This is a genomic window from Candidatus Bathyarchaeia archaeon (assembly GCA_035935655.1).
Classification (GTDB): domain Archaea; phylum Thermoproteota; class Bathyarchaeia; order 40CM-2-53-6; family 40CM-2-53-6; genus 40CM-2-53-6.
This window is the reverse complement of sequence record DASYWW010000046.1, coordinates 1-115,343: the sequence shown is the minus strand read 5'-3', so window position 1 is coordinate 115,343 and position 115,343 is coordinate 1. Positions and strand designations below refer to the sequence as shown.

Sequence of the window (115,343 nt, the reverse complement as noted above, 5' to 3'; positions counted from 1 at the left end):
TCCACCTTAGTCGTATGAAACTTGATAATCCGAAAAAGCTTCAACGACCAATATTCAAGCGTTGTAAGCCTTCTCACCATTCTTCCATAGAAGCTCCAAGCACTCGGAGCCGTTATCACGAGAGTCCCAGCCGCGTATGGCTTCTCAAAGGGATGAGAAGCCAGCTTCGCTCCTGTCTGTTTTTTCAAAGCAGCCGCACTCCCGATATGGTCCAGGTGCCGATGAGTCAACAGTACAAGCTTCAGGTCCGAAGGTTTCCTTCCGAGTTTTGCGACGGCCTTGAGAATTCCCTTCTCGCTCCCGGGCAGACCGCTGTCCACTAACACGAGACCTTTTGGAGCCTCAACAAGGTAGGTGTTGGCCGCTCGAGCAGGAACCCTGTAAACCCCCTCAGCAATCTTGCGCAACTAGAGAGACTACCTTTCTATTCCCGACCCATGTTTTTGCGATAGAATCTTGCTCCGCTCAATGCCTACCCTGGCCTTCACGCTTGACCCATCGCGAGCCAATTTAAGAATGGTGAACCGAACGCACGGCATCACCAGTCCATAGAAATGAGTTTCACGATTCGAAATTTACTCGCGAATGTTGAGTTTCTCTATCTCTCCGACTCGCTCGAGAATCTCATCCAATGGGCAAGGATCGAGATCAGGTTTTCTCATGTATGCGGCAGCGGTTGCATTCGCGAAGGACAATCGTTCCGTGTGACCAAGGCCTATGCCCTGCGCAAAAACGTCACCCGCGTTCCACGCATCTCCAGCCCCCGTGACCTTGAGCGGAGGTGTGCTGGCACAGAGGACTCGTTCTCTCTGGCCGTCAATGAAAGTCGCGGAGAAGACCGGAGTGTGAAGATCAACCCTACTTCCAAGCATGCTGAAGACACCGGCGGCCTTGAATAATGGATTCTCCTCATCCCCTTCAAACCCTCCCGTCTCCTCGCGGACAGCAGCGGCCAGTTGGGTGAGCTCATTCTCGTTAACGCTAAGAACGTCAACGAGCCCCTTGGAGAGAACCCGATCGTTGAGCCTCGGAATCTCGCTTGCCCTCGAAGTGGGATCTCCAGGGTCAAAGAAAGTTACCCCTTTTCCCTCATTCTTCACGGTCTGAAACACCTCCTCAGCCAACTCAGTCCCCTTCAAGTTCTGGTTCCAGTTGAAAACACATACAAAATCAGCTTCGCGTATCAGCTCCCGGTCCTTTTCGGCCAGTTTCTCAGGGCCGAACTTCGATAACGATCCGGGATCGCTTGCCATGATGTTGACCTGTCTCCCCGAATGCTGAGCCTCAAAAGCGAGAGTGCTAGAGAGAGATCCAGTAGTTCTGACATGAGACAGATCGGCGCTCTTCAGAAATTGAGCGAGAGCCATACCGCCAAACTCGTCTGTCTCGATCACAGGAACCACGTTTACGCCTAGCTTGGCGAGCTGGGCCGAAAAGTTGGAAGCATTTCCGCCTCTACCAACCAAGTGCTTCCAGCCAAGCAGGTTTCCACCTCCTCTGGCCGCAACATCAACCATTGCTTTAGCCATCTCGTCAAGCTCGCCGGCAAAGGTGAGGATGTAGTCGAGATAGAAGTCCGGCATCGCAACAACCTTGAACGCGTGTTTGCCTGCTGCCTTTTCCTTCAGCGTAGATGCAAGCCGAGACAAATATTTGTCACCATAATTGATCGTATTTTCCTACTATTAGTTGATAAGGCTCGCTCGAACAATACAAAACAACTTGGACCGAAACATGCCCGAGGAACACGAGCACACCATAACAAGACACAAGATCCAACAACTCATATCCCGAATACTGCGCACTGCAAAGTTTGACACCGAGACCATTCATGAGCTCAAAGAAGACAAGACCGCAACCGGGCAGGCAGTCGCCGTACTGCTCCTAGTGGGCCTGTCCTACGGACTCGGATACAGCATTTTCACGGGACTCCAAACACGCAGCCTATCACCCAACCAGCTCATATCAGGAACCATAGCCAACATGATCTTTACCGACTTCGCGGTGTTCATATGGTCCGCGACGGTCTTCCTCGTCGGAGCAAAACTTTTCCAGGGCAAAACCGGCTATTGGCAATTAGCCAGACCTCTATTCTTCTCTACTGCCCCAGGCACCCTGTTTATCTTGATCGCCATACCATTCTCGCCGATCATTGTAACTACGGCAGTTATCGCCTCGGCCTGGATTGTGTCAGCGGAGTTCGTCGCCCTCAAGAACGCGATGGGTTTCAACACGCAACGGGCGCTATTAACCTCAGTTGTAGGCCTGTTAGTCCTCGCCTTCATCCAAATGACGGTCTAGCCGAACCGAAGTCAAGACTTTGGAGGATCCATAGTTGTTTAGAGATTACCCGTACATTCCAAGAGGTTCAACCTTACACGATGCGGGAGAAAATCGACAAATCTTCCCGTTAGTTGATAAGCGCCGGGACCGATAGAGACGAAGGAAAAACTGAACACGTTGATCTGGCACTTCTCTAGTAGACAGGATCTCAGCGTCAAAAAGTTAGCACTCCGGGTGCTCAAAGCCGCAATATTTGACGCGGACATATCCAGAGAACTACGAGATGATCCAACCGCGACTCTTCAGTCCATTTCTCTCCCTGCGATAATCGGGCTATGCTACGGCGCTGGCTTGGGTCTTTTTGGATTCCTTGTCGCCGGGACGTCCCTCTTCGACATACTTACAGTAACCGCGATCGATGTGCTCTCAGCCATCATCATTGCTTTGATCTGGTCAGGAACCACCTACTTAGTCGTCAGGAAACTCTTCCGAGGATCGATTGGCTACTGGGAGCTCGCTCGCCCTTTCTTCTTTTCTTGGTCACCAGGCGTCTTGTTCATTCTCATGGCCACTCCAATCCCCACAATTTCAGAAATTGTTCGCGCCGCAGGTACCATTTGGATTGGTATCGCAAACGTATTCGCAGTAAAGAACGCCGCGCGCATTAACACTCAGCAGAGCATGCTGACATTCATAACCAGCGTCGTTCTCATCATATTTGTCGGCGCACTGGTCTTATACATAGTCCAATTCCTCGGCTTCTAGATAGGCCCCCGATCTAATCGATGCTCCAACTCAAATCCCTCTTGGGAAGAAAAGGCAAGTCGTCTAACTGATGTCAAGGACGACTCTGCCAATTCGTAACTACTTTCGCGGTTCCTGAACACTCGCAGCCTTGGAAGTTAACAATTTGGACCTCGTGAAAATCTCCATGGCTTGGTCTTTGGTCATGTCATGATCCTTGTAGAGATGGTCCTGCAATTCGTAATAGGTTGCGAATGTCCTCTCGATACCCTTCACTGAGCACATGAAGCAGAGGATCTTATCTTGAACCATGCAAGCCAAGCCCGTAATTTCTAAGAATAACAGATAGCCTGGATAAAAAGAGACTTCCCAATTAAATGAGAAGTTAACTAAGTAGAGTCGCCCAAAACAAGGCGGAGAAAATTGACCCAGAAGTCTGGAGGATTCATCAAAGACCCTATTCACGGCTATGTCAGAATCAGCCAGACAGAGAGATCGGTAATCGACACGGAGCCCGTTCAGAGGCTCAAGCGCATTCGCCAACTTGCCGGGTCAGAATTTGTCTATCCTGCAGCAAACCACACTCGGTTCGAACATGTAATCGGCGCAATGCATCTAGCCGGATCTCTCGCAGAGGCGTTACCTATCGACCTCCCCCGACAACTACAGGAACAGCTTCGCTTGGCCGCACTTCTTCATGACGTTGGACACGGCCCATTTTCACACGTCTTTGAGCCCCTCCTGACAAAATACCTTGGAAAGAATCACGAGGACTTTGTTCCATGGCTTGTGAACGAGACCGAGATCTCCGAAAGACTTGAGGCGGCTGGCCTCAATGCCAGGACCCTAGGTAAACTCGCGGTTGGAAACTTAGCGAATAGAACGTATCCGTACTTGGACCAGATAGTCAGCAGCGACGTCGATGTCGACAAGATGGATTACGTTGTCAGAGACTCCTTCCACACAGGCGCAGGATACGGCTCAATAGACGTTCACCGCCTGCTGTACGCGATGGACATCATTGACAAGACCCTTTCAATTGATGGATCAGCAGTTGCAACGCTTGAGAGCTTCCTCCTTGCACGGTTCGAATCCTTTCGAACAATATACTTCCACAAGGCTTCCAGGGCAGTTCAGATCATGATGGTGAAGGCCTTGGAAGCTGCAAGAGATGAGCTCCATTTGCTAGACTTTGATGAACCTGAGGATTTCCTCAGACTCGATGATTACAAAGTATGGACCGCACTGAAGGAGTGTAAGAAGTCTAGGAAGATAATGCAGGACCTCGAGGCTAGGCGGCTCCTAAAATGTGCATACGAACGCACACTGTTTTCCCGCAAGGAGCTGGTGACTGATAGAGTATCAAACGAGCACATTCGCGGGGAAATCGAGCAACAGATTGCCAAGAAGGCGAGGATTTCACCGGAGGATGTGATCATCGACGCACCCAGCCTACCATCAGTTCCCTACCACAATACTGTGGACTTAAGCTCCATGGATGTACCCGTGTTTATGCGGGCTCCTAATGGAAAGAAACAGATCGTTCCTCTAACGGACGTTTCCAAGATTGCTGGCGTTCTCCACACGTTCATGAACCTAGTGAGGGTCTACACTAGGGAATCATACCGATCGAGAGTCGAATCTGCGGCGAGCCAGATTCTCGGAACAACAGCTACATCGAAACGGATCGACTAATTCTAATTCGTCCAACGCCTCGATCCTGTCACTTCGTTGGAATTCTACAAGTTACACCAGCACTTTATTTCAACCCCTGAAATGACTTTGATATCCCGAGAAACCGTGGTGTCTAGACTGCCTAAGTTCATGCAAACGCTTGACGACATAATTTATCGCGAGCTAGAAAAGATCGCGAAACGACGAGGAATTACCATCCAAGAATTGATCAGGGCAGTAATAGTACCAGAGTGGATAAATGGGCTCAACGGTGTCGAGGGCAAGGATCCTACCACATCGAAACTGAATAATTGGCGCTAGCTCCCACCAACTCTAGAGCCAACACTCTAGTCGAGAGAGCACGCGACAGGCAACACGTCAAAATCCTTTCTTTCCTATTAAAGAATCGCGGAAGGAAACGAGGAGGTCGCGTTGTTACGGAGAGGATAACGCCAGCCTAGACCTCAACTCTGTCTCAGTGAGAAAAAATGTCCGATAACAAGCCGACGTACTCGACTACTGTGCAGACCATTCTCTCAATGATAACCCGCAGGATGACGATTCGATGAGCGTTGAGAGACTGGATGATACTGTGGCAGCGATTACCTTCGCTGCTGCAGTAATCACGATCGCAGTAGGTTTCCTCTTCAATCTTTAGGAGAACCTGAGTCGGCACCTGGTCCAGACCGAGCCTTGTCAAAGAGGCTCGCGTAGAGACGGAGTGCCTCGCCTTCCGAAAGTTTAGTGTTTATCGATATTATGCTCATCTTGTTGTAGACTGCAGCGACCCTCTCAGATAGGGCTCTTGCAACGATCAGGTATTTCCCGCCAAGAAGAACAGATGAGGTCCCTGGTCCTCCCTCGCGCAATCCTGGGGTCGAAACGGCCAAAGTGCCGATTTTGATTTTGTCTTCGTAGAAAAAGGCGAGGACCGCGTTTTCTACCGGAAGGAGGCTCACCTTGTGGACTGCGCCGTTCAGTTCCAAACTTGCTTCGAGCAATTTTCTCTCAACTCACTCCTCGGTAATTCTCTTGCTATAAGAGCGAAGGGAACAGAGAAGCATCGATAACTTGTATGTGAGGGAGACAGAATTTCTCGGCTAGGTAATGTATCGATCCTTTCCTTCCTCAGGCCTCTCTTCGCCCTCCTTGGATTCTTCAACTTCCGCGTGTCTGAAGCGTTCCATCTTTTTGCGCATGTCCTCAATCTCGGTATCCAACTCTTTCAAGTCCACTGGAATACTCACTAGACCGGTCAACATTTGGATGACAGCTCTAGCTGCTTCCAGATCCGGATAGGCACCTGTCGTTGCACCCAGCAGGCCTGCGCACTGCAGGCCACGTTGTCGACCAATACCAAGTATTACTCCAGCAGCTCCCGTGACCGCGCCTCCTTTCGCAAGTTTTGCTCCCATTTTTCTCAACCGTTCACCTAGCGTGGCCTCTCCAACGACAGCATAGACAGCTCCGACATCATTTCCGGAACGGGTGCCGTATCCACCCATGGTATAAACTGCGTTGGACCCGAATCGTTGCGCGAAATCTAGAACGATGCTTGCGACCTCATACTGACCCGTTACGCTTGGCTGAGCGTCACCAGTGAGAAGAATTACGTTAGGATTTTGCTCACCGTAACCGTAGAATTCGTATCGTGGAAGAGAGTACGTCCCGTCTTCCGAGATGTTGATGCCGAGATTGCCGTCGGGGAAGAGGAGGTAGCTCGAGTACAGCTCAGCAATTTTCCGAGGTTTGAGTTTTTCGATGAAATAGTCGACCGCGACCTTTCCCACATAGCCGAGACCGGGGAGGCCTTGGATCAGGACCGGTTCCTTTAGTTCGACTTGTGCGAGCTCGTGTATCCTAGTGTCACCGAGCGTTTGAGAAGCCATGAAGGAACGCTTTCTGGCTCTCGCGGGCTCTGTGGCTTATAGTTATTTCGAAAGCTCTCTTAGGACAAGGTTGTGGGCTCGAACATCGCGTGTTTGATCATCTTTCAAGCAGCGTAAGCTAATGCTCGCCTTTCACCGTAGAACCAGATGGGAATAGGCCTTTCAGCTGGGTACTTGCTCTGAGGAGTTCTCCAGTAACAGCGTAGTAGGCTCGGCTTCCAAGTGGCAGGAACTTCAAAGCTTTCGATAATTGTTTGATGTAGATCTTGAGCTCTTGTGGGTCATGCCGTTGCCTGATCTGAACAGTCCCTTCGAACTTGTCTGCTGAGGGCTTGATTGTGAGCCGTTCTTTTCTTCTCGGCACGCCTAACTCGTCTCTGCAGTCTTCACCTTCATCATGTGTAATGAGCATTCTGTATCTGAAACGGACCTGTTGAAGGAATCATTCACGACAGCATCACATGTTGCGAGAAGTAGGATTGCAATTCATCTGCGGACGAAAATAGCCCGTTTTTCGGGGGGAGAGTTAAAATAGCTTGAATCCCGCTTGCACTTCACATCGGACCAGATAGTGAAAATAATGAGTTGCGCACCATTTGTATCATCGCCACACGATGTGGTCAAGAAGATGCTGGAAGTCGCTAGAGCAAGCAAGGACGACGTTCTCTGTGACCTTGGATGCGGCGACGGTCGCATTCTGACTACAGCCGTCAAGGATTTCGGTATCAAATCCGCAGTCGGTTATGAGATCAGGGAGGACCTGTTCAAACAGGCGTCTGGCGAAGTTGATAAGCTGAACCTGGTCGAGAGGGTGAGGATCTTCAACAAGGACCTGTTTCAGGCAGATCTGAAAGACGCAACCCTGATCACTCTGTATCTTACCACCTATGCTAACGAACGGTTGAAACCTAAGCTGAGATCCGAGGCACGACCTGGCTCGAGGATTGTGAGCCATGATTTCATGATAAACGGTTGGAAGCCCTCGAGGAAAGAGAACTACAACGAGCATACGATCTACGTGTACTCGATTCCTGACGCCTACTCGATCTAGGGCTCGTACCCAACCTCCTCGAATCTTGGAGACAAAATAACAGCTCCAAGCTCAACGACTCTTGGCCGCTCCTCAGCCCTGGCTGTCATACGCACAGAGCCGTTGAGGATTCGTACAATCCTCCCTATCGAGAGCAGGGCTCCGTTTTCGTCGATTAGTCCTGCAATAGTTCCCTTGTATGTTGCTTCATGATCGATTCTTTGTTGTCGAGGCTTGTCGAACATTCTCAGCTTGATGGTGTTGAGTCTAAGATCTAGTTGTTTGGCGTTCTGGAGAAATCGTCTGTATCCTTCTTGTCTTGCCTTCTTTCTTTCTTCCCTAGTTCTTGTCCGCGCAAAGCTTGAGGCCTCAAGATGCAGAGTCTGATATTTCTGCAATTCAAGAACGCGGTCGAGCTCGTGATCGAGGCTTAGGCTAAGGACGAGATCTGGCTGGAGGCTGCTTAGGAGGTTGAGCTTGTGCTGGATCGCTTCCTTTTCTCGCACCCAACCGTCAGTGTTTAGGATCGTGATCTCGTTTTGTCTTGAGACTTCATCTTTGAGACGGACGAGTGATTGTACAAGCTTGTCGGGTACTGAAGAGGAACTGGTGTCGCCGATGAAATATGACGTTTCAGGTCTTAGTTCTTGGAGGTTAAAGATGTACTTCGAAACGATTGAGGAACTAGTGGTTGTTGGTGGACCGATGTCCGCTTGTCCAACATCCCCATCAATGATTCCCGTCCGAATCCTTTGGTCGACGCAATTGTTAGCGAGGTATGTGCAGAGTGTTGACTTTCCCGAGTCGACATCTCCCAGAATAACAGCGAATCCTCGCGATTGTCTGAGAGCGCCCGCGGCGTCTCGCCAGCTCTTGGGAATAGTCGAACCGTTGACTTGTCTACAAACGCCTTCCGCTCCAATTCTGACTTGAAACAAAGCGTCCGCATTGGTCTCTATTGCGAACCTTCGATGTTTTGCGACGACGATTGCGTCGCCGATTCGAATCGGGGCGCCGAGCGAAGTAGCCGCTCCCTCTTCCAGAGCAAACGAGGCGGGGCCGTCAATGAGAAGGGTCTTTTCCTTTTGAAGCGTAGATTGTGGGAAGTATCTTCCTCCTAGGCAGAGTTATTCAATCTAGTGAAGCGTTGGTCTCCCCAGACCTGTTGATTCTTGGTAATGGAACGGGTGAGCACGGGGAACAGTGGCCTGGACCGTTTGCTGAAGGGCGGTTTTGCTCGTAGAAAAATCAACCTGGTGTATGGGGAAGCGTCGACTGGGAAGACGGTTTTGGCCCTGCAATCCGCGTTGGCGGCCGCGGCGATTGGCTTCAAGGTTTTCTTTGTTGACGCTGATCTTTCATTTTCGGTTCAGAGGCTCGAATCCCTGGACCGAGGAAGAGAGCTTTCCGAGAACATTGTCGTGTTTCAGCCAGAAGACTTTCGAGAACAGGTCCGGATAACGGAGAGCTTGGAGGCAATGCTGTCAAAAACTCCGGCCTTGTTGATCGTTGACTCTGTGACAGGTCTCTACCGTGCCGATATTGAGAAGCCTGGGATGGCTTTTCTCAATAATCGCGAGCTGAACAGGCAGCTGGCCTACCTTTCCGACCTCGCTTTGAGATTCGAACTTACGATCCTTTTGACTGGACAGGTTCATGGCCAGCCGAGTCGCGGGAATTGGCTTATCGCTCCAGTCGCAACGAGGACGTTGCGACACTGGTCGCATCTCATTTTGAGACTGCGCCCGACTCCTAGACGGGATACGAGGGAAGGCCTCCTTGAGAAGATTGATGGTAGAGAGGTTAGAGGTCCGCGGACATTGTTTCGAATAGGTGAGAGTGGGTTAGAAGATGTCTAGCGCTTGGTTCATAACTGTCAAAGATGGACCGGAGTGGTCCAAGCTCTAGGGGATTCTGTCTGGGAATATTTCTAGATGCGTTATTGTTCATAGGGCCATCTTATGTGGCGAACGCCGCCCCGCTTCTCCTCGGCGGCGGAACTCCGCTAGATGGAGGAAAAAACTTTCTCGACGGTGAAAGGATTCTTGGCTCACACAAGACGATCAGAGGACTGTTCGCGGGAATCATAGCTGGGTCCGTAATAGGGCTTGCTGAATCCCCAGTTGACGGCCGACTTCTACTGGGCGGGTTCATGATCGGGTTAGGGACAGTTCTCGGGGACATTCTGGGCGCTTTTTTCAAAAGACGATTCAGGATAAGACCGGGAAGCCCGCTCCCGATCGTGGACCAGCTAGATTTCGTATTCGGTGGTCTACTCCTCGGACAACTAGTCTTTCCGTTGAGTTGGCCGTCAATTCTAATCGTCGTACTTGTGACCCCGCCTATTCATCTCGGAACGAACTACGGAGCATACGTGCTAGGAATCAAGAGGACTCGTTGGTAGCCGTCAGGAATCTTGAGTGGCTGTATCTGCACAAGTCTAAAATCCTCACCACTTAACAAAACACTCTCAGAAATGTCAGCTTCTGCGGCCAAGAAAGCGAAGAGGAGAGGTCTTCTAGTACTCCTGGTGATTATGGTCGCCGCTATTGTTCTAGTTATTCCTCCAGCTTTGGCAGGAGGCTTGATGGTTCCAGTTTCCAAAGTTGTCTTCGGCGAGACCACAGGGTCGCTCTCAACGACTCAGGCGAGCGCGAATGTCTCATTGATCACAGCTTATGAGTACTATTTTTCGATCCGCGCAGGAGGAATGGTCAGAACAAGTGATACCAGCGTATCCAGCTCAAACGGCAATACCAGCATCCTAATGGACCTGAAGTTGACGAATCCGTCAGGTCAGACAGTGGACCTGGGAAACACCACCGTCACTGGCGGATTGGGTACCAGGACGCATACAGTCTATCTGTCGATCGATCAGGGCGTTAGAGTCTCTGGTTCCTACGTGATCAATGTAGGCATTACAGCTCATGTGAGCCTTCTCGGGCTTCTTCAAGCAAATATCTACTCGAAAACTGTAGTCGCCACTTTTACGGTAACCTAGCACGAGAGCTTCGCTAACCGCTCTCGCGTCGCGACGTCAACTCACTAGTACCCCCTTTTTCTAGAAGAAATTTCCTGTCTGGCATGATTCTGGGCGAGTCTGCTGATTCGGGGCGCGATTCAGGCTTCGCTGAGAGGACGTTTGCAGGGGTCATCATAACGATTCCCGAACGATTCTGTGACAGAATCCGGGGGTACTACCAGAATCGTGATCAGGGCCGATAATGGGCGATTTCTTCCTTGCTTTTGGCTAGCCAGATGGCGCTCCAGACTGCGACTCTTTCCTGCTAATCGGCCCGGTAACTGGAGTTTGTCTGAACGGAGCTGGTGAGCTGGGGGGATAGGACGAGGGCATGCTGGGACCGGCGGGAGGGGTGAAGAGATGTGCCATGGCCATAGCTGTCTTGCTCTCCCTAACCTTCGCTAGAATGCCTGGCTCGACTCTTCGATAGAAGAGAGTTGGAGCGAGAATGCAGGAGGGTAGTAGGGAGGCTAGCAGCGTTGTGGTGAGCGCGATCGCCTTGTCGAGACTTCCTCCCAAGGACACTGCGAAGGTGAGGAATGCACCGAGGCTTCCGACTGACGCCAGCCAGTTCGACATCCATGCCCCTGGAGCCGTAACGGTGACCCTCTTCGGATTGTGACATCGTAATCCTGAGTCTTCGAGGACCCAGAACAGTACGTGTATCGAGGATGGGACCGCGAGGATAAAGATGGCTACATACACGAACGCGTTGCTGACAATCGCGATGTTCGCGGGGCTAACATCAGTTATCTGAGGAACAACTATCGCCGACAGGACAAACACGAACAATAGAACACGAAAATCCCTTAGGATACGACGAGAGAAACCCGGAGGTCCGACTGGCCTCTCGAAATAGTACTGGTGACCCGACGACTGACGGAAATGACGAATTGTCCAGATGACGACGAATACAAGACGGTCGACTACTAGGCTCCAGATGAGGACCGGAATGCCCACGTATACAACTATAATTGTGACAAGCCAGCCCAGTCCCTTGTAGGTGCCCGCGGCAAGAAGAGGCATCAGCGATAGAATGCCTAGAACATACTCCTTCCTATAGGTCAAGGCTCACGGAGAATGGATTCCAGGGCGAAGTATGAGTTTTCTAGAACCGAGAGGTCCCGTCCCCGGGAAGTTCTTTCGAGACTACGCTGGATCTGGTTAGGCTGGTTAGAAAGGAGAGACGCTTGTGAAGTTAAAGTCCCTTGCCAGAATACCTGGTTGCAGGATTCGGAACTGCTGGAACTCGGAGAAGTTACGCACTGGCTCGGATACAGCGTCGACCTTGTTGAATAGTTCCAAGAGGCTCTGGTTGAACCGCAGGTTCTTCACCGGCCTCTTTATCTCGCCATTCTCTACCAAAAACGTGCCGTCCCTCGTCATGCCGGTCACGGTCTTGGTCCTAGGCTCTGTTTCTCGTACGTACCAGAATCTGGTAATCAATAGCCCCTTGTCAAGCTCTCCAATTAGCTCCTCCGAGGTCTTGGTAGCTCCTTTGCCTCGAATTACGAGGTTGGTGGGTAGCTCGCCCAAGGGGTTTGGCAATGGCAGCTCGTGACCTGTCGGGGCTGCACCATAGCGGTGTTGGGATATTCGGGAGGATACCACGTTTCGAAATACCCCGTTTTCGATAAGAGAGACTTTGTTCTTCTGGCAGCCTTCTCCGTCGAATGGCGGCCCGGCCTGGTTTGGATCATAAACGTCGTCGTCTATGCTGATGTTGTCGCCGAGAATCTTCTCTCCCAGTCTGCCTGAGAGATAGCTTCTTCCTTCCTTGTACTGTCGCATTCCCAGATCGGGACTGTTGCCTGTGGATGCGGATACGGCGAAGTATGCTAGCATCTCGCTCCACGCATAAGGATCAACAACAATGTCGAACTTTCCTGGAGCGATGTCGGCTTGGTTCTTGTTCAGCTTGGCCCTTTCGAGAGCGGTCTGTGAGACCTTGCCCGGGTCCAGCTCGCCGATATCGCCAAAGGTTGACAGGGCGTAACCTGTCTGGTTACCGTTGTCGGCGTCCATTGTCAACGAAAAGTATCCACCTGATCCTCGATAGGATGCTTCGAGTCCGGATGTGTTGAGCATCGTCACGTGTTCAACGCTAGTTCCGAGAACGCCAGAGGCAAGAAGGTGGTTTTTCTTGGCGAGATCGATTGCGGAGCCGATGTGGCCTGCTTTCAGCTCGGCCGGAGCCTCGACAGTTTTCTCGCTGTATCGGTTGACTGATTGGTATTTCTGTGGGCCCGGCATTGGCAGATAATCGGGGTCTTCCGGTGAATTGCGGGCTTGGCTGAGAGCCTTGGCAACAGTAGTCTCGATCGAGGCCTTGTCCAAGGTGCCCGTTGTGACTCGTCCTTGTTTCTTCTCGGACGCGATCCTCACGGACAGGTTTCTACTGGTGCTATACTGTGATTGTGCGAGTTCATTATTTCCGAATCGAAGGTACTCGTCAACTCGGGACACGAGTATTATCTCTGCCTCAGCCTTTCCCGCCACACTCTTTGCAATACTGAAGATCTTGTGGGCTCTCTCTTTGAGAGAAGCAGACGGGCGCTCCATCTCCTGTGACATGGCTAAGATGCTCCAAAAACTCGGATGTTCCTAAACCTGCTAGGTGAGGCACCGTGGCCCGTGATCATTGTCTGACCGGGCTGGCCTTTTCCGCAATTGGGCGTTCCCCACAGCACCCAACTCTTCTTGTTGGCGATGGCATCGCAGGAGTTCCAGAACTCGGGTGTTATGCCGGCGTAGGTGGGTCCTCTGACCATTTCTCCAATACTTCCATTCTTTATCCTGTAGCCTTTCTCGGTGTTGAACTGGAAGTTGTACCTCTTCTGGTCAATGCTCCAGCCATAGTTTGTGACCATAAGGTACCCGTCACGTGTATCCTCTATCATTTCATCATAGTCCCAGTCTCCGGGTTCCAGACTGACGTTGGTCATTCTGATAATTGGAAGCTTGTAATATTCTGCTCGCATGCATCCGTTGCTCCGGGTCTCTCCAACTCTCGGGGCGGTTTCTCGGGACATAAGATATCCCACGAACTTTCCATTCTTGACAGCATATTTTCGCTGAGCCTTCACTCCCTCGTCGTCGTAGCCGAAGGTTCCTAGTCCGTTCCCATGGTCGAGGGTTGCGTCCATTACTATGTTCACGTGTTCTGATCCATACTGGAGCTTACCCAACTGGTCAGGTTGTAGAAAGCTTCGGCCCGCGAAGTTCGCCTCGTAACCTAGAACCCTGTCGAGCTCTATTGGATGACCGCAGGACTCGTGCACCTGCAATGCAACCTGGTCTCCGCTGAGAATAATGTCTGACTTTCCCTCGTTGATAGTTGGCGCATGAGTGAGCGCTAGGACGTCTTTTGTAATCTCCACTGCCTGTCCGGGAAGGTCCATCTCGTCAATGAGCTCATAGCCACCGCCAGCGTTCTGTTGAACTGATCGCCTCTGGACACCTGTAGGTCCCTTTGCGGCAACGATAACCGATACGCCCGCGTAGGAGAGAGTTTGGAATATCTTCGACCCTTCTGAATTCGCAAAATACTTCTCGATAAAATCAAACGTCATCTGACCTCTTCTGGCCACAACGTCGTTTTCCTTCATCCGCTTGGTTGTATCTTGGAGAAGTTCGTACTTGGTCTCGGTTGGGACGCGGAACGGGTCCTTCTTGACCGGTGTGGCCCACTTGTCGACATGAACGGGCTCCGAGGCGCGAGTGACTTTTATCCCGAGTTTGGACGCGCCCCTGGCGAGAGCGAGCGCCTTCTTGGTTGTCTCTCCTATGCTATCATGTTCGAGTTCGTCCGTATCAGCGAATCCCCAGCCCAGATCCCTGTAGAGAACGCGAATTCCAACGCCAATCGTGCTCGCTTCTTCGCTGGCCGGATTCTCGTTTACGACGCTAACAGCCTCGGATCGAGTGTTAACAAGCCTCAACTCAGCATAGCTTGCGTTCTCTCTCTTCGCAAGATCGAGAGATATCTTCGCGAGTTCCTCGCCTAGGTCCTTGGTAGAAATCACAGAATCGCATAACAAACGCCTCTGCTTAAGCATTTACCAGGTGTGAGCACAGTCTGGAGGACAATTACGAAGTCATACTCCAAAGAGGGGCTGGCTGGCTGATGAGCTAGGTCTAGTTGAATTGGCTGATCTTCCGCTGGAAATACGCGTTCTGAAGTAGGGCCGAGGACTCTATCCAACCAAGCTTTGATATCTCGAAAATGTTGCTCACATGATTCAGCGCAGCGTCCATGGATTCGAATCTCTCGAACGGTGTCTTGAGGAGTGCTCTCAGACTCTCCCTTACATTCCAGACCCCAACCGGCATTATGTAACCTGGATGAATCTCCCTCAGCATTATCGCACCCGCTTGCTTCCGGATCGAATCGAGATACTCTGAGACCGCGAGTCTCGCTGAATAGTAGCAGCCACCGGGCTTGGCGTAGGTCTTGCGTCCTCGGAATCCTTCTGAATCGCCGAGCATTACGGGCCGATATCCTTTCGGAGAAACATAGCTGCTCTCTTCCACGTCCTCGGCCATGTTTACGTCGGGAAAACTAGTGGCGAGTAGCTCGGGTTCGAACCAGGCTTCAATCCATTCGAACTTCCAGTTTTCAGGGGTGAGGATGCCCACGTAGATGTTGTCCAGATACGTGTAGGTGTAGACGCGGAATTCGTCGATGGGGGGATGGTGTCTTACGCGAGCCATTAGCTTGAGGCTGAGATTGCTATCGACTGCCGTTATGCTCCACCGTGTCGGGACGAGCTTCCGTCTTTTGCTCTCACCGAACATCCCGAGGCTAAACGCTCGCTGAATTCGGGTCACCAAGACTCCGTTTCGGTACAGTTGTAGCACTGCGTCGTCGGCGGGAAGATCGCTATCATAGAAGGCTTTCTCGATTCTGTTGTCAACGGAGGAGTTGCCGGCCCGAAAAGAGGCGAGTGGTCCAATTGGACCGAACGGTTGAGAGTCGTCCCGCAGGTCCAACACCTTCCGAGGCGGTCGAGTAAGGACAAGCTCTGTGTCAACTGGTTTTGACATCATGGCCACGTCTTGCAGTATCTCGATGAGTCTGCCTCCCTTCTGAGCGTCTGAGACGTTCGCTTTGCTGTAGCCTCGGAGCAAACTGTATCTGAAATCTACTATCTCATCGAAGCCCTTGCCCATCCACCATTCAGGAGTATCAAGTATCTCCGTGTCGCCGGAGATTGCGGGTACCATCGGTCCAACGTAGACGTTTGGGTATCCGAACCTTCCTACGAAGACTCCTGGTGGACTGGATCCTGCGATGGACTTCAGGTCGAATTCTGGATGATGTGTTGCTAGGGAGTCTGCCTTGACATGTATCGCACATTTCTTCTCTCCCGATAGCCTCCTCACTCTCTTGCACATTGGGCAAAGTCTCTCGGCAGATGAGACGATGTCGTAACTTTGTGACGCTTCTTTACCCAACGAGCTGAGCATATTCGTCAAAGCAAACCATTTCTCTATAATTCCGGAGATGGACCCGAATCCGTGTTGCTTGTCCGATAGACCTGCTCCCGACGCCACCGCGATTCAGATTGAGAGTCTGGTGGCTAGAACCTCAATACTACCAAAGGGTGGACTTGTCTTGTAACGTTCCCATTCCGGAGTATGTTAGCTCTAGAACTCCTGAGGGCAGGGACTTATCATTCGCGTTTGCCCGGGCAGAGACTCCGTTGTACGGCTCTCCTCCCCATCGATAGTTGGCCTTCCAAAACGAATGCCATCCTTGTATGATGTTAGCCCGTTCCATTAGCCGCCACGACCCGTCCGGATGCACGAAGGACGGGTACAGCAGTTGAACGGACCATCCCGGAACGGGAACTTGCTCGCCACGCCAAACTGGTAAAAGAAGGCAAAGGCTGAAGGATAATTTGCCGCTCCCCCTCCGACTACTCCGATGTCGAAATAGCGGCCTTCGCGGAAGTCTGGGACAAAGCTACCGAACCTCGTCCATGGCCGTCCCGTGTAGTTGTAGTACCAATCCGCGTGGCAGTTGGGTTGGTCGCAGTGCCACATCATCCGGAGGTAGACCGGAGTTGAGATATTTGCCGAATCTATGATTCTCTCGGCGTGATATCTGAGATGCTGCCACATTACCCCTCCGCAATTCGCATTTCCATCGCAAGTCTCCCAGGTAGTGCCTGAAACTACTCGGGTCCCGTTGGGTAAGATGAAGAGATCGGCTCTCCATCCGAAATCCCAGCCGTCAATGCAACAATTGGGAGATTGCACGCCCATCCCTGCCATGAGAAAGTTATTCGGGGCTAGAGCTCTCAGATCCACTCTGGTGAAACTAACTCCGACCTGAAGACAGCAAATCCTGTACTGGGTTGAGTTGTAATAGCCTGCAACGTAAGGATACGTTGGTGCGCCGAGCGTCGATTGTCCGGGGCCTTGAGAGATGTTGGTGGAGTACAGGACGCTCGGGTCCCAGAATTGAAAGGCTACGAGTGTCCACAACGAGAAGAGAAGGACTACAGCGATTCCAACACGTCGGATGCTTTCTAGTCTCGGATTGAAATGCTCCAAGGGACCAACGCCGAGTTTCCTATGAATACCGAGTTCCAGGAAACCTCCAATCAAAGCGAAGAATCCCCATGATGGAACGATGAGAAGCAACAAGCTCCTCTCGCAGGATGGACAGAGAAGCGACCAGAGAAACCCGGAGAGAAGGAGGGCAGAAGTTACGCCGGAAATGGCGGCGACCAAGATAGACCTGCTTATCTTGGCAGCTTGAATTCCAACGGCCATTTCTGAGACTCCGAAGAGGAGTGCTGCTTGGAAGGGAACGAGTGGCGGGAGATAGGTCACGCCTGAGAACCAAGCCGTAAGGGGAAACCACGTCGTGACCACTGACGTGATGAATGCCCCGAATATCGCAATCCACGGGCGTAACCGCTTGTTCAGTCTGTCTTCTTCGTAGGATGCTCTCATGATCGCAGGCAGTGCTCCGAACGAAAACATCATTGCGCATAGTCGGACCCCCGCAAGACGGTCCGGTCCAAGAGAGTAGCACTCAGACCTCCAAATCGGTCCAGCCATGTACGTTGGACACGTCAGATAGAATAGAACATAGATGAGTGAAGCGCTGAGGAAAACCTGGACAACCGCCCAGCGAGGCCGGAGAAGATACGCGACGAGTATTCCTCCAAGAGCGAAGGAGACTACGTCAGCTTCAAGTCTAGTTCCAGAGAACTGGTAGTACCAATAGCCATTGTTCGTTTGTCCAAACCAGAAATTAGCCCTCTCAAAGAGATACGCGGGTGCCCAAGGGAAGAATGATAGCAGGGCTACACGGAGAATGCTCCGAGGAGTGAGGCCCTCCAAAAAGATTCACAAGCCCATCCGTGAAGATTGATATTATTGACTCTTGCCCAAGGGAAAATCCATATCATTCCCGTTGGAATATATTCTTTCTGGAATATTCTTATTTTTCCCCGGCCGAATGAGGGGCCCGGGACGTCCGGGTAATTTCGCACTTAAGCAAAATCCTAGGAAAACGGAATAGTCCCTACTCCGCTTTTCTCGCACGGTAGAGGTGAGCATGTGAAAATGCGAAGATGCTTGATATGCGGCTCAGAGGAAGTATTTCTCTGGCTCGGAGGTTCCATTGGATCTCTCCATCATTGCGCGGATTGCGACTACATTGGACCTGTTGTTCTCGAAGACTGATGCTCAGCAAACATTTGGATATCAGCTCGTTTCATCCTGGGACCTTCTTAAGCTGGGAACCTTTTGGAGCGAGACTGGAATTGCGAACAGAATGCTGTTCCAAACATGACCACTTGGGGCTGGAGCTTGGTCCGGCCCTTCTCCTATTTTCTAAGCTGTTTCCCTATCATTATGAGGTCAGGTTGCGTTTCGTATCCTATGGCCTTGAAGAACCTGGACGATCGCTCGTTCGACTTGTAGACTTGGGCGTTCACTTTCTTCGCCCCCTTGGCGAGAAGACGCTTCTCGACTTCGCGAACGAGTCCCACGCCGACTCCCTTTCGTTGCTGTTGGGGCTTCACCGCTAGGTGGTAGATCCAACCACGCCGTCCATCCCAGCCACCAATCACGCTGCCGACGATCTCATCGTCGTGTTCAGCTACGAGGAACAAATCCGGATCTCGTTGAAGTTTCAATTTGATATCTTCAAGCTCGTCTCCCGGGCGAAGGATCAAACCCGCGGCTTGCCAGAGTTCGCGTACAATCGTGTAGTCGTCTAGACTGAACTCACGGATCTTCATGATTTCTTGAGAATTCGCCTTGTCCAGTCGAGTTGTCTCTCAAGATTAAGGGCATATTCTTTCAACATGAACTGAATTTCTTTACGCGGAATCTTGTCTCTTTTCGTTTCGAGGATTCCACGGAGAAACGCGAATTGTCCGGCAGTCATATGGGTGAACATGGTAGGAATGTTCTTCGGATCAACGAGTTCTATGATTATAGATCTCATGGCTCCCCAGTTTTGTCCAGTTTTCAACAGCATCTCACCCGATTGCTGTAGTAGCGCTCGTCCTTCAGACGTGATGTGATATATGCGCTGGGACTTTCCGGTCTTCTCGTGAGATTCTGCCCTAATGTAACCCCCTTTTACAAGCTCTTTCAGAATCGGATAGATGGAACCAGCTCCCGGCCTCCAGACTCCCTCAGTCTTGCTCTCGATCTCTTGCAAGAGATCGTACCCGTGAGCTGGTCTCACGGCGATTCGCTTCAAGACGTAGAGACGCAGAAACCCTCTGGGAATCCCTTGCGGATGTGCGAGAGTACTATGAAGTTGTGAATGTTTGACGATAATTACCTTAGAGGCAGGCATACATTCAATTTACAAGATGCAGACCTTCGCTAATAAACTCGTTTCGAGAGAGAGGCTTTTTCAAAGAACTCTTTATATGAAACCATATCGGATGCGATATATCTAATACGATAGAGTGGTAGAGTTGCCGGCAGTCCAAGTCGAGAACCTTGTAAAGACCTATGGTGACGGCACTCAGGCTGTCAAGGGAATCTCTTTCAAAGTCGATGAAGGTGAGTTCTTCGGATTTCTCGGACCGAACGGCGCCGGAAAGAGCACTACGATCAAGATCCTAACCACCATCCTACGGAAGACTTCGGGATTGGCTACCGTGGCTGGCCACGACATCGAGCACGATGCACAAAAAGTACGCAAGTTAATCGGAGTCCAGATGCAGGACACGGTCATTGACGAAGATCTCACGGGTCGAGAGAACCTGCTGCTTCAAGGACACCTACAGCAGATGCGCGGGGAAGAGTTGAAGGAACGCGTAAACGAACTGCTCAAAGTCGTTGACCTTGGAGACGCAGCGGACAAACGATCAGCATACTATTCAGGTGGAATGAAAAAGAGGCTCGACCTAGCCTCAACCCTTGTTCACAGACCGAAGATACTCTTTCTAGACGAGCCTACGACCGGCTTGGATCCACAGTCGCGGGCTCAAGTATGGGCGTATCTCAAGGGGTTGAACCAGACCGGTATGACGATCTTCATCACGACACAGTATTTGGAGGAAGTTGACCGGCTGTGCCGCCGACTTGCCATTCTAGACCATGGCGAAATTGTCGCCCAGGGAACCCCCTCAGAACTAAAGTCAGAGATTGGAGCGGATCGCATTACGCTGGGATTCGAGAATGGTAACGCCGGGACTGGCTCTCTCAAGGACCGAGCCAAACAACTACTAGGCAGCCTAGGGGGAATCACTGAAATCGTCGACTCTGACGAGGGGATTGTAATATACGCGAAGAATGGGGGATTCCTGGTTCCCGACATAGTACGAGCTTTTGACAGTGCCGGGATCAAGCTCTCGTCTATCGGCGTGTCTAGCCCGACCCTAGACGACGTGTTCCTAAAACATACGGGAAGGAGAATCCGACCCGAGCAGATCGACAAGTCTCGAGCGTCTGGAATGTTCGGTAGAAGAAGGAGGTAGACCAGAATGACATTCGTCTCCGACACATATTACATGTTCGTCCGCTGGATGAAGAAACTTGTACGAAACCCGATATTGCTCTTTTTCTCTCTCTTTCAACCAATAATCTTCCTCTTATTGTTCACACAACTGTTCAGCAAGTTCGGCCTCCTTCTCGGAACGAACTATACGGTGTTCGCTACTGCAGGAATAATATTGCAGAACTCGTTCTCAAGCGCGTTCCAATCTGGCACCGCTGTCGTAGACGACATCAAATCCGGTTTCCTCACAAAGGTACTTGCGACCCCCGCGAGTCGCACATCTATCCTACTGGGCAGGCTCTTGAGCGACGCTTTCAGGGTTTTCGCTCAGACGCTCATCATTCTATTACTTGCCTATGGTTTAGGGGTCTTTCCGGTGACCGGGATCGTCGGTTACATTCTCATCCTCATCACTGTAGCCTTCTTCGGCCTTGCTTGGTCGGGAATATCACTAGCCCTAGGACTTAGAACCAAGAGTGCTGAGACGGTGTTCGGAATAGCCGGAACCCTGACCTTTCCCCTTCTATTCATGAGTACAGCTCTAGTGCAGCAGGGACTAATGCCTCTTTGGATGCAGAATGTTTCCTCGTACAATCCGATTAGCTTTGCTGTGAATGCTATTCGGGATCTCATCATGACCGGATACGTGTGGGGATCGTTTTCGGAAGCTTACGCTGTAATATCCCTGATAGCTGTCCTAACGTTGGGTGCAACGTTCTACGAGTTCAGAAAAATTGTCAGCTAGACGGATCAGCTAAATCTCTCTTCAACCAATGCGTGTCCCCGCAATAGTTAGATTGTTAAGTTCTTTCGCGCCTGCGATTCAATAATCCGAGGAAAACGAAGGCAAACGCAGAGTACCAAAGGACAAACCTGAGAGGACCAATCGGCGTGTCGACCCAGAAGAAGGGAAGAGCCGAGACGAAGTAGGTCACTGCGACGAAAGCGTAGAAGAACATAGCAATACGAAATCTGCGCAATAAAACGGGGTGAAGCTCGGGTCTTTCCACTCCGGAGATCTTCTTCCGGAGGATAGGTCGGATTAGACCGCCCAATATTAGAAACATGGCCCCGACGTCAAGTGCGTATCCAAATGATGCCCAATCGAGGAACGAGATGTTCGAAGGCTGCGATTGTAGGACGAAGAAGAGATATGGCTCAAGAACGACGCAAAACAAAAGAAGCAGATTCAGGGAAATGGCGGCCCCAGTCTCTTGGGGGATAACGGCCATAATCCTCGCATAGCCGAACCAGATGGAGACTACTATAAGGAAACTGAAGGCGAAGAGCGCAACACTCGCTGCCAAGTCTGTCGGGGTCTGAGGTGTCCGGGCTAGAAGTTCGAGGGAGCCTATCGAGAGCGCGAGGCCAAAGACCAGGTCCGACAGCGACTCGATCCTAATCTTGATTCGTGGACTCTCAGAGGACTCTCTGATTCTCTCCCCGGACATACTGCTCGGGGGTTTGCAGGGGTCAAGTGGTATTTAGAGGGACTAATTTCTCATTCATTTGTCGTCGGGTGCTGAAGTCTGCGACTATTGGGTCGAGAAACGCGACTAAGTCCTGAGTCTCAAGTTCCACGAGTTTGTTCGGGTCTCCTCCGCCGGCGATACTTCTTGCGTTTCGTTGAACTGTTGGGTCAAATAGAATTCGATTGATTCTGTTGAATGGTGGTACTCCTCCGACCGGATAGCCTGAGTGTTCTAGGACTTCATCGGGCTGTGCTAGCCGCACGTCTTTGATCTTGAGCAGTGTTTTGATTTTCTTGTAGCTAATCTTGTTCTTTGCCGGTAGTATTGCTAGGATCGGTTTGTTGTCTGAACCTACTAGGACAATGGACTTGATGATCCGATCTATCTCGACTTTCCTTGAGGCTTCTTCGACCGTCCTAACTGGCTCGGTGAACTCTATGAAACGGTGCCAGATTCCTTTTGAGACGAGAGTGGTTCGGAGAGACTCCGAATAGCCTTGCTTAGCTTGGCTCAATTCTTCAAATCTCTTTTTTGTCCAAAGTTGAGAGAAATTCTGCCGACTCTCTTGGGGATCTGAGCCTTACGACTGTAAGATGCGAGTTCTCCGGTCTGCTTAGGAGATGGGGGTATTGTCTCCTTCGTCTTCGATAGGTCCGGATCGCCCATAAGAAGACGGAGTCACGAGTGAACAATCCCCGGATGTGCTCTTGATTACCGTTCCATAACTTCTCATGAGTGAGGATTCTCTTCAGGGTCCGCCTGGCTAACCTTCCAATGATGATTCTAAAGGGATAGTCTAGCCAAATGACCGTATCGGCGCGGTTCCAGACAATGTCCCGTACTTGATGGTAATTTCCATCCACCACCCAAGAGTCGCCTTGCAATGATCGCGTAACGCGTTCTCGGAAGAGATCGTTGGGCGCTTCTACCCAGTTTGGCTCCCAGTGGAGAGCATCAAGCTCGATGTGCGGAGCATCAAGAATCCTCGATGTCTTGCGGGCAAACGTGGTCTTGCCGGATCCGATAGTCCCGACGACAGAGATCCGTCGATGAGAGTCCTGCTGGCTGCTAGGAATCTGCTTAAATCCACTGGATTGCGAATCGAGTGTGAGCACCTTTCATTTCCACGGAGAGAAGGGATAGAACGCGTCGTCGATCGAGGATCCTCTGCTAAAAGAAGTATTGGCCGCTTTCAAAGAGGACGCGGCTCGCATGGCTGATGATCTGCTTAGAACTATTACAACCCAGGCTTTGATCGCAGCTTTTGCTCTACTGCTGGCGATATCTTCGCTTGTCAGGTTGCTCTACTTCGAGTATTTTGCTCCGCCAGGAGGAGGGTTCGGGTTAATGATGGCTCCAAGGCTAGATCCATCAGTTGTCGTGGAGACCGCTCTGACTGTCGTCCTCTTCTTGCTCTCCCTAATCTCAATCTACAGCCTATTAGGCCTACGAAGGAGATATTCCAGACTGTTGGCCTTGGCTGAGAAGCTCGGCCGATGAAAAGTGCCCCTCTCACCGGAAACAAGGAAGGAGGCAGAGAAGCGACTGACCGTGCTGAAGATGATAGAGGTATTTGCCGACAAGTGTCCCAAGAGCACACTGCTCAACGGCCCCTTTGGGGGAGATGACAAGGCGTTCGATCGATTACTCGGACCCAGCGGCATTCTTACGAGAACATCTTTGATCATAGCCAGTACCGATGGCAGGTTCACGCACTATTCTCGAACGGATGCGGGAAAGGTCTACCAGCAAGTCCTAGATATGCAATTGAACTTTCTAGATCCTTACACGGGCGGAGAGGTCTGGAAGAAGTGATCCGGGCTGAACTTGTCGGGAAATTGGTCCCTCATCCAGATTCACCAGAACAAGCCCTAAAGGGATCTGAACCCTTTTTGAAGATCCTCGAGTAGATCTTCGACGTCTTCTATTCCGACGCTCATGCGTATGAGAGTGTCCTTGATCCCCTGCTCGATTCGTCTCTGACGCGGGATGCTAGCATGAGTCATGCTCGCTGGGTGTTCGATGAGAGATTCGACTCCCCCTAGACTTTCTGCTAAGGTGAAGACCCGGAGTTTGGTCAAGAGTTTTTCGCATTCTCTGAATCCTCCTTTGAGTTCGAAGCTGAGCATTCCGCCGTACCCCCGCATTTGGCGCTTGATTACATCTCGTTGCGGATGATCTGGGAGGCCGGGATAGTAGACGTGTTCTACGATGGGCTGCTTCTGGAGAAACCCGCTGATCTGCTTCGCGTTCGAGTCATGTCGATCCATCCTAACTGCAAGTGTCTTGATTCCGCGCAATACAAGCCAGCAGTCTAAGGGTCCAGGAACTGCGCCGACGGCGTTCTGTAGAAACTTGAGACGTTTGCCCGTATTAGTGTCCGCTGTAATGGCGGCACCGCCAATTAGGTCGCTGTGACCTCCGAGGTATTTTGTTGTGCTGTGCACCGAGATATCGGCACCAAGCTTCAACGGGTTCTGAAGGTAGGGACTTGCGAAGGTGTTGTCCACTACCAGGAGTGCGTGAATCTTCGCCGCGATCTTTGAAATGGCTCGAATGTCAACAACTCTCATCAGTGGATTGGTAGGAGTTTCAATCCAGATCATTTTGGTATTCTTTCGAACTGCTTTCTCCACCCTGTCAGGTGACCTCGGGTCCACATAGGTAAACTGGAGTCCATAGCTTCTGAGCACTTGGTCGAATAATCGGTAGGTTCCACCGTAGATGTCGTCCCCGGCGATCACGTGATCTCCTTTCCGCAGAAGCATTAAGACGGTGGTCGTTGCGGCGAGGCCTGAGCTGAAGGCGAGGCCAACTTTTCCATCTTCCAAGGATGCTAAGCTCTCCTCTAGAGCGTTGCGCGTAGGATTTGCAGTTCGCGAATACACGTACTTTCTCTCACGCCCAGGTTTGAGTTGCATGTAGGTTGAAGTAAGATAGACAGGGACCGTGACCGAGCCTGTCGCAGGATCCGGGGCCTGTCCTTCATGGATGGCTTTGGTTGAGAACCTCATGAGAAAGCGGCAACCTTGAGCCGCTGATTTAACTTATCTTTCCCGCAATCGAAAGTGACATCCAAAGCAAGATTCCTCGACGAGAGTTCCGTGACGCGAGAGGAACCGGCGAGGAAATGAATCGTTCTGGGAGAACCTCCGATGAACAATTTCGGTAACAGGGAGCATAGTAACGAAAGAAATGAGGCTAGCCCAGAATCCGAATGCGACTATCAAATTATCGCCCGATAATCCTCGTCATCCTCTCACTAGCGGTTCTCTGGAGTGTTCCTGCAAGCAAAGCGAGCCCGAATCTGGGAAACCTGTTTCCTCCTAGCTTCGAGGTAAATGGAATGGTTGTCAGCGCGCAGGGAGATGTGGCGGCAGGAAGCTTCTACGCGTTGGACCCGACGATAGTTCCTTGGGATCTAACGAATCCGATTTACAAATATGTCGGCGTGACACTGATCGTTAGCAACCTCAATTCTTCAAGTCTCTCTAGCACTGCTGGAATAAATGTCACAAGCGCGGCGAACGGTTTCGCACCCTACAGAGTGATACTTGTAATCGAAGGAGTCCAACGTAATACTCTCTCGATAGTTTCCGACGTCCAGACGGTTTTCGGTATGGCACCAGGATCATTCCAGGCGTTGGTCTCGAATCCTCTGACACTTCCCGTCTCAGTATTCGGGGCCAACATCACCTCGAATCCCTACTCGAACTTCGTCAACAAATTCGAACTGCTGACAAGCGCCAAGTCAGCTATGATAGGCAAATACACAAGCTCCCTCCTTCAAACATCAAGTTCAGCGATCATTTTCAACAGCCTAGAATCTCTCACCTATCCCGTAGCACCTGCTTTTAGCGCATCAGGGATTGCATCAGCAGCTCTTGGTATAGGCGCTATCGGAGCAGCAATCGCTCCCGCTTTCGGACTCAACTCCACGGGCGTCGCTGTAGTCCACAAGAAAGTCTTGACCTTCTCCCTACCCCAAGACTACACTATGGACTTCGGCGCGTTGGTAGGCCAGAGTGGAGGAATCTATTCTGCCACGAACGAGACTTTTGTTGCATCTTTGCCCGGCGGAGCACAAGTCAAGAGTTTCAACCCGGCCAACATGCTGGTTCAGTCAAGTACTGGATCGACACTCGTCGTCGGAGTGTTCCCCTGGGTGGGAACAGCCCAGAGATTAGTGCCTGATGTGAGCGTTACATTCCACTATCCCGCTTTCGACTCTCCGTATCTCACCGCAACGTGGACCACGACACCTTCAACATTCTATGTTGGACAGCCGTTCAATCTAACTCTGGGCATAACTAACACCGGAGCGATGGATGCGAACAATCTCCATTTCACTCTCGGATTTTCAGGCGTCGTACTATTGGGCCAGCAAAGCGTTACCTCCTTACAGTTCGGGATTGCCTCGCTTCTCAAGGGTGCAACATACAATCGCCTGTTCAACTTCCAGTCGTTCAATCCGAATCCAACATTTACGCTTAGCGCTTATTTCCTCGATACATCGAACTATGTCTACCATTGGGACACGCAGTTTTCCCCGGCCCCAAACGTGAGACAAAACGGTCCTCTAACCGTTACGAAGAACATCAGCCCGACGGGTCCGACTTACGGACAAAACGGAACTGTCACAGTTAGTATTCACAATACCAACTTGACTGCTACTTACTTTAACCTAGAAGACCTCAACCCGGATGCCGAAATTTTCTTGTACCCGCAAGGGGTAGGAAATACTCCGCAACAGCCCACGCCTTGCGTTAGCGTCACTTCTTTCCCCCCTGTCACAGCCAATACTACATACTTCACGTTTCGAGTCAGCAATGGCGTTGGTTGTGCGCCGGCTGTACTGACTCATGTTCTTCTCCAACCCTTTGGGCGATCTATGCAACTCGTAGTATCACCAAACATGCTGCTCGGTGGGGGCGAGGGATGGAGCCCGCTGAAACCGTACCTGATCCCAGGCGGCCCAGTGTCACCATTCAGCCAGGTGACGCTTCGGTTGACTTTCCAGAATTCCGTGAATTTGACATCTACTAACCAGGTCAGTTACTCTGGGCCCCTTCCGCAATTTCAAAACCCAAAGGCGTCCTACCTTGGACTTTACTGCCTACCTTGCTCGGTCCCAACCGGCGGATCAACGACTATCGCGGGCGCTTTGGTAAATGCGTCGGGCAAGCCGATTGCAAGCGCTCCCGTAGTACTATCATACAAACTTACGAACAACACACTGAGACCGATAACGACTCTGATTACTAATTCGACAGGCGGGTATTCGACTACATGGCTCGGCGTATCGACTCTGCCAGTCGGAAGCTATCGACTTATTGCCAATTATACTGGTTCTCTACAGAACAATGCTGAAGGCACGTACATCCAGTTCTACGTCATCACCCCGACAAGCATCTTGCCGGGTGGAACGCTAACGGTATCCTACCCGTACTTCTTCAACGTCACTGGTGCAATATCGATAACACCGGAACGAATAGCCTACAGCAGCCAGGTTAATGCGACTGGGACAGGGCATCAGCTGATCGGCGAATACCTCACGCAATCTAGCGCAATACCGGTCACGGTGGGTTCTCCAACGATCGTCCCCGTAGTGGACATGACAATGAACGTGACAAAGATCAGTATTCTTTACGCGGCCCAGAACCAGAGCTTAGTCCAAGTTAACCTTCGCGTAACTAACACTGGACCTCAACTTGCCAACAATGTAATCGTATCTTCCCTGATTCCCCAAAGCTCCAGAACCAACTCGAGCGGCGGTCCTTCGATACCCTTCTGGTTGCCGGTTGTAAGCCTCGGTCCTTCGGTATCTGAAGCCAGCAACCTCAAGACTGTATCTTTCACTGTTGCTTCCCTCCCGTCCGGACAAAGCTACTCAACATGGTATGTCGTCAAGGCAAACACTACAAACCTTTTTGCGACTTCGAGCAACGTCACCGCTCAATCCGGTTCTAACCAATACAAGTTCTATTACACCGGTCCTCTGCTCGGTGTTTACCCTTCCGCCTCGACAATTGCTCTACCGCAAATTGGCCTGCTGAAGACATATGCTACAATAGACCCCGCAGTTGTAGCGAACAAGACCTCAACAATCGTGAGCGTACACATGTACAACGCAGGAAATGTGACCTACAACAACATCATTGCCATGATGCCGAATCTCTTAGGACCTGGACTGAGCTTTCCGATTCTGTCAAAGATCGTTCCGAACATGGCTCCCGGGGCATCTCAGACGGTTAACTTTACGGCAACCGCCACCGTGGCAACCTTATACTTCTCCAGTGGAGTATTCACATACTCTTTCTCCGGATCTGTCTCCTACAATCAATCTAGCACCAAGGGCTTCCAGAGCGGTTTCAGTCAGGCCGTGCCAATCTACGACCCAACAATCGCGGGCTTCAACCCAAGTCTGAGAGTCATCATTTCCCCGCTCACCTCACAAGTCTCGGCAGGCGCAACTAATCTCGTAATTCTAACTGTGACGAACACGGGAGCTTCCAACGTGACGAACTTCTCATACAGTCTCCAAGCTTACAGCCCATTGTTCAACCCAACAGGACCATCCTCCCCCGAGACAAGCTATGGAAGCTACTTCACCGGCTGGCCGTATAGCCTCGGAGCGGGCCAGAGCATTAATTTCAGAATTGGAATTCAAACGAGAGCAGGAGGCAGTTACCCCGTCTATGGGCTGTTGATTGACTATCAATACAGTCCGCCAGGGTCAACGGCCAGCAGTCAGGTAGCGCAAATTTCTGCGTCGAGTGCTGCGCTGGTAACGGCCACAGATACGACTCCTCCGACTGCCAGTATTCCTTGGTCCAGCCCGTTCGCTCCGACTTCCAGTGACCGAGTCCACGTTTGGACGCAAGTTTATGACGGCAGCGGGGTAAGCTCAGTTAACATAGAATATTCAACCGATAGACTCACGTGGACGTCTGTGCCGATGACACCGCTATTCGGCTCTTACGCAAAAGGACAAAACGTGCCTGTCCAACAACCATTCTTTGGAGACATTTACAACGTCACAATTCCTCCAATAGGTCCCGGCGCTGCCGTGTTTTATCGTATCAGATCAATAGACAGCCTTGGAAACGGTGGCCTGCAAGACAACAATGGCAACGACTACGTCTACTTCATTCAAGGGGGCAACAGCTGGCTCTTCCCCAACCTTGCCTCAGGAACAAACTTGCTTTTGAATGGGACCCAGTACGTTCCAGGAATCAAGACCTCTGTCTTCCTCAACGTGTCCACGCCAATTGCAGTTCAGGTAATTCAGCTAGGATTGAATCCAGGTGGACCCCCTCCGACCGGACTTTCGGCTTTAGGAATATACACGCAAGTTAACGCCAACATTTCCATCACTCTAAATGCTCGGGTTCGATTCTATTACACACCTAGCCAGATTCAGGGTCTGAACACTAGTACGATCGCTCCGTATTATTGGAACGGTGCAAGCTGGATCCCCCTAACCAATGTATCCGTGAATAGTAACCAGAATTACGTTGAGGGAACGGTCAACCACTTCAGCCTTTTCGCAGTGTTCGCCAAACCCGCTTCTAGTCAACCTCCGCCAACTACCCAACCGGCTAGCCAGCCGACTTTCCTTTACATCGGTCTTGCTGGCCTGATCGCTGCGATTGCCATTATTGGAGGAATTTTCCTGACAAAGAAACGAAAACATGGCACGTCTAGCCTCCTCCCAACACCAGCCTCCCCTTCCCCCATTTCTGGAAGCCCAGCGAGTGTCTGACTCGCCCCATTAAGGCCATGCAAGGTTGGTCAGGGTCAGAGTCGGTTTGACCTCCTTCGGCCTCCTCCGCTTCACAGCCAAAGGCCTCGCCAGCCGCAGAACGCGCACTATCCTTACAATTGTCGGGTTAGCAGCTCTCATCCTTACGTACGTCACGGTCCAGTCTCTCGTTTCAACTCTGGAAGTGAACTTGTCTGGAACCGTGTCCTCACTCGGTGGAGAAATTGACGTGTGGAGCAAGGGCGCCTCCTATCCCCTACTTAGCAAGATTCCTGAGTCCTACGCTGGGATAGTCAAGGAAATCCCAGGGATTTCTTTCGCGACGCCAGTCACGCTCGCATTATTGACAGTTGAATCGGCTGAAGCACTCGCCGCGGGTGTAGTTCCCGCGCAACTACACTCTCTTCTCAACTATAGCATGGTTGATGGCATTATGATAACTTCCAACCAGACCGGAATGCTCGCAATGGGGAAAGCGCTAGCTGCCACTGTCGGAAAAAGCGCTGGAGATACCACACAGCTCAATGGAGCAACGTACAGGGTTTCTGGGATATACCTTACCAACAGCTGGATGGACTACTCTGTTATCATACCCCATAGGGTCGCGCAACAAATGATCGGTATGGTGAACGGCACTTCGATGATCGTTGCTACGGCTCGGGACTCACGAAATGTCAACAATGAGATAGACCAGATCAGGAGCCTAATGCCGACAGTCGAAGCCTTTCGGAGTAGCGAGGCTCCCTCCAAGGTCTCGCCAATTTTCGCCTCTCTGGAGAGCATAGCCTCTGACATAACAGCCATTGTGACTCTGGGCGTTGTTTTGGGAATGATGAACTCAAATCTCAACAACCTTCGCGAAAGAATGCGAGCGTTTGCGATATTCAAGGCTACAGGAGCATCTTACAACCAGATAGTCAAGCTGGTCCTGTATGAGTCTCTCTTACTAGGGGCTCTGGGAACTACGGTCGGGCTTGGAATATCCTACGCGGCCATTCAATTCATCTCGATACCAATAGTCCAGAATGTCAGCGTCGGCATTATTCTGGTGCCCTCCACGTTTCTCTTTGCCGTTTTGTTAGCATTTTCCGTTTCCTTCGTGGCCTCCATCTATCCGGCGTTAAGAATTGCCCGGGTTCGGCCTCAGGAGGTCTTTAGGTTTGGGTGAAGAATCCGTTCTCAGAGCCGTTGAACTGAACAAAACATTCTGGGCCGGACCAGAGAAAACGGTCGCTCTCGATAACGTAAGTCTTGAGATTCGCAAGAAGGAGATTCTAGCTGTCTACGGTCCATCAGGGTCTGGAAAGACCACTCTCCTGTTCATTCTAGGCGGGTTTGACAAGCCAACATCTGGCCGGGTGATGCTGGATGGAATCGAAATCTCCAATATGGATGAGCGTCGACTTTCCCAGATAAGACGGAGCGCGGTGGGGTTTGTTTTCCAAAACTACAATCTGGTCGAGGAGTTGACTGTTCTGGAGAATGTCAAGTTGACCATGATGTTCGACGGAATAATTGAGGATGAAATGAAGAAAAGGGCAAGTGAGCTTCTCAACAGAGTAGGTCTGGCTGGAAAGGAGAAGCGCCGCCCTTCTCAACTCAGCGCAGGGGAGCAACAACGAGTCGCGATAGTGAGAGCCTTGGCGAATGGGCCGCGTCTTGTATTGATGGATGAACCAACCGGGAACCTAGACCAAGATAACTCGAGAATAATCATGGAATTTGTCGCGAACATAATGCTAGTCGATGATGTGAGCTTCATCATCGCGACGCATAACCTTGAGATTGTGCAAGAAACGCCTCTCAGGCTGTTCCTAAACGCGGGCCGGGTAGCGGCTGGCTTCTTATCACAATCGTAGGCTATTGGCCAACTAGAAAGCGCTCGTGGCCCTCATCGTTGAGAGCCCTGCATTTCCAGCTCGTTCAGTTTGTATTGCAGATGTCTCTCCATGGCCTTCGTCATAAGCAACCCGCTCTTCATGCTCTTGTAGATGAAATGCCAATAGTCTTTCTGAGTTACTCTATCTTTTCCGATGTCGAGAACGTAGAGCTCAAGCTGATCTAGCAGGTTCATCACGTCCCTATCTCTCAAACTATGTCCACCTAAATTAGTGGAAGCCTTGTTCTTTCATCCACTTGTCTGAGAATAACTTGCTGAGATAGTTCCGGCCCGTGTCAGGGAGCAATGTGACAATCGTCTTGCGTTCGTCCAATCGCTGTGCGACCCTCAAGGCGGCCTGCACTGCTGTTCCTCCTGATCCTCCCACCATGATCCCTTCTTCCTGGGCGAGTCGTCGAGCCATTTGGAACGCATCAGTGTCAGAGACTTGTATCACATCATCTATGATCGACATGTCAAGTGTTCCGGGCATGAAGTCTTCCCCTATCCCTTCTACCATGTACTGGTGTGACTTTTCACCTTGTCTGTAAAAGCGCGGATAGAAAATGGATCCTTCAGGATCGGCGCCGACGACTTTCAGGTTTCTTTTCTTGCTCTTCAGAAACCGGCCTGTTCCAGTGATGGTTCCACCGGTTCCCATTCCGCATACAAAAACGTCTAACTTACCTTCAGTTTGACGCCATATCTCGGGTCCTGTTGTCCGATAGTGGGCATCGGGATTTGCCCGGTTCTCGTACTGGTTAGGCATGTATGAGTTCGGAATATCTCGCGCCAGCTTTTGCGCGACCTTTGTATAGTGTTCAGCAGATTCCGGTGGAACGTTGGTGGGTGTTACCACCACTTTTGCACCGTATGCTCGAAGTATGCTCCTTTTCTCCTCGCTCATCTTGTCTGGCATTACGAAGATCATCTTGTATCCTTTCACAGATGCAACCATTGCGAGTCCAATTCCGGTGTTTCCTGAGGTGGGCTCGATGATCGTTCCATTGGGCTTTAGGAGACCCATTTGTTCGGCTAGCTCAACCATCGCGATTCCTATGCGATCCTTAACGCTTCCACCAGGGTTGAGATTTTCCAACTTGGCAAGGATCGTAGGTTTGACGCCTTTCGAGACCTTGTTCAACCGGACAAGAGGCGTGTTTCCTACGACATCCAGTATGGACTTGTGAACTTCCATTGAGGCAAAGGCTTCCTTTCGTTATCTTTCATCAAGGTTGTTTATCTGAATATGCAAACTCGCACATCTTCAGTTTGCTCCAAAACAGAGGATTTACTGGTCGGCGAGGTAATCATTCATTTCAGGTAAAGGCCCAAGAGCGAAACACACACTATCTCCAGGGTCATCTATGAGATTACTACGGACCATCGTGTGAAGTATCACGACCCTTAACTTTCGTGATTTGCCAACAGACTTGACGCGTGATTGTAAAATTGTCGCAACGGGTCCCGACGGGCGTTCCTGAACTAGACAGTGTGATAGAGGGTGGGCTTCCGAAAGCAGGTCTATTTCTTGTGGCTGGAACTCCTGGGTCGGGTAAGACAGCCTTCAGTGCGAGGTTCCTTTACGAGGGAATTCTCAAGGGCGACAAGGGAATCTATGTCTCTTTCGCAGAAGGTCGTGACGCGTTCTTTTCTGAAATGGCGCGAAATGGTTTGGACTTCGCGAAGGCCGACGCAGAGGGCATGTTCCTCTACATGGACCTTCTAACGGTTAAGAACGAGGGAATCCCGGCTGTAACCCAGTCTATAGTGGACGCAGTTCTTGACTTCAAAGCGTCTAGGCTTGTAATTGATTCCTTTTCTGCTATGGCCCAAGCGGTCCCTCAATTGATTGAGGCTCGGTCAATACTTCACACAATTCTTGGAAAAGTAATCAGACAGGCTGAATGCACGACCCTCCTGATCTCCGAGGTTCCAGTTGGCACTTCGAGGTTGGGTCTAGGGATTGAGGAATTCGTGGCGGATGGAGTCCTCAAGTTCACTCAGAAGGAGATCGACGGGAGAGTTATCAGAAACTTGGTCATTCACAAATTACGTGGGACAAAGATAGGAAGGAGAGAGCATATGTTCACCCTCGATGGCGGATTTCGCATGTTGAGTCCATTCGACTCTTCACATCCTAACAACGGACACTCCTATCCTGTCATCAAGAATACGGCATCGCACTCATCAACGGGAATCGCAGGTCTCGATGCGATTCTTGGAGGAGGATTCAAGCGGGGAAGTCATATCCTCTTGGAGGTTGGAGAAGACGTATCGTCACCATCTCTGATGAGTTTTCTTACTCCGATAATATCAAACACCGTAAAGTCTGGCGACCAAGTCATCTGCGTCCCGGTCAATGGAATGTACCCTGAAGAATTGCAAGACTCTCTCAGAAAGTCTGTTCCGGAGGGACTTGCTTCAGTTCAAATCTTCGACATCACGGGAAAGGGTGGTCCGAACACAGTGGACCTTGGAGGTGCAACAGTCCTCCAACCTTTTGACATGTTCTGGAAGACCGCTAAGAAGCTGAGGAAGCCGGAAAACCGGCTGCTGAGCATAATCGGCTTCGACGCATTGGAGGCCAGATACGCAAAGGATCTTCCTGCGATGCAGGGTCTAATCATCGAGACTATCGCCAAGGTAAGAAATGCTGGCGATATCATCGTATCGATAGCTCGGCCATTCTCCAGCACGTTGAGAGAACTTGCCAGCGCCTCTGATGTTCATTTGAGACTTGCCCAGTATGACGGCGTTCTTTGTCTGTTAGGTGTGAAGCCCAGAACCGATTACTATGGTGTCTCTCATCCAAACTACGGTGCCCTCGCTCAGATTGAGCTAGTCCAGGTTTCCTAGATTGGCCGCCGCGGTACGTACATCGCTAGATGGCCCGCTGATAGAATCTATCGACGCCGCTCTCAGCGCGCTTGGTTCAAGTACGAGAGACTCGGTTCTACTCTATCTCCACAAGAGATATTCCATTTCGTTGGAAGAGACACCTCAGAGAATGGACGAATTCCTCACTGCGCTCCATGCCATTCTAGGATACGGAGCAAGAGTGATAGAGAAACTAGTGATCGCGAGACTAGTCGAGACGAATGAAATCCCTCTTGACGAGGCCAGAGGCAGAAATCTGGCCGAGATTGTTTATCTTTCAAGTAAGGGACGCAGCAAGAATAAGGCGACAGACTAAGAATCAAGCTGGTTTTGCCTGACTTTCGAATCGCCTTGCAAGTCCGAAAACCCCAATGAAGAGAAGTGCTCCCGCTATAGCGGTGACCGTTGAGCTGAGGATAGTGGTGGTCTCCCCGACTGAGCTTATCAGGTTGGACAATTGATCTCTTGGCAGAGAGAGTGTCAGGACCAATCCCACGACGCTTTGAATAGTCAATAGGGAAAATGCCGCGATTATCATAGTCCACGCTCGAAACGAGCCTGTTATCCTTGTAACTTTGTAGGCATAGAATACAACCCCGGCTTGGAAGATGAGCTCTAAAACCGCTATGAAGTAAAGCGTTGGTAAGACAATAGGATCTAGCATTCTTCCTACAGCCTCATTTCCGTTTCTCCGCGGCCCCGCGGAAGAGATCCATGAATTTCTCCGAGGCCACCCTTCTCGGCGAGCCGGTGATGAGTCCTTCATAGTTCGTGAATGCGGATTCTATCTTGATTCCTGTCGGAGCTATCTCAAACTCTCTGAGCCGTTTGTCGTGGTCACTTCCCCTCATCTTCAGAACCACCAAAGCCTTGCGCATTGAGGATTCTATCTCGACGGGCTTCAGTGCAAGGATACAGTCCACCAGGAAGCTCAATCCTACTTCTGTGACTGAGAACGATCCACCTGCCATCTGTGGAGACTCCCAAATCATCATGGAGCTTATCCCCTTGGTCTTGAGATGCATGATCAATCGGTACGCTTCTCGTCTAAGCTCGCCCTCCTTGACGAACATTGCAAGATGACTCAGCGAATCCACAACCATTCGTCTTGGCTGAACATCTCGGAAGGATTCGTCAAGCAGACTCTCCCCTTCCGACTCTAACAACAAGTTCGGGGACGTGCATACCATTCTGAACTTGTTCTCTTCCTCTAGCTTGCGTAGGTCCCATCCGAAGTTCTTAGCGTCTCGGTAAATCTGGTCAGGCATCTCCTCAAAGGATACGTAGATTCCAGGTTCTCCGAACTTGACTCCATTAACCAAGTACTGGAGGGCTAGCGTTGTCTTTCCGCAGCCCGCACTTCCAGCAAGCATCACTGCATCACCTTCCATAAATCCTCCATGCAACATCTCGTCCAGATCAACTATTCCGGACCGGACCCTGCCACCTTCCCCGCTTTTTCCAGCGAAGAATTGGGGGAACCCAGGGACTCCGGTTCTAGAACTTGGTGTTGTCAATTTTCTCCACTCCTTCTAGATTCCTAAGATGTTTCGCGATGGCGTCCAATACTTCTCGGTCCCTCGCGCGATCCAGGAGCAAGACCTCAGAGCGACCAATCCGTCTTGTCTTTAAGATCCCGAGATGAACCAGCCCCCGCACATCTTCTTCGATCGAATTCCCTGTTCTCCCGATGCGACGTGCGACGCTGTCGAGAGTATCGATGAGCCCAGGATTGCGGTGAAACAGGACAAGGAGGTCTCCCGTAATCTCTGACGCGAGAAGCGTTTCCAGCATCTGGGCGGCGCTCATTTCGTCGGCCCCTCCGCCTTGCAGGCTTCCCTTGCCAACTCAAGGGCCTCCCCATAGTCGAAGCGTTCTTGAGGATTGTACTGAACATTCAGTTTTCTGAGTAGATCCTTGACGATGACCTTCTCAAGGACCGTTGCTCCGTTACCGAAAACCAATTGTAATTTCCTGTGAAACTCTTTCGGGTCTGTTGCTTCATTGAATAATCCTTGGCCGCTGAGAACTCCTAGGATGGCTTCGCCTAAAGCGGATCTAATCCCCTCGCCGATGCTGAGCTGCAACATCGATGAGAAAGTCTTCTCTTGAGCCAGTCTTGAGTTGGTTCGGCTTGTCTTCCAGTTTGTTCGGAAGTCGTCCTGAGGCATTGTTGAACCGGACGAACCCATGGCTAGAGCTAGGCTCCTGCTCATTTGTTTCGTTGACAACCCATAGAAGGATAAGCTCGTTGTAACCCTGTCCTTGGAATGTTAGTTGTTACGACACGCGCGCCTATTGCGTCGAATTTAGCGGCGAACATGAAAATATGGGTCAAAAAAACACATGCGTGGAAGGTGTTTCGAGTAAGCCGCAAATAGCTCGTTTTTCTCGCAAGAAATGCATAAATTAGCGCCACAGCCGCGGGTGCGAGGCCGGTCGAGACAACATGGCGTCGCTAATCGCGTTCGTAAGCATATTTGTTGAGTCGCCCTACATGGACGACGTAGTGCAAGCCCTTTCCCGTCTCGACAAGGTAGTCGACCTCTACGAGGTCACGGGCGAGTTTGACATTGTTACCGTAGTCTCGGCATCAGACATTGAGGAGTTTCGGGACGTCCTCAAGAATAAGATAATGAAAGTTAAGGGCGTTAAGAGCACGGTAAGCTCGATCGTTCTAAAAACCCACAAGGGTTCTGGGGCTAACGGCGATATTTTGAACGCGACCTCGGCCGTTGCGGCTTCTTACAGGGACCGGAAATAGATTAACTTCCTTTGAACGCTGGGGCCGTTACAAGGAGGTGGTTAGCGGCTGATCAACCTGAGCAGTTTGTTCATACTCATCACGATTCTGATCATAGCTATCCTATCAGGCCGTCTTCTGGCTCCCCACATTACTAGAGTCTTCACTTTAACACCTAGTCGTCTCGACAAGTTACTCAACCCAATCGAGCGCGCAATCTACCGACTAATCGGAGTTGACCCAGCTCGGGGAATGGGTTGGAAAGAGTACTTTCTCGCAGCACTCTTTGTAAATATTTTCCAGATGGTAATCGCATTTGCAATCTTCACATTGCAGGGCGTACTTCCATTGAACCCTCAAGGGTTTCCAGGTCTCTCGTGGGACTTGGCGCTTATGCAGGTCATCAGCTTCGCGACGAATACCAACCTTCAACATTACAATGGAGAGGGGAATTGCATTCAACTTCCGAATTGCAGCAGCCTATTCGGAGTTCCTGGTCTTTCCTATTTTAGCCAGATGATGGCTGTCCAGTTCTTGCAGTTCACCAGCGCAGCTACGGGAATATCCGTGGCCGTCGCAATGATTCGGGGGTTTGTCGCCCGTTCCAAGGACTTGGGCAACTTCTATGTCGACTTCACGAGATCTTTGACGAGAATACTTCTCCCACTTTGCTTTGTGGCGTCTTTGATATTCGTGGGACTTGGAGTTCCTCAAACTCTGACAGGATACGTGAAGATCGCGAGTACTGTGGAGGGGGCGACACAGACGATCCTGGTCGGACCTGTCGCTTCCCTTGTTAGCATCATGCAGCTGGGCACAAATGGAGGAGGATACTATGGAGCGAACTCGGCATATCCCTTCCAGAACCCGAACCCTGCGTCTGACATATTCCAGATCTTCTTGATGCTACTCATTCCTACCTCGCTCTGTTTTGTATTCGGCCAGCTAATCGGCAGAAAACGGGAAAGTCGCCCCATTCTGTGGGGTGCCTACTCACTGTTTGCACTCAACCTCTTGATCGCCTTCACTCCCAGCTTTCCTCTTGTAGGCCCAGGAATGGAGGTTCGTTTCGGAGGCTTCTTCTCAGTATTCTGGACGGTCGTGACCACAGCGGTAACAACCGGCTCAGTTAACGCATCCCTGTCAAGCGTGAACCCTCTGGTCATACTCTCAGCATTCAATGGAATGCTGATCCAGGCGACTCCCGGCGGGAAGGGGGTCGGGGTGATGTACATGGTAATGTTCATCGTCCTCACCATTTTCATCGTTGGCCTGATGTCGGGCCGGACACCAGAGTATCTTGGGATGAAAATAACCTCGAGAGACGTTAAACTGGTTATGATCGCATTTCTCGTCCACCCTATCATAATCCTAGTACCGACAGTCCTTGCTTACTGGACTGGGGCTGCAAGTGCAATCGGCGTCGGGACTAACTCGACAGGTTTCACACAGATATTCTACGAGTTCACATCCGCCGCTTCCAACAACGGTAGCGATTTTCTCGGGGCATCGGCCAATACACCATTCTTCAACATCTCGACAGCGCTGGTTATGTTTCTCGGACGGTTCGTGCCTATCGGGCTATTGCTCGCGCTGGGCGGTTCTATGCTAAGCCGAAAGAGACTCACGACAGAGGCAAGCGTGAAGACAGACAGCATCCTCTTCTCTGTCGTCCTCGTGGGAAGTATCCTCGTCCTCGTCCTTCTTACCTTCTTCCCGTTCCTTGCACTCGGCCCAATTCTAGAATTTTTCCAAGGACGAATGAACGGATTCTAGGGGAAGATCGTGACAACGCGAATCGGTAGAATGGTTCTGGTCCGGCGCCAGGGATTGTTTTCCCGAAAAGTGCTCATAGACTCCTTGATCCGCCTGGACCCCCGGAGGTTAATCGCCAACCCAGTAATGTTGATCGTGGAGATCACTTTCTTAATCGTCGCAGCGATGGCAATCTATCCCTACGGATTCCCGAGGGTTGCAAGCCATTCCCTACAAGTATTCTACGTCGAGGTTGCCTTGATTCTTCTGATTACAGTCTGGTTTAGCACTCTGTCCGACGCGCTTGCAGAGAGCCAGGCAAAGAACACGGCGAACAGTCTTCGAAGACTCGAGATGGAGGTATCAAGTAAGAAGGTTCTCATCGAAGAAGGGTCTAGACGAATCGTTTCAACTCCTTCTAGGGAGCTTCGAAAGGGCGACCTGATTCTTCTAGAGAAAAATGACACCGTCCCCATTGACGCACAGGTCCTGGAGGGAATCGCCATGGTTGACGAGTCCCTCTTAACAGGAGAATCCACCGCGGTCCGAAAAGCACCAGGGGATGACGTGATCGGGGGGTCCCAAATTCTCAGCGACACGCTGACGGCGAAAGTTACGGCCAACCCTGATGAGACCTTCATCAACCAGATGATTAGGATGGTGGAATCATCCAAGAGACCGAAGACCCCGAACGAACAAGCCGTGACCATTGTCCTGATAGGACTCACGGCAATCTTCACGATCCTCGTCGTGGCTCTGTTGGGTCTATCTCTGGTTCTGAGCCTCGCGGCAGACCTCTCAGTGTTGATGGCTCTCTACGTCTGCCTTTTGCCGACAACGATAGGGGCACTCCTTCCCTCGATCGGCTTATCAGGCATCTCAAGGCTCTACAAGGAAAAAATCGTAGCAAAATCTGGCCGCGCAGTCGAAACTGCTGGAGATACTGACGTTATTCTTCTCGATAAGACCGGGACTATCACTGTCGGAAATAGACAGGCGGTTGAGTTTTTGCCGTTTCCCGTATTTGCTGAGAGAGATGTGGGCGAGGCCGCGTTCCTTGCTTCTTGGCACGATGACACGCCTGAAGGGAGAAGCCTCATCAGGCTGGCTTACGAGATGGGCTACGTGCCCAAGGAGCTAAACGCTCTGGACGCGTCTGAGGTTTACGAATTCAGCGCCAGCACTCGGACTAGTGGCGTAAAATTATCCGGTGGAACAGGGTTCATGCTTCCCAAGAGCGGGGGGACGGGTAGAGAAAGAGGAAGACTTAGGAGAAAATTCGAACCCCACGTTGAAGGTGGGGTCCCAGTTGGATCTGATGAGATAGAGATAATCAAGGGAGCACCTGATGCTGTCAAAAAAATTGTCAAGTCTGTTCCTGCTGATTACGACATGATCGTCCAGAGCATTTCCGCCACAGGAGATACGGCCATGGTCATTTCGAGAAACCGAGAAGCGATTGGGATTGTAAGATTGCGGGACGTCCTCAAGCCCGATATCAAGGAGAAGATCGAAGCGATCAAGGTGATGGGCATCAGACCGGTGATGATAACCGGCGACCAACCGCTCACAGCCAAGAGCATAGCTGCCGAGGTGGGAATTGATGAGTACCGGCCCGAGGCGAAACCCGAGGACAAGTACGACATTGTCAAGCGGGAACAGGCCGAGACAAGAATTGTTGCAATGATTGGAGATGGGACCAACGATGCTCCCGCCCTAGCAATGGCCGACGTGGGCCTGGCGATGAATTCAGGAACACAGGCTGCGAAAGAGGCTGCTAACATGGTGGACCTCGAATCGAATCCCGCCAAGATCATAGAAGTAGTGATGCTCGGAAAACAACTGCTGATGACCCGAGGCGCAGTGACAACATTCAGCATCGCAAACGACGTAGCGAAATATTTCGCGATCATGCCTGTGTTGTTCGCATCAACAGTCCCTGAGCTCAAAGCTTTGAACGTGCTCGGGCTTGGACTAAACACTGCTGTACTCTCAGCACTCATCTTCAACGCCATCATCATTCCTCTCCTTATTCCCTTGGCCATGCGGGGCGTCAAGTTCAAGCCTTCGGGAGCTATGACCATCTTCCTGAGAAACACGCTAATCTACGGAGTCGGCGGAGTCATCGTTCCGTTCGTTGGAATCAAGCTCATAGACGTAGCAATATCGGTGCTCTAGGAGAAAAAAGCCACGTTGAATGTCAAGCGAGAACTTCGGCAAAACTATAGCCCAGCGGCAAGAATGGCAGTAATCTCCCTGATACTCTGCGGGCTAGTGTTCCCTCTTGTCATAACCGGATTCGCCCAAGCATTCTTCCCGTCACAGGCGAACGGGAGCCTTCTTCAGTTTCACGGCAGGAGTATCGGCTCGAACCTTATCGCTCAAAATTTCAACCTGCCGATATTTTTCCATCCTCGAAACGATTCTGCCTCAGGGGTCGACCCGGACATAACAGTCCCAGATGCGTACTCTCAGATCCCGAGGATCAGCGATGCGACAAAGGTCTCGGTCGAGACGCTACAAAAGATTGTAGTCCAGAATGAAGAGGGCACACTTTGGATCTTCGGTACTCCCTACGTGAATGTTCTACGGCTCAACATTGCTCTGATCCAAACAACTGGGAACTCGGCTTACAACAGTTTCCAGTAGGTTGTTTACACGCGACTCAAGTTTCCACCTCTAGGGTTAAGGATGAAAATCATCTTCTTGATCACACTCTCGACAGGGTCCTCGATTCTCCCGCGTGCGCAATCATCTTCACCCTCTCCGGTGAATAGCATCATTACCGGTCTTAGCTTCCCGGTCTCCTTGAAGTTCGCTTCAGACGGACGCATCTTCTTCAACGAAAAAGACACCGGGAACATCCGGATCATTCAAAAGAACGGAACATTATTGTCAACTCCCTTTGCGACGATTTCACCAATATTCACGGACGGCGAATCGGGACTGTTGAGCATTGCGTTGGATCCATCTTTCGCTTCCAATGGATACCTTTACGCCTACTTCACCTATCGCGATAGCCAATTCTATACTCACGGCCACATCGCCCGCTACACCGCAACGGGTAACCTTGGAACAAGCCCGATCGATATTTTCGATGTCGTAAGCGCCGCTCCTAACACGCCTCCTTATCATAACGGTGGCTATATCAAGTTCGGACCGGATGGGAAACTCTACGCGCAGGTCGGGGAGTTCCACCAAGGTTGCCCTTCGCAAGACCCATTGTCCAGAACTGGCAAGATACTTCGAATGAATTCGGATGGGTCGGTTCCTTCCGACAATCCGTTCCCGGGAAGCCTTGTCTACGCTTTGGGCATACGCAATGCCTTCGGCTTTGACTTCGACTCATCAAATGGAAGATTCATCGCCACAGAGGCAGGTCCCAGCACCGACGATGAGATCAACATCATCGTCAAGGGTGGAAATTATGGTTGGCCCACATGCCTCGGGATCTGCCACAATCCGTCTTTCATAGATCCAATCGTCGTCTTCAATCCGGTAGTCACGCCCACAGGCATAGCCGCAGTTGCTCCAAACGTCTACTATTTTGGGGAATGGAATACAGGAAACCTCGAGCGTCTGGAACTCACTTCAAACGGAACAGTAGTTTCGATGGGCCAGGTCTATACCCAAAGTGGTGGAATCGTCGCTGTTGAAATGGGACCTAATGGAAGACTGTACTTCACATCTCCTAGCGGAATCTACACCTACGACGTTCAATCACGAGGTCCTGTGATGCCCAACTCGATTTTCATAGTCTTCGCGATCGGGGTAACAGTATTCGCAACAGCGGCGTTAGGCTATTTGGCGTTCCGCTATCGTAGCAGACGTTCTCCTCAAGCTACCGCAAGAATCTACGAGAGCCAATGAGTTGGGCTCCCCTTAAAAATTGAGTGTGTCGGTGTCACATTAGTTTCTGGTATAGTACGAAGTATGCTGTTGCCATGAATACGAAACAGAGAAGCATTCCGAAGCCGAGAAAGCCATATGCCCGCTTCGGCCGGTAGGCGTTTCGCGTGCTCATGAACATCATGTACAATCCGATTACTCCAAATGCGTAGAGAAGAGAGACGAATACTCCTTCAGCCGGAGTCTGATTGTTAATGTCGTGCGGATAGACGAAGCCGAGACCTTGTTGCACATTCAATAGACTCACAGACGTACCAGCGCCCACTAGAATGAATAGTCCTCCCGCGAGAACAAAAACGGTAAAGGCGAGAATCAGGAATGAGGCTACAGGTAATAGCGGTCTGCTCGAGCCGGGAGCGAGTTTGACAAAGCTCATTCTGAATGCTAGGTTGTTGAGAGATCTCTTCAGCTTGAAGAGTCCTGTTCTGAATCCCATCGCCTGTTCCACGTTGTCGAGTGACTGGTGGCCTTGGCCGATTATAAGCCCTGCTTTCCCTAGTGCATGCATGACTCTGAAACCATTTTTATAGCGCGCTTGGTCATGAGACCTCACGAGGCTTCCTTACCGATTTGTGTCCGCAGAGAATCTTATGCTCCAAGTGCGGCGAGCTCCTCTATACTGGGCTTGAACTAGAGACTCCTGGTGAGATCATACAGCGGAACGGAGGTTATTGTCCGAAGTGCGGTAAGAAGCTGGGCTTCGACACTGAGAACTTGAAAATCATTCCTGAAACCCCTGTTGTTCCTGGTCCGTAACCTCCTCACATTCTTTTTTCTACCACGACTCAATCAACCCAGATAAGTAGTGGTCGACTCTTGGCAAAACGCACGCACGTCTACGAGTACCACAAGAAGCACGGGAACATTGTTGATTATGCCGGTTTCGAACTTCCTGTCTGGTTCGAAGGCATAATCCCGGAATGCCACAGCGTTCGGAACAACTGCGGAATATTCGATGTCTCCCATATGGGACGGATTTTAGTGGAAGGAAAAAGTGCGGAGTCATTTCTCAACCAGCTCACAACAAACGACGTGTCCAAGCTCGCGGTCGGAAGAGGACAGTATACTCTCTTCTGCAGTCCAAAGGGAGGAATCATCGACGATCTGACCATCTTCAGAATCGGTAGCATGCGATATCTCGTCGTATACAATGCCGGTAATCGGGACAAGGACTGGAATTGGCTTCACAAGAACAAACCACGAAGCGATATGACTCTTTCTGACATTTCAGATAATGTTGCCATGTTCGCGGTTCAGGGTCCCAGAGCAGCCGCGGTCCTCTGGAACGTGTCCGGTGTCAAGCTCGAAGAGGTAGAGAGGTATGGAACAAAAGATGCGAAGGTTGCCGGGATTCCGTGCCTTTTGACGCGCAGCGGATACACGGGTGAGGACGGTTTCGAGATCTACGTCTGGAATACGAATGTGAATGAACCCACAAGTGCCGTGAAAGTCTGGGAAAGGATACTGTCAGGAGGCAGGGAACTGGGGATCTCTCCAGTTGGGTTAGGCGCCAGAGACGTGTTGAGACTTGAAGCAGGTATGTGTCTCTATGGAAACGACATCGACGAGGATACTTCTCCGGTCGAAGCGAAGCTGAACTGGGTTGTTCGTCTGGAGAAGCCGGATTTTGTCGGCAGGAAAGCGATCATGAACCTAAAGGAGAAGGGACCGAGAAGGATTAGAGTTGGGTTCAGGATGAAGGAAAAGGGAATCCCACGCCAAGGCCAAGACATTGTCGCGGATAACGTAGACGGGAAGGTTTCCAGCGGGACATTTTCTCCCACGCTCAGCGTTGGGATTGGGATGGGCTACGTTCCTCCATCTCTAGCCGCGATTGGAGAGACATTCAGTGTTGGTATCCGAGACCGGAGAGTCTTGGCCGAAGTTGTCAAACTTCCTTTTTATCAACGACGATCAGAGAATCACGTTCTCGTTTTCGGAGAAGAGTTGGGGCTGAAGGACTTCATGAAAAGATACCGCTCGTTAAGCCAACCCCCGGCTGCGGGTGCGACTCATCGAGTCTAAAGCGAGAGCTATTCTGCGGGGCAGGGAATTCTTCGTGCAAACTTAGTTTGAGATTTTTGTTAGCTATCCGGCCACTTCGAAGGTTCGGGCTTTGAGCCGGTCGCATTCGTGCTGCGTACTGTGCCTCTCGCACAGGTCTCTGCTACAGTGGGGGCAGTTCTCCACTGCCAGTATCTGGCAGTCAGTGCATACCGCACCCCATACTAGTGCCATTCTTTTTTCATGTCTCCGAGAATTCTCGACTATTAGTGATGGTTACTAAAGCCGTTTGGACATTTCTTACTCAAAAAGATAAGTAAAATGGTACCGAACCTACAAGGACACGTCTAACGGAGATAGACATTACCCGTAATCTTTCTTTATGAATAGATCTAACGTCGAGGCTTCTCTTTCTTGCCCTTTAAGAGAGCGTCCAGGCTCACACCGTTTACCGTGAAAACCCGGTACCGCGTTCCCGGAAGATCCCCATACGCCTTTCCCTCGGCGCCCCCGATGCCCTCGATTTCGACTTCATCATGTTCGTCTATGAAGTTCAAGGCTCCATCACCTGGAAGAAAAGCGGTTACGGTCTTTCCGTTCTTGATGATCTGGGCTCTCACGCATTTCCGAACGGCGCTGTTGGGCTGCCGGCATTCCACGCCGACCTTCTCTAGGACGATAGCTTTTCCCTGGGGTGCTCCTTCGAGCGGGTCCGATTTGTAGTCTAAGCCAAGCATTCGTCGTTTGTATGGTGCATAGGCCCATCTGAACTCTTTCCGCCTCTTCCTGAGCTTCTGGGCTGCAAACAGCCCCCTTGACGCCTTGGCCATTCATTCACCATTTATGGGGAGGCTAACGGGCTCGCTGGGTTGCTTTTTAGATTGACGCCGAGAGGTTCGACCCAAGGCCGTGGAGGATTCCTTTCTTCCCGGAAACCGGTCCTCCGTCGCGAGATGCGATCGCTAGTACACCCCTTTTTTCTAGAAATAATTTTCCGTCTGGCAGTGATTCCAGGCGAGACGCGCGATTCGGGGTGCGACAGGCTTTGATTGGAATGCGTTTGCTCGGGTTATCCCAGTGATTCCCGAACAATTCTGCGACAGAATCTAGGGGCGATATCAGAATCGTGATCGGGGCTGATAATGGGCGATTTCCAAACGGCCCAAGTTAGAATGGTCTGGTTACTGGACGACGACGTGGTCGATGTCGAAGTATCTTTTCACAAGTAGACGTGTCTTGTCAATAGTCCGACCGTTCTTCCCGATCGCTATCGCCTTATCCTGAGCATCTACCTCAACAACTACGATCTTCTTGTCCGGCCTTTCTGTCACACGTATCTCTTTGATCCTCGCAGGTGATAGGCTGTTCCGGATCAAGCCTTCAGGAGTATCAGCGTACTCAACGACCTCGATCTGACGGCTCGTCATCCGGCGCAACTGGTTGATGTTCTTCCCACCCTTCCCAATCGCTAGTCCCATGTCGCCGGGCTTTGCCACGAAAATTATCCGTCCTAGTTTTTCGTCGATTACGCAGTCTTGTGTGGTTGCTCCGGTGGTGCTCTCGAAGAGAGCCATGTACTTCATTTCTTCACTGGTTAGCTTGATCTTGGGTTGAAGCATCACTTGTTCTCAGCCAGCTTCAAAACCTCAGAATCCCCCGGCTCTCTAACAACCATCGATGCGACTGGAAAGGGCTTCTCGCACAGCGCACCCAAATCCAGGCTGCTACCCTGAAAGACGTAGACCGGAACCTCCGACTGCTCCGCATCATAGATGATGTTTTCGCGAAAATCGGTAGGACAATTGCTTGCAAGAATCAGGAGCTTAGCTCTTCCAAGGGAGGCACTGGAGAGAGCGACTTTGCTTCCGAACTCTACTTTGCCGGTCTTAACGGCCATTCGGATCTGTTTGTTCACGTCCAACTGATTCTACTTGCTCCCTTTTCGGGACATCGACATGGAGACTTCTATCAGGCCTGTTCCCATCGGCACCTGCTGGCCGACGATCACGTTCTCGGCAACGCCCCTGAGAGTGTCCACGATTCCTTTCACAGCAGCATCCACAATGGTTGGGATTGTGATCTCGAACGCCGCCTTTGCAAGAGTGCTTGCCTTCTCGCCGCTGACGCCGTGGCGTCCGACTTGAAGGACATCGCCTGAAGAGGTCATCATGTCAGCCACCAACATCACGTGTCTAACGTCGACGTCGAGCCCCTGTTCCTCCAATACTCCTAGTGCTTCTTTGATTATCACGTTCCGGGCTGCCTCGATCCCAAGAACGACAGCCGTCTCGTTTATGTTGTTGCTGACGGTCCTGCTTGTATCAACGCCCGGGACTTCGAAGGCCAGTGCGAGGCTGGATCCTTCAGTTCTGACTATCCATTCGCCCTTTTCCTCGATAACGAGGGCTCTTCGGACAGCGGGCAAGCCTTTGACGTGCCAGACCAGAAGCTTGCCTGCTAATCGTCTGAACTGTGGAATCTCAAGCTCTTTCGATTTGATCTCTACGTGATACCCTTCGACCTTAACCTCGCAGTTCGGCGGTTTCACCGCTTCCCGTACGTCTTGGACTGCGATCTCTCTTTCTCTCATAGCCTGCGGATTGAGCTTTACATCGATCCTCATCCGAGTGACATCGGACTCGAACGAACTGGCGATATCCCCTAAAGTAGCATGGGTAAGCAGCGTGGCTACTTCCTGAGCCTTCTCTCGACTAGCTCGGTGCTTGGGGTCCAAGTATACTGTCATGTTGGGAGTCGAGGGGATTTTGCGAGCGTCCACGATCTCTATCAGTCTAGGAAGACCCAAAGTGACGTTTTGTTCTCGGACTCCCGCGAAGTGAAAGGTCCTGAGGGTCATTTGTGTGCCAGGTTCGCCGATGGACTGGGCGGAGACTATCCCTGCAGCCTCACCTGGCTCTACGAGAGCGCGCTTGTAGTTCTCAATAGCCTCCAAGACAGTCTCGTCCACGGCCGACTTGGGCAGTTTCGCGTTTAGCAGGCTCTGTCGAAGTTTGTTGAGTATCAGTGGTGAGAGAGTGGTGTTCGCCTTGTCTACTTCCTCCTCGACGTATTCCTTGGTCGCCGCAGTTCCTTTCTTCATCGTGAGCCTGATGCGTTCGATCAGTCGATCAATGTTTACGGCCTTGCCGTGATCGCTCTTCGCCGTGTCAACGCCGTCTTCGCCGTAGCGGACTTGGATTATGTTTCCTCGGGAATCTCTGACGGTCGAATCGTATTCGACCCTGAGATGTTCTAGGGCGTTGATTAGTCGTCTTTGCATGTATCCGCTCTGTTGGGTTCTGACTGCGGTGTCTACGAGTCCTTCTCTTCCTCCCATTGCGTGGAAGAAGAATTCGATTGGTTCAAGCCCGTCTCGGTAGGAGTTGTAGACGAATCCTCGAGCGGCTGCTCCTGCGTCTCCGGGTTTGAAGAATGATAGTGCTCTGCCCCTGTATCCTCTGAGGATTCTTTTCCCTCTGATTGATTGTTGGCCTACGCTTGCGGTCATCTGGGATATGTTGAGTGTTGAGCCTCTGGCACCAGCCCGGCTCATGATAACGCCGCTGTTGTCCATCTGGAAGTACTGGTCAGCGTAATCGCCCGCAACGTCCCGTGCTCTAGAGAGCTCGTTCATGATGTAGAGCTCTAGCGATTCTTCTAGTGACTGTCCCGGTAGCCGTTCCAAGGTTCCCTTACGGTAGCTGTCAATATATTCGTTGACTTTCTCTTCTGCCTTCGCAATAGCCTTAGCGATCTTCTCCTTGACTGCAGGCGGGATTTCCAGTTCGTCGAACGCGTAGGTGAAGCCTCGAAGTACCATGTACCGGTCGAGAAGCTTTGTGACGGCATTGAGAAATGTTCGTGCATCTTCGGCTCCATAGTCCTTGACTATTCTGTGGAAGAGACTCTCTGATTTTTCAGCTCCTATCGAGGCCTTGTCAATGACCCCCTGCTCTAGAACGCCATCTTTGATCACGATGAACGCATCATAGGGGCAATCGTGAAGGACTCCTTTGTCGCAGTCCGCGCACTTGTAGTAGCTTGAAAGGTTGGATTTTGAGACGAAGTTGAATCCTTTCGGGAGTACAATGCTGAAAATCTGCTTTCCGGTCCACTTTTCTTCAGGCTTCGTTACCGCGGGCTCTGGCATAGGTCCTTCGAAGCCAGCTGCGGCTAGAAGCTTCGAGACATCCGGGCGATCTAGAAGTGTCGATTTCTGAGTGAGGAGGAATGCAGCCGTCAAAGAGTCTCGGATTGCTCCGATGATCGGGCCGCCGTATCTAGGCGATAGAATCTGGTCTTGCACCTGCATGAGCAGACGTGCTTCCGTTCGGGCTTCTTCGCCTTGTGGAACATGCAAGTTCATCTCGTCACCGTCAAAGTCTGCGTTGTAAGGCGGGCATACGGTTGGGTTGAGTCTGAAGGTCTTGTAGGGAAGCACTCTTACACGGTGGGCCATTATCGACATTCTGTGAAGGCTTGGTTGGCGGTTGAAGAGCACAATGTCGCCATCTCTGAGATGTCTCTCGACTATGAAGCCTGGCTGCAGAGCTTCTGCGACAACCTTTCTGTCTGTGACGAATTCGAGTCGGACTCTTCGTCCATCGGGACGGACGATGTAAAGTGACCCAGGGTATGTGTCAGGGCCGTTGGCAATGAGTTTCTTCATCTCGTCGAGATTGTAGTCGGTGGCCTTCTCTGGAATCGTCAGGCGGCTTGCGACATCGAGCGGTACTCCTACCTCGTTGATGTCTAGGTTCGGGTCAGGGGACACGACCGTCCTAGCCGAGAAGTCAACTCTCTTACCCGAAAGATTACCTCTGAACCTTCCTTCTTTTCCTTTCAATCGCTGAACTAGGGTCTTCAACGCTCTTCCCGATCGGTGTCTCGCGGGAGGGAGACCTGAGACTTCGTTGTCGAAGTAGGTGGTTACATGGTACTGGAGTAGTTCGTGTAGTTCCTGGATGATGTTGATCGGGACCCCGGATTCAAGAGCTTCTCGTAGTTTCTGGTTGATCCTGATTATGTCCACGAGTTTGTGAGTGAGATCATCTTCCGACCTGATGCCGGACTCAAGAGTGATCGAGGGTCTGACCGAGACAGGGGGAACGGGCATTACCTGAAGAACCGCCCACTCCGGCCTGGCCGCCTTAGGGTCCATTCCAAGAAGAATCAGGTCATCGTCAGGGATTCGCTCAAGCCTTTCTCGGACTGTGCTAGGTGTCAGGCGTACTGCGCCTCCTTCTGCAACGATTTCATGAAAGGTTGTGGGTTTGCCATGTTCGATCGGGTATTGTTTCTGTCCGCAGTGAGGGCACTGCTGGGCTTTCTTGGCGTCCTTGATGATCTCGTCTAGGAAAGCGTCGGGTATTGTGTTGAGTCTTTGTTTGAGGTCGGCGTGGCGTACTTTGAATTTCTCGATCTTCTCTTCGCTTAGAAGTATTCTACCGCAGTTTCGGCAAGTGATTGAGAGGAGACGGTGAATGAGCTTGGCAAAACTCACGTGGATTACTGGCTCGGCGAGTTCTATGTGGCCAAAGTGTCCCGGGCATGCAGAAGCAGTGTTACCGCAGGTCTTGCATTTTTGGCGGGGTTCGAGGGTTCCGAGTCTGCCGTCCATCAGGCCTGATACGATGGGAACTCCGTCCTCGTCGTATGTGTCTGCGGCTTGAACTTCGACTGCGGATAGTTTTCGGAGTTCTGAGGGTGATAGTAGTGTGAATCTTATGCTCTGGATAACCTTGTGAGCCTCCTCCATCGTTGCAAGTGCCATGGTTATGCTCTCTCCTCTAGGTTGAGTCGGGGTGCGATTCCAAGCGCCATGAGCTCTTGAACCAGAAGCTTGAACGCGTAGGATATTGCGACTGGAGAGATGACGGCTTTCTCAGCGTCGATCCGACAGATGTACTTGTTCTGTTTGATGTCGTGGTAGGCTAGGGTGCCGCATGTCTCGCAGACGTAGGCTATGTACTTATCAGACTCCTCTAGCAACCTGTCTCGAAGTAGAGCCGAGGCGCCGTGTCCGATGAGACAGTCTCTTTCCATTTCTCCGAATCGTAATCCTCCCCCTCTAGCTCTGCCTTCTGTGGGTTGGCGGGTGAGCATCTGGACTTGGCCTCTTGCCCGGGCGTGCATCTTGTCGGCTACCATGTGGTGGAGTTTCTGGTAGTAGACGACTCCGATGAACAGTTCTGCGGCGAGCTTTTCTCCGGTGATTCCGTTATAGAGGAGTTCTCGTCCGCTCTTTTGGAAGCCGAGCTTCGACAGCATATCACCTATGGCCTGGGGTCCTATGTTTTCGAAGGCTGTTCCGTCCATTATTTCTCCCATTTGCGATGCTAGTTTTCCACCTAATGTCTCTACGAACTGTCCGATCGTCATTCTCGACGGTATTGCATGGGGATTGATGATAACATCCGGGACGACCCCGTCGATGGTGAAGGGCATGTCTTCCTGGGGGACAAGCAGTCCGATCACTCCTTTCTGCCCATGACGTGACGCGAACTTGTCGCCTAGTTCGGGGACTCGAAGGTCTCTTACTTTGACCTTAACGAGCTTGCTTCCTTCGATCGATTCAGTTACGAATACCTGATCGATGGTTCCCTGCTCTGAGGGTCTCATCGTCACTGAAGAGTCGCGTTTCGTCGGACCTTTTGCCTCAAACTCACGGTACTCCTCCATGAATCTTGGCGGGCTTGTTCTTCCTACCAGGACGGTGTTTCCGGTGGCTTCTGCTTCAGGGGAGATGATTCCGTCTTCCTCTATGAGTCGGTAGTAGCGGTCGCCGCGGTATCCTCTAATTCCTGCTTCCGGAATCTCGAACTTGTCCCGCAGTCCTCCGAGGTACTGTCTGCTCTCAGCTTCATAAATTCGGTAGAATGTAGAACGGAAAAGGCCTCTGTCAACGGAGGATTTGTTGATGATGATCGCGTCTTCCATGTTATAGCCTTGGAAGGAGAGAATCGCCACAACGACATTTTGTCCGGATGGACGTTCGAGATAGTTGAAGACCTCCATCGGCTTCGTCTGAACAATCGGGGTCTGCGCATAATGCAAGAGATGTGAACGCGAGTCCACCCTGGTGAAGAAGTTGGTTGAGAAAACGCCGAGGGCTTGTTTCGCCATAGCTGATTCATACGCGTTTCGAGGAGACTGGTTGTGCTCGGGGAATGGAATCATGCTAGCAGCTATCCCGAGCATTACGTACGGGGCGATCTCGAGATGGGTGTGATCTTTTCTGAGGTCGTGTTCATACATCGCGATGTAGGCGTTCTCCTCTTCGTCGGCATCGAGCATCTCTACGACCCCTGACCTCACCAGGTCTTGCCAGGTGATTCGCCCTTGTTCTAGTTGTATGAGATGGTCCTCAGTCAGTCGCGGCCTGCCACCGTCAGCTACTATCAATGGACGTCGGACCCTTCCCGCGTCGCAATTTACGTGCAGGTCTGGCCGTCCTCCCTGGGCCTCAGGTGGGTGGAAGGAGATATTCACTTCAGAGCTTAGTTTTCCCTCGCGCCGGTATTCTCTGAGTTCGCCCGCGAGAGCTTCGGGATCCTTGGAGTACCCTGCCAGTATCCCGTCGACTATGGCCTTGCCTCCTGTTGCTCGGAGTTTCTTGTCAGATTCCTCGATCGGGCTCACACCCATTCTACGCAACTTGTCTACCATTTCACGCGGTTCGATTCCAACGGATATGCTGCTCGAGAGCGCGAGATTCTTCACAAGCCCGCAGTTCGATCCTTCAGGAGTCTCGTCTGGACAGAGTCTTCCATAATGAGTCGGATGAAGGTCTCTTGCTTCGAGGTTTGGTTGACTGCGGCTGAGGGGAGATTGCAACCTCCTAAGATGGCTTAGAGTGCTTATGAAATTGGTGCGATCTAGGAGTTGTGTAACTCCGATTCTGCCCCGCACCCAGTTCCCCGTAGCGATTGCGTGCTGAACTCTTTCGGTGATAATTCCTGGGCGTATGGCGTTGGCAATGGAGAATTCTATGTGCCGTCTGATAGTTATTCTCTCAAGTTGATACTTGAGATCTCGGGTAAGGTTTCGAAAAGATATTCGGAAGAGCTCTGCCAGGAGGGAACCGGCTAGCTTTAGTCTCTTGTTCGCGTAATGGTCCTTGTCATCGGCGCTCCTTCTTCCAAGCTTGACCTCTATGATTCGCGCAGCGATTTCTGTTAGGAAGAGACCCTTTTCTCTGCGCTCTGAAGGCAATCTGCCAAGGTGTGGGAGGAAGTTTCTGTCCAAGACAGACTCTGCCTTCTTTAGTCTGTATTCGTCAACCTGCCCTGGGGCTAGACGGTTGCCTAGATAGAGAAGGGCGTCATGACTGTTGTTGGCTTCTAACGATTTTTCGTAAGATGCTTCAAGCTCGTCCTGTATGTCAGAGTCTGTGCTGACTAGCTCAGCGATCTTGGCGTCTTCCTCGAAACCAAGCGCTCGCATGAGTATCATCAGGGGGATGTCGCTTGGAATCCCGGGCATTGTCACGTAGATTCCGCCGTCGCTTTTCAGGGCGACCTCAATCCGTGCCCGGAATCCTACTGTGGTGGAGAATATCTTGGCCTTGTAGGTTGGGTTAACGCCGGTATGCTCAACGTCGACGAGGATCCGGTTCGCAGCGAGGTCTTCGAGCGCAACAATGACCCTCTCTGATCCATTTACTATGAAGTAACCTCCAGGGTCAAGTGGGTCTTCTCCAACACCGATGAGATCATCGGCAGAGAGCTTGGACAGTAGACAGATTCTCGATTTGAGCATAACGGGCAGGTCTCCGATGTAGACCATTTCGGGTTGGCCCTCACGTTCCCCAATTACAGGGATCATTTCCATGTGCAGGGGAGCAGCGTAGGTTAGGTTCCTGATTCTAGCTTCGGCCGGATAAATCGATCTCTCTGTGCCGTCTACTTCGATTACTCGAGGTGCGCCAATCTCGATCTTGCCAAGTTTGATCCGTAGAGGGTAATCTCCAATTTCTATTGGTAATTCTCCTACTTCGTCAACGATTGCTTGCAGTCCTCTTTCAACGAAGTCGTTGTAGGAGTCGACGTGTTGGCGGACCAGGCCGCTGTCCTTGATGAACTCTTTAGATAGGTTCCAGAGTTGTTGGGTTGTTACAGCCATTCTATTTCTCTCAAAACATTATTTTTCAAAAATCTTCCACGACATATCTGTAAAAATCGGATTCGCCCGCGGTAGCGCTTCTACGGATGACCTTGATGATATCCCCAGGCTTCGCGCCAATGGTTCTGGCAGCGGGATCGCTAGACTTGACGTAGGGTAGCTGGAAGGGTTTGATGTGATAACGGCCTAGGATCTCTTTTGCTTCTTCAGGATTTAGGAGGACGTGTTTGGGAACCAGTTCGTGCTTGAATACGTCGTAAGAGAGCTCCTTCTCCTTGTCCTGCTTCTTTACCAATTATTAGTAGCTACCTCGGGAGCGGGGGACGGCTTAGAGTCCGACCTACCACAGGTGAAAAGTACGGCGGCCGGAAACCCGTTAATAAACCTAGTTTCGGTTCTGTTTAAGTCTTTGTCGGATTGATTCCCGTAGTTGTGGGTTGTTGACTTAACTTGTCTCCATCGACTTTGAGGATTAGGGTCGCGTTCTCCGGTTCCCGTTCCTCTACCATTGCTTCAACTGGAGGCCCGTTGGGGCTGAACCTCAGCCCTCCCGCGGCTATGTTCCTTGCTGCGTTCTCGTCCCTGTCTAGAATGGCGCCACAGTGTGGACACCATAGTCTTCGTTGGGTGCTCTCTAGGGTCTTGTACCCGCATATCGAGCACCGCTTGGACGTGTTCCTAGCAGGAACGTAGATTACCTTCACTCCTTCCCATCGTGCCTTGTACTCTATCTGTCGTTGAAGCTCTCCATAGCTCCAGCTGTTCATCCTAGCACGATAACTTCTGGTTTGGAAGTTGCCTCTGTGATACAGCCTTCTCAGTCCAGTCAGCTTCTCCATGACTATTCCATACCGCCCGGTCTTTGCACCCCTAACTATCCTCTTCGACACGTTGTGGAGTATTGGTTGTACACGGTTCCTCTGCTTCTCTCCATACTTCGAGAAGACTCGCGCTCTTGTTCGGGAGTCGTTTCTCGTGAGCCGACTCTTAACATAACGATAATCGGCCTTGATTGCAGTCGCCTTTGAGAGGTCGAATCTTCGAACTGTCCGATCTGTTGATGCGACCGTAACATTGTCCAGGTTACGGTCTATCCCAACGTATCCTTCCGGTTCAATCTCGGTTGTCTCTTTCGAGTAGTTCATGCTGAGCGATTCTGGGGTCAGCGTGATGGAGCGAACGTCAAACCTGGAGATAACCTTGAGCGTGTGACTGTTGAGGTTGACATGAACGTACTGTCGTGGTTTGACCGGAAATCTGAGAAAACCGTCTTTTATCTTGAACCCGTAACAGGTGGTCAGCATCAGCTTCCTGGCGTACGGAAGCTTTGTTCGAGGATTCTTCCTGTTGGCTTTTCGATGGTTGCGGAGTATTGCGGTGGCTGTGCTGATCGCTCCTAGCCTATAATAGCCGAGCATGTTAGGGCTGAGACGATGATACGATTTCAACGAGAGAGTCTTGAGACTGGAAACGTTCTGCTCTATTCCAACAGCGATGCAGACGTTCACCATACGTCTGAACTCGTCCAGTAGTCGCAGGAGTTCGGGCGAGGCTTGATGTTTCTGTCTAACCGTTTTCACTGCTAGCACCAGCACGCGCCTAACAAACGAGTGTGTTTCTAGCTAAATTGGGTAGAGAGGATGGCGAAGATAACCTTCACTCCCGAAACCAGTATCATCCCAGGACGAGAGTCAACAACACCTTTCAGTACGAAAAAAAGTTAACAGGCTTTCCAACAAAGAAGTGCCGATAAGACCCTTGTCGTCGAACGACGAAATTTCCAAGAAACGTCGACCAGTAAACCGGTTGAATGATCTTTCGGGAAAGGAATGGATCAAGTTCACGAAGTCGTGGTTCAAACACAGTCCACCGCCTCGGGATAAAACCAAACTCCGCCACCCGGCGGGGTTTCCGGAGACCCTAGTCCAAGAATTTGTGGAGTTCTTCACGAAACGAAACATGTGGGTTCTCGACCCTTTCCTCGGAACTGGAAGTACACTTCTCGCAGCAAGAGCGGCGGGGCGTAACGCTGTCGGAATTGAGATCAATTCCCGCTATGCTTCGATGGCGAGATCGAGACTTAATTCAGCTCCATTCTCTGAAGGAACCAGACAACTGGTATTCGAAGGGGATTCCCGAGGCTTACGAAAGATACTGGAGGAGAACAAAATTCACGAGATCGATTTCTGCATTACCTCACCACCATATTGGAATCAGCTGAGACGCGCAAGCCTCCGACAGCGGGAGCGCAAACTGAAAGGATTGGACACGATCTACAGCGACGACCCCCAAGATATTGGTAACATTAACGACTACGAGATGTTTCTGGACACCCAGAAACGAATCTTCGACGAGGTGTACGGCGCAACGAAAGTCGGAGGATACTTGGTTGTCGTGACGAACAATGTTTTCTCAGAAGGTCGTCTTCACCCGCTCGCGTTTGAGACGCTGACTAGCCTGTCAAAGACCTGGGTCCCGAAAGACGAGAGAGTTTGGTTGCACGATGATAAGCGATTGCTCCCCCTCGGAATCTACAACGCCTGGGTCGGCAACCGCTCGCATCAATACTGTTTAGTATTCCGGAAGGAAGCGCGCACTGCGCCGATTCTAGACTAAAATGACGGCACTAGTCCACTCGTAGTGGAAACGGAAGACAAACGCGCCGCTGAGAAAACTACCAGTGGAGTCGAGTTAACCCGACTCAGTTCTCAATTACCCTCAGTACTTGTTACAGCTTGGTGGCGGCGGCTTCCATTTCAGCGTCGTAGGTTTCTCCGCTTTCGCCGGTGTCGCGGTAGCGATCTCTTCGTTTCCAATTGACGATCATGCGTATGAAATTTGCGAGTACGTTCGGTCTACCAAGGGTGCATGACAATGAGAACGTGGAAGGCCTTCCGCTTCTGTAAGTCGCTTCTCGAACTCTTGTTGGTCTTATATCTCGGGTTTCGGTCGAATCGCTCGGAATCATTCTTTCTCGATACTAATCGAGTAGTCTCCATGGATAATTGCTCATCCGACTGATACTACTGATTAGGTAAGTATCTCATTATCCTTCATTACCGGCATCTGCAGAATCGAAAAGGGATTGCTCGGGCGCGGCCGAGCTATTTTCGTGGACTTCGCTCCCCGGATGTTATGTAAAGAACAGATTCGCCAACATAAGTAGCGTGATCTGCTATCCTCTCCAGGTACCTTAGAATGAGAGTTCCAGACACCGTGCATTTCAAATCGGTGCCGGTACCGTGAGCCGCTCTCTTAACGAAGTTCAGATAGATATTGTCCACGATGTCATCCATTTTCCGGACTCGGTTCGCGAGCTCCACATCTCTCTCGTTGAATGCCTTGATACTCAGATGTATCATGCTCTTAGTGTGCTCCCCGGCTTCCTTGATGGAGGACTTGTCGCAACTAGATAGATCTCCGAAGATTCCGAATACGTCTGAGATGTCGTGAGCGTATCTTCCGAATCGAGAAAGCCCATAGGCTATTTCCATACAAGATTTGATGAACCTAAGGTCGGTGGCAACTGGCTGATATCTTGCTAGTAGCTCCACGGCGAGTTCGCTGACCTCGTCCTGAAGCATGCGCAACTCCTCGGACCATCCGTATATCCGATCCCGCATATCCTTCCCTTGAACGTAGGCGTCAATGGCTGTCGATACCGTACTATCCGAAAGTTTGCCCATGTCGATAATCATGTTCCTCAGCCTTTCGAGGCCCATGTCCATTAGTCTAGCCAAACGAACAGTTGCCTCTAGCCGAACTTTCCAGTTATGTAGCGTTCTGTCAACTCGTTCCTCGGATTCTCGAATATTTGAGTTGTTTCGCCGAATTCCACCAGCTCACCAAGGTACAGAAAAGCCGTATAGTCAGCAACCCGCGCGGCCTGCTGCATATTGTGCGTTACGATAACGACCGTGTATCGCTCCTTCAGATTGGCCATCAGTCCCTCAATCTTAGAAGTTGCTATCGGGTCCAGAGCTGAGCAGGGCTCATCCATCAGAATGACCTCCGGTTCGACAGCAAGTGCTCGGGCAATGCAGAGCCGCTGCTGTTGGCCGCCTGAAAGGCTTGCGCCCGATTTGAAGAGAGAGTCCTTGATTTCATCCCAGAGTGCAGCCTGTTCAAGACTGTGCTTGACCGCTCTGTCAAGCTTCTCTTGGTTTCTTATTCCGTTCAGTTTCAACCCTGCAGCAACGTTGTCGTACGCCGACATTGTCGGGAATGGGTTCGGTTTCTGGAAAACCATGCCTACTTTCCTTCTGATCGAAACCGGGTCCACCCCTCGCGCGTAAATGTCAGAATCATCCAGCATAACCGCACCAGAGGTCTTGGCCCGAGGCACCAACTCGTGCATTCTATTCAAGCATCGAATAAAGGTCGATTTTCCGCATCCGGAAGGCCCGATTATTGCCGTTATGCAATGTTCGCTCATATCGAGAGAAATATTTCTGAGAGCTTGGGTCGCTCCATACCACGCGTTCAAGCTCGCAGTTCGGATCTTCGGCTTCTCCATGGGCCTTGAAGGTCGTGTTGCAAGCTCGCTACTAACGGTTTCCCTCTCTCTTTCCTCTAATTGTAGATCTTGTGTCAAAGCTGTGACCCTATTGATCGAAATCTTCCCCTGGTTGCTAGTCTTACTCCGATGTTTAAGGTCAGAACCACCAGAATTAGGACTAGTGCCGCCCCCCAACCCTGTTGCTGCGCATAGGGGTACGGAAGCAACGCTAGCCGCCAGATCCTTAAGGGGAGAGCGTCCACGGGATGACCTAGCCCGGAGAAGAACAACGAGCTTCCCAGAACCGTTAGTATCAGAGGGGCGGTTTCCCCAGAGATTCTAGCCAAAGCGAGTAACACTCCGGTGACAACACCCCCTCTTCCCGTGCTCATCACGACGCTGAAGGTCGCTCTCCATTTTCGTATTCCCAAGGCCATCGCCGCGTCACGCAAGGAGTTCGGAACAAGCTTCAGGGATTCCTCGGTCGCTCGAGTGACAATTGGGAGCATTATGATTGATAGAGCAAACGCCCCTGCAATTGTTGAGAAACTTCCTAGTGGCACGACTACAAGAGTGTAGGCCAGAATACCCACGACTATGGATGGGAACTCTGAGAAAACGTCGTTAAGAAACCTGATGACTCTACCATACTGGTTGTCTCCAAACTCTGCCAAGAACACTCCTGAGAGAAGTCCGAGAGGGAGTCCAATGATACAGGCGAGCCCCACGAGTATCAAAGTACCTTCGATCGAGTTTGATATTCCTCCTCCGGGCTGTCCTATGACTCCTGGTGGGCTCGTTAGAAACTCAAGGCTCAAAGCTGGTCCCCCTCGAACGACGACATCGAACAGGATGCTGAGGAGAGGCACCATCGCGAGTAAGACGCATAGCGCCCCGAGCACCAAGGCGAGACGGTCCTTGAAGCCTCGCATTGACCGATTCGACATGGTTATTCCACTGCCCCCGCTTGGACCTTCAAGACTCTCCAAACCAAGAGTTGAGCGACAACATTGATCGCTAGCGCAAACATGAACAAGACTAGTCCCACTCCTATGAGAGCTGCGGGGTGCAAGGATGTAGGGTCAGCTTCGTTAAACTCGTTGGCTATTAGCGAAGACATCGTCTGACCTGGTCTGAACAATGAAGTTGGTACGGCTTGCGCTCCTATTGCATTCCCGATGACCATGGTGACTGCCATCGTCTCTCCGACCGCTCTTCCAAGGCCAAGGATTGCGGCCCCGAAGATTCCCGATCGTGCGTAGCCCAGCACTCCAATCCTGACGGCCTCCCATCTGGTCGCTCCAATGCTATACGCCGCTTCTCTTTGTGAGCGAGGAACTGAACTCATGACCTCTCTAGAAATTGATGAGACAGTCGGAATGATCATGATCGCTAGAATTAGGCCGGCGGTGAGAATGTCTAGGCCGAATGGTGTGCCGCTGAGTACCGGTATCGACCCCAGATATTTTGACAAGGGGGTCTCGACATAGTCTAGTACCCAAAACCTGAACACGAATAAGCCCCATAGGCCGTAGATGACGCTGGGAACAGCCGCTAGAAGTTCAATCGCGCTCGAGAAAAACCCCTTTACATTGAGAGACAGATTGGGGACCCCGCGAGGGTGGATGGTTTCAGGGGCCATCTCGGACACAAAGATGGCTATTCCGATACTTAGAGGAACCCCGATCGCTATTGCGATCATGGATGTGACTAGTGTACCCAATACATAGGGTAAGGCTCCAAAAATCTGTTTGACTGGGTCCCACGTTGTTCCGGTCAAGAAGCTCAGCCCAAACTTGTTCCAAACTGGACCGGAGCCTATGACCAGGACGGCGACAAGGAGGCTGAGAATTAGAGCTATTGCGAATGCAAAAGAGGCTGTTAGACCCCTGAAAATGCCATCTGAAGACGGTCGCTTGAATACAATTCCGCGCTCAGTTTCCCCCATGTGGAATGTGACACCATGGGCTATTTTTTCCGGCCCAACTATGGAAAATAAGACGTTTTCTGCATAGAGGTCTTGCCTCTAATTGGGCAGAGTTTGGCCATTGTAAGTGATTGAGGCAATCGTGGTTTCATCAATATGTACGATGGATTGGGGTAGCGGAACGTACGATAGAGGAGGTGCCTGGAACTGTCCATTGTGGACTGTGAACCATAGAAAGTCCACCAACGCCTTTGCTTTGTCGAGGGTCATGCCTGGGATGACGTTGAGTTCTTGGTAGACGAGTAGATAGGAGAAGCTGGCAATGGGATAGGTGCTAGCGCCGGGACCGTTGAGCAAGTTGACTGAGGACCAGCTCTCGTTTCCCTTGGGAAAGATTGACGTTGCGTTAGTCACAGCAAAGGTAACATTGGTCAGTGAGGGTTTCACGTAGGTATTGCCATCGTGATTCAGTACGTTTGCATCCTTCATGTTGTTGGTAACCGCGTAGGCTAGCTCAACGTATCCGATAGTTCCCGGTGTGCCTCGAATTACTCCCGCGACTCCCTCGTTACCGGATGCACCTAGACCGTTCGGCGCCGGCCACGTGACTGATGTGCCTTGCCCAGGAGTCCATATCGTAGTAGCCGCAGTAAGATAGCCTGTGAAGACAAATGTGGTTCCCGATCCATCAGAACGGTGGACGGACACGATCTGTTGATTCGGTAAGATTGATCCAAAGCCTGGATTAAGTTGTCTTATGCTCGTATCATTCCAATTATTTATTTGCCCCAGGAAAATCTTCGCGATTACCGTTGCGTTCAGGTGTAAACCTGTTGGCAATGGCGTCTTGCCGTCAGGCTCGAACACATTGTAGGCGACAACTACCGCTCCCACTGTTTCAGGAATATGTAGTGAGTTGGTAGCGTTGCCTCTCTGCAACGCGTTCAGCGGAGCGTCCGACGCGGCGAAGTCAACGGTTTTCTTTATCAAGGCATTGATTCCTCCGCCGCTTCCTATAGATTGATAGTTGATCGCCACGTTCGTGTGACTTCGACTGTAGTTGAGGGCGATCGCGGAGAGAAGAGGGTACGGGAAAGTTGCGCCGGCGCCGTTAAGGGTCTCGTTAGGTGCCGATTGCACCGGGTGCAAGTATCCGTTTACCAAGTAACCGGTGACTCCGCTCACTGCGGCTACAACAATTAGGGTGATTATGAAGATCATTTTGCTGATTCCGGGTTTTCTTGGAATCAATTCACTACTTGCCAACTTGTTCGACTCCGTTGCCGAGGCAACCCGATCGCATTAGAATAACTGAACGTAGGGATTGTCGGGAGGAGCTACGTATATCCATAGTTCGCGACTACGTATCGCAACGACCCGCAGCCGACTCTTGCCTTGCGAGAGCAGTTCTGCCTAGCTTAGAAATCGTTTGGGTTTTGGTTTTCTGACCTCTCTGACTGCTATACCAACAAGGGCCAGCCAGAGAACCCCCAAGATTCCGAAGTACGCAACAGGCTGCACGCCTAGAATAGTCTTCACCGCTAGAGGCTGGATGACTGTCACGACCATGGTTATAACGTGGGTCACGCTGGCTCCCAGGAACGTTGTGCCAAGAGCGGTCACATTTACGGCGTGACTTCCGGGCGCCGAATTCACATCGGTCGCAATTGTCATCATTGAAGTTGATGAGTTGCCGAAATCGAGGGCTATGGCGGGTCGAGTGAATGTTTCGGCAACCCCGGATAGCGAGGTTGCAAGCAGGAATAGTTGTCCTTTGAAATAGTCAACGCTTGTCGCATTGAGAGTGAATGTGCGAGATTGGCCTGCTTGAACCGAAAAACCGGAGCCGCTAATTTGGAAGCCGAAATCTGGCGAAGGGGATTTCACGGAAATCGTGAAGGGCGAATGAACTGATGACTGGCTGATCGCGGTTATGTTTATGAGATATACGAAAGGCAGATCCGATGGTGGGGTACGGACCGAGAACACGGTCGTTGCGGGCACGCCCTGAGAAATCGTAAGATTGGTTGAGCCGAGCGTAGCGAGTAAACCTGGAATGGGGGGGCGGTCCATCTTGAGCCGAATTGAGCCTGAGAAACCCGAACGGGTGGATGCTGTGATTATCGAGCTACCTGAGCCGCTCGCGTGAATTTTCAACACACTCGGCGAAACGTCGAGTATGAAGTCAGCAGGAGGCGTTACGGTCACCGATACGGTTGCGCTATGAAAAAGGAAGCCACTCCTTCCTGTTACCCTGAGAGTATACCCAGTTGCCGACGTAGTGTTGTGAGCGGCAACCCTCATTGCTACGATTGCGCGCCGTCCTTGGGAAAGTGAGATGTTCGTTGCATTCAGATAGATTGAGAGACCGCGAACGGAACTTGTGTTGTCTAGTGCCACTACTCCCGAGAACCCTCCAACGCTGGAGACCGTCAATGTGACATTCGTGTTCGAGCCTTGTATCAGGGTAATTGATGACATGGACGATGTCAACGCGAAGTTCTGCGGGGGGACAGTCCCGTATGCTCCATCCTGGGAGGCCACTGAAACAGGTGCTCCATTGGATGCGATCAGATAGTTCAGCAGTTCTAGCGGACTGAAAGATCCTGTGCTAACAACTTTGTAGGTTATTGTGAACAAGAGCCCACTGCTCGGTCCTTGTTGAGGCGAAGGACCGAAGACGAGGGCTGCTGAATGAACGATACCCTGTCCGTCCGATAACTGGCAACCAATCCCTCCACCATTTACGCAGTTGGCGAGTTCGTGAACAGTCGCAGAGTAGTTAGCCTCAAGAACATTTCCAAATATTGAGAGGCTCGTCGCGTTGATTACTGCTGGGTCAGTGACTACTTGAATGTCCCAAGCGTTGAAGGGATCTATGTTCGCTACTTTGATTTGAACACTAAATGTTGACCCTATAGTAGGTTGTTGACCAGTGATTGGAGGATTTACAAGGACAATTCCGGCCGCGTGAGCTGGACGGGAAAATGCTGAGGCCATCGCTATCGCTGTGATAATTATGAGCCCTAGAGCCTTGAGACAAACCATCTTTCATTTCAGGCCGCGTTACGCATTTTCCGTCTTATGATGGTTCGCATTTTGGTCAGAACAGATTTTCTGTTACTAAAAAAAGTGGGAGGGGGATTTGTTCATGGTAGGACAGGCCAAGTTTAGCTGAAGGCTAGATCGTCGAAGAAGAGTGCTGCGGTCGATATGTCGATGATGTCGATGCGACCGTCAGCGTTCTCATCGTAGCGCGGGTCGTAGTTGGGTTGCCCGAGGACTGAATCGAAGTGGAAGGCGAAACCGGAGAGATCCACGATGTCAACTACACCTCGGCCGGCCGCGTCCAACTCCCTTGTTAGTCCCGACAGTGACGACCCAGTAAGCCCGTTCAGTTGGATCTGGATCGTGGTACTAAGAGCAAAGGGTGCTACTGCTGCGTTTAGCCCGAAGCTGACGGTGGAGGTTGTACCTGTGGTGGACATTGTGATGCTTGGTATGATGTAGCTTTTGATGAATGTAGCTGATGTAAATGATGTTGCAGCCTTGTCAACGGCGACCTCAGTGAGGTTTCCGGACAAAAGTCTCGTTCGTTGATCGATTATTCCACTGCCTATCACAGTGACTCGTGAAGAGTCGAGAACCGGTGCAAGAGATGAGGTGAGACTACTGTGAGGTAGCAATACCGCGGCTGTTTGCTGTGGCTGAACAATTATTGTTCCTAACGCGGCTGCGTTGTTGGCGTCTCTGAAGGTGTAGGTACCTGCGGCGGGGATTCCTTCTTGGGACCAGATTACTGGCTTGAATGCCCACGGGGTTGGTGTTGTAGATGAGCTGAATACAGGTGACGCACAATTGTTGTCTTCATTCGGGTCTAGTACTCCGTTATTGTTGAAGTCGATGTAAAATTTGTGTGGCAGTCCATCAGTGCTGAGCAGATTGAAGTTTATTGTGTCGCCTGTTGTTACGGTGAGGCTTGTTAGGCTCCATGCGGTTCCGCTTGCGCTAAGGCTCACGGTCCGGGTTACTGGTGTTGAAACGTGTGTGAAAGTTATCGAGTTGATGCTTGCTTGGGAATTCGCTACGACGACCGCGGGAAGAGGTACGAATCCTAGATTCGATCCAAAACCCTGCCCTGTCGTAACTGCATAGTTAAGGAAGTCTTTGAGTGTCTGCGCCTGTATGTTGTCCACTAGGTCCATCGAGGGGATCACGTTAAGTTCTTTGTAGACGAGGAAGTAGCTGAAGCTGGCTATCGGATAGTCGTTGGCGCCGGGGGCGAGGAGCAGGCTTACTGCAGACCAGTCTCCATTGCCAGGCGGAAGATTTCCTGCTGAGTCAGCGACCGCGCTAGCAGTGGATTGCTCCGACGGAAAGATGAAGTTGCCAGCTGGGTTCTTGACGTTGGCAACGGTCATGTGGTTGGTTATTATGTATGCGAGCTCAACGTAGCCTAGGGCGTAGGCAGTGGTGTTAACGTATTTTGCAACTCCCCCGTTCCCAATAGATCCGACTCCAGTTGGCCAGGGATATGTTGGCCCGGCAGTCGATGGTCCTAAGCCCGGAGTCGTTCGCCATTGGTTATTTACATCGCTGAGATAGCTTGTCCATACGAAGCTTGTTCCAGAGCTTTCGGTTCGATAGGCGACTTTTATGGTCTGGTTGGGTAGTTTGAGGCCTGGGTTCAGTGCTCGAATTGCAGAGTCGTTCCAATTGATGATGTTGTGAAGGTAGATGTTGGCTAGGGTGGGTCCGTCGAGGTTTAGAACTCCGGTCGCATTGCCGGGCAGGTTGTAGGCTGCGGTCACAGATCCAATGGTCTCGGGAATGTGAAGAGCGTTAGGAGCGAGAATTCTCTGCCCCGCATTCAGAGGAGCATCGGAGGCGGCGAAGTCCATGGTCTTGTTGATGAAGTCTCTCTGACCCTGTCCGCTACCACCTCCCGAGTAAGTTATGGTAACGTTGGGATGAAGCCCCTGATAACCGGTGATGTAGTTCTGAATGAGGAGGGCAGGAAAAGTCGCACCATCAGCGCTGAGTTTGACGGCTAGATTCAGAGGGGTCACTGCCTGCGGGCTGATCGCGGGCTGATATTGACGACCTGAGGATCCTATTCCTCCGAACGCTACCACGTGAGCAGTTAGGCTTGCGAGTAGAAGTGCTAGTACTATCGTGCTTGTGATTTTGATGTTGTTGCTTTTCATATGTTTTCGTGCGTGACATCATTGGCATCTGATAAAATGGCTCTCGACCGATTCTCCCGCTGGTTTACGTAGATGTCAATAGTTCACAGTAGAATCGTAGGACAAAGCGATGGCTCTACATAGTAGTCTATTTCGACGCTGTGTCAGGGCCAGGAACGCCAGGGAAAGCCATCTCTATCCCGCGATAGCTTCATCGGGGGAAACTGCCGGCTATCCTCGGAACTGTTTCGAATCAGTGGCGGACTTCTACAAAGTCGATCAAAAAAACCTGGGCGTATTATGAGATCAGAGGTGTTCCTTTGAACGTCATCGACTTTATCGAGCTTTCGTCTATGGAGACAATGTTGGCGGGGAGCGGAACGTAGGCAAGTGCGGGTGCAAAGGACTGTCCATCGTGGACCATATACCAAAGATAGTCTGCCAATACTTTGGCCTTGTTGAGGTCCATGGATCTTATGACCGAGAGATCTTGGTAAACGATGATGTACGTGAAAGTGACTATGGGATAGGCACTGGGCCCTGGCTCGTTGAGGAGGGTGATGTTTGACCACCTGCCCTTGCCCGCAGGCAGGACTGTGGTAAGCTGGTCGTCTGCAGCTCGAGCTGATTCAAGAGAGGGCTGGATGAACTTCCCCGAGGCATTCTGAATGGATGCATATGGTACGTGGCTGAGGAGGGCGTAGGCTAGTTCTATGTATCCAATTGAACCGGGTGTTCCATTGACGAGTGAGGTTATGCCCGCGTTTCCAGGTACTTGAAGCCCGACTGTCCAGGGAACTATGGTGCCGTTTCCCACATGGGTTCTGAAATCGGAACTAACGAAGGAGAGATACGATGTGAATACGAATGTCCCGCCTTCAGCGAGTGTATCGTGAATCGTCTGAATTGGACTATCTGGCAAATTTAGGCCGGGGTTGAGAGCGGTGATATTGGGATCGTTCCATGTTGTGATATTTCCGAGAAATATTTCTGCTACTGTCGTTCCGTTGAGACGGAGTCCTGTCGAGATTGGTTGTCTCGTTAGAGGATCTTTGATATTGTAACCGAGGACAACTGCTGAGATGGATTCCGGAATATGCAGGGTATTAGGCGCTAGTATCGCTTGAGCGTCTGTAAGAGGCGGGTAGGTAGCTCCGAAGTCCACTGTTTTAGCAATGTGAGCGTTGATTCCAGCTATACTTCCGATTGGCTGGTAGTTGACATATGCATTAGGGTGGATCTTCGTGTATGAGAGCGCTATGTTTGATAGAAGAGGATAGGACAACGTTGCTCCGGCCCCGTTCAATGTAACACTTTGTCCTGATGACGAGGCGAAGAGCGGGCTCGTTTCCGAAGAGTATAGTGCGATTCCACCGTAGATGCTGGCTGTCAAAAGGGCAAGGGCACACATTGCGATTAGCGTCATTCGTGGGCGAGGCATTGGCGGCTGCTAACCGCGACCGGGTTCTTTGCCTATGAATAAGTAGCCTGTACGGATTTTACGGCGAACGAACATAGCTCCGTATTTGATTATCTAGAATCGGGGGGAAGCTTAGAAGGGCGTCCGACCTTCACGGCGCTGTATGTAGGCTCGAGGCTCGGCGATTGGTGACGCTGTGATAAGGTTCGCCACTCGAACGCCTCTAACCCATTCGGGAATAATGACCGCGCGAAGGAGCTCCTGCACGGATATTCCTCTTGACTTTGCTTCTCCAAGCATAACCTGAAAAGTCTCTTCGGTTACTGCAGCCATGAATTTCGCCCTTGGCGAGTTCAGTCTTGCCGGCATTCTCCCCAGTTCCTCCTTACTAGTTGATGAGTACTGATTTTTCTCCACAGTAGTAGGCCTTGAGATTGCAACTCTCACACCATACTCGAAGTTTGTCGTCCGTGTAATCTGAGAAGAAGACAGTGAGGTGCCTGTCCCCACAGTTCGGGCAGACCTGGTTGTGTACGCTCTCCAAACTCATTCTTTCTCCAAGACGCTCTTCTCCGCGGTGGTCCCAGTATCTGGACTAGGGCCGAAGAGGGATGGGTTGTCCCAGGACAAGATTCGAGAATTCTCATTGATCACGTTGCCAATTGCGGGATGAAGTAGCTTCATACTCTCAAAAGAGGGGCTAACCATCTTCATGTTCAGGGTTCGAAAGCCATCTTCAGAGAGGTTCACTCCCGAATTTCTGCGAGGCCGATCTGAACTTGGCCCGATTGGGATAAGGGTCTTGACGGGCGTGTTGTTGAATATCCTGTAGGATTTCATTCGCTTCTGAGCGTGATGAGAGCCCAACGAGAGAATATATAAATGCCCGACATAATATATAGCGACACTGAGAATCTCCGTAAGCGACAGTAGGGTTAATGGTGGCTAATGGTTTGGAAGAAGTTGAGCTTAGAAAGCTTCAGATGACTGGTGGAGCAAGTTACACATTATCTCTCCCCAAAGACTGGATCAAACAACAGAGCCTGAAGGTCGGCGACGTCATCGCAGTCGTAACTAGAGCAGATTCGTCCCTCTCAATTGTCCCTCACCAGAAGGTCCCTCTCGGTCTTGACAAAAGCGTCGAAGCGACCCTATCGATCAACAAGGACCAAGATAGTGAACAGGCACTACGGGTTGTGGTGGCGCACTATCTTGCGGGTTATGATCTCATCAGGATTCGGTTTCCACCAACCTCTACGCCCATTTTGCGAACATCTCTTCGGGAGGCAGCCAGGCGGATGTTTGTCGGGGCGGAGATTCTCGAAGAGTCCCGCGACGAACTTGTAATCCAGTGTATTTCGAGCTATGACGATTTGCCAGCGCCTAAGGTCATTGCTCGGATGAGTCTTATCGCCAAGCTTATGTTGCGAGATGCTGTCGAGTCGTTACGTAGTAGAGATGTTGCCCTGTCGGACGAGATTATCAAGCGAGATGAAGAAGTTGACAGGTTCTACCTATTCATCATTCGGCAGTTGACGATGGCGGTCCTGAGCAGGAGCATGATCCAGGCCATCGGGCTCATGGATCCAAGAGATTGTTTAGTGTACCGGATAGTGTCTAAGAGTTTGGAGAGGATAGCGGACCATGGGACAACTATTGCTGCGATGTCGAAGACTATTGAACACCCGCTCCCACCGCGTCTGCTGGATGAGATTACGAAGGTCAGCACACTTACGAACTCGGTTTTGGAGGATGCTTTGAAAGCACTAGTGAAGGAGGACCCCGTTATCGCGAATGCGTCGATTATCTCCGCAAAGCGACTTGTCAATGACGCGGAGAGAATCGCGACCAAGTTCCATGAGTATCACTTGGGACCCTCGTCGGCTGTGGCCGTCCGCTTGGTCCTGGAAAGTCTCAAACGAGTTGCCGAGTATTCTGAGGATATTGCGGAGATGGGGATCAATCTCACCGCGAGAAGACGTGAACTCTACTAAAAGTCAAGATCTGATCGAAATAGACTCCGTCCTATTGAACAGTTATTTAGACGAACATTTTGTTTCAGCCTGGTAAGCCGGGGTCGCCTAGCCTGGTAGGGCGTCGGATTGCTAAGCCAGATTGTTGGTTGCGGAGATCCGATGGGCCTTAGGCCCTCGTGGGTTCAAATCCCACCCCCGGCGCCATTACCTATCAGGACACACAGACTCCGCGTGTGAAATCTTTGCTTGTCCTTAATCCGCTATGCAGTTACCGAAACACTCTAGGGACCCAAACTGAGAAGGGGTTGGCCCGTTCATCGTAGCTGGTCTCTAAGTTGTTGTTCATGGCAATATGACGGCCTGACAGTTGGACCTGTCGCTACGGAATTGGAGAACTCGATCGAAGGTGGAATTGTTGGTGTGAGAAGTCTCACCGTGAAGGCGATCCGTACAGCTTAGCCTATCTCATTTTAAATATCCGATTTGCATAGAAAAAATGTTCGGGGGAATCTATGAGCATAAGCTGTCCTAAATGCGGGCTTGAGGTATCAGGTGCACCTGAACGCGAATGGAGATTTCAACAATATCGGGTCTCAAGGTTCCGATGTGAGCGAGGCGACAAGTTCAATCTATATTCGGGAGCAACTAAGACGTTTACTATTCCCAGAGCGGCGACAAATCGGAATCCATGCAGAGCATGTATGACTGACAACCCGAGTGAAGCCATATTCTGCAAGAACTGCGGAACCCATCTTTAACCAATTTCGTATCTTCTCAGTTCTCGCCCCGCTCTTTTGCGGAGCGTCATAGTTTTGACTCTGGCTTGAACCTCAGTTTCGAGCGTACGCAATGATGCGCGAACTATTTGGGTCCAGCTTTCTTAGGTTGAAGCCGTATCCGGTTAGAAGATCCTCGAGCTCGCCCTGTCTTTCGAGGTCGTGAAGTTCGATCATCAGTCTTCTTATGCGGCCGGACTCGAGCGCCTTCTTTGCGCCTTCGAGGACTAAGAATTCTGCTCCTTCAACGTCAATCTTGACTAGATCAGCCGATTCTGGAACCTGGGAGTCATAGGCGGCTGTTGGAACGGTTATTTTTTTTCTCCCGTGATGAGTCTTAGTTAGTCCGGCATTTTGATCTCTCCCCGGTTCAAATCTGAACAATCTCAGCAGTATATCGGTGGGCATACTGAATGTTCTCTGAGCGTCCAAGTAGAACTCGGCTTTGCCATTCGCGTTCGCGAGGGCCATCGGGAAAACAACGATATTGTTCCTTCGTGATCTGCGAATTCTCCATCTCAGTTCAGGAAGAACGTTTGGGTTGGGTTCGAAAGCATAGACGCTTCGAAAATGAGAAGCTAATCGAACGGTGTAGATTCCAACATTCGCCCCGATATCAACGAAAAGATCTCCTCGGATCCTGGACAGTTCCCTTCGCACTTGAGGCTCATATGCAGGATATTTTCGCAGAACGTACTTCTTGAAGAGGAACCTGTAATCCTTCACGCGTCTGTCCTTCAGTAAGCTTGATCACGAGAAGTGATCGAATCCACGCCTTTCATTCTTTCGGAAGTCTGTGAAAAACATAGGACAGTACGACAAACGGGCGAACTCTGAAGATAGAATGAAGCAGGGTTTTCCAGAATGGATATCGAAGCTCCGCTCGGAACTTGCCATCAGAAACCTGCCGCCAGATTGAGTGCCTCAGATCAAAACGTTGCAAGTGATGGACTGAAAACGGGGCAACAATCGTGCGGTTGCTCTTCTGCAACAAGACAGTGTCAACAAACTCGCCCCGGGGATAGCCTCCAATGCGCCGAAGAAAATCGGAGGAGAGAAGCATAGCACATCCCCTTACCCGCGGAGACAGTTTCAACCAATAGGTCATTTTCTCCCAAGCTCCGAAAATCCTGGAGGAAGAAATCACGTTGAATCCGACCACGTCCGCCTCCCGGTATTGCTCGGCGACAGTTTCAGCGGAGAAATCACACGTAGTATCGCTGTCAAGAATCAGGAAGTGGCTGAATTCATCGAGGACGGGATCGACTATCTTCGAGACAAACCCGCCGTATGTTTCTGGTGGTTGAAAGTTAACGACTACGGTCTTGGCTTTTGTTACCATCTGCGAATAACCTCGCGAACTTTCAGCAATCCGAGCTTCAGCATGCTTTCCGCTCCTCCGAAATAAGACGAGGGACCGGAGTGATTATGGATAATGGAAATGTCTATCACGCCATGCGGCTCTCTAGGAGTGATCATTCGTGGACGCGACCGATAAACCTAACTCGGTTGGAACAGAGCTTTCCGTTATAGTTCGGATTGAAGACGGGCACATATTTGTTGTTCACCAGTTCAATCCGCCTGACCCAGTAGAATGGGAATTGTTGCTTCAATCTACCAAAGTAGTCCAGCAGCATCTTCGGAGTCTCTTCGTCGCTGTCGACAAACAAGACTGTACTCGTTGTCGGGTAGATCCTTGATGAACGAATTGCGAGCCTCGGCAAAGTCGCTAATATGACCCGAATAATCTCGTCCCAGATCAACCACGCTAAACTTCAACGCACTTCTCCTCTCCCTTTCCGTTCCCGCTTTTGGGAGCGTGTCGCGAATTCAAATGGAGCTAGAGGTTTGAGGTCTAAATGACGTTGCTTCAATCTGCCCGGGTCGCAGTTCGACCTAGGTATCGGATCAACTGGATCAGAGGTCGACGAAAGACAGATGGGCTAGAGTGGTATGTTAGAGGAACCGATTTCTCGCCTAGCCATGAGAACTGGTTGCGGTCACTGGTCAATCCATTCAACGGAGATCTCTTCGTGGACGTCGGCGCGCATGTTGGAACGTGGGCGGTTAGAGCAGCAAGGACTTTCCGCCGGGTAGTGGCCTTTGAACCGATCATAACAACGAACAAGATCTTGCGGACAACGGTAACGATGAATGGGTTCGAAAATGTTTCGGTATTCTCAGCTGCTCTGTCAAACACACATGGTGAAATGAGAGTATCGACTAAGAGTCTGCTCTATAGAAGAGCAGTGGAACATCTGATCCCAATCAGAACTCTTGACAGCTTCAAGCTCAAACCTAGTTTGGTGAAGATAGATACGGAAGGGAACGAGTATCCTGTGCTTCAGGGAGCCGTTGAGACATTGAAGAGAAAACCGAGAATTGTGGTTGAAACTCACAGCCCAGAAACTTTGCGCAACGTGAAAAACTATCTTGAAGCCCTGGGATATTCGATCACGGAAGTCAGACGGAAGAATCGGTTCAATCAGAACCAAAGTTGGTTACTCTGCAACTAAGAAGCTTTGGGTGTGATCAGAACGAATAGGGCCAGGTAAGAGGTCCTAGAAGGGCAATGGAACACATGGCTGTAGAAATAATAGTTACAATATTTGCGCTTACAATCTTTCGGTTGACTTGGATAGCCAGACGGCCAGTCCACAAGGACATAACATCGTATATCATACCCGGCCTCTCCAACCTCCACAAGATCATCAAATACGCTCCGGACTTCTCATACGTCCCGTACGGGCTCATCTGGTACGCAATCAACGTGCCCATTGTGCGGGTGGTTAGAAACAACGGAAGGCTTTGGATAGCTATGTTGGCTTTGATCGACGTACCGTTTCTATGGTACTGTAACCAGTCGTTGGGGATCACCATTTTCTTCGCATACGTATTGATAGGAACTTTCCAGCTGCTCCGAGCTCCTTGGAATGCTAGCATTAACTGGCTGATAGTACTAGCTCCGATCAGCTGGATCTTCCTGGTCTTAGCTCCAATCGCCAAGTTTCCAGTCGGACTCCCATTACAAGTCTGGAGGTATACTGAAAGAGCGGTTGGACATCAGCACAATTACATCTACTTTGGATTGCTAGGTACCCTTTGGCTCATCGTTTTCAATCATTTGTACTTCCTCAGCGGAATTGAGGAATTACTCGTCATCGCGCTTGGCCTCGTTTGGTGCCTGACCTTCGGCTATGCATACCTTGAGAGACGTCGGAAACGGTAAGAATCTGCTACTAAGCCCTCCTAGATGCTTATTCTCAGAAATGGCGAACGCGATCCGGTTATTCGGATGCCATTCACGACTCACCCGTAGTAGAGGGGTGTTGCTCTGAACTGAGCCGCATTCGCGACTGAAAGCGAGTTTCTTGAAGGTCTTGAACCACAAGAATATTAACGTCAAGGGAGGGAGCCATCTTCCTCGTGTCTACTTAGGTCCATTGAAGAGTGTGCTAGCAAGAGTTGGAGGTTGAACCTGGAGGCTTCCTTGGCGACATCCGAGCAGGCCTGACGCGGGAGAATATTGCATCTCGATTCAGGGCAATAAGGAACAATTTAGGTCAGATCTCTCGGGCATCGTTTCTTCACTATTCGATTCTCTCTCTTACACTCATCTTAGCTTCACTGGTCAGGTTGCTTCCTCTTCGCTGGGGAGCATACATTTCCGAATTCGACCCCTACTTCAATTTCAACGATATGCGGCAGATTACCGCAAATGGCTGGCAATCCTGGTATACCTACGTCAACGTTAACGAGTGGTTCCCGTTCGGGCGTGCTCCAGTCACCACGAGTTATCCAGGCACGAGCTTCACAGGCACCCTAGTCTACCAATTCTTCCAGTCCATCGGGATTAACATCAGCCTCTACGATGCCGCTGTATACAGCCCGATCCTACTAGGCGCCTTCGCCGTCCTTGTCACATATTTCTTTGCGAAGGACCTCTGGGGAAAAAGCGCTGGACTGTTCGCTGCTTTGTTTACGGCCTTCAGCTCCAGTCTCATCAGCCGCACAGAGCTCGGCTTCTTCCGTAATGAAGGAGTTGGAGTCCCCACGATGATTCTTACATTTCTATTCTTTATGCGTGCAGTTACTCCGGGAAGAAGTATGAAGAGCACTATCATCTACAGCATGATGTCTAGCATCAGCCTCATCTACATGACGATTTCGTGGGGAAGCTTCCGTTACGCAGCAGAGGTGCTAGGCTTGTTCGCCTTAGCGTTGGTGGTGTTGAGGCGATACACGCCGCGCCTTTTCCTAGCTTACGGAATTACGGTTGGCTTCATGCTGTACATCGGGACGATGATCCCGCTCTTAGGACACACGTTCCTGACAGAAAGTACCACCATCGCTTTACTGGCAGTTATGGGCCTTCTCATGGTGATGGAGCTTGCACGACTTGCTCCGTCCACTCGAGGAAGACTGAGCATTCTGGCTCTGACGATTGCCGCAAGCGCGGGAGTCGTGTTCGGGCTAGTGAGCACCAAGGTCGTTTCTGGGGCGTTGCTCCAAGGAAAATTCCTCGCTACTGTCGACCCGTTTGTCCGGAACAATATTCCCCTTGTTGCATCTGTAGCTGAAAACCGGCCTTCAACCTGGGCAAGCTTGTATCTCGAGTTAGGCAGCCTGATAATCCTTGGAGTGTTTGGTTTCTTCTTCGCGTTTCAGCGCCTTCGCGAGGGAGACGTTCTTTTGATAATCTTCGGAGTCACGGGATTCTACTTCGCGGCCAGCTTGGTCCGGCTTACCCTAATTCTCGCACCTGTGATGGCAACTCTCGCTGCGATAACCGTAGTCGAGCTGGGTAAGCCTGCGATGGACATTATCCAACAGGCTGTCATATTTCCACGCAGAAAGCTTCGCTTCACCAGTAGGGTGAGCCGCGAGTTCAGTCTAGGCATCCTTTTGATCATTCTTGTCCTAGTGGTCCCCACTTTCATCAACGCTGTCCAGTCAGCTTACACCCCGACGACTATCGCCTCAGCGAGCTTGCCGGTTCGAGCAGCGGTGCCTGATTGGCTTGAAGCCCTCTCCTGGATGGGCAATAATCTACCACAGACGAGTGTAGTCTTTGCATGGTGGGACTATGGGTACTGGATCACGGTGAACACTGGACTTCGCACCCTGTCGGATAACGGAACAGGGAATACGACAGCCATTCAGGACATAGCAACAGGATTCATGCTGAACGAGACGCTAGCCATCCAGCTCATGCGTCAGGAAAGAGTCACCCACGTTGCTATCTTCATCAGCTATAACCGCGGACTATGCGGCTCGAACGGACCGCCATTCTGTGGCTATGGTGATGACAGCAAATGGTACTGGATGGTAAGGATAGGCAACGGCACATCAATCAATACCCCAATGGGAGTCGCCAAAGTTACCTTCAAGCAGATAGTTACGAATCCCTCGACCGGCGCGTCAGACTACCACCGGATCGTGAACATAGGAAACAAGACCACTGAGGAAAGGATTACCAGTAATTACCAGAACGTGCAAATCCCAACAAGCAACACAGTACTCGGCCTCTTGATGCGCAGCAGTTATCCCGGGGGACGGCCGAATGATCTGAACGATACCGGACCTGCTTCGCCGCACTATTTTGTTCAGGACTTCGCGTCCTCCTCGTCATATGTGCTCGTCTACTCGGTGAAATACCCTGACACTCCGTCAATGACAGCCCAGCTGTCCCCTCCAATCGTTCCCACATCCGGGGGGACCACCAATATCACGGGAACATTGACGACCTCGACAGGCAAACCTATCGACACAACAACGGACAAGATTCCGGTTATTCTAGAATATTCAACCGTCCCTGGAGGGAGTTGGACTTTCATTGCCAACGTGACAGCGACGTCTGGCCACTTTGGCTACAAATGGACTGGCAGTGTGCCCACAGGTCAAAAGCCTAACAGTTACATTCTGGTCCGGGCGAGATGGCCTGGTGATCCGGCGCAACTCTTGGATATAGGGGTCACAATGCCTCAGCCTCTGACTTTTATGTGAGAGAGTTTCCTAAGCTTCTGATAAGCGACTGGATCCTTCCATTCGCTGTCGCGCGTACTTATCGTCTGGCGAGAATTTCGGCGGGTGAGGGTTCCTAGTTTGAGTCCCACATTTTGGGCATGTTTCTTTCAGAGAATATGCCGAGCACTTGGGACACCGTCTCGTTAGCCATTTCATCCAAGCTTCCTTCCCTCGCCGCCTGCTTTCTTGATGGTCCCGATAACTTCCTCGACTGCGAGACTGAGGGTTTTCTCAGCTGCTTCGAAGCTTGGCGCTTCGACTTCGATTCTATATTTTGGGGAACCGATAGAGTAAATCTTTACCTCGCTCCCGCGGGGTTTGCGGATCTTCTTAGCGCTCATCAGTGCTTGTTTGATTATCTCGACGCCTCCGGGCTTGTGGCAAGTTACCGAGACAGTTCCTCGTACTTTCGACCTCTCAAGCCTGATCTTGCTCTTGGTGACCTCTGCTATCGCTTGAGCCCATTCCTCAGAGAGCCCTCCCTTTACGAGCACTTCGGGGCCCTCGTCCAGGGCTTCTTCTAGTGGAGAATAGAGCCCTCCAAACTTGTCCAGAAGAGTCTTTCTGATATCCTCAGCATCCTCAACGGATTTGTTCAGTTTTTCAGCGGCGCTTTTCAATATAGCGTCTGCCTTTCGTTCCTTCTTCCATTCAAGCATCTTCTCGGATTTTTCTCTCCCTGTGACCCTTCTGAGGGAGAGATCTATCTGGTTACGTTGGGAACTTACTCGTAGAACCTTTAGAACGAGTTTCTGACCCTGTCGTGCGTGTTCCCTAATGTTCCGGACCCAAGTTGTTGAGATCTCGGATATGTGGACAAGGCCCTCGATGCCGCTGTACTCGTCGAGCTTAACGTAGGCACCGTAGTCTTCAACTCTGGTTACCGTAGCAACGACCAAGTCGCCAACCTCGGGCATTAGCGCTTGTGAAGCCTGGGTACTCAACTCGGTCCTTCCCGGTCTGCTCTACGCAAGGGGTTGTAATATTTCTCCTCTAATCTCTGCCTTTCCGCCTCTCGGTTGAGCTAGAAGCTCGTCACAAACGGTGCACTTCACGTAGTTGCTCGTTCTTTCGAAAATTACCTGTTCATTCGCGCATTTCGGACATTTCACGCGTAGGAATACGCTTCGGGGTTTGGGTATGAGTTCCCATCGCAAGGACTAGGCGCCAACCTCAAGTTTTCTCAGTCGGATTCCCAGTCTCTCAATGGTGTAGTTGCAGTCGCGACATTTCAGCTTGAGAAGTGCTTTCTTGGTTGTCTTCGCGGTCCTTTTCAGCTCTGGAAATTTCTGTCCGCCGTAACCATGTTTTCGCCTCTCTTGTCGCCTGGCTCCCCATGATAGAGTCCGCTGCTTGCCTGCCTTGTAAACGGCGACGGCGTGGGCTGTATGGTGTTTGCACTTGGGGCAGTAGGTGTTGACCTCTTTTGGATACTTCGTTTTTTCTTCACCGTAGGAGGGGTGGGTTTGGGGCTGGGGCGTCCTTTTATCCATTATCCCTGTGGCTTGGTCTTATTTCGACTGCAGTGCCTTGCCGTATTAGGCTCTCAGCGTTCTCGTAAGGGAGAATGGCGATGTCTTCTTTCAGAAACGGGCCGTGGGTTTTCAGGTCCACGCCAATGATGGAGGGCATGTCATTTACGAATCGAAGCAGGAGCTTCTCTTTCTTTTTCTCCGGGGAGTTGGACGGTTCTATTCCCTGGACTGTGTCTTCCTTGAATTTTCTGTAGTGACGGGTAAGACTGGAGAGTTCTTCCTGGGCCCATTTCTCGGAGGCGTGGGTCGTGACGTGGCCGTTTGTCTGTGCTGTGCGCCAGATTTTTGAGAGTCTTCGGTCTATTAGTTGAACCACGAGTTGTTCTATTCTTCTCGTTTCTTCATCTAGCAGTATGGCTTTGAGAGATCGTTGGTCTAGGTTTCTCTGCGCTTCCTTCAATCTTCGAACGTAGGCGGCTACATCGCGAAAGAGGTCTGGTCTGAGTTCTTGGAGTTCCGCACTGTGGAACTCGCGACGCCAGGCCTCAATTGTCTCATCGTAGATCGTAGCCGTAGCAAAACATCTCTCTGGGGGTATGACGACTGGTTTGTTGCCGAGCTAATAATATCTTGAGATTGGTCTATGCTATCAGTTCTGCTCTGTGCTTGCAGAGAAGGAGGATAGCTGCGGCTGACGGTAATAGGACAGTCTCGTCGTGATATGGTCCGAGTTTTCTGTTTCCGAGTCTGAAGGCTGGAGACTCGTTGACCTTGACTTTCATCTCGCCCTGGAAGGCTAGTGGTTCTGTGAACGGGTCGAACTCGTCTAGTCTTTCTTCTGGAACCCTCATTGCGAGTAGTCCTGTGTGGCCGTTGAGGGTTCCTGGCATTCTGATGAGTCTGTGGATATCCGTTGTGACGACAGTGTCTATTTTTGCCGATTTTTTCTCGACGGCCTTTGACACCAAGGTTTTCCATGTTGGCAATCCAACGCCTTTGACAGAACTCCAGAATGGTTTCCTGAGTAGGTCTTCCCTATTCCATGATTTCAGGGCCTGGACCTGATTCGACGTGAGGCCTATCTGGTCGATCTCGCCTCCCAGTAGATCGTAGATTCCAGTAACTATTCGTCCTCTCCATCCCGGCTGACCGACCAAAGGGCCTTCTGCAACCTTTGTCCCGTCGATACTCGTCTCCTCTAGTTCGTGGAGTTGAGGGTCTAGTCCTTGGGCTAGAAGGTAGTCTGCGATTTCTCTGCGTTCTTCTTCTCCGAGCTGCGAGGTTTGTTTTGAGGACACGTGGACATGGTATCCGCGGTGTCCTGAGAAGATGAGCCTAGTGTTATCGTGGTCTATTCCAAGATCTGTGTAGAGCATTTCCAGGAGTCTAGCGGTTTCCTCTTTGGCTTCCTGGAGGCATCTGTCGCAGAGCCAGGTTTGTTCTTCCATTCGATCGTTCTTGCATTTTGGACAGAGCTTTGGGGCGCCGCCGGCTCCTTTGGTGCCGCATGCTTTGCATTTCCAGCTGTCATGGTCTGGTTTGCATGGTGTGTTGAGGTGGTCCGCGTCAATGTCAAAGACTAGATCGGCACCAGTCCATCCTTTGCCCTCCATGGGTGCGGTAGGTTCACGATAGTAAGCCGTGGAGAAGTAGACATGCAACGGGACCAAATCTCTGATCGCGGCAAGGAGCAAGTCAGGTTCTCTGAACGAGCGATGTCTGACCATGAACTTTCCGCCGAATAGCAAGAACCCGTATTCCCTTTCTGAAGGATTTGGAGGTGGGTCCAACTGTCTGTTCGGGTCGAGATAGTATTGTTGGAATTTCTGTCGGACGGCCTGTTCAGCTGGGTTCACGGTTCGGCCCCCTTCCGGTAAGGGTTCTAGCTTTTCTCTTGTAGTAACTCAGAGGGTTTCGGATAGTAGTGCAGATCTCGTCCGGCTTGTAGCATACTCCGTGCGTCTTCAGTGTCGTGCACATCGGGCAGGTATACTTTGTTCTGCCACCCCGTTTGCCGGCGATGTGTTCAACCTGGTAGCGGGTCATTCTCTCTGAAAAGTCGCTTGCAGGCTTGAACGTCTTGACTATCTCCTCTTCTCCGGCTCCGATGTTGACCAGGAACGATGCGAGGGTGAATCGGCCCATGTGTTGGACGTTCTTCCCTTCTGCGAGGTTATCAATGAGATGCCTGACGCAGGGAGGCATTGCTTCTGGCGCGGGTACCTTCGGAAGTTCAAAGTGAGATGGAGTGCCCAGCCATTTGGTGATGAGCCCCTTAGTCTGTTCGACCTTGGGCTGCAGGAGCTTCGGTACCTGTCCGGGAATGCGACCGCTCCTGTCGATTATTCTCGTTCTGACCTCTTCTTCAAGGAGGCGGGCCAGCTCCTCCCTAGTAGCGTAGATGAGACCGTGGTCTAGAATCCTGTTCGGCAACTTCCATTTCGGCTCTTTAAGGTGGACCGCGTTTCTGAGATAGTCGGCCAAAGAGATTGCGAAATCATAGAACCTCTTTCCCGGCTGAGCGTCGATTTTCGCTAGCTTCCAGCCAAAGGTCGTGCGGGCGATGTATTCTAGTTTGTCGGGATTTTCCTGTCGGAGCAGTTCGTAAGCTCTCTTCGCTTCGGCAAGTGCAAATCTTCTCTGCGCCCGCTCCTCTCCGGTGAGACTCAGGATTAGATTGGAGACTGGGAATGATAGGATCTCAGCGTTCTCGTTGCCGAACTCGTTTGAGACCCTTCCTTTTGAGAGGGCTTCTTCCAGTCTTTTTTCTGCCCTTTCCATTACCGGGCTGAAGTCTGGGGATGCGATGTCGTCGATGGAGATTCCTAGTTCTTTGATGTAGTCAGAGGCTTCGTTAAGGAAGGGGTATTTGGCCAGGTCAGCCCTTGTTAACATTAGATTCTTCTTATTCGGCTTCTATTCTTGGGGCGAGATAGTAGAGGAGCCTTCCTTGCTGGGGCATTTCAAATTCTACTTTGATTGGCATGTTGGTGGAGAACTCGAGAGAGGTAACCTCGGAGGCTCCTGAGCCTGCCCGGATTATTTCTCCGAGATAGTTGAGATTGTACGTGGCCTTCGCTGGTTCCTTCACGTCTAGTTCAAGAATGGCATCGCTTCCCTTGTCCAATTCTATTAGTGCGCTAGTCAGTTCTCCAGCTGCTCTTACTACGAATTTTTCCTGGGTCACTTCGAGCTTGACATTGTCGCTTATGGATTGCGCGTCATCGATAATGTCTCGCAGGCTCGCGGCGGTAATCTTGACTCTCGCGTTGAACGGGACCTTTGGCGTCGGAACCTCTTCCGTAGATGGTTCGAGGGTCGGGGTTATGAATTTCCTTACAATGTTGCCTTTGAGAGTAATGTTGAGTTTCTTGTTCGCGTCATCATAGACTACCTCGATGGATTCATCACTTTTCGTCCTCTTCAACAGCTTGAGGAGGTTCGATACGCTGAGCCGGAGTTTCGTTTGAGTTGTGCACTCGTAGGTGTCAAAGGCTGTCTTGGGCCATTCGAAATCAACCATTGCTATGTGCGAGGGGTCCATGGAGCGTAGCTTGATTCCATCAGGGGAAGCGTTGAAGTCTGCTTCTTCGATAAGGCTTGAGATTGCTCCTATGAGGTTGCGGAAGAGCCGTGCATCGTTCATAGTGGCTTTGAACATGGGATTAGCCGGCTTTTCCTTCTTAGCCGAGGTTTCGGCTATTGAACTTTCCAGCAATTCTAGCTATTCTCCCGCCATGTGGCGCCGCAATTGGTACATCTAAAGAATTGGGTTGAAGACTCATCGCCGCCCCTTGTCTGAACGAGCCAGTAGAATGCCTCGTGATTGTTACACTTGGGGCATTCCGCTTTGGCCTTCGGGAGGGTCCTTATCTTCTGTTCTTCTCTACCAATGACCACGATCTTCTCTTTATCATGAGCTAGCCTGCTAACTTGCTTATCTCCGCGGTTGCTCGAGTAGCCGCACTTTCCGCAGGCCATGAACACCTTCTTCTCTCTCTTGGCGGGTAAGAGTGTGGACCCGCATTTCGGACAGAACTGCAAAACAGATTCACTGTTAAAAGCGCTAGAAGGCGAATTTATTTGTTGGCTTAGAAACGCGCCTTTTTCCCGAAAAAATTCGGGATCTGGAGACTAAGTGGGCTATTCGCAACGGTTCCGGAAGCGTTCCTGTTAGCCAGGTTGTGGAGAGGATCTCCTGGAGAGTCTCGGAGGGAAGAGAACTCGCTATTTGCGACTTCTTACTTCCGATCTTATATGATTCGAATCCATTTGAGGCTCGCTTATTGGCCGAGGCGACTTCGACGACTGGGAGCTTCGTCAGCTTCTCGATGACCTTAGCATCGAGCCGATGTCGGGTATGGTGAACCATGATCAGCCTAAGCTCGGGAAAAAATCTCGTTCGGAGAATCGCTGAAGCAATTGCTCTGTTCTGTGGAATGGGTCTGGCGGGAAAGACCACAATTCCGTCTAGGTAATGTCCACCTCTTACAACCGCGCCTACCTGCCGCCTCGGGTTGCAAAAGTCGAGCCCAAGTATCCTAATCTCTTTCTTGACGGCAAACCTCCGAGTCATGATTGTTGCCGAAGCTTGGTTAGAGCTATTTCCGCAAGGATGGAAAAGTTCACGCTAGGTTCAAGGTTGTCTTTCTTGAGACAGACAACGACCTCCTCAAGGGTGATCATTTTCTGTAACCATAGATATCCCAGCAATGCCTCCAAACTGTTAGCCACGTCTCCTCTGCCCACTCTTCTTGGAAGATGTTTTCTCAATCCGGCTCTTGCGGCAGCATCGGCAAGGATCTTGTCTCGGACCTTCGTTCCATTTGGTCGGCCCGTAATTTCTGTAAGGGCTATCGAGTATGCGAAGTTTAGGAGAGAGTCTCCGAACTGAGCGAGCCTAGTGTCGGTCAGAATCTTGACAAGAGCCTCCTCGTTCAATCGCGACCCCCCATGCGATTCGGCGACCGCTGCGCTATTGAAGATGATTATTGAAGAGAATTGATGGTAAGGCGTTGAGAGAGGCTATTATCGAGTCAGCCCCCGCCTCCTCCAATTCCTCTCGGGAATAGAATCCTTGAGGCAGTCCGATTGTCTGGATACCCGCTCGTTTTCCGCCCAGCATATCCACAGGCTCATCTCCGACTACAAAGCATTCTTTGGGAAGGAGGGCGAAGTTTTCAATTGCTTTCAGGAAAGGCTGTGGTGATGGTTTGAACTCTTCAACTTGCTCTGGGGTAATCGCGCAACGGAAGTAGTCTTTCAGTTTCCAAACGTCCAAACGCCTCGTAAGCCTTGGTCTCCGCACAAAAGTTACCAGGCCCATTATGAATTCTCTTTGTTTGAGTTGCTCCAAGAGCGCGACCAGATCGTTTCCTGGCCCTGTCTCATCCATCTTGGCATCGAGTTTTTCGAAGAATCTTGATCGAACTTCCTCGTCGCGTTCAAGTCCGTGTTGTCTAGCGAGAGAGACGGCGATTCCGCTTATTTTGAGAGTTTCCCGAGCCTCCCCCCCTTTCCTAATGAGGTCTCTTGCTAGCTCAAGAGCCTCGTAGGCTGTTGTTGAAACGTTGAATTCTCTAAGAGTCTCTTCGATCAGGGCAATCCAGAGTCTCCAGTCTCCGTAGAGCGTTCCATCAAAATCGAAAATGACGCCCTTCGATGGCAGAGGGCGGCCCCGGCTAGTTTTCAGCTTCGGCTGCTACTGCAGCACTGAACTTTTCGATAAACTCATCAGTATCCTGATGGACTTTTTTCGCCGCCCGTTCCAAAGCCTTCTCCGCAGAGGACTCGCCTTTCATTCTCAGAGTTATGACGGGCTTGGTGAAGAGTGGGTGAGGAAGGTCGTAGCCTGCCCAGTCTACAGTCTTGTCTTCTAAGAGTGCTTGTTGCATGAGATGCCCGAAGGTGTGACCTTCTCCCTCGACCTCAACTTTGAGGAATCCCTTCGATTTTTTCAAGACGTTGACCTTCAACTTGGAACGTTTCCTCCGTCGGCTCCGAAGTCTTCTGTTAGCCGTCGTCTCTCGACATTTAGGCACAATGTACAGCGGAGAATCCTTCCTGATAGTACGAGTTCGCCTCCGCACCGAGAGCAGTAGGCCTTGATCACGCCCATTTCGCGTCCAACCGTTGTAAGCTTCGGTATCCTCTGGCTTACATCGATCACCTTTCCTCGGATGACGTCGTTCGGTTTGCAGACGTCCCCCATGAAGCGCTCGAACCTAGGACTTGAGTTTGAGATGTGCAACATTCCTGTGAATGGTGGCTGGACCTTGTGACCGTCAACTACAACGATGTTAACGATGGCCATTTTCTCCTGGACTTTCTCGACAACTCCAATGATCGTTGAACCCTCTTCAGGGACGACAGGGGGTCCAGCCGATGGTTTTACTGAGACTATGTGACGGTTAGAATCGACTGCTGCAACTCCCGTCTGGGATGAAAAGACAGTTCCATCTACCTCGACGGTACCGCGGCCCGGCATGAACTCTTCAACGACGCCGAGCTTCTCTCCCGGTACGACGAATTGTCCGTCCAGCTTCTTTATCATGGCTGTTCTAGTAACCTTTCAGGAACAGCCTCTTTTCGTCGGCCCGATTTTTATACCCTTGTCTTTGTAAGACAACTTAGCGTTATTCGTCCTCGTACCTATCAAAGGGTCGGGAAGTGGATTAGCCCTCAAGAAATGGATGGTTTATTGCATCTTTTGCCCACATTCCGGACAGAACTTGGTCCCCGCGGCGACCGGTTTTCCGCAGTTGGGACAAGGCGTCATAGCTTGGGCAGCGGGCGGTACGAACATGGTCGCGCCACAGTTAGGGCAGAACCGGGCTCCCTGTTGAACACCGTTTCCGCACTTGGGGCATGCAACGAGCGCTGCCTGCGGTTGAACAGCGGGCTGCATCTGGGCGTTCATCACTTGCGGTATGAGGACCATTCCTGCTCCGAAGCCTGCGCCTGGAGATGAGCCAATGCTCGACCCGATGTCCTTGGCGGTCTCCATCCTCAACACGTCTGAAGTGGCTGCTTTCTGTTTGATCCAAAAGAGCCGGTCACGGAACTGATCAGAGGTGTCGATTCCCTCGAACTTGAAATCGACCAGGTCGGTTCCGAGTCGTTTCAGAGCATCATTGATGTTGACCTTGACACTGACCGATGCTTTGTCGAGTTGGGTGAATGCGGTTTGGAGATCGTATTTCGACATTTCATCGATGACTCTTTCGTTGATGAAGCCTCGGATGAAATCGTCCACCTGCGGAGTACTATAGGCTCCCTGTCCGCCGACAACTTCATTGACGAAAAGGTTCGGATCTGTTACTCTGAGCCAAGCTGTCCCGTGCACCATCAACGGCGCGAGCTCTGTCGTCTGGGCCTTCGCGCCCCACTTACCGGCGAACTGTTTCGTCGAGACGTATATGACCGTGGCTGTGAAGGGGGTCTTTCCGCCGAAGAATATACGGTATGCTGACGTTATCAGAGGCAGGTTGAGAGTTGTAAGAGTGTGTCTGCCAGGAGGGAAGACGTCGTAGGCTTTTCCGTCTTTGAGGAAGACCGCCGTCTCGTACTCGTGAACCACTAACTGCGCAGCATTGGTGATCTCTTCTACTGGGTATCGCCAGACGATGTCGTCTGGGCCTGCTCCTCTCCATTCTATGACTTGTGGCACTACTGCTGGACTCCTAGGATTATGTCTTTGCGTCCGTTATACGCGGTCTCGAGCGCTTCGACCGCTTTCATAGCGTCAGAAATCTTTCCTTTCGCGTCTTGAACATGTCCACCATCTACGGAGTCTTTGAGACCTTGGATTGCACTTGTTACGGTATCTGTCATCTGGAGGAGTTGCATGTCATAGTCCATCATCCGATCCAAGTCCGGCTCCTTGACCTTTGTCACATCGAAGAAGCCCGCGTATCCATATTCTGAATGATTGATACGCTCGACGACTCTGTCAAGTCGCGCCATGAGATGGTCTGTATCGTCCCAAGTATCGTTGATTCCTTGGTTGACGAGGGACCTATAGGTGTCTTTAGCTTGTGATTCAGCGCTCGAGAGTTTCTGATAGATCTGGTTTCTGAGCAGCTTGTCTGATTCTCGTCGAATCTCTCTCTCTTTGTATCCGTGAAATCCCGGAATAAGAAGCATGATTTTCTCTTGAAGGTTGGTCTGGGATTTGGCCCTGTCGTAAAACGAATTACTCGGCTGGCTCAAATTCGAACCTTTCCTCGGCGACTCAGGTTTCATGCCAAGTTACTTTTAAGGGTGTCAAAACCCACGCGGGGCAAAAGCAGGGACTAGTTTTTCCAACTTTGAAAACCGACTATGAGATGGAATCGATCTACGAAATGCTTCGTCGATGAGATCAAGAGGATGGGTCACGATTAGTCTCTAGCGCCGGTTACAGAATGGCTATGTCAAGATTCACGAGTTGAAACCGTTACGCAGATGAAGACTGTCAAGCAGGAAGAGCCAGTTGCACGTAGCCGTTTCATCGATTGTCCCAGTTGCAAGACGCATACTCTCAAGCTCAAAAGGGTCGTCCAAGTCGGACGATGCAAGAGTTGCCACGAATCATACAAGATCGTAATAGTATACGTTAAGGAAGGGAAGAAATCAAAGCCTGCGACGAAAACAGAGCCTGCGAATAGCGTGCCCAGTCAAGACTCAACGTTGCCATCTTGGCAGGTTCCCTCGGACAGTTCACTGTTCGGGTCCTCATCGACAGAAACGAACTCGATATTCTCGGATATCGGCTCTAGTTTTGGCCAGGAAGAGCCTAACAGAGAGACTTCGACAAGTAGCGGGCAATAGAAGTCTCGTTATCAAGCTGGACTGCCTCCACCCACGTTTCCGCCAAGGTACTCTTGCGTCATGAGATGTGGTCGCTAGTACCCCCTTTTTGACGAGGGAGTTTGCTGTCTGCCGTGGATACTGGGCGAGTCCAATGATTCAGGGCGTGATTCGGGCTTGGATGGAAATGCGTTTGTTGGAGTTATCCTTGCGATTTCCGAACGATTGAGGTGCGAAATCTAGGGGTAGGCCCGGATTCGAGATCAGGGTTCATTTTGGGCTTGGAAGCGAGAATTATCTTGGTAATAGTAGGACTTACCAATGATCGTAGTGTATGAATTTTTCGACAGGCTTTCTCTTGGGGGGGCCAAGTCTGATTGCTGGATAACCAAGATAGATCAGGCAGGCTACCTTAACATGATCAGGGATTCCAAGGATCTTTTTGACCTCTGGTTCTCCACGGGTCGAGGTGGACCCGTGAACTGTCAGGCATGTGGCTAGACCTAGCGCGTGAGCGGCCAGCATGAGGTTTTGGACTGCCGGATAGATACTAGCGTACTTGACCTCGTCGCTCTTGCTAACGCGGTTCAGGTCGACGCAGCAGTAGACTATGACAGGTACCTTCTCGGTATTTCGAAGCATCTCAGTGGCGTCATCATAGACTACTCTCATTCGATCCGATATACCGGGGCTATTGCCGAGGCGTTGTAACCACGTCTTCAGCATCGGCTCCTTTAGCTGGGCCTTCTGCCTAGGATCCCGGACAACAATGAACTCCCATGGTTGCGTGTTACTTCCTGAAGCCGCTTTCGAGGCTGCTTCCAGAATTGTCTTGAGAACATGATCGGGGACGGGGTCAGCCTTGAACTTTCGAATGGACCGTAGGGTGTTGATCCCCTCGAGGACCGTTTTTTCCTTTGGCATGGTTAGTGGCCCTTAACGGGACCTAGGTTAAAGCATACGGAGACCAATAGTCGCTTGGAATTGTCCCAGCGCCCAACTAGGACATTGAGGATCGCAGTAGACCTTGATGGTGTCTTGGCAGAGACAATGGAGGCCTGGTGCAAGAGGGCGAATGCTCTGCTGGGAACTAAGTTTGGATTGGACGATTTAGACACATGGGGCTCATGGACCAAGTTCGGCATGGAGCGCGACCGGTTTTTTCAGCTCTTGGATGAGACATGGGATAACTGGGAGAATATCCCGCCGACCGAACCAGACCTTGCACGGAAGGTCTCCAAGCTGCAAGTGCTAGGAAAAATCGACATCGTGACAGGTCGAAGCAGGCAGACAATAGACTCTGCGAAAAGCTGGCTAAAGCATCACCAGATACCATACAACCAATTCGTGCGGGTTCCGGGGATGAGGGACAAGGTTCACTTGGACTATGACGTCTACATTGACGATGCTCCTGAGCTTATGCCCCTAATTTCGCGTAGCGTTGGGAAGCGCGGAATCCTATACGCCAGGCCCTGGAATCGTGACGTTCCAGAGCTTCAAGGAGTTGTGAAAATCAAGAGCTGGAGCCAGATTCCCAGAGCAATACGGAGAATTACAGAGTAGTATTCTGATTCTTAGTAGCTTCACATTACTGCGGAAGCTGGAAAACTCCGAGGAAAAGATGATTTGCTTGAAGTTTTACTTAAATGGAATGGGCTTCCTGAAAAATGCTTATTTGCACAAGCCCCTCCAGCTTGAGATCGTCCATGCCAGCCATTATGGCAAACTATTTTTTCGAGAGTCTTGACCGAGCGAGAACCAGATTTACTGCACGTTCAATTCTAGCGACAATTATTCTGACCCTCAGTTTAGGATCACCTTTTGCATCCTACATCTTAGGCACCGGCACTCTTCCCTTCGTTCACCCGGTATCTGGTGCTCTCGGTCCCGCTAACAATCTAGGTATTGATTGTGCCTTAGGTTCCTCCGCGGACTCACCCAATCCGTTTCCAACGCCGATCAGCACTAAGGACTCGGATGGAGTAATTGACTCGAACTGCCAGTGGGCAGGCGACGTTGACGGAGACCCGGCAGCTACCCTTGACCCCCTGACCTCCGATAGCCCAGAAGCTCTCAGCCCCCAGATCGGGGGAGGATTCATCGCCAATGTAATATTCACCAATATGAACACGACAATCAATGCGTTTGACATTACTGTCAATTACGATCCGCACATCCTAGACTTCGTTGCGTTCGACCAGGCAGGGTGAACGTTCGGGGGCGACGTTGGCTGTCCTCCCTCGACTCCTAGCTGCACCCTCCAGCTGGCATCAAGCACCGATCATGTCAACGGTGTCGTTCGTCTTTCCCAGACGGTCCTGTCCATCCATGTCGGCCCGAACGGCGATACAGGAAACATAAACAGCGTCACCTTGTTCCGATTGAGGTTTGATGTAGTAGGCGCCGGGTACACAACTATCCACTTTGGAACAAACATCATAGTTTCCGTCGTCGGCACCAGCACTGGTCCCGATCCGCACTTTACCATTGACGGGTCTTTCAGTACACAGGATATCTTCAATCTCATCAATTCTCAACCGCTCGCTCCATCGACAGCCTGGTTCAACGCATCATGGTTTTTATCTCCCAATCCTGAAGTTCCGGGTAATCCGCTAACGTTCATAGCTACTGCTTCTTGTTCATACTGTCAAGGTGCCCTAACCTACAACTGGGACTTCAGTAGTATAGACTCATCCACCAACTCTCATAAGATAGACGCGACAGGCAGCGTTGTCACGATCACAGCACCGCCCCCGCTCGTAAACAGGGTTACGCTGACCGTTACTAACGGGACCTTGAGCGTCTCAGCTACCAGGCTTCTACCATTGGCTGCTAGCGCTCCTCTCTCCAAATTACCAGTTGGCGTCGTTCGGAGTGCTGTTCGTGGTAGCTGGCTTGGAGGTGTTCCATCCTATTCAGGAAGCTACAATCTCTGTCCGGCCCAATCCTCTACTGATCACAGCGTTTGCTCCGCGCCCACCGTAGTTATCCCCCTAGGCACCCAATCACAGAACAAGACCGTCGCACTGTCCTACAACTACGCAGGGGTCTACAATTCGACGCTTTCTGTTATTGACAGCGCAGCTTCTCGGGTCAATGGTCCCAATAGCGCTGTAACGACATTTCTAGTCAACATTACAGGAACACCCGCAGCATTCACAGTTCCTCTCTCCGCAAACTCTACTACGGTCAGAGCAGGCCAAACACTGCAATTCCTGGCCAGCGTAGCATACAACAACAACTATCCTGCAGCCCTCCGCTCCAGCACTTTTCGGTACACATTTCTTTTCGGCGATGGATTCAGTCAAGGAATAACATCCGGCCTATCCGCAACCGTCAATCATAGGTATTTACAAGCAGGGAAATTCACAGTCCAGGCGATCGCTCAAGAGACACGTCAGCAGGCGAGACTGCAAGAAAATGGAATCCTACATCTCGGTGACAACCAAACTCTATCAGCTGACTTCACTATCAATCCAGCTTCGCCTCAGGTAGGGCAGTCTGTATCATTCAATGCATTCGTTTCCGGCGGTACAGCTCCATTCTCCTATGGATGGAACTTCGGAGACGGCACCCTAGTTGGCGGGAACCCCGCGAGCCACGTTTACGCCAGTGGCGGGACATACTCAGTCACACTAACCGTCACTGACGCGAAGAACATGATTTCGTCCGCCACCCACACAGTGACCGTAGGCGCCGTTCTTACCGGAGTTCCAATCGTCGCGGTGTGGAGCCATGACTGCGGCTCATTCAACATTACTAACATAGCTTGCCCCGGCTTGGTCCTGACTCCGAATAATCAATTAATCGTTCAGGTCAATGTTACCGGCGCTCCCACGTTCAACGCATTCGAGTTTGCGTTGTACTATGACTCGCATTACCTCAGGGTTCTCCATGCGGACGTTAATGGCACAATCGGCCAAGCAACGGTTTTCGGAAACAAAGCTCAAGCTATCATAAATGACGCAAGCACTCCCGGCGCTGTCCGCCTAGTCGTTGTTGGACTCGGAGTCTCTTTCAGCGGGGGTAGTGGAACGCTTGCGAATATCGTGTTCAATGTTACCGGCACTGGTGTGAGTCCCCTGACCTTGGCCAGTGGAATGGCAGGCCCGTCGTCTTTCGGGCAAGATGCGAACGGCAAGAGACCCAACTGGACTGACATAGTAAACACCGATTCCCTCGGGAACACCTACTATATTGGAGTAGAGACTGCAGACGGTTACTTCACAAATGTAGCAGGGACTGGTAAACTTGGACCCATGGCACGATTCATTTTCAGCCCCTCTATGCCCGTACAAGCTCAGGCAGTAAAATTTGACGCATCGTCAAGCTTCGACCCCGACAATCGGACTGGCCGAGGAATACGCTTGTACCTGTGGGACTTTGGAGACGGTGGGTCTGAGGTTACAAATGTGACCTCTGTATTCCACGCTTATGTTAGTCCAGGCGGTACCAGGTTTCTGGGGAACTTCACAGTCCGATTGACTGTTATCGATGTTGACAGTGGCTTTCAAGGAATGAGGACCCTCCGGTTAACGATCCGGTCTGACCAACCTCCAATCGCTGGCTTCGTGTTCTCGCCAGCCAATCCCTCAGTGGGACAGGCAGTCATGTTTGACGGGTCCAGTAGCCACGACCCTGACGGGAGCATTACGAACTCTACATGGGATTTTGGCGACGGTTTCACGATTTCAAACGTCGGCATATTCAGTGTCACTCATATCTATCACAATGTCGGGACATTTGCCATCGAACTAAAGGTTGAAGATAACGCGGGACTGTTCGGTAGCCAGATTCAGATAATTCACGTAGGTCCTCTGCCAGGCATTCCTCCAGTCGCGAACTTCACATTCACACCGATTAACCCTGTCGTTGGGCAGAGTGTCTTCTTCGACGGTTCTCGCAGCTCTGATGCTGACGGATTCATAACATCTTGGTCTTGGAACTTTGGAGACGGCTCCCTTCTCGGCTTTGGTACATTTCCAGTCCACACGTACTTTGCTACCGGAAACTTCACAGTTACACTCACTGTGACCGATACTGAACAACTCTCAGCGTCCACCTCTCTAATAATCCGAGTTCATGCCATACCACCACACGATGCGGCCATATTCTCTGTCTCTCCCAACCCCACACGAGCTATTTCGACTCAGACCGTGTCCATTGCGGTTCTGCTTGAGAATACGGGAACTAGCCAGGTGACGGTGAATATTACAGCGTATCAGGATTCGAAAGTCGTCGGGTCAATAAACGGTGTAACACTATTCCCCGATTTCAATGCTGTCCACCAGATCTACTTCTTTACAATCCTATGGGACACGACAGGCGTCCAAGTCGGAAATCATACGATTACGGCGAGAGTATTTCTCGCCGACGATCCAACACCTGCCGACAACTTCGCATCCGGAGGGCAGGTGACTATTCTTCCTCCCCCTGTGCTGAAGCTAGTCCCTGCCATTGGTAGTCCGGGAACCAAGGTTGTAATCGAAGGCTCGGGATTTCCTGTTCCTCAATTCGCCTTTTTAGGGCAAGTAACCTTCATTCAAGTCGCATTTGACAACGTGACGATAGGATTCATCACGACGTCTACTGGGGCTTTCAATTTCACATTCGATGTTCCCCTCGCACAGCCAGGGACCCATTATGTCAATGTCGTGGACGAATTCTCGCGAGCACATGCAGCTGCTGCATTCCAGGTGCTCCCGGTCCCGAGCGCCATAGTCGTTACAGTGAAGACTGCCGCGATATATTTCCCCGGCGATACCGCAACCGTCTACCTACTATCAACCTTAAATGGAGTTCAAGTTGGTCCCAGCGGGCTTCAACTCCAACTCACCCTCGTTAAGCCCGACGGGTCAACAACAACACTTAGCGTCTCGATCACTCCATCAGGCGTCTACAAAGCAACCTACAGCATACCAACATCTGGATCGTTAGGGACGTACACTGTCGTTGCAACTGCGCATATGGTCAGCGCTTCTGATGGCTCATCTTTAGTGAGCTTTGAGGTCAAACCGAGCTGGCTCAGCTCCCACGGTCAAACCCTAGCCGGTGGAGCTACAGTCGCTGGTATTGTAGGATTTGCAGCGGTGGCTTGGCGAAAAGGCTACTTCAGAAGGAAGAGTGGTAGCAAAGACTCCGGGTTTCTCAACCAAAGGGAAGGGTTCGAGGATTGAGACATCTGATGGACTGCTCTAGAAACCCCCATCTTGCAATTCCACTCCTGTTGTTGATTTCTGTGTCGCTGGCGGCGGCTTCAATTGGGCGTTCAGAGGGCCTGAGCAATGTCAATTCTACGATTGGGCACTTCGCAAATCCTGTCTCCTTACAACAGACCGTCTCAGCTCCCATGAATTCTGCGTCAATATCCCCCTTGGCCTCATCCCTTCCTGCTTGGACAACGGGTGCTCCTATCCCGACCCCAAGAGAGGGATACGGAGCTGCCGAAGTGAACGGCATATTCTACTACATCGCTGGCTATGGCCCCACAGGGGATAACACAGCAAATGAGGCCTACAACCCGGCAAACGACACTTGGACAACAAAGGCCTCTCTACCCTCGTCCCCCAGATCCGAAACAGTCGCAGTATCAGACGGCACGTTCATCTACCTTATTGGAGGCCGCCCTGTCAGCATCGTCGGCCACGACGTATGGCGATACAACCCGGCGAACAACACCTGGAAGAGCCTCTCATCAATGCCTACGGCAAGAGCGACTGAACACATGGCTGCCTACTACAACGGAAACATCTACGTTGTTGGCGGAAGGACAACAGACGCACCCACTAATGGAGGAAGTCTGAGAATACTGGAGATCTATCACGTGACGACCAATTCCTGGACCACGGGCACCTCGTTGCCCTCGGGCCTTGCTGACGCCCACACCGCATTGTTGAACGAGAAGATCTACGTATTCGGTGGATTCACAACAACGGGAACCGCGAGTACCACCACTTACATTTACGATATTACATCTGATTCATGGACGTCAGGTGCCTCTGCTCCAGCCGGGCTAGTCGACCCGGCAGCTGGAGTTTGTGGCCCCCAAATCTACGTCATTGGTGGAAGTACAGCCAATCTTGGCCTTCAGAACTCCAATTACGCCTACAACCCCACGACCGATACTTGGAATAACTCTCTAAGCATTCCAAGGGCGACCGCTGAAGTGCAAGCGATCTCGTACAGAGGAGAAATTTTCATCATAAGTGGTGGAATCTTCGGCAGCGGCGGAGGAAACCCTGCCAATCAGATCTTTCATTGTGCGGACAACATGCTCTACATATCCCCCAGCCGCCAGGCCGTTCAACCCTCCGGTTCAACAGTTACCTACAAGGTCAAAGTTGGGAATATCCAGCCGTTCAATTCATGGAACATAATGGTCAGATCAAACCAATCTGTCATCAATCCCCAAAGTGTTTCTATTGCTGGAAATCTCTTCCAGGCCAACTTTACCGCAACGGTAACCCAGCTAGCCAACTGCGTGAACGGTGCTGGAACAGGATGCACAAGCATGGATGGGCCCGGCATAATCCACTCAGCAGCGACAGTCTCATCTACGCCCAATGCTACGCTGAACGGCTTACTCTTCACTATCACCTACAAGGCCGTGGGCGGAACCTACAGCCCGATCGAAATCCTAAACGACAACCTCACAAGAGGAACATGCTGTACCGTTTCACACTTTTCCCTAAACGGAATCTACGGACGACCTCCACCCAACTTCCGCCTCAGCGCGACCCCTATCCAGTCGATTATAGGCCAACAGTCATCTGGAGTTGTATCAATCGCAGTAACTAGTCTTGAGAACTTCACGGGGAAAGTCAACCTTTCAGGAATCGTATCTCCTTCAGGCTTGACCCTTTCTTTCGCTCCGACAATCGTGTCTGTCCCAAGCAACAAGACATCCCTATCCCAACTTTCGATCTCAACTAGTGGAACCACGTCGCTTGGAAACTACACAATAACCGTAACCGCAACAGCCGGGTCCCTATCCCACAATGTCCGTCTGGCCATCTCCGTAGTACCCGACTTTTCCATAATCGCAATCCCTGACGCCTTCGTTATCCGTGAAGGGACAAGCGTCTCTTCAACAATCAATCTGATAAGCCAGGGATTCTCAGGTACCCTCTCACTGTCCGCAACTGTCGCCCCGACCACAACCAACGGGCCTGTAACGCAGCTAAACACAACATTCGTCTTTCTCTCACCAAGTACATCCCGAGGTGTCCAAATTCTGATTGGAGTGTTTACTAACACTGTTCCCGGCAACTATGCCATCACGGTCACCGCTGTAGGGATGCTTACTCACTCAACCCCGATTTCCATAGCAGTCCTCGCTCCGTCGCTAAGTCTGACACCATCTAGTGGGACGATAGGAACGTCAGTGACAGCTCAGGGTTCCAATTTCCCAATGTTCTTCTTCCAAACTCAAGCCAGTGTAACGGTTAGTTTCGATGACATGTTCCTTGGATCAACCATTATGACAAATGGATCCTTCACGTTCGTCCTTGATGTCCCGAATGCTCAGCCAGGGCCTCACTTCGTTAAGGCCCAAGACCTCAGCACGCTAGCACAAGTCAATACAACTTTCATCGTTCTTCCAACTCCAAATGCCTTGACCGTCAACGTTGAAGTTGGAACCATATACTTCCCGGGAGACACCACGGTAATCAGCATCCTATTGGCACAGGGCGGGACATTGGTAGGCCCCTCTGCCATTCAGCTGACGATTCAACTCATCAAGCCCGACGGTTCAACGATCATCCTCCCCGCGACATCAATCTCAGCCGGACTTTTCATAGCGAAATATCAAATCCCCAGTGCCGGCCCGATTGGCGTGTATGCGGTCAAGGCAACTGTTCATTCAACTGGGGGCGGGGACGGAACTGGGCTGGGCAGCTTCGAAGTCAAGCCCACATGGCTAAGCTCGCAGGGCAAGACAATTACGAGCGCGGTAGCTATCGTTGGGATAGTGGGATTTGCAGCGGTGGCTTGGCGCAAGGGATATCTCAGAAGGAAATCGCAAGACGACTGACCGCAACGACACGATCAATTTTCGAAGATTTATACTGCGAGATCGCTAAACTAGCGTCTGTTGGCTCTCAGGTTTGAAAGGAGAATTCTCTGTCCCCGAAGACCTCTACTATACCAAAGAACATGAATGGCTCCGTATAGAGGGAGACAAGTGCAGGATAGGAGTCACAGATTACGCTCAGAACTCTCTTCACGAAATAGTATACGTTGATCTTCCAAAGCCAGGAGCAAGAATAGAACTTATGCAAAGCCTTGGAACAGTCGAGTCAGTGAAAGCGGTTGCTGACGTCTACTCACCTATTTCAGGAACAGTACTTGAAGTCAACAATACTCTATCCGACGCTCCCGAGCTAGTCAACAAGAAACCATACGGAGATGGCTGGATCACCATTATCAAGCCAGAGGATCTCAAGAAGGAAATGCCTAGCCTGATGAAGGCCCACGACTACAAAGACCTCTTAAAGAAAATAACCGAAAAGAAATAAAACCTAGAAACGATTAGTTTTCGTCCCCTAGGAAGTTTATCTTCAACTACTCCCCATCTATCCAAGAACACATGGGACCCGCGTCACTTGAGCCCTTTGCACTACTCTCCTCACCACTGAAGGGACTACTCCTCGAAACGGGAATCTCTGTCCCCACGCCTCCCCAAGCTGAGGCTATACCTCTCATCGCCCGTGGAGAAAACGTCCTCATTATTGCTCCCACCGGCTCTGGCAAAACCGAGGCAGCCCTGCTCCCATTAATCGATAGGATGATTCGTCGCGAGAACCGCCAAGGTATCTCGCTAATCTACATAACCCCTCTCAGAGCTTTGAACCGAGACCTTCTCAAACGGCTTCAAGCATGGTCCGTGAAGTTGAAGTTCTCGGTGGAGGTCCGGCATGGAGACACCCCAACCAAAGACCGTAGACGAATGGCAAACAATCCTCCTGATCTTCTCATAACCACTCCAGAGACGCTTCAAGCCATATTGCCCGGCAGGCGGATGAGACAGCATCTTCGGCACGTCGAATCAGTAGTAATCGACGAGATTCACGAGCTCGCTGGCGACCGACGAGGGGCACAACTCACGGTTGGCCTTGAACGCCTCAGAGAGGTTAGGGTCGACGATTTTCAAAGAGTGGGACTCTCTGCAACCGTTGGCAACCCGGAAGAGATTGCGCAGTTTCTCGGCGGAAATCAGCCAGTCAAAATCGTGCAGATCCCGCTTAGTCGATCCACCCGATACAAAGTGGAGTATCCAGCTCCCGGAGAGGAAGATCGAGAGAAAGCCAGACATCTCTACACTACTCCAGAAGCAGCAGCACGTCTCACACTAGTCGATGATCTTGTGGAGGCTCATGATTCTACGCTTATCTTCGTCAACAGCCGTGTAAACGCCGAGCTCCTAGGTTCGAAGTTCAACATGATGGACCGAAAAATAATGGTCCATCACGGCTCTCTCCCAAAAGAAGAGAGAGTCCGAGCGGAAGAGGCGTTCAAGTCTGGAGAAATCAAAGCACTCGTCTGCACATCTACACTCGAGCTTGGAATAGACATCGGATCAGTTGACCTAGTCGTTCAGTACATGTCACCGAGACAAGTGAACAGTCTAGTTCAACGCGTCGGACGTTCAGGTCACACTCTAACTAGGACGTCTCACGGGGTTCTAGTCTCCGTTTCAACCGAGGACCTCCTAGAATCCATCGGAGTTATCGAGCTAGCGAAAGAAGGAAAGTTAGAACACACCAAGATCCACCGCGGAGCACTTGATGTGCTTGCACACCAGATCGCTGGGATGCTAATGGACTCTGAAGGAAGCCGCGAACTTTCGGAGTTGAAGAGCGTGATCAAACGAGCCTACCCATACCAGTCTCTCGAGGACGGTCCCATTGACCAGGTTGTCGAGTTCATGCGCAAGATGGGTTACCTGAAGAGAGAAGGCGCAACCCTCTACCGAACCTCGCGCACTCGGTTCTACTATTTCGAGAATCTTAGCATGATTCCAGACGAACGCCGTTACTTGGTTGTGGATCTCACCAGTCAGCAAAATGTTGGCATTCTGGGGGAAGAGTTCATGCTGACTACGGCCAGGATCGGGCTCAATTTCATCATCAAAGGCCGAGTTTGGCAGATCAAACAAATAACAGATGATGGAAAGGTGTACGTCCTTCCAATTGACGACCCTACGGCGGCAATCCCGGGATGGGACGGGCAAATACTACCTGTGCCACGCGCCCTCGCGACTAAGGTTGGCACCTACAGGGCTATGGCAGATCGACTCTTAGCGAAACATACTCCAAAATCCGAGTCCATCGAAGACTTATCACAGCTGTGGCCAGCCGATGTTTATGGATTGAGGCAACTCGTTGAGGAGATGGAGGCGCATCGTGCTACTGGTGCGCTTGTTCCGACAGAAAAGCGATTCTTGATTGAAGGATTCGATCGATACATTATTCTTCACGCACATCTCGGTGACGTTCTCAATTTCACCTTGGGCGAAGTGATCGAGGAACTCTTCCGTCGCCAAGGCCTTGTTAGAATGTGGTGGTCAGATGCCTATCGAATTCTCTTTGAGATGAACGCTGATACGACCGACCTCAACATGGAGAACCTCTTCAGAAAAGAGGTGTTCGGAGTCGAAGAGCCCGTACTGGGTGGAGCGTGCCACGGCGTGCTTCATCGTCACTTCCCGTGGCAGCTGCATATGAAGCACGTCGCCGAGAGATTCGGCGCACTAAACCGTGGCCGACTCATGTACGGGGACGCGATGAAAGAACTGATGTTGAGATACCGACTCACTCCAATTTATGATGAGACAATCAGAGAAGCACTGATGGAGCATTCTGATTTCGATGGGGTCAAGGAGATCTTCGAAGGGGTCAAGAGTGGTGCAATGGAGGTTCAATTTTTCCAGTCAAAGGACAAGCCCACGCCCCTGGCCTACCATATTCTGTACCGGCATGTCGACATTCCGGAGCTCATAGCACCGGAAAATGTTGCTGCTGACAATCTGGCGCGACTCCGGATATCTATCGAGGGACGTGTCGTAGACCTGCTTTGCTTCGACTGCGGAGTCCTGAACTCCGAGGTCATGATTGCTGACCTTCCTGAACATCCTCAGTGCACTGCCTGCGGGTCGAGACTCCTTTCACCCCTCTTCTGGTCCAGCGGCTATTCAGCCAGCATTCTCAAAAGGAAACGAAACAAAGAAGATCTTGACGAAAACGAGAAGAAGGCGTTAGCGAAGGCTAGAAGATCAGCGGACCTCGTGATTTCCTACGGAAGACGGGCGGTCGTTGCCCAATCTGTATATGGGATAGGCCCACAAACAGCAAGCAGAGTGCTCGCGATAATGCATGACAAAGACGAAGAATTCTACAAGGATCTTCTCAACGCGAAGCTTCAGTTCATTGCAACAAGGCCGTTCTGGAATAATTAACCAACCTTGCCCCTGAATTCTCTTAGCAACCCGGACCTGGATTCGTCTTCAACCAATTTTTCATGTGTAATAGTGAGGCTAAGCAAGCTCTGGCTTTCTTCAGCAATCTCGATGGTGTTAAGGCGGAGAGCATTTAGCAAAGGCATACTCATGTATACGACGTTGAAAGGCTAGGGAACTTGGCAATGCTTCCGCGTCTCATTACGCGCCCGGAGGTAGGAAGAAGATACGATGGAGTCATTTTTCTAAACTCGGATTCCAAGGGGTTAGCGTTCTCCGCCCCAGCGAGAGTTCCTCAACTCAAAAGTGGAGGAGGAGGTCACTTTCGAGGAAGGGAAATCTTTCTCCTTTGTTCTCTTGTTTTGATCTGTCTCGCGGTAGTACAGGTTGGACACGGTGATGGTTACGCTTTCAGCGGGAAATGGGGATTACTAGGCGGACCCATGGAACCCAACGGGATAGCAGTCGATCCGCTTGGCAACATTTACGTTGTAGATTTTCACAACTCTCAAGTGGAAAAAATTGCTGGTAATGGAACACTGTTGGCCTCTTGGGGTTCCAGGGGCTCAGGGCCGGGACAGTTCATGCAACCTCAAGGAATAGCGCTCGACCCTGCCGGCAACGTGTTCGTGAGCGACTCTGTGAACAACAACATTCAGAAGTTCACGAACACTGGCATCCTAATGACAGCATGGGGAAGCGGTGGCTCAAACCCGGGACAATTCATTACTCTGAACGGGATTGCGGTAAATGGCACCGGGTTCGTTTATGCCGCTGACAAGGGAAATGCTCGCGTGCAAATCTTTGGGAATTCTGGCGCATTTGTTTCTAGTTTCGGCAAACTCGGCTCAGAACCAGGAAATTTCACTTCTCCATATGGGGTTGCTGCCGGCCCCTCTGGATTCGTTTACGTTAGCGATGATATGAACAACAACGTTTCAAGGTTTAGCGCAACCGGCAATTTTGTAAATGGCTGGGATATCGTGTCTCCTGCCGGAGTTGCCGTTGACTCTGCAGGAAACGCGTACATCGCGGCCAGAGTGGACAACAAGGTAGAAAAATTCTCCTCTACCGGAACCCTATTGCTGACCTTTGGGTCTCATGGTAGCGGTAATGGTCAGTTCAACAACCCAGTAGGAATTGCCGTTGACTCATCGGGAAATATCTACGTAAGCGATTTCTTCAACTATCGCGTGCAGGAGTTTTCGCAAACTGGGACCTTCGTAAGTAGCGTTACCTTCGCCGGCCCTGGCAGGTTTGACGATCCATACTCCGTGGCCTTGGATGGGTTTGGGCATGTTTTTGTGGCAGATGCGCTTAACAATCGCGTGGAAAAGTTCGGCACGAATGGGGGATTCATTACAGCATGGGGCTCGAACGGAACTGGGCCCGGCCAGTTCCGTAATCCCACTGGTGTGGCAGTTGACATTCTAGGGAACGTATACGTTGTTGACTATCAAAACGACCGGATCCAAAAATTCAGTCCGACCGGCTCTTTCATTTTATCATGGGGAAGTCAGGGTAGTGCAAATGGAATGTTCGTGAAGCCGGTGAATGTGGCTATCGATGGATCCGGCAATGTCTACGTAACGGACAACGGCAATAACCGGATTCAGAAATTTAACAACACAGGTGGATTCCTCGCTAAGTGGGGAGCAACCGGGACCGGCACCGGAATGTTTCAGAACCCGTCCGGGATCGCGGTTGACTCATTGGGTAATGTGTTTGTTACGGACACAGGCAACAATCGTGTTGAGAAGTTTTCTAGCGCCGGTGCATTCATAACTTCTTGGGGAATGCTTGGACCAGGGAATGGGCAGTTTAAGAGCCCGGAAGGCATCGCTTCCGATCTCTCAGGGAATGTCTATGTCGCTGACTATTACAACAATCGCACTCAGAAATTCCTTGGCAATGGCACCTTTGTTGCGTCCTGGGGCACGAGTGGTAGCCTGAATGGGTTGTTCAACAACCCGGTTTCCTTGGCTATTGACACTGCAGGCAGTGTGTACGTCGCGGATAGCGGGAACAATCGCGTTCAAGTATTCGTCCCACTCTCGACCGGACCAGGCTTCCCCGGAGGAGGCTCGGGTCGAGTAATGCGTCTCTAGTGCGGGCAACTACCAACTGACTCATATTAGCATACAGCTCATCTAAGAATCATTTACGTTTTGACAAAAAAAAGGGTTGGAGGAGGCTTTAGCTCCTCTATTGGAATTCTTACGCGTTGGCTACTAGGTCTGGTATGAGGTTCGCTACGTTGGGTGTTCCCCAACCGGTGGCTGGGTCCCATCCCGTGGCGGCATTGAATCCTGCCGATGTGCCTGTCATTACATTGTTTCCTACTGTGATGTCATGGAAGTCTCTTGCGTACATTGTTGGGTTGTTTCCAATCTTGTAGATCGCCGGGTTTAGAGTGCCTAATGCACGTCCTGCTGCTTGGTTAGCTAAAGCTCCGATCGCTGCCCATTGTGGGGAGCCAGCGCTGGTTCCTCCCACGAAGAAGAAGGCATTGAATCCGAGGAAGCTGGTGAAGACGAGGACTCCACCGTTTATGGCGGCATTGTAAGCGACGTCCGCGGTGTTTCTAGACGTAAGAGCAGCTCCATTGTAGGTCAAGCCTGCTTGGAAGGATGGTACACCGAACAATAGGCTGGGTGCTCCTCCAGTAGTGGCTCCGGGGTTGAACACTGCTTCGTTCCAGACTTGTTCTCCGCCATAGCCAGCTGGTGTGCATTGCGGCATGCCGAAAGCGCGGCCCGAGTTGCACGGGCCCGTAACGGACGCTAGTCCAGCGCTACAGGTTGCTCCAGCGGCGCAGCTTGATACTGTTCCAGGGGCGATGTAGGGATTGCCCTCGGTTCCCGCGACCGCTATATTCAGCGGATTGGATGCTGGGAACAGAGCGTTGGCGAATGGTCCACCATTTGTTGCGCCAGCGTCGCCTGCAGAGGCGAAGACTGTGATGCCTGCGGCTTGAGCTGCAAGATAGTTGTTGTTTGCCTGCTTGACTTGGGCATTATTGTTGTGCACTAGAAATTCTGGGATTCCGAAGCTTTGTGACATTATGCTACCGGGGTAGAGACTGATCGCATTGGCTTCCGCAACATTGATTGCGTTGCCCGAGGATGTAGATGCAACAACCAGCACTATTTTCGCGCCGGGTGCCATGGCGTGGGCGTACTCGACGTCGAGGCTAGTTTCGAATGCCCATCCGGTTTCGTCATGGTGCGTATCAGTCGGATCGTAGACGGGGCATCCGCCAGAGGGACATAGGATCGTGAAGTCCGCCGCTGGTAGATTAAAGCGCTGGTCGAAGACTGTTAGATCATTCGTTATTGTCGGGCTTCCGAAAGCATCGACGATGAGTATTGTCTGGCCCGTTCCATCAAGGTTAGATGGAAAGTTATAGGCCGATCTGAGGTATGTTGGAGTGTAGCATATTAGAGTAAGTCCGCTGCTCGCTCTACAGAATGGCAGAGCGTCCGGAATAATAGTGTCCGGCGAGACCTGTATCCTGTAGTTTAGTGGGGAGTATTGGAAATTACCGGAACTTGGTGCGTTGGTGATTAGGGATGCGAAAGCTACGGGTGACATCAGCATTGAGATTGAGACTGCTATAGCCATAATACCGAGTATTTTCTTCATGATTTCGAGATAATGCTACTACACATTTAAGGGCTTTGGCTGTCCGTAGATATCTACGGACTACCCGTTTACGCTGTTTCTGTCATCTACAAGAGGAGTCTACACTTTTCGACTTGACTAACGTTGCGGAACGATTGTATGAAAGGCCCCTAATGCGGTTCGTTTGGCGTCCCAAACACAGAAACTGAACCCATTATGAGGCGGACTGAAACAACGGACGTGCTTGTAAGCGAGATCCTAATCTCAAATTCATATCGAACGGCGTTTTCCCGCTACGGAGGGAGACATGATGCGAATTCATAGTCTGGTTGTCGGAAGGCTACAGACCAATTGCTACATTCTTCAGTCAGAAAACGAGGGGGTCATAATTGACCCAGGAGATGAACCTGAACGAATCCTACAATTAATGAAAGATCTCGGACTCAAACCGCGAATGATAGTAGCCACACACGCACACTTTGACCATGTTCTCGGCGTCAACAAGATCAAAGAAGAGCTGCGTCTCCCTTTCACCATTCACAGAGGAGACGCTGAGATTCTAGAGTCGATGCAGGCACGGGTCCTGCAGTTCATGGGTTTCAGCGTCCCCCCGCCACCCAAAGTAGATCGATTTCTCAAGAACGGAGACTCCATGCCGATAGGCGGGGACGTGGTAAAATTGATTCACACTCCCGGACATTCTCCCGGAAGCATTAGCATAGTTGGTCAGGGCTTTGTCATGACCGGAGACGCGTTGTTCAACCGGTCTATAGGACGAACTGATCTTCCAGGCGGAGACCTCGACACCCTGGTCCATTCAATAACGGGGCGCCTGTTGACCCTGCCCGACGATACCATCGTTTATCCGGGGCACGGCCCGGAGACAAGCATAGGCGACGAAAAACTAGCCAATCCCTTTGTAGGAAGAATGTCCAGACGCGTTCCATAGGTTCTAGATACTTCAAAAGATCATTCCGAGGGCGATTAGGATTATCTACCGCAATAGCCCTCTAGATAGTAATGAAAAAATCCGAAGAAGAATGGAAGAAGCAGCTCGACACCGAGACCTACCAGGTTTTGAGAAAGAAGGCGACCGAACGGCCCTTTACCGGAAAATACCTCCACAATAATGAGAGGGGAATGTATGTCTGCGCGGGATGTGGAGCACCACTATTCTCATCCGATACAAAGTTTGAGTCTGGAACCGGGTGGCCCAGCTTCTGGGCCGCTGCATCAAAGGAGAACGTCGAAGAGAAATCCGACCGCAGCCTCTTCATGAATAGGGTTGAGATACTTTGCAAGCAGTGTGGCGGTCATCTGGGCCACGTTTTCGAGGACGGCCCCCAGCCGACAGGGTTGCGGTATTGCGTCAACTCGCTCTCTCTAAGCTTCAGGAAAACTGATGGGAAAAGCGCGTCTGCAGAGCCCAAACAATAGTCGACTGCTTTTTTTGGGCAACTGCGACTTTGCGAAACGATGAAGGTAGGATAAGCTACCGTTAGAGATATCAACGCGCCCTAGTTCGAAAGGCGTAGAGAGAGCACCATAGAGCGATCGGATGAGAAAACATGGCCGGACTAGACGTTGTAATCATAGCATCATTCCTTCTAGCTTTCAAAGCCTTCCTAATAGAAGGGAGTGAGGTCGCGATCCTCTCTCTTGCAACAATAAAGCAGATCGGTAGGCGGAACGTCTTCCTCGGGGTTATCCTTGGAGGCCTCGGATCCATCGTCACGTTTCTAGTCGTCTACCAAGCCTTTCTTGCGCTGAAGACAATCTCCGACGCTCTGATCAACCTGATACCTGGTGTCGTCATTCTCTACTTTTCCTATCGGTTTCTGCGAGGATTCGTCAAGTACTATTTCCGCGGCAAATCATTCAGGGCGAAGATGGAAAAATGGAGCGAGGAAGTTGTCGAAAAAGATCGTAGCCACAGCGGGGGCGTCACAACAGGAAAAGGACAGATACCATTCTCGATCAGAAACTCTCTACCAGTTTTCAGCATCACAATGACGGAGGGATTCGAAGCAAGTCTTATTCTCGCAGCGGCCGGAGCCTTCAACATCGAGTGGACCCTCATAGGCGCGCTAGCGAGCCTTATCCTCCTGATCGTAGTATGCGCGTTCTCCTACGACTACCTGATGCAGGTTCCAAGATGGGCGTTAGATCTCATCGCTGGCATCGTCCTCCTCTCCTTCGGCTCGTACTTCTTCGTCTCAGGGGTACTAATCGCAACGGGCGTAATCTCCTGACGATAGATCTTTGCGACCTTTCACTGAGCCCCTGAGCAAAGGCCGCTGAGTCTTGCTTTCAGCTAGCCGACTGAATTTTCTAGCTTCAATCCAAAGCCTGCCTAGAGACCTACGGCTCCTGTTTCTGTCCCTTTTCCTCTGGACCTTTGGACTAGGCCTTTACAACTACATCTGGCCGTTGTTCCTGCGAGATCTCCAAGCGTCCCCCAACGATGTGGGCATCGTATTCTCAATCGGGTTCCTCGCCCTTGCTCTCAGCATGATTCCCGGAGGAATACTCGCGAACAAGTACGAACTGAAAGCCATATTGATCATAGGCTGGGCAATGAGCATCCCAGAGCCACTAATCTACTATTTCGCGAGAACCTGGACTGACGTGATTCCCGGAATAATCTTACTTCAATTATCAGGGTTCAATATTCCAGCATTCAACGCTTACATCGCGGGATCCGCTGACAAAGCCAAGTCAGCCTCCAACTTTGGCATAACATGGGCGTCAGCTCCACTGGGAATCGTCTTTTCACCCTTGGTCGGGAGCCTGTTACTCAACTGGATCTCCATACGAGGCATCTTCATTCTCACGTTCGTTTTCTTCACAGTTTCGACGATAGTCCTCTTCCTGATGAAACCACAACCTCCGCTAGAAAGTGATGCTAGCTCCCGTTTGCTCGAATTCCCTAGGTCCCGTCGAGAGGGGTCTCTTCTTCTCTATCTAGCTGGAGCGGCTGTAGCCTGGAGCGTCACCGCGCCATTCATCCCTCTCTACTTCCAAGACACTCTCAGTCTAGGCCCGTCGATCATACTGCTTCTAGGCGCGCTTCAGTCCCTAGGAGCCGCCGTTTTCGCCGTTGTCCTCGGTAGGAGAGCGGATGCTAGAGGCAACGGCGGGACTATGGCTCTGGGGCTCCTTCTGTCATCAATAGGCCTCGTCGGGGTCCTTCTTACGAGAAACCTCTTGTTCGCGTTTCCATTGGTTTTCCTCATCGGAAGCGCAAGAGCACCAAGTCTTGTAGCCTACTCCATTCTTTCGATAATTCGGAAGGGAGCGTCAAGAGCTGGCCAGTTCGGGTTCTACCTGACCCTAGAGAGCCTGGGGTTTGTACTTGGATCTTACATAGGAGGTTCCCTCTATTCGCTAAAGCCTACAACGAACTTCTATGCAACCTCATCACTGTTCGTGGCGCTTGCTATTCTAGCCTGGTTGAGTCTCGGTCGCACCTCTGATTCCAAACAGCCAAAACGAATTGGGGATTCAGAAGTTATTGCGGTGTCGTAAGATTCAAAGACGCGGCCGCGGCTCTGCCATTCCATTCACTTTGGCTTTTGCCTTCTATCGCTTCTTTCCATAGACCGCGTAAACGATTCCTTGTGTTAGAGGAACAAGTTTAGTATCTGGAACGCCTTCCTCGATCATAAGAGTCGCGATCTGAGTTCCGCTTCGAGACTTCAGTATAGAGCGGCCAAGATAGGACAGGGTTCTCGCCCAAGCCTTTGAAACTATTCTTCCGAAGATGGGAAACAGTCCTAGAAGATAATCATAGTAGAATAAACGGAATATTCGGTTTGGCGGCCGGGCGAAGTCGAGAGAGATTACAACTCCACCCGGGCTGGTTGCTCTGGCCATCTCTCTAAATGTTAATCGTGCGTCTGATACATTTCTGAGCGCAAGACTGATCGACGCAGACCTGAAGGAATCGTCTCTGAAGGGCAGATTCTCTGCGCGGGCCAGTACCCAGTCGGTTCTTTCGGTCAGCCCTTTCCGTCTCAACCTTTCTTTTGCGGTCTGAAGCATGGTTAGGGTCAAGTCGACACCAACGACTAGGCCGTTGTTTGCGATAGAATTCGCAAAATCTGCTGCCAAAAGTCCTGTCCCTGTTGCCACATCCAGCACAACGCTGTCGGACTGAGGTTCAGCCTGTTCGACAACAAATGCGCGCCATCTTCTATCTTGGCCGAAACTGAGCAGTCCTAGTAATAGGTCGTATTCTAGTGGGACCTTAGAGAAGAGGCTTCGAACGTACCGGGCTTTGGAATCGTACACGGTCTACGCGACTGGAGGATGCGCTTTCCTACTCTCAGCTCGGGTCAAAGCGTAGCCGACAGCGCCAATTCCGAGAACTATTATGACGACGAGTATGACGGCGGGGACTAGAAGTAAGTTGTAGGTAGCGACGAGCCATGCAGCACCGAGGAAGGCGACCATACCGCCCCAAGCGAGGATCATCGACCGGGGAGGAGCATATCGGTCATCAGGTCCATGCACAACGAAGGCGACGAGAATGAGCCAGGCTCCGAACGCCAGGAAGATCAAAGGTATGCCCGTGGACAGGCTGAGACCGCCCGCGCCGACTATGGAGAGAAGCATGACCGTGCCGAATATTATGAGAAATACTCCACCATTCAGTGGGGCCCATGGAACCCTTAGCATCTTTGATCTTCGTTGGATCGGCCGTTGTTCCGGTTTATAGTTCTATTGTAATCATCGGGCGAGTCGGCCGCTCCTTGTCAGACGTGATCGTACGCTTTATTCTGCTGGAAGTTTCCTGAGTTCATGTCCTGTTCAATCTCTCTTAGCATAAGGATCCTCCTGTAGGTGGGCGGATGGGTCATGAACAGCTCGGCGGCTTTGCGCCAGTTCGATTTGGCCTCTTGTGCCATGGCCGCTTCTAGCTCTCGCTCGCTCAGGACTCCATCCTTGTCAAGATCATATTTCGATTTCTGGTCCATGATGCTTGCAACATCCTGCTTTGCTTGGGCGGGATCTTCGATGAAGAAAGCTCGGGCTCCGTGCGGTTCTCCGGGGGCGAGAGATAAACCGTAGGCAATCTTTGTGAGAGCGCTTTCCAGTTCTCTGGGCTGCTGGGTTAGAAAGGCCGAATACGCGTCTGCGTAGCTCTCTCTAAGACGGGTAAGACGGAGTGCCAGTAGGGTGGTAAGAATGTAGACTGCGTAGGCTACGACTGCGACGACAATCAAGACTCCGGCGCTATTGTTCTTGTTGCTGCGTCCGCTGTAGCCGCTGGCGATTCCACCCCAGAGGACAGAACGTGCGATGAGGTAAGCAACAAGGGGAATTGCGCTGATCATTGTTACAACGATAAAGTCACGGTGCTTGACATGACCGAGTTCGTGAGCTAAGACTCCTTCGATCTCGTTCTCGTCAAGTCGTTGAAGGAGACCTTGGTGGACGGCGAGTGTAGCGCCTTTGCTCGTGCGGCCGAAAACGAACGCGTTAGGGGTCGGGTCAGGCGAGATGGCTAGTCGTGGGATCGGGACGCCTGCTTTCGAGGCGAGCTGGCTTACCTTTGACTCAAGCCACCGATTCTCACCAGGACCAAGATAGTGCAAACGGCTTGTAGCACGAACGATCACGGGTCCTATCAGGTACTGTAGTAGTATGATGAAGAGAGCGCCTACTAGGCCAAGGACTAGTCCGGTGAACGGGTCAAGGAAGAATGAGGAGATTACCAGGATTAGCCCGAGAAATATGGCGAAGACTAGAATTATCGTGAAACTCATCGTGCGTTTGAGAGCGCCGAGTCCTGCCAAATTCTTCTTCCTTGGTCTAGAGAGCTTAATTCGGCCCTCATTAATTCTATCCTAGAACAATTGAAGAGAGAACAATGTCCGGGATCGTTTCAGAGATAAAATGCACAAACTGCGGTGCACCTCTCAGCATCAACCCCGGAGAGATCGTCTCGACCTGCCGCTACTGCGGCTACACAGCCGTTGTCGGCGCCGACGAACCGTTCCAGCTAGAACACAGTCTCATACTGAACAACAATAACTCTGCTAGCATAGAGAACGCTCTTCGAGACTGGATGCGGGAGGGATTCATGAAACCAGGCGATCTCGCAAAGAAGAGCAAGATCCTGACACTGGAGCTCAGATATCTTCCATTCTGGCTCGTGCCAGTGCAAGCGGCCAGCAGCTACGAAGGAGTGCTAGAGAGAATCTCGCCACCTTCCCCTAGAAAGGGCATGATCGATCGGGATTACGATTGGCTGGTGCTTGGCCGCAAGGGAGCGCAGTTTCCAACCCGAGACTATACAGTACCAGATACTGGGAAGACTCCTTTCGATTTCAAGAGAATAGATTCCGGGGCGAAGTTCCTCAACAGTGAGATGACTAGTGAAGAGGCGATTCAGCACGCTAAGGACGAGGTCGAAACGAACCAGAAGTTCTTGGCGAAACAGGAGGTTGACCAGATAATTTCCTTTACTACCAATTTCAAAGTCGACAAGCCGACCTATCTTCACGCTCCGATCTGGTTCAGCACCTACGAATACAAGGGCCGAAGCTACAACGCCCTCTTAGACGGGAGCTCAGGGGCAGTACTACGAGCGGACATTCCGCAAGCAGATTTCAAAATGATCTGAACCTGAGCGAGAAACCAAGCTCGAGATTGCTCCTGGGGACACAATCTCCGAAAGTGGAGAGCATGCATGAAAAAGCATCTCCGCCACAAGAAGGAGATGCGGAGAATCGTAGTATTATGTGTCACGAAAATGGTCTATTATCCATGATACGCGAATAAACTCCTCGCAAGCCCTCGTCAGCGCGTTGCCTCCGCCACTCCTGCGTCGTGAGACAAGATCGCTAAGACCCCCTATTATCCAGAAATCGTTTCCTGTCTGGCACTGACAATGGGCAAGACAAGCGATTCCGGGCACAATCCACGCTAAAATGGCGTTGGAAAAATCGCGACAAACCCGAACGAATCTCCGGACAATAGACCGAGGCTTCCCAGAAACGAGAACAGGGCTGAGAATGGGCGATTTGGGTCGTCTTCCCTGTCGGCCGAATCGAGGCATTGGTACGAGACCAGTTATTATCGAAAGAAGAGTTGAGGCTCGGTCGGGAAATCGAAACGTTGATCCCTGGCAAGGCTGTTAGGGTCGAGGCGTACTGTTCTACCGCTAATCTTGGAGCGGGCTTCGACGTATTCGGGCTAGCACTCGACAAGTTCGCGGACCGAGTACAAATACGGACGACAAGCGACAGAAATGTCAGAATCGAAGCCCGAGGACCGCACAGCAGAGAGCTGCCCAGAGCCCCAGACAAGAATTCGGCCGGTCCACCTGCTCAAACATTACTCGACAGGAGCGGAGCAGAAATGGGCGTTGAGATAACCATCGAGAAGAACATTCCACCCGGTCTGGGTCTTGGCAGCAGCGGCGCTACAGCCGCAGCTTGCGCCAAAGCAATGAACCATCTGCTGCAGCTAGACCTTTCCAACGACGAACTGGTTAGGATTGCCAGTCTCGGAGAAGCCGCAGCTTCAGGATCAGCTCACGCCGACAATGTCGGCGCATCACTTCTAGGAGGATTCGTAATCTCGTATGGGAATCCTCTCAGAACCGTCTCAGTGAAACCACCAACCAAACTCTCCATCGTAGTCGTCTCGCCGAAAACTCGGATCCCGAAGAACAAGACAGGCCTTGCAAGGAAACTTGTTCCCGAGAAGATCAAGGTCAAGGAGGCGATCCTCAACATTGGACGAGCATCAGCCATCGCCCTCGGATTCGCCAAAGGCGATATAGATCTGATCGGTAGCGGAATGGAAGACGCGATCGCAGAACCCCACAGAGAGAGACTCGTTCCAGGCTACAAGATGGTGAAGAAAGCCGCACTTACCGCGCGCGCAAGTGGAGTAGCGATCAGCGGCGCGGGGCCTAGCGTAGTGGCATTCGTCGACAAGACAAAGCAGGACCCAAGAAAAATCGGAAGAGTCATGGTGAAAGAATTCTCGAGGCACCATGTTGAATCCACGTTATTTGTAACAAGATCCGCTGGCAAAGCCCGCATCATCAGGAGCGATTAATCCGATTGTGGCGTTACAAGCTTCAATGCTCCGAATGTCAGAAAGACTCTCCCGCGAGTGAAACCGGCTTCCGATGCAAGAACTGTGGCGGGCTCTTAGAGGTGAAGTTCGACCTCGCAGGCAAGAGAAAACCATCTTGGGATACTCGACAACTCTCAGTTTGGAAATACAGAGAGCTTCTGCCGATCGAGAAAGAAGATTCCATCATTAGCCTAGCTGAAGGAGGAACAGGTCTTCATTGGTGTCAACGCCTCGGACGCAAGCTTGGGCTAAAGAAACTCTACATCAAGAATGAAGGAGAAAACCCGACTGGCTCCTTCAAAGACCGAGGAATGACAGTTGCAATATCGAAAGCGAAAGAGCTCGGGAAGAAGAAAGTTCTCTGCGCTTCTACTGGAAACACTGCGGCCTCTCTATCAGCTTACTCAGCACGAGCTGGGATGGAATGCATAGTGATCGTCCCGAAGGGAAAGGTCGCCGGGGGCAAGATGCTCCAGGTAACCATGCACGGAGCAAAGATCATTCAGGTAAACGGAGACTTTGATCAGGCCCTCCAAACAGCGTTAGAGCTAGCAAATCGGAAAAAAGAACTCTACCTGATGAACTCCATCAACCCCTATAGACTCGAAGGACAAAAAACACTCGCCTTCGAGATTTCTGACCAGCTTCTCTCGAAAACCCCGGACACGGTGATACTGCCAGTTGGAAACGGTGGCAACATCAGTGCGGCATGGAAGGGTTTCACCGAATTTCAACAATTATCGATCACCCGGACAAGGCCGAGAATGGTTGGAGTTCAAGCGGAAAAAGCGGCACCAATTGCGCATGCCGTGAAAAACCGGGAGAACAAGATCCGTCCAGTTCACAATCCACAAACAATCGCAACAGCAATCAGAATTGGATCCCCCGTAAACTGGCCAAAAGTCCTCAAGGCCATAAAGGAGTCGAAGGGAACAGCAGAAACCGTCACTGACCCCGAAATCCTCCATGCTCAACAGGAACTTGCAACTCTCGAGGGAATCTTCGTTGAGCCAGCCAGCGCCGCTTCCATCGCGGGACTAAAGAAACTTCGAGGGAGTGGAAAGATCGACCCGTCAGAGACTATCGTCTGCGTCACAACCGGCCACGGGCTGAAAGACCCATCAGTTCTAGAGCGACTGCCCAAGTCCCAGACAGGTTACACTTTCGACATTACTAACAAAACTAGCTTAGATGCCCTCGAGCGGATCGTTTGAGAATCATACTGGCCGGCTTCGGAACCGTCGGCCAAGCCCTCGCACAGATTCTCCACCAAGACGCAGACCGACTTCTGCAAGCATACGGCTTCCGACCCAAACTCACCACCATAGTAGATAGCCAAGGATCCTGCTCCGACAAATCCGGACTCAACATTCCGCTAGCCCTGAAAACCAAGAAGAAGTACGGAACAGTAGCCAAGTATCCAGGAACAGGCAGTCGCAACAGTAACAGCGCTCGCCTCATTTCTAACAGTGAGGCAGAAATTGTCGTAGAAACAACGCCTACCAACTTCAAAGACGCTGAACCAGGACTGTCCAACATCAAAACCGCGCTCGCCAACGGAAAACACGTAGTCACCGCGAACAAGGGTCCCCTCGCCCTAGCCATGCCGGCGCTTCTCGAACTCGCGAACCATCGCAAGCGACAACTCCGATTCAGTGGAACAGTAGGCGGAGGAACCCCATTCCTCGACTTCGCTGCAAAGTGCATGCCCGGAGAAAGAATCATCCGAATCAGAGGAATCCTCAACGGAACAACAAACTACATCCTAACTAGAATGGAAAACTCCTCCCTGACATTCGAAAAAGCATTAGCAGAAGCACAGAAAAAAGGCTACGCCGAAAAAGACCCCACAAACGATATCGAAGGACTCGACACTGCCGCGAAGATCGTCATAATCGCAGACTGGATTCTGAAAAAGCGCTACAACTTGCGGAACCTAGAGATCACAGGCATAACCAAGGTCACACTGCAGAAACTCAACCAAGCAAGAGCATCAGGTGCGAAAATCAAACTTATTGGCAGAATTGAAGAATCATCAGCCTCAGTAGGTCCCGAAGAGGTTCGCGCAGACGACCCCACATGCGTTCCGAACACTCTGAACGCGCTCACATTTTCAACAGAACACGCCGGTGACATAACCCTCATCGGGCCTGGCGCTGGAGGCGAAAGAACGGCTAGCGCAATAGTTCGAGACATCGTCAGCATACGCCAAGGGTACGCAGCATAAAGGGGACAATATTGAAGCTCGTGATGAAGTTCGGCGGCACATCCATAGGCAGCAGCCTCAGAATCAAGAATGCAGCAAGGATAGTCCAACGCTACTCTGAGGGAAACAAGGTTGTCGTTGTCGCCTCCGCGATCGGAGAGACAACAGATCAACTCATCAAGATCTCAGACCTCGCCAAGAAAGGAGACCTGCGGCGGGCGAGAAAACTCCTCTCGAAGATTGAGGTATCTCATCTCAAGATCGCACGGATGGTTGCGAGTAGAGGAGAGACCCGAGAACTTGTATCGAGATTAGAACAGCTCAACTTGGAACTTGAGCGAACAGTAGAGGGAATAGCGCACCTCAGAGAGCTAACATCCCGGAGCCGCGACTATCTCCTGTCCTTTGGCGAAAGACTATCAACTCCAATTCTCGCAGCGACATTGTCAACAGCCGGCCTAAAGACCAAGGCATTGACGGGTGCCGAAGCAGGAATTACCACAGATGACAATTTTGGTGAGGCAAGACCCCTCATGGAGACCAGCTACCTCCAAGTCCACCAACGTCTGGACTCGTTGTGGAGTCGCAAAGTAATCCCGGTTGTAACAGGGTTCATCGCAGCCACAGTTGACGGAAGCATCACGACCCTCGGACGAGGAGGATCCGACTACACTGCAACAATGCTGGCGGCTGCGCTTGGAGCTGACGAGATATGGATATGGACCGACGTGGACGGGTTGATGACAGCGGATCCTAGAATCGTCAAGGACGCCGCTCTTCTCCCCAACATCTCGTTCGGAGAGGCGTTAGAATTGTCGTATTTCGGAGCTAAGATGATGCACCCTCGAGCATTACAGCCTGCGGGAGAGAAGAAAATCCCAGTTCGGATCAAGAACTCGTCCAAGCCAAGCAGGAACGGGACTCTCGTCTCAGCAAATGAGCCTCACAATGGAGGCAAAGTCGTCAAGGCGGTTTCGATCATCAGGGACGTCGGCATCGTGACAGTGAGTGGCAGCGGAATGATGGGTGCCCCCGGAGTAGCTGCAAAAGTCTTCCAGACCCTCGGTTCAAACAACATCAACGTGATGATGATATCTCAAGGCTCCTCAGAGGCGACCATATCATGCGTTGTCGCGAATAGGGAGGTTGACCGCGCAGTCAGGGCTCTTCAATTGGCGTTGATGGGGCAAGGGTACGTGGAAAGAATAGCTGAAGAGAAAGACGCCTGTATCATTGCTGTCGTTGGATCGGGAATGAAGGGAACGCCGGGAGTCGCAGCCAGGATATTTACAGCGGTCGCAAAACGAAAAGTAAATGTCCGCATGGTCGCTCAAGGCTCCTCAGAGTACAACGTATCGTTTGTAGTATCGCGCAGGGACGGCCCAGAAGCAGTGAAGGCCCTTCACGACGAATTCAAACTTGGTTGAGTCTCCCATGCTTTATCATCGCATGATCGTGACGACATCTTTGTCAGCGGGAACATGGTCGAGACTCACCCTTTGACCAGTGAATTTTACGCTTGATCCTGAAACGAAAGCGTACTTGGCTCCCTCGACAAATCGTGGACTGATCTTTTTGCAGACATCTCGCAAGGTCGAGCCAGCAGGAAGAATAAGAGGTTTCTCGAAGTCCGCGTCACCATCAGGACGTTTCAGATAGATTCGTATGAAATTGAGAGTCTCCCAGATTCTCTCAGCGAGAAGATCCATGTTCAATCCCTTCTCGGCCGAAATGGGGACGAAATCGCATCCAATCTGTTTCTTCGCGGCCGCAAGGTATTGCTCATTCACAAGATCAACCTTGTTCAAAACCACCAAAGATGGAACGTATCTTCGGTTTCCGGTCAATACATCAATCAGTTGCTCGTCCGTGACATCCTCTCGCACCAAAATTCCCCCATTACTAATCCCGTAAGCCTCCACTATTCCCTTGACAGTTGCCGGGGTCAGCTTCGTCAGCTTGACGCTTGTAGTGAGAGCTAGCCCTCCCTTACTGCCCCTGTTGATGACTACATCGGGAGGCTTCTGGTCGATCCGAATGCCCATGCCGTGAAGCTCATTCTTCAACAATTGTATCTGTCCCGGCTGAAACACGTCTAAGACCAATAGGACAAGGTCTGCATTTCGTGCAACCGAAAGAACTCTCCTCCCTCTACCTCGTCCCGAAGACGCGCCGCTGATGATTCCTGGAAGGTCGAGGATCTGGATATCCGCCCCGTTGAGGCGTAGAATCCCAGGGACAACGGTGAGAGTTGTGAAAGCATATGCCGCAACTTTGGACTTCGCATTTGTCAACCGATTCAGAATGGTCGACTTGCCGACACTGGGCAATCCAATGAGAACGACTGTCGCATCGCCTCCTTTGCGAATCTCGAAGGCTGGGCCTCCACCCTTGGAGGTGGAGCTTTCCAGCTCCTCGTGCAACCGGGCAAGTTTGGCTTTGAGAAGGCCAATGTGATGTTCAGTTTTTTTGTTGATCTGGGTCTTCTTCATCTCCTCCTCAATCTGCTTAATCTTCTCAGGAAGACCCATCGTTGATCCGTCTCAGAACACGTGAACAAGCTGTAGCCCTTGTAAACCTCACGTTATTCATCGTCCGAATACGAAAGAAAGAACAGCCCCTGGGTGTCGGACAAAAGCGGCTTTTTCAGTTGCCTCTAGCATACTAGGAGTGGAAGGTGCGGATCCCTGGCGGAAGGCTGGCTTGACGAGCGAGACAAGGCAATCC

Annotated in this window: 113 protein-coding genes, 1 tRNA gene and 1 pseudogene (1 of these 115 running past the window's edge); 46 read left to right on the top strand and 69 right to left on the bottom strand. The window is 51.2% G+C overall.

Features of this window, described 5'->3' with window-relative positions:
- Together VGS11_09645 and VGS11_09640 are read right to left on the bottom strand one after the other, a co-directional pair.
- Nucleotides 1–407, bottom strand: partial view of an MBL fold metallo-hydrolase gene (locus VGS11_09645; GenBank protein HEV2120349.1) — the 5' portion only. The gene continues 370 nt to the left of window position 1, outside the view; the window shows 407 of its 777 coding nt (coding positions 1–407); it begins with the start codon at nucleotides 405–407; the stop codon falls past the left edge of the window.
- Nucleotides 408–575: 168 nt separating this feature from the next.
- Nucleotides 576–1,649, bottom strand: coding sequence for a PfkB family carbohydrate kinase (locus tag VGS11_09640; protein ID HEV2120348.1), 1,074 nt, complete (start codon nucleotides 1,647–1,649; stop codon nucleotides 576–578).
- A gap of 85 nt (nucleotides 1,650–1,734) precedes the next feature.
- On the opposite strand from VGS11_09640, the gene VGS11_09635 reads away from it, so the two are divergent.
- Nucleotides 1,735–2,301 carry a Yip1 family protein gene (locus VGS11_09635; protein HEV2120347.1) on the top strand — a complete coding sequence of 189 codons (567 nt, stop codon included), beginning with the start codon at nucleotides 1,735–1,737 and terminating at the stop codon, nucleotides 2,299–2,301.
- A gap of 159 nt (nucleotides 2,302–2,460) precedes the next feature.
- Nucleotides 2,461–3,048 carry a hypothetical protein gene (locus VGS11_09630; GenBank protein HEV2120346.1) on the top strand — a complete coding sequence of 196 codons (588 nt, stop codon included), beginning with the start codon at nucleotides 2,461–2,463 and terminating at the stop codon, nucleotides 3,046–3,048.
- 99 nt (nucleotides 3,049–3,147) lie between these two features.
- Here the strand turns inward: VGS11_09630 and VGS11_09625 are convergent, their stop codons facing one another.
- Nucleotides 3,148–3,339 (bottom strand): hypothetical protein, encoded by a 192-nt coding sequence (locus VGS11_09625; GenBank protein ID HEV2120345.1) that lies wholly within the window; start codon nucleotides 3,337–3,339, stop codon nucleotides 3,148–3,150.
- 111 nt (nucleotides 3,340–3,450) lie between these two features.
- Between VGS11_09625 and VGS11_09620 the strand changes: the two genes are divergently transcribed.
- Nucleotides 3,451–4,722, top strand: a complete 1,272-nt coding sequence (locus tag VGS11_09620; GenBank protein ID HEV2120344.1) for an HD domain-containing protein — start codon at nucleotides 3,451–3,453, stop codon at nucleotides 4,720–4,722.
- A 129-nt stretch (nucleotides 4,723–4,851) separates the two neighbouring features.
- Nucleotides 4,852–5,022: a hypothetical protein gene (locus VGS11_09615; GenBank protein HEV2120343.1), complete on the top strand. Its 171-nt coding sequence runs from the start codon at nucleotides 4,852–4,854 to the stop codon at nucleotides 5,020–5,022.
- A 326-nt stretch (nucleotides 5,023–5,348) separates the two neighbouring features.
- Here the strand turns inward: VGS11_09615 and VGS11_09610 are convergent, their stop codons facing one another.
- The 3 genes from VGS11_09610 to VGS11_09600 all read right to left on the bottom strand — a co-directional run bounded on the left by VGS11_09610 (nucleotide 5,349) and on the right by VGS11_09600 (nucleotide 7,002).
- Nucleotides 5,349–5,702 carry a hypothetical protein gene (locus VGS11_09610; GenBank protein HEV2120342.1) on the bottom strand — a complete coding sequence of 118 codons (354 nt, stop codon included), beginning with the start codon at nucleotides 5,700–5,702 and terminating at the stop codon, nucleotides 5,349–5,351.
- A 99-nt stretch (nucleotides 5,703–5,801) separates the two neighbouring features.
- Nucleotides 5,802–6,590, bottom strand: a complete 789-nt coding sequence (locus tag VGS11_09605; GenBank protein ID HEV2120341.1) for a PAC2 family protein — start codon at nucleotides 6,588–6,590, stop codon at nucleotides 5,802–5,804.
- Nucleotides 6,591–6,708: 118 nt separating this feature from the next.
- Nucleotides 6,709–7,002: a hypothetical protein gene (locus tag VGS11_09600; GenBank protein ID HEV2120340.1), complete on the bottom strand. Its 294-nt coding sequence runs from the start codon at nucleotides 7,000–7,002 to the stop codon at nucleotides 6,709–6,711.
- Between the two features lie 168 nt (nucleotides 7,003–7,170).
- Here VGS11_09600 and VGS11_09595 point away from each other — a divergent pair, with 168 nt between their 5' ends.
- Entirely contained in the window at nucleotides 7,171–7,641 is a 471-nt protein-coding gene (locus VGS11_09595) for a class I SAM-dependent methyltransferase (GenBank protein HEV2120339.1), read from the top strand.
- Here VGS11_09595 and VGS11_09590 read toward each other — a convergent pair.
- Nucleotides 7,638–8,558 carry a Clp1/GlmU family protein gene (locus VGS11_09590; GenBank protein ID HEV2120338.1) on the bottom strand — a complete coding sequence of 307 codons (921 nt, stop codon included), beginning with the start codon at nucleotides 8,556–8,558 and terminating at the stop codon, nucleotides 7,638–7,640. The genes VGS11_09595 and VGS11_09590 overlap by 4 nt on opposite strands.
- 240 nt (nucleotides 8,559–8,798) lie before the next feature.
- On the opposite strand from VGS11_09590, the gene VGS11_09585 reads away from it, so the two are divergent.
- The 3 genes from VGS11_09585 to VGS11_09575 all read left to right on the top strand — a co-directional run bounded on the left by VGS11_09585 (nucleotide 8,799) and on the right by VGS11_09575 (nucleotide 10,621).
- On the top strand, nucleotides 8,799–9,479 hold the full coding sequence (locus tag VGS11_09585) for an ATPase domain-containing protein (GenBank protein ID HEV2120337.1): 681 nt from the start codon (nucleotides 8,799–8,801) through the stop codon (nucleotides 9,477–9,479).
- Nucleotides 9,480–9,502: 23 nt separating this feature from the next.
- Nucleotides 9,503–10,024 (top strand): CDP-2,3-bis-(O-geranylgeranyl)-sn-glycerol synthase, encoded by a 522-nt coding sequence (locus VGS11_09580; protein ID HEV2120336.1) that lies wholly within the window; start codon nucleotides 9,503–9,505, stop codon nucleotides 10,022–10,024.
- 72 nt (nucleotides 10,025–10,096) lie between these two features.
- Nucleotides 10,097–10,621 carry a hypothetical protein gene (locus VGS11_09575; protein ID HEV2120335.1) on the top strand — a complete coding sequence of 175 codons (525 nt, stop codon included), beginning with the start codon at nucleotides 10,097–10,099 and terminating at the stop codon, nucleotides 10,619–10,621.
- 249 nt (nucleotides 10,622–10,870) lie between these two features.
- Here the strand turns inward: VGS11_09575 and VGS11_09570 are convergent, their stop codons facing one another.
- From VGS11_09570 to VGS11_09535, 8 genes are all read right to left on the bottom strand, one after another.
- A complete protein-coding gene (locus tag VGS11_09570) occupies nucleotides 10,871–11,710 on the bottom strand; it encodes a hypothetical protein (GenBank protein ID HEV2120334.1) in 840 nt (279 codons plus the stop codon).
- A gap of 105 nt (nucleotides 11,711–11,815) precedes the next feature.
- Nucleotides 11,816–13,216: a TldD/PmbA family protein gene (locus VGS11_09565; protein HEV2120333.1), complete on the bottom strand. Its 1,401-nt coding sequence runs from the start codon at nucleotides 13,214–13,216 to the stop codon at nucleotides 11,816–11,818.
- Nucleotides 13,217–13,218: 2 nt separating this feature from the next.
- Nucleotides 13,219–14,667: a TldD/PmbA family protein gene (locus VGS11_09560; protein ID HEV2120332.1), complete on the bottom strand. Its 1,449-nt coding sequence runs from the start codon at nucleotides 14,665–14,667 to the stop codon at nucleotides 13,219–13,221.
- Between the two features lie 112 nt (nucleotides 14,668–14,779).
- A complete protein-coding gene (locus tag VGS11_09555; GenBank protein ID HEV2120331.1) occupies nucleotides 14,780–16,198 on the bottom strand; it encodes an Nre family DNA repair protein in 1,419 nt (472 codons plus the stop codon).
- 40 nt (nucleotides 16,199–16,238) lie between these two features.
- A complete protein-coding gene (locus VGS11_09550; protein HEV2120330.1) occupies nucleotides 16,239–16,424 on the bottom strand; it encodes a hypothetical protein in 186 nt (61 codons plus the stop codon).
- The gene (locus tag VGS11_09545; GenBank protein ID HEV2120329.1) at nucleotides 16,424–18,001 is read right to left on the bottom strand and encodes a hypothetical protein; all 1,578 of its coding nucleotides are present in this window, start codon (nucleotides 17,999–18,001) and stop codon (nucleotides 16,424–16,426) included. The genes VGS11_09550 and VGS11_09545 overlap by 1 nt, the downstream gene beginning before the upstream one ends.
- Before the next feature lie 488 nt (nucleotides 18,002–18,489).
- A complete protein-coding gene (locus VGS11_09540; protein HEV2120328.1) occupies nucleotides 18,490–18,906 on the bottom strand; it encodes a GNAT family acetyltransferase in 417 nt (138 codons plus the stop codon).
- Nucleotides 18,903–19,475: a PadR family transcriptional regulator gene (locus VGS11_09535; GenBank protein ID HEV2120327.1), complete on the bottom strand. Its 573-nt coding sequence runs from the start codon at nucleotides 19,473–19,475 to the stop codon at nucleotides 18,903–18,905. The genes VGS11_09540 and VGS11_09535 overlap by 4 nt, the downstream gene beginning before the upstream one ends.
- 115 nt (nucleotides 19,476–19,590) lie before the next feature.
- Here VGS11_09535 and VGS11_09530 point away from each other — a divergent pair, with 115 nt between their 5' ends.
- Together VGS11_09530 and VGS11_09525 are read left to right on the top strand one after the other, a co-directional pair.
- The gene (locus VGS11_09530; GenBank protein ID HEV2120326.1) at nucleotides 19,591–20,607 is read left to right on the top strand and encodes an ATP-binding cassette domain-containing protein; all 1,017 of its coding nucleotides are present in this window, start codon (nucleotides 19,591–19,593) and stop codon (nucleotides 20,605–20,607) included.
- A 6-nt stretch (nucleotides 20,608–20,613) separates the two neighbouring features.
- Entirely contained in the window at nucleotides 20,614–21,372 is a 759-nt protein-coding gene (locus VGS11_09525) for an ABC transporter permease (GenBank protein ID HEV2120325.1), read from the top strand.
- Between the two features lie 55 nt (nucleotides 21,373–21,427).
- On the opposite strand, the gene VGS11_09520 is transcribed toward VGS11_09525, so the two are convergent.
- From VGS11_09520 to VGS11_09510, 3 genes are read right to left on the bottom strand one after another with little or no spacing between them, the layout of a single operon-like run.
- The gene (locus VGS11_09520) at nucleotides 21,428–22,078 is read right to left on the bottom strand and encodes a TMEM175 family protein (GenBank protein HEV2120324.1); all 651 of its coding nucleotides are present in this window, start codon (nucleotides 22,076–22,078) and stop codon (nucleotides 21,428–21,430) included.
- Nucleotides 22,079–22,100: 22 nt separating this feature from the next.
- Nucleotides 22,101–22,613, bottom strand: coding sequence for a YbaK/EbsC family protein (locus VGS11_09515; protein HEV2120323.1), 513 nt, complete (start codon nucleotides 22,611–22,613; stop codon nucleotides 22,101–22,103).
- A 4-nt stretch (nucleotides 22,614–22,617) separates the two neighbouring features.
- Nucleotides 22,618–23,214, bottom strand: coding sequence for an adenylate kinase (locus tag VGS11_09510; GenBank protein HEV2120322.1), 597 nt, complete (start codon nucleotides 23,212–23,214; stop codon nucleotides 22,618–22,620).
- Nucleotides 23,215–23,281: 67 nt separating this feature from the next.
- Between VGS11_09510 and VGS11_09505 the strand changes: the two genes are divergently transcribed.
- Complete coding sequence (locus VGS11_09505; GenBank protein ID HEV2120321.1) at nucleotides 23,282–23,599, top strand: hypothetical protein; 318 nt, start codon at nucleotides 23,282–23,284, stop codon at nucleotides 23,597–23,599.
- Between the two features lie 3 nt (nucleotides 23,600–23,602).
- Nucleotides 23,603–23,914: a hypothetical protein gene (locus tag VGS11_09500; protein ID HEV2120320.1), complete on the top strand. Its 312-nt coding sequence runs from the start codon at nucleotides 23,603–23,605 to the stop codon at nucleotides 23,912–23,914.
- Nucleotides 23,915–23,970: 56 nt separating this feature from the next.
- Here VGS11_09500 and VGS11_09495 read toward each other — a convergent pair whose 3' ends face one another.
- Complete coding sequence (locus VGS11_09495) at nucleotides 23,971–25,113, bottom strand: cystathionine gamma-synthase (GenBank protein ID HEV2120319.1); 1,143 nt, start codon at nucleotides 25,111–25,113, stop codon at nucleotides 23,971–23,973.
- 203 nt (nucleotides 25,114–25,316) lie between these two features.
- On the opposite strand from VGS11_09495, the gene VGS11_09490 reads away from it, so the two are divergent.
- From VGS11_09490 to VGS11_09480, 3 genes are read left to right on the top strand one after another with little or no spacing between them, the layout of a single operon-like run.
- On the top strand, nucleotides 25,317–29,864 hold the full coding sequence (locus tag VGS11_09490) for a carboxypeptidase-like regulatory domain-containing protein (protein HEV2120318.1): 4,548 nt from the start codon (nucleotides 25,317–25,319) through the stop codon (nucleotides 29,862–29,864).
- Between the two features lie 25 nt (nucleotides 29,865–29,889).
- A complete protein-coding gene (locus VGS11_09485; protein HEV2120317.1) occupies nucleotides 29,890–31,032 on the top strand; it encodes an FtsX-like permease family protein in 1,143 nt (380 codons plus the stop codon).
- Nucleotides 31,025–31,723: an ABC transporter ATP-binding protein gene (locus VGS11_09480; GenBank protein HEV2120316.1), complete on the top strand. Its 699-nt coding sequence runs from the start codon at nucleotides 31,025–31,027 to the stop codon at nucleotides 31,721–31,723. The genes VGS11_09485 and VGS11_09480 overlap by 8 nt, the downstream gene beginning before the upstream one ends.
- A gap of 32 nt (nucleotides 31,724–31,755) precedes the next feature.
- Here the strand turns inward: VGS11_09480 and VGS11_09475 are convergent, their stop codons facing one another.
- Both VGS11_09475 and cysK read right to left on the bottom strand, forming a co-directional pair.
- Entirely contained in the window at nucleotides 31,756–31,956 is a 201-nt protein-coding gene (locus VGS11_09475) for a hypothetical protein (protein ID HEV2120315.1), read from the bottom strand.
- Nucleotides 31,957–31,972: 16 nt separating this feature from the next.
- Nucleotides 31,973–32,941 (bottom strand): cysteine synthase A, encoded by a 969-nt coding sequence (gene cysK, locus VGS11_09470; protein ID HEV2120314.1) that lies wholly within the window; start codon nucleotides 32,939–32,941, stop codon nucleotides 31,973–31,975.
- 254 nt (nucleotides 32,942–33,195) lie between these two features.
- Between cysK and VGS11_09465 the strand changes: the two genes are divergently transcribed.
- Nucleotides 33,196–34,602 (top strand): ATPase domain-containing protein, encoded by a 1,407-nt coding sequence (locus tag VGS11_09465; GenBank protein ID HEV2120313.1) that lies wholly within the window; start codon nucleotides 33,196–33,198, stop codon nucleotides 34,600–34,602.
- 1 nt (nucleotide 34,603) lies between these two features.
- The gene (locus VGS11_09460; GenBank protein HEV2120312.1) at nucleotides 34,604–34,939 is read left to right on the top strand and encodes a hypothetical protein; all 336 of its coding nucleotides are present in this window, start codon (nucleotides 34,604–34,606) and stop codon (nucleotides 34,937–34,939) included.
- Nucleotides 34,940–34,942: 3 nt separating this feature from the next.
- On the opposite strand, the gene VGS11_09455 is transcribed toward VGS11_09460, so the two are convergent.
- Genes VGS11_09455 through VGS11_09440 form a run of 4 tightly spaced genes read right to left on the bottom strand, consistent with a single transcriptional unit; the run spans nucleotide 34,943 to nucleotide 36,839 of the window.
- Nucleotides 34,943–35,287 carry a hypothetical protein gene (locus VGS11_09455; GenBank protein ID HEV2120311.1) on the bottom strand — a complete coding sequence of 115 codons (345 nt, stop codon included), beginning with the start codon at nucleotides 35,285–35,287 and terminating at the stop codon, nucleotides 34,943–34,945.
- 13 nt (nucleotides 35,288–35,300) lie between these two features.
- Entirely contained in the window at nucleotides 35,301–36,140 is an 840-nt protein-coding gene (locus tag VGS11_09450) for an ATPase domain-containing protein (GenBank protein ID HEV2120310.1), read from the bottom strand.
- Nucleotides 36,121–36,432, bottom strand: a complete 312-nt coding sequence (locus VGS11_09445) for a hypothetical protein (GenBank protein ID HEV2120309.1) — start codon at nucleotides 36,430–36,432, stop codon at nucleotides 36,121–36,123. The genes VGS11_09450 and VGS11_09445 overlap by 20 nt, the downstream gene beginning before the upstream one ends.
- Entirely contained in the window at nucleotides 36,429–36,839 is a 411-nt protein-coding gene (locus VGS11_09440; GenBank protein ID HEV2120308.1) for a hypothetical protein, read from the bottom strand. The genes VGS11_09445 and VGS11_09440 overlap by 4 nt, the downstream gene beginning before the upstream one ends.
- A gap of 233 nt (nucleotides 36,840–37,072) precedes the next feature.
- Here VGS11_09440 and VGS11_09435 point away from each other — a divergent pair, with 233 nt between their 5' ends.
- The 5 genes from VGS11_09435 (at nucleotide 37,073) to VGS11_09415 (ending at nucleotide 42,991) form a co-directional block, all read left to right on the top strand.
- Complete coding sequence (locus VGS11_09435; protein HEV2120307.1) at nucleotides 37,073–37,387, top strand: Lrp/AsnC ligand binding domain-containing protein; 315 nt, start codon at nucleotides 37,073–37,075, stop codon at nucleotides 37,385–37,387.
- A 66-nt stretch (nucleotides 37,388–37,453) separates the two neighbouring features.
- Nucleotides 37,454–39,142, top strand: a complete 1,689-nt coding sequence (gene kdpA / locus VGS11_09430) for a potassium-transporting ATPase subunit KdpA (protein HEV2120306.1) — start codon at nucleotides 37,454–37,456, stop codon at nucleotides 39,140–39,142.
- Between the two features lie 30 nt (nucleotides 39,143–39,172).
- Nucleotides 39,173–41,299: an HAD-IC family P-type ATPase gene (locus VGS11_09425; protein ID HEV2120305.1), complete on the top strand. Its 2,127-nt coding sequence runs from the start codon at nucleotides 39,173–39,175 to the stop codon at nucleotides 41,297–41,299.
- A gap of 15 nt (nucleotides 41,300–41,314) precedes the next feature.
- Nucleotides 41,315–41,770, top strand: a complete 456-nt coding sequence (locus VGS11_09420; GenBank protein ID HEV2120304.1) for a potassium-transporting ATPase subunit C — start codon at nucleotides 41,315–41,317, stop codon at nucleotides 41,768–41,770.
- A 42-nt stretch (nucleotides 41,771–41,812) separates the two neighbouring features.
- Nucleotides 41,813–42,991: a PQQ-dependent sugar dehydrogenase gene (locus VGS11_09415; GenBank protein HEV2120303.1), complete on the top strand. Its 1,179-nt coding sequence runs from the start codon at nucleotides 41,813–41,815 to the stop codon at nucleotides 42,989–42,991.
- Between the two features lie 34 nt (nucleotides 42,992–43,025).
- Here the strand turns inward: VGS11_09415 and VGS11_09410 are convergent, their stop codons facing one another.
- Complete coding sequence (locus VGS11_09410) at nucleotides 43,026–43,538, bottom strand: hypothetical protein (GenBank protein ID HEV2120302.1); 513 nt, start codon at nucleotides 43,536–43,538, stop codon at nucleotides 43,026–43,028.
- Nucleotides 43,539–43,846: 308 nt separating this feature from the next.
- Here VGS11_09410 and gcvT point away from each other — a divergent pair, with 308 nt between their 5' ends.
- Nucleotides 43,847–45,055 (top strand): glycine cleavage system aminomethyltransferase GcvT, encoded by a 1,209-nt coding sequence (gcvT, locus tag VGS11_09405; GenBank protein ID HEV2120301.1) that lies wholly within the window; start codon nucleotides 43,847–43,849, stop codon nucleotides 45,053–45,055.
- A gap of 371 nt (nucleotides 45,056–45,426) precedes the next feature.
- On the opposite strand, the gene VGS11_09400 is transcribed toward gcvT, so the two are convergent.
- The 7 genes from VGS11_09400 to VGS11_09370 all read right to left on the bottom strand — a co-directional run bounded on the left by VGS11_09400 (nucleotide 45,427) and on the right by VGS11_09370 (nucleotide 55,737).
- On the bottom strand, nucleotides 45,427–45,864 hold the full coding sequence (locus tag VGS11_09400; GenBank protein ID HEV2120300.1) for a 30S ribosomal protein S12: 438 nt from the start codon (nucleotides 45,862–45,864) through the stop codon (nucleotides 45,427–45,429).
- Between the two features lie 351 nt (nucleotides 45,865–46,215).
- Nucleotides 46,216–46,653 carry a NusA-like transcription termination signal-binding factor gene (locus VGS11_09395; GenBank protein HEV2120299.1) on the bottom strand — a complete coding sequence of 146 codons (438 nt, stop codon included), beginning with the start codon at nucleotides 46,651–46,653 and terminating at the stop codon, nucleotides 46,216–46,218.
- Nucleotides 46,653–46,949 (bottom strand): 50S ribosomal protein L30e, encoded by a 297-nt coding sequence (locus VGS11_09390; GenBank protein HEV2120298.1) that lies wholly within the window; start codon nucleotides 46,947–46,949, stop codon nucleotides 46,653–46,655. The genes VGS11_09395 and VGS11_09390 overlap by 1 nt, the downstream gene beginning before the upstream one ends.
- Nucleotides 46,950–46,961: 12 nt before the next feature.
- Nucleotides 46,962–50,807 carry a DNA-directed RNA polymerase subunit A' gene (locus VGS11_09385; protein HEV2120297.1) on the bottom strand — a complete coding sequence of 1,282 codons (3,846 nt, stop codon included), beginning with the start codon at nucleotides 50,805–50,807 and terminating at the stop codon, nucleotides 46,962–46,964.
- A gap of 2 nt (nucleotides 50,808–50,809) precedes the next feature.
- The gene (locus VGS11_09380; protein HEV2120296.1) at nucleotides 50,810–54,157 is read right to left on the bottom strand and encodes a DNA-directed RNA polymerase subunit B; all 3,348 of its coding nucleotides are present in this window, start codon (nucleotides 54,155–54,157) and stop codon (nucleotides 50,810–50,812) included.
- 25 nt (nucleotides 54,158–54,182) lie between these two features.
- On the bottom strand, nucleotides 54,183–54,452 hold the full coding sequence (locus VGS11_09375; protein ID HEV2120295.1) for a DNA-directed RNA polymerase subunit H: 270 nt from the start codon (nucleotides 54,450–54,452) through the stop codon (nucleotides 54,183–54,185).
- 106 nt (nucleotides 54,453–54,558) lie between these two features.
- Complete coding sequence (locus tag VGS11_09370) at nucleotides 54,559–55,737, bottom strand: transposase (GenBank protein HEV2120294.1); 1,179 nt, start codon at nucleotides 55,735–55,737, stop codon at nucleotides 54,559–54,561.
- A 160-nt stretch (nucleotides 55,738–55,897) separates the two neighbouring features.
- Here VGS11_09370 and VGS11_09365 point away from each other — a divergent pair.
- Nucleotides 55,898–56,773 (top strand): annotated as a pseudogene (locus tag VGS11_09365) (DNA methyltransferase).
- A gap of 488 nt (nucleotides 56,774–57,261) precedes the next feature.
- Here the strand turns inward: VGS11_09365 and VGS11_09360 are convergent.
- The 11 genes from VGS11_09360 to VGS11_09310 all read right to left on the bottom strand — a co-directional run bounded on the left by VGS11_09360 (nucleotide 57,262) and on the right by VGS11_09310 (nucleotide 68,055).
- Entirely contained in the window at nucleotides 57,262–57,897 is a 636-nt protein-coding gene (locus tag VGS11_09360) for a phosphate uptake regulator PhoU (protein HEV2120293.1), read from the bottom strand.
- Between the two features lie 14 nt (nucleotides 57,898–57,911).
- Nucleotides 57,912–58,673 carry a phosphate ABC transporter ATP-binding protein PstB gene (gene pstB, locus VGS11_09355; GenBank protein HEV2120292.1) on the bottom strand — a complete coding sequence of 254 codons (762 nt, stop codon included), beginning with the start codon at nucleotides 58,671–58,673 and terminating at the stop codon, nucleotides 57,912–57,914.
- 74 nt (nucleotides 58,674–58,747) lie between these two features.
- A complete protein-coding gene (pstA, locus tag VGS11_09350) occupies nucleotides 58,748–59,602 on the bottom strand; it encodes a phosphate ABC transporter permease PstA (GenBank protein HEV2120291.1) in 855 nt (284 codons plus the stop codon).
- A gap of 2 nt (nucleotides 59,603–59,604) precedes the next feature.
- On the bottom strand, nucleotides 59,605–60,603 hold the full coding sequence (gene pstC / locus VGS11_09345; protein HEV2120290.1) for a phosphate ABC transporter permease subunit PstC: 999 nt from the start codon (nucleotides 60,601–60,603) through the stop codon (nucleotides 59,605–59,607).
- Nucleotides 60,604–60,681: 78 nt separating this feature from the next.
- On the bottom strand, nucleotides 60,682–61,848 hold the full coding sequence (pstS, locus tag VGS11_09340; protein ID HEV2120289.1) for a phosphate ABC transporter substrate-binding protein PstS: 1,167 nt from the start codon (nucleotides 61,846–61,848) through the stop codon (nucleotides 60,682–60,684).
- A 147-nt stretch (nucleotides 61,849–61,995) separates the two neighbouring features.
- Nucleotides 61,996–63,630 carry a hypothetical protein gene (locus VGS11_09335; protein HEV2120288.1) on the bottom strand — a complete coding sequence of 545 codons (1,635 nt, stop codon included), beginning with the start codon at nucleotides 63,628–63,630 and terminating at the stop codon, nucleotides 61,996–61,998.
- 122 nt (nucleotides 63,631–63,752) lie between these two features.
- Nucleotides 63,753–65,789, bottom strand: coding sequence for a phosphate ABC transporter substrate-binding protein PstS (gene pstS / locus VGS11_09330; protein ID HEV2120287.1), 2,037 nt, complete (start codon nucleotides 65,787–65,789; stop codon nucleotides 63,753–63,755).
- 277 nt (nucleotides 65,790–66,066) lie between these two features.
- On the bottom strand, nucleotides 66,067–67,209 hold the full coding sequence (gene pstS / locus VGS11_09325; GenBank protein HEV2120286.1) for a phosphate ABC transporter substrate-binding protein PstS: 1,143 nt from the start codon (nucleotides 67,207–67,209) through the stop codon (nucleotides 66,067–66,069).
- A 111-nt stretch (nucleotides 67,210–67,320) separates the two neighbouring features.
- Entirely contained in the window at nucleotides 67,321–67,557 is a 237-nt protein-coding gene (locus VGS11_09320) for a hypothetical protein (GenBank protein HEV2120285.1), read from the bottom strand.
- A gap of 19 nt (nucleotides 67,558–67,576) precedes the next feature.
- Nucleotides 67,577–67,738, bottom strand: coding sequence for a hypothetical protein (locus VGS11_09315; GenBank protein ID HEV2120284.1), 162 nt, complete (start codon nucleotides 67,736–67,738; stop codon nucleotides 67,577–67,579).
- A complete protein-coding gene (locus VGS11_09310) occupies nucleotides 67,735–68,055 on the bottom strand; it encodes a hypothetical protein (protein ID HEV2120283.1) in 321 nt (106 codons plus the stop codon). The genes VGS11_09315 and VGS11_09310 overlap by 4 nt, the downstream gene beginning before the upstream one ends.
- Before the next feature lie 86 nt (nucleotides 68,056–68,141).
- Between VGS11_09310 and VGS11_09305 the strand changes: the two genes are divergently transcribed.
- On the top strand, nucleotides 68,142–69,182 hold the full coding sequence (locus VGS11_09305) for a phosphate uptake regulator PhoU (protein ID HEV2120282.1): 1,041 nt from the start codon (nucleotides 68,142–68,144) through the stop codon (nucleotides 69,180–69,182).
- Between the two features lie 76 nt (nucleotides 69,183–69,258).
- Nucleotides 69,259–69,368: transfer RNA gene (locus tag VGS11_09300), tRNA-Ser, on the top strand.
- A gap of 626 nt (nucleotides 69,369–69,994) precedes the next feature.
- Here VGS11_09300 and VGS11_09295 read toward each other — a convergent pair.
- The 3 genes from VGS11_09295 to VGS11_09285 form a co-directional block, all read right to left on the bottom strand.
- The gene (locus VGS11_09295; GenBank protein ID HEV2120281.1) at nucleotides 69,995–70,666 is read right to left on the bottom strand and encodes an FkbM family methyltransferase; all 672 of its coding nucleotides are present in this window, start codon (nucleotides 70,664–70,666) and stop codon (nucleotides 69,995–69,997) included.
- A 52-nt stretch (nucleotides 70,667–70,718) separates the two neighbouring features.
- Nucleotides 70,719–71,282 (bottom strand): hypothetical protein, encoded by a 564-nt coding sequence (locus VGS11_09290; protein ID HEV2120280.1) that lies wholly within the window; start codon nucleotides 71,280–71,282, stop codon nucleotides 70,719–70,721.
- Nucleotides 71,283–71,554: 272 nt separating this feature from the next.
- Nucleotides 71,555–71,719: a hypothetical protein gene (locus tag VGS11_09285; GenBank protein HEV2120279.1), complete on the bottom strand. Its 165-nt coding sequence runs from the start codon at nucleotides 71,717–71,719 to the stop codon at nucleotides 71,555–71,557.
- Between the two features lie 80 nt (nucleotides 71,720–71,799).
- Between VGS11_09285 and VGS11_09280 the strand changes: the two genes are divergently transcribed.
- The 3 genes from VGS11_09280 (at nucleotide 71,800) to VGS11_09270 (ending at nucleotide 75,946) form a co-directional block, all read left to right on the top strand.
- Nucleotides 71,800–72,456 (top strand): FkbM family methyltransferase, encoded by a 657-nt coding sequence (locus tag VGS11_09280; GenBank protein HEV2120278.1) that lies wholly within the window; start codon nucleotides 71,800–71,802, stop codon nucleotides 72,454–72,456.
- Nucleotides 72,457–72,521: 65 nt separating this feature from the next.
- Complete coding sequence (locus VGS11_09275; protein ID HEV2120277.1) at nucleotides 72,522–73,169, top strand: hypothetical protein; 648 nt, start codon at nucleotides 72,522–72,524, stop codon at nucleotides 73,167–73,169.
- A gap of 236 nt (nucleotides 73,170–73,405) precedes the next feature.
- Entirely contained in the window at nucleotides 73,406–75,946 is a 2,541-nt protein-coding gene (locus VGS11_09270; GenBank protein HEV2120276.1) for an STT3 domain-containing protein, read from the top strand.
- Between the two features lie 9 nt (nucleotides 75,947–75,955).
- On the opposite strand, the gene VGS11_09265 is transcribed toward VGS11_09270, so the two are convergent.
- The 16 genes from VGS11_09265 to VGS11_09190 form a co-directional block, all read right to left on the bottom strand.
- A complete protein-coding gene (locus VGS11_09265) occupies nucleotides 75,956–76,123 on the bottom strand; it encodes an RNA-protein complex protein Nop10 (GenBank protein HEV2120275.1) in 168 nt (55 codons plus the stop codon).
- A complete protein-coding gene (locus tag VGS11_09260; protein HEV2120274.1) occupies nucleotides 76,120–76,911 on the bottom strand; it encodes a translation initiation factor IF-2 subunit alpha in 792 nt (263 codons plus the stop codon). The genes VGS11_09265 and VGS11_09260 overlap by 4 nt, the downstream gene beginning before the upstream one ends.
- Before the next feature lie 21 nt (nucleotides 76,912–76,932).
- On the bottom strand, nucleotides 76,933–77,124 hold the full coding sequence (locus VGS11_09255) for a 30S ribosomal protein S27e (GenBank protein ID HEV2120273.1): 192 nt from the start codon (nucleotides 77,122–77,124) through the stop codon (nucleotides 76,933–76,935).
- A gap of 3 nt (nucleotides 77,125–77,127) precedes the next feature.
- Nucleotides 77,128–77,460, bottom strand: coding sequence for a 50S ribosomal protein L44e (locus VGS11_09250; GenBank protein HEV2120272.1), 333 nt, complete (start codon nucleotides 77,458–77,460; stop codon nucleotides 77,128–77,130).
- Entirely contained in the window at nucleotides 77,453–77,902 is a 450-nt protein-coding gene (locus VGS11_09245; protein HEV2120271.1) for a hypothetical protein, read from the bottom strand. The genes VGS11_09250 and VGS11_09245 overlap by 8 nt, the downstream gene beginning before the upstream one ends.
- 181 nt (nucleotides 77,903–78,083) lie before the next feature.
- Nucleotides 78,084–79,298, bottom strand: coding sequence for a DNA primase small subunit PriS (locus VGS11_09240; GenBank protein HEV2120270.1), 1,215 nt, complete (start codon nucleotides 79,296–79,298; stop codon nucleotides 78,084–78,086).
- Complete coding sequence (locus VGS11_09235; protein HEV2120269.1) at nucleotides 79,285–80,337, bottom strand: DNA primase large subunit PriL; 1,053 nt, start codon at nucleotides 80,335–80,337, stop codon at nucleotides 79,285–79,287. Before VGS11_09235 ends, VGS11_09240 begins: the two co-directional genes overlap by 14 nt.
- Nucleotides 80,338–80,347: 10 nt before the next feature.
- Entirely contained in the window at nucleotides 80,348–81,160 is an 813-nt protein-coding gene (gene pcn / locus VGS11_09230) for a proliferating cell nuclear antigen (pcna) (GenBank protein HEV2120268.1), read from the bottom strand.
- 2 nt (nucleotides 81,161–81,162) lie between these two features.
- Nucleotides 81,163–81,486 (bottom strand): transcription factor S, encoded by a 324-nt coding sequence (locus VGS11_09225; GenBank protein HEV2120267.1) that lies wholly within the window; start codon nucleotides 81,484–81,486, stop codon nucleotides 81,163–81,165.
- 22 nt (nucleotides 81,487–81,508) lie between these two features.
- Nucleotides 81,509–82,018: a hypothetical protein gene (locus VGS11_09220; protein HEV2120266.1), complete on the bottom strand. Its 510-nt coding sequence runs from the start codon at nucleotides 82,016–82,018 to the stop codon at nucleotides 81,509–81,511.
- Nucleotides 82,015–82,383, bottom strand: a complete 369-nt coding sequence (locus tag VGS11_09215) for a ribonuclease III family protein (protein HEV2120265.1) — start codon at nucleotides 82,381–82,383, stop codon at nucleotides 82,015–82,017. The genes VGS11_09220 and VGS11_09215 overlap by 4 nt, the downstream gene beginning before the upstream one ends.
- Nucleotides 82,384–82,417: 34 nt before the next feature.
- On the bottom strand, nucleotides 82,418–83,092 hold the full coding sequence (locus tag VGS11_09210) for an HAD family hydrolase (protein ID HEV2120264.1): 675 nt from the start codon (nucleotides 83,090–83,092) through the stop codon (nucleotides 82,418–82,420).
- Between the two features lie 31 nt (nucleotides 83,093–83,123).
- A complete protein-coding gene (locus VGS11_09205; GenBank protein ID HEV2120263.1) occupies nucleotides 83,124–83,417 on the bottom strand; it encodes a DNA-directed RNA polymerase subunit L in 294 nt (97 codons plus the stop codon).
- Entirely contained in the window at nucleotides 83,414–83,995 is a 582-nt protein-coding gene (locus VGS11_09200) for an exosome complex RNA-binding protein Csl4 (GenBank protein HEV2120262.1), read from the bottom strand. The genes VGS11_09205 and VGS11_09200 overlap by 4 nt, the downstream gene beginning before the upstream one ends.
- Nucleotides 83,996–84,139: 144 nt before the next feature.
- On the bottom strand, nucleotides 84,140–85,111 hold the full coding sequence (locus VGS11_09195) for an SPFH domain-containing protein (protein HEV2120261.1): 972 nt from the start codon (nucleotides 85,109–85,111) through the stop codon (nucleotides 84,140–84,142).
- Nucleotides 85,111–85,653 carry a hypothetical protein gene (locus VGS11_09190; protein ID HEV2120260.1) on the bottom strand — a complete coding sequence of 181 codons (543 nt, stop codon included), beginning with the start codon at nucleotides 85,651–85,653 and terminating at the stop codon, nucleotides 85,111–85,113. Before VGS11_09190 ends, VGS11_09195 begins: the two co-directional genes overlap by 1 nt.
- Nucleotides 85,654–85,887: 234 nt before the next feature.
- Between VGS11_09190 and VGS11_09185 the strand changes: the two genes are divergently transcribed.
- Nucleotides 85,888–86,253, top strand: coding sequence for a hypothetical protein (locus VGS11_09185; GenBank protein HEV2120259.1), 366 nt, complete (start codon nucleotides 85,888–85,890; stop codon nucleotides 86,251–86,253).
- A gap of 294 nt (nucleotides 86,254–86,547) precedes the next feature.
- Here VGS11_09185 and VGS11_09180 read toward each other — a convergent pair whose 3' ends face one another.
- On the bottom strand, nucleotides 86,548–87,156 hold the full coding sequence (locus VGS11_09180; GenBank protein ID HEV2120258.1) for a nitroreductase family protein: 609 nt from the start codon (nucleotides 87,154–87,156) through the stop codon (nucleotides 86,548–86,550).
- A 60-nt stretch (nucleotides 87,157–87,216) separates the two neighbouring features.
- Between VGS11_09180 and VGS11_09175 the strand changes: the two genes are divergently transcribed.
- From VGS11_09175 to VGS11_09145, 7 genes are all read left to right on the top strand, one after another.
- A complete protein-coding gene (locus VGS11_09175) occupies nucleotides 87,217–87,795 on the top strand; it encodes a hypothetical protein (protein HEV2120257.1) in 579 nt (192 codons plus the stop codon).
- A 143-nt stretch (nucleotides 87,796–87,938) separates the two neighbouring features.
- Nucleotides 87,939–88,442 carry a hypothetical protein gene (locus VGS11_09170; protein HEV2120256.1) on the top strand — a complete coding sequence of 168 codons (504 nt, stop codon included), beginning with the start codon at nucleotides 87,939–87,941 and terminating at the stop codon, nucleotides 88,440–88,442.
- A 171-nt stretch (nucleotides 88,443–88,613) separates the two neighbouring features.
- On the top strand, nucleotides 88,614–92,408 hold the full coding sequence (locus tag VGS11_09165) for a PKD domain-containing protein (protein ID HEV2120255.1): 3,795 nt from the start codon (nucleotides 88,614–88,616) through the stop codon (nucleotides 92,406–92,408).
- Between the two features lie 197 nt (nucleotides 92,409–92,605).
- The gene (locus VGS11_09160) at nucleotides 92,606–95,266 is read left to right on the top strand and encodes a kelch repeat-containing protein (GenBank protein HEV2120254.1); all 2,661 of its coding nucleotides are present in this window, start codon (nucleotides 92,606–92,608) and stop codon (nucleotides 95,264–95,266) included.
- Nucleotides 95,267–95,339: 73 nt separating this feature from the next.
- Nucleotides 95,340–95,750, top strand: a complete 411-nt coding sequence (gene gcvH, locus VGS11_09155) for a glycine cleavage system protein GcvH (protein HEV2120253.1) — start codon at nucleotides 95,340–95,342, stop codon at nucleotides 95,748–95,750.
- 71 nt (nucleotides 95,751–95,821) lie between these two features.
- Nucleotides 95,822–98,689: a DEAD/DEAH box helicase gene (locus tag VGS11_09150; protein HEV2120252.1), complete on the top strand. Its 2,868-nt coding sequence runs from the start codon at nucleotides 95,822–95,824 to the stop codon at nucleotides 98,687–98,689.
- A 185-nt stretch (nucleotides 98,690–98,874) separates the two neighbouring features.
- Nucleotides 98,875–100,797 carry an SBBP repeat-containing protein gene (locus tag VGS11_09145; protein HEV2120251.1) on the top strand — a complete coding sequence of 641 codons (1,923 nt, stop codon included), beginning with the start codon at nucleotides 98,875–98,877 and terminating at the stop codon, nucleotides 100,795–100,797.
- Nucleotides 100,798–100,906: 109 nt separating this feature from the next.
- Here VGS11_09145 and VGS11_09140 read toward each other — a convergent pair whose 3' ends face one another.
- Complete coding sequence (locus VGS11_09140) at nucleotides 100,907–102,334, bottom strand: S53 family peptidase (protein HEV2120250.1); 1,428 nt, start codon at nucleotides 102,332–102,334, stop codon at nucleotides 100,907–100,909.
- Between the two features lie 289 nt (nucleotides 102,335–102,623).
- Here VGS11_09140 and VGS11_09135 point away from each other — a divergent pair, with 289 nt between their 5' ends.
- The 4 genes from VGS11_09135 (at nucleotide 102,624) to VGS11_09120 (ending at nucleotide 105,841) form a co-directional block, all read left to right on the top strand.
- Complete coding sequence (locus VGS11_09135) at nucleotides 102,624–103,262, top strand: MBL fold metallo-hydrolase (GenBank protein ID HEV2120249.1); 639 nt, start codon at nucleotides 102,624–102,626, stop codon at nucleotides 103,260–103,262.
- Between the two features lie 71 nt (nucleotides 103,263–103,333).
- On the top strand, nucleotides 103,334–103,750 hold the full coding sequence (gene msrB, locus VGS11_09130; protein ID HEV2120248.1) for a peptide-methionine (R)-S-oxide reductase MsrB: 417 nt from the start codon (nucleotides 103,334–103,336) through the stop codon (nucleotides 103,748–103,750).
- Between the two features lie 131 nt (nucleotides 103,751–103,881).
- A complete protein-coding gene (locus VGS11_09125; protein HEV2120247.1) occupies nucleotides 103,882–104,565 on the top strand; it encodes a hypothetical protein in 684 nt (227 codons plus the stop codon).
- A gap of 52 nt (nucleotides 104,566–104,617) precedes the next feature.
- A complete protein-coding gene (locus VGS11_09120) occupies nucleotides 104,618–105,841 on the top strand; it encodes an MFS transporter (protein HEV2120246.1) in 1,224 nt (407 codons plus the stop codon).
- 54 nt (nucleotides 105,842–105,895) lie between these two features.
- Here VGS11_09120 and VGS11_09115 read toward each other — a convergent pair whose 3' ends face one another.
- From VGS11_09115 to VGS11_09105, 3 genes are all read right to left on the bottom strand, one after another.
- Nucleotides 105,896–106,606 (bottom strand): ubiquinone/menaquinone biosynthesis methyltransferase, encoded by a 711-nt coding sequence (locus VGS11_09115; protein ID HEV2120245.1) that lies wholly within the window; start codon nucleotides 106,604–106,606, stop codon nucleotides 105,896–105,898.
- Nucleotides 106,607–106,609: 3 nt separating this feature from the next.
- Nucleotides 106,610–106,993, bottom strand: a complete 384-nt coding sequence (locus tag VGS11_09110; protein ID HEV2120244.1) for a hypothetical protein — start codon at nucleotides 106,991–106,993, stop codon at nucleotides 106,610–106,612.
- Between the two features lie 77 nt (nucleotides 106,994–107,070).
- On the bottom strand, nucleotides 107,071–108,114 hold the full coding sequence (locus tag VGS11_09105) for a M48 family metalloprotease (GenBank protein ID HEV2120243.1): 1,044 nt from the start codon (nucleotides 108,112–108,114) through the stop codon (nucleotides 107,071–107,073).
- Between the two features lie 74 nt (nucleotides 108,115–108,188).
- Between VGS11_09105 and VGS11_09100 the strand changes: the two genes are divergently transcribed.
- The 5 genes from VGS11_09100 to VGS11_09080 all read left to right on the top strand — a co-directional run bounded on the left by VGS11_09100 (nucleotide 108,189) and on the right by VGS11_09080 (nucleotide 114,043).
- Nucleotides 108,189–108,944, top strand: a complete 756-nt coding sequence (locus VGS11_09100) for a hypothetical protein (GenBank protein ID HEV2120242.1) — start codon at nucleotides 108,189–108,191, stop codon at nucleotides 108,942–108,944.
- Between the two features lie 434 nt (nucleotides 108,945–109,378).
- Entirely contained in the window at nucleotides 109,379–110,389 is a 1,011-nt protein-coding gene (locus tag VGS11_09095; protein HEV2120241.1) for a homoserine kinase, read from the top strand.
- 5 nt (nucleotides 110,390–110,394) lie between these two features.
- Nucleotides 110,395–111,624 carry a threonine synthase gene (thrC, locus tag VGS11_09090; protein ID HEV2120240.1) on the top strand — a complete coding sequence of 410 codons (1,230 nt, stop codon included), beginning with the start codon at nucleotides 110,395–110,397 and terminating at the stop codon, nucleotides 111,622–111,624.
- Nucleotides 111,621–112,637, top strand: a complete 1,017-nt coding sequence (locus tag VGS11_09085; GenBank protein ID HEV2120239.1) for a homoserine dehydrogenase — start codon at nucleotides 111,621–111,623, stop codon at nucleotides 112,635–112,637. The genes thrC and VGS11_09085 overlap by 4 nt, the downstream gene beginning before the upstream one ends.
- Nucleotides 112,638–112,657: 20 nt before the next feature.
- Nucleotides 112,658–114,043 (top strand): aspartate kinase, encoded by a 1,386-nt coding sequence (locus VGS11_09080; protein HEV2120238.1) that lies wholly within the window; start codon nucleotides 112,658–112,660, stop codon nucleotides 114,041–114,043.
- A gap of 15 nt (nucleotides 114,044–114,058) precedes the next feature.
- On the opposite strand, the gene VGS11_09075 is transcribed toward VGS11_09080, so the two are convergent.
- On the bottom strand, nucleotides 114,059–115,147 hold the full coding sequence (locus tag VGS11_09075) for a GTP-binding protein (protein ID HEV2120237.1): 1,089 nt from the start codon (nucleotides 115,145–115,147) through the stop codon (nucleotides 114,059–114,061).
- Between the last annotated feature and the right edge of the window lie 196 nt (nucleotides 115,148–115,343).

Bases quoted from the DNA above. Each gene is read 5' to 3' on its own strand.
- VGS11_09150 (HEV2120252.1), top strand. From the start codon at position 95,822: ATGGGACCCGCGTCACTTGAGCCCTTTGCACTACTCTCCTCACCACTG.
- VGS11_09445 (HEV2120309.1), bottom strand. From the start codon at position 36,432: ATGAGCGCCGCCCAGATGCTGGAAACGCTTCTCGCGTCAGAGATTACG.
- VGS11_09540 (HEV2120328.1), bottom strand. From the start codon at position 18,906: ATGAAGATCCGTGAGTTCAGTCTAGACGACTACACGATTGTACGCGAA.
- cysK (HEV2120314.1), bottom strand. From the start codon at position 32,941: ATGGAAGTTCACAAGTCCATACTGGATGTCGTAGGAAACACGCCTCTT.
- VGS11_09550 (HEV2120330.1), bottom strand. From the start codon at position 16,424: ATGGAACGGGCTAACATCATACAAGGATGGCATTCGTTTTGGAAGGCC.
- VGS11_09535 (HEV2120327.1), bottom strand. From the start codon at position 19,475: ATGCCTGCCTCTAAGGTAATTATCGTCAAACATTCACAACTTCATAGT.
- msrB (HEV2120248.1), top strand. From the start codon at position 103,334: ATGAAAAAATCCGAAGAAGAATGGAAGAAGCAGCTCGACACCGAGACC.
- VGS11_09600 (HEV2120340.1), bottom strand. From the start codon at position 7,002: ATGCTCATTACACATGATGAAGGTGAAGACTGCAGAGACGAGTTAGGC.
- pstB (HEV2120292.1), bottom strand. From the start codon at position 58,673: ATGGAGAAGCCGAAGATCCGAACTGCGAGCTTGAACGCGTGGTATGGA.
- VGS11_09100 (HEV2120242.1), top strand. From the start codon at position 108,189: ATGTCCGGGATCGTTTCAGAGATAAAATGCACAAACTGCGGTGCACCT.
- VGS11_09575 (HEV2120335.1), top strand. From the start codon at position 10,097: ATGTCAGCTTCTGCGGCCAAGAAAGCGAAGAGGAGAGGTCTTCTAGTA.
- VGS11_09565 (HEV2120333.1), bottom strand. From the start codon at position 13,216: ATGTCACAGGAGATGGAGCGCCCGTCTGCTTCTCTCAAAGAGAGAGCC.
- VGS11_09280 (HEV2120278.1), top strand. From the start codon at position 71,800: ATGACGTTGCTTCAATCTGCCCGGGTCGCAGTTCGACCTAGGTATCGG.
- VGS11_09395 (HEV2120299.1), bottom strand. From the start codon at position 46,653: ATGCTTCAACCCAAGATCAAGCTAACCAGTGAAGAAATGAAGTACATG.
- VGS11_09265 (HEV2120275.1), bottom strand. From the start codon at position 76,123: ATGAAATGGCTAACGAGACGGTGTCCCAAGTGCTCGGCATATTCTCTG.
- VGS11_09320 (HEV2120285.1), bottom strand. From the start codon at position 67,557: ATGCCGGCAAGACTGAACTCGCCAAGGGCGAAATTCATGGCTGCAGTA.
- VGS11_09580 (HEV2120336.1), top strand. From the start codon at position 9,503: ATGGACCGGAGTGGTCCAAGCTCTAGGGGATTCTGTCTGGGAATATTT.
- VGS11_09145 (HEV2120251.1), top strand. From the start codon at position 98,875: ATGCTTCCGCGTCTCATTACGCGCCCGGAGGTAGGAAGAAGATACGAT.
- VGS11_09250 (HEV2120272.1), bottom strand. From the start codon at position 77,460: ATGGATAAAAGGACGCCCCAGCCCCAAACCCACCCCTCCTACGGTGAA.
- VGS11_09615 (HEV2120343.1), top strand. From the start codon at position 4,852: ATGCAAACGCTTGACGACATAATTTATCGCGAGCTAGAAAAGATCGCG.
- VGS11_09110 (HEV2120244.1), bottom strand. From the start codon at position 106,993: ATGCTAAGGGTTCCATGGGCCCCACTGAATGGTGGAGTATTTCTCATA.
- VGS11_09410 (HEV2120302.1), bottom strand. From the start codon at position 43,538: ATGCATGCACTAGGGAAAGCAGGGCTTATAATCGGCCAAGGCCACCAG.
- VGS11_09440 (HEV2120308.1), bottom strand. From the start codon at position 36,839: ATGAGCAGGAGCCTAGCTCTAGCCATGGGTTCGTCCGGTTCAACAATG.
- VGS11_09290 (HEV2120280.1), bottom strand. From the start codon at position 71,282: ATGGTAACAAAAGCCAAGACCGTAGTCGTTAACTTTCAACCACCAGAA.
- VGS11_09385 (HEV2120297.1), bottom strand. From the start codon at position 50,807: ATGGCACTTGCAACGATGGAGGAGGCTCACAAGGTTATCCAGAGCATA.
- VGS11_09435 (HEV2120307.1), top strand. From the start codon at position 37,073: ATGGCGTCGCTAATCGCGTTCGTAAGCATATTTGTTGAGTCGCCCTAC.
- pstA (HEV2120291.1), bottom strand. From the start codon at position 59,602: ATGTCGAATCGGTCAATGCGAGGCTTCAAGGACCGTCTCGCCTTGGTG.
- VGS11_09595 (HEV2120339.1), top strand. From the start codon at position 7,171: ATGAGTTGCGCACCATTTGTATCATCGCCACACGATGTGGTCAAGAAG.
- VGS11_09180 (HEV2120258.1), bottom strand. From the start codon at position 87,156: ATGCCAAAGGAAAAAACGGTCCTCGAGGGGATCAACACCCTACGGTCC.
- VGS11_09140 (HEV2120250.1), bottom strand. From the start codon at position 102,334: ATGAAGAAAATACTCGGTATTATGGCTATAGCAGTCTCAATCTCAATG.
- VGS11_09635 (HEV2120347.1), top strand. From the start codon at position 1,735: ATGCCCGAGGAACACGAGCACACCATAACAAGACACAAGATCCAACAA.
- VGS11_09235 (HEV2120269.1), bottom strand. From the start codon at position 80,337: ATGTTAACAAGGGCTGACCTGGCCAAATACCCCTTCCTTAACGAAGCC.
- VGS11_09455 (HEV2120311.1), bottom strand. From the start codon at position 35,287: ATGCTAGATCCTATTGTCTTACCAACGCTTTACTTCATAGCGGTTTTA.
- VGS11_09490 (HEV2120318.1), top strand. From the start codon at position 25,317: ATGCGACTATCAAATTATCGCCCGATAATCCTCGTCATCCTCTCACTA.
- VGS11_09200 (HEV2120262.1), bottom strand. From the start codon at position 83,995: ATGATAAAGAAGCTGGACGGACAATTCGTCGTACCGGGAGAGAAGCTC.
- VGS11_09425 (HEV2120305.1), top strand. From the start codon at position 39,173: ATGGTTCTGGTCCGGCGCCAGGGATTGTTTTCCCGAAAAGTGCTCATA.
- pstC (HEV2120290.1), bottom strand. From the start codon at position 60,603: ATGGGGGAAACTGAGCGCGGAATTGTATTCAAGCGACCGTCTTCAGAT.
- VGS11_09625 (HEV2120345.1), bottom strand. From the start codon at position 3,339: ATGGTTCAAGATAAGATCCTCTGCTTCATGTGCTCAGTGAAGGGTATC.
- VGS11_09415 (HEV2120303.1), top strand. From the start codon at position 41,813: ATGAAAATCATCTTCTTGATCACACTCTCGACAGGGTCCTCGATTCTC.
- VGS11_09315 (HEV2120284.1), bottom strand. From the start codon at position 67,738: ATGAGTTTGGAGAGCGTACACAACCAGGTCTGCCCGAACTGTGGGGAC.
- VGS11_09495 (HEV2120319.1), bottom strand. From the start codon at position 25,113: ATGAGGTTCTCAACCAAAGCCATCCATGAAGGACAGGCCCCGGATCCT.
- pstS (HEV2120287.1), bottom strand. From the start codon at position 65,789: ATGAAAAGCAACAACATCAAAATCACAAGCACGATAGTACTAGCACTT.
- VGS11_09275 (HEV2120277.1), top strand. From the start codon at position 72,522: ATGGCTGTAGAAATAATAGTTACAATATTTGCGCTTACAATCTTTCGG.
- VGS11_09585 (HEV2120337.1), top strand. From the start codon at position 8,799: ATGGAACGGGTGAGCACGGGGAACAGTGGCCTGGACCGTTTGCTGAAG.
- VGS11_09075 (HEV2120237.1), bottom strand. From the start codon at position 115,147: ATGGGTCTTCCTGAGAAGATTAAGCAGATTGAGGAGGAGATGAAGAAG.
- VGS11_09125 (HEV2120247.1), top strand. From the start codon at position 103,882: ATGGCCGGACTAGACGTTGTAATCATAGCATCATTCCTTCTAGCTTTC.
- VGS11_09605 (HEV2120341.1), bottom strand. From the start codon at position 6,590: ATGGCTTCTCAAACGCTCGGTGACACTAGGATACACGAGCTCGCACAA.
- VGS11_09185 (HEV2120259.1), top strand. From the start codon at position 85,888: ATGAAGACTGTCAAGCAGGAAGAGCCAGTTGCACGTAGCCGTTTCATC.
- VGS11_09335 (HEV2120288.1), bottom strand. From the start codon at position 63,630: ATGGTTTGTCTCAAGGCTCTAGGGCTCATAATTATCACAGCGATAGCG.
- VGS11_09380 (HEV2120296.1), bottom strand. From the start codon at position 54,157: ATGGCTGTAACAACCCAACAACTCTGGAACCTATCTAAAGAGTTCATC.
- VGS11_09400 (HEV2120300.1), bottom strand. From the start codon at position 45,864: ATGGCCAAGGCGTCAAGGGGGCTGTTTGCAGCCCAGAAGCTCAGGAAG.
- VGS11_09170 (HEV2120256.1), top strand. From the start codon at position 87,939: ATGCCAGCCATTATGGCAAACTATTTTTTCGAGAGTCTTGACCGAGCG.
- VGS11_09220 (HEV2120266.1), bottom strand. From the start codon at position 82,018: ATGACTCGGAGGTTTGCCGTCAAGAAAGAGATTAGGATACTTGGGCTC.
- VGS11_09135 (HEV2120249.1), top strand. From the start codon at position 102,624: ATGCGAATTCATAGTCTGGTTGTCGGAAGGCTACAGACCAATTGCTAC.
- pstS (HEV2120286.1), bottom strand. From the start codon at position 67,209: ATGCCTCGCCCACGAATGACGCTAATCGCAATGTGTGCCCTTGCCCTT.
- VGS11_09520 (HEV2120324.1), bottom strand. From the start codon at position 22,078: ATGTCCGGGGAGAGAATCAGAGAGTCCTCTGAGAGTCCACGAATCAAG.
- VGS11_09525 (HEV2120325.1), top strand. From the start codon at position 20,614: ATGACATTCGTCTCCGACACATATTACATGTTCGTCCGCTGGATGAAG.